The sequence below is a fragment of the Sporosarcina sp. SAFN-015 genome, from assembly GCF_051966875.1.
Classification (GTDB): Bacteria; Bacillota; Bacilli; order Bacillales_A; family Planococcaceae; genus Sporosarcina.
This window is the reverse complement of the sequence record NZ_JBQCKP010000004.1, coordinates 286,741-402,083: the sequence shown is the minus strand read 5'-3', so window position 1 is coordinate 402,083 and position 115,343 is coordinate 286,741. Positions and strand designations below refer to the sequence as shown.

Below are 115,343 nucleotides of genomic sequence, written 5' to 3'. Positions count from 1 at the left end.
GAAATGATGATAAAGCTGATGATTCATCTACTTCAGGCGGAAGCGGTTCGGCAAGCGTCGGCGAATCCGTCGATTATAAAATTACGGGTATCGACCCGGGCGCTGGCATTATGGAAGCGACCGACAGAGCGATCGCTGATTATGAGCTCGACAAATGGGACGTGACGACAGGATCGGGCGCTGCGATGACAGCAGCGCTGAAAAAGGCGTATGACGCTGAAGATCCGATCATCATTACAGGTTGGACACCACACTGGAAATTTGCGAAGTTTGACTTGAAATACTTAGATGATCCAAAAGGGTCGTACGGCGGGGAAGAGCAAATCCATTCAATCGGTCGTCTTGGCCTTGCAGAAGACTTGCCCGAAGCTCATCAAATACTATCTAACTTCAATTGGTCTGAAGAAGATATGGGTGAAGTAATGGTTGCCATCCAAGAAGGCGAGAAAGAAGAAGCCGCTGCACAAAACTGGATTGATGCCAATCCGGAAAAAGTTGCGGAATGGACGGATGGCGTGGACAAAGTGGATGGCGATAAAATCACACTTGCCTACGTTGCATGGGATAGTGAAATCGCTAGCCATAACGTCGTGAAATTAGTACTTGAAGATATGGGATACAATGTTACATTGACTCAAGTTGAAGCAGGCCCTATGTGGACAGCTGTTGCTGACGGCAGCGCGGATGCAACGCTCGCAGCATGGTTGCCAGTGACGCATGCCACGTATGCGGAAAAGTTCGATGGCAAATTTGAAGACCTCGGAGTCAGCATGGAAGGCGTGAAAATCGGCCTCGTCGTACCACAATATATGGACATCGATTCAATTGAAGATTTAAAGGAATAAAACTAAAGGCAGCTTCCGCTGAGGGAGGCTGCCTTTTTTTCATTTATAGACACGTGGATAGTATTGTTCATTGAACTCTTTAATGCTAGGAAATATGTAGTTCAATTGCCCTTCGTTATATACGAAAGTATGTAAACGCTTACTATTTTGGTCAATATATTTTTGAGGAACAGGAATTAATATGTTTGTTCCATCATTGAAAACTACTTTGGTAAGGTACTTATCTACTTCATATGTTGTAAAGGAACTATTTAAGATCCATACACAATCGATATGATCCGAAGGTTCTGTTTGTAGGACAACTCTCGATTCTGTTAGTTCCTTGAGAATGTTCAAAGGTGTTAGGGGAGAAGAATAAGTACCATGCGTCGTGAAAATCTCCGACAAGCCATTGGATGTTTTCGCCCAACGCAATGCGTTAACAGACCGATGATCATGCAAAAAATGTTTACTAGACATAATATATTCCTCCTTTTGGCATAGATATTTTTCATTATAGCATGATTAATTTGAAAATTATAGTTAAATTGTTACAGTATCTTCTATTTTATTAAAATTAATGTCAAACATTTAAGTTGTAATAGGGCAAATAGTTTATTCACTATTCGAAACAATTGCTTGACCTTGACGTTAACGTCAATGCTATATTCAAAGAAAGACTGAAGGGGTGGTGAAGCTGAAGACGATTACGGAAGTGGCGGAATTATTTGGGGTATCAACACGTACAATTCGGTATTATGAGGAAATTGGACTGCTCTCGCCGAAACGGTCTGATGGAAAACAAAGGCTCTATTCTAATGCTGAGCTTGCAAAGTTAAAGCTCATTTTCCGCGGCAAGCGGTACGGATTTTCGTTGGACGACATCAAGGAGATGGTGTTGTTGTTTGACAAGGATCGTACAGGGCGCAAACAACTTGAAGTGACGATTGAATACGGCAAACGGCGTATCGGGGAAATCGATCGTAAAATCCAGGAGCTGCAGGAAATGAAGGCTGAAATGGAAGAGTTGCTCGGTGAATTCATTGGGAAATTGGATATTTCGAAAGGGGAATGAAGGGATGAACAGTTCACGGTTGTTGGAGAGGAATGCAAGAAAGTATCCAGAAACGGAAGCAGTCGTCAGCATGGGGAAGCGGACGACCTACAAGGAACTGGACGTAAGGGTCAACCGGTTCGGACATGCGCTTTTGAATGAAGGCATCCGAAAGGGTTCAAAAGTGGCATTGTTTTTGCCGAATGTAGAGGAATTCATCGTTGCCTATTTCGCAGTTCAGCGAATTGGCGCAATCGTCGTTCCAATCAACGTTAAACTGACGACGGAAGAATTGGCTTATGTACTTAACCATTCAGATGCTGAAGCGATCATTGCGCATGAATTGCTATTTGAAACTGTGAAAACATTGCAATCTCCTTCTATCTTAATTAAGACAGGAGAAGCGTTTGCAAACTGGAAAAGCTTCGAATTGCTCATCCAAAAAGCAGATGACAAACCAATTCCATGCAATTTGAAGGAAGACGATGAATCGACTATTCTTTACACATCCGGAACGACCGGAAATCCAAAAGGAGTGCTGTTCAGCTATCGCAACATCCTGACCGTCGCATCAATGATTGCGGTCGAAATGGAATTCAAGCCGGAAAGCCGCGTCCTCCTCATGATGCCGCTCAGTCATTCAGCGCCGCTTCATCTATTCATGATGGCAGGCATGTATGTTGGTTCGTCGCTCGTCCTTACTCCGACATTCACGCCCGACCTCTTAATAGAAACTGTGGAAAAAGAGAAGACGACACATTTCTTCGGTGCCCCTGTCGCGTATTTGCTAACAGCAGGACACCCACAATTAAAGGACGCCGATCTGTCCTCGATGAAATGGTGGATTTACGGTGGGGCGCCGCTATCATCCAATGAAGTGAACATGGTGAAAACCGCTTTCCGGACAGATGATCTCGTATGTGTGTACGGGCTGACAGAAGCAGGTCCGAGCGGCTCATTGCTGCTTGCAGATGAACATGTAGAGAAAGCAGGCAGTGTCGGTCGACGTGCTCCGTTGCATACAGAGCTACGGATCGTGAATGAAGATGGAGATGACGTACCACAAGGGGAAATCGGCGAAATTGTCCTTTTCGGCGAAGGGAATATGATGGGCTATTATAAAAACGAGGAAGCGACGAAGGAAGCATTCGTCGGACAGTGGCTTAAGACAGGGGACTTGGCGAAGTTCGATGAGGATGGCTATATATGGATTGTCGATCGGAAAAAGGACTTGATCATTTCTGGCGGCGTTAACATTTATCCGAAGGAGATTGAGGAGACGATACTGAGCTATCCGGGCATCCGCGAAGTTGCGGTCATTGGCGTTCCTCATCCTGAATGGGGCGAGACGGTAAAAGCAGTGTTCGCTGCAGCGAATCCGGTCGATAGCGGGGAATTAAAAGCATTCCTTCAAGAGCATCTCGCGAAGTATAAAGTACCGCGTCTATATGAACAAGTTGATGCGTTGCCACGGAACGCCTCCGGAAAAATTTTAAAGCAACCATTGCGAGAAGGGATGACAGTCCAATGAAAGTCGTGCAGGAAGCGGAAACCTTCAAGACCGATAACTTCTACGAAGGCGATGATACACTCCGATTGATTTTGGAGGAGCATTTGGAAGACCCATTCCTTGAGTACGCGAAACGTGAGCTATCCCTTTTCGGTGAGCATTGTGCAAATGAAATCGACGAGCGCGCAAAGCATACAGACCGGGAAGGGGAGCCGCGCCTCATCCGGTACGACAAATTCGGTGAGGAAGTTTCCGATGTTTGGGTGAATGAAGGATATCGCAAAACTGTCCAAGAAACGTATGATACCGGAATTGTCGGTTACGTCCATAAGGAAATTCCGGAGCTTGGCCAAAAGGGGAATTACACGTATAGCTTCGCGCAAGGCTATTTGCTGTCGCATGCGGAGCCTGGATTTTATTGCCCCGTCACGCTGACAATGGCGACCGCCTATTTGCTCGATCATTATGCGGATGAACAAGTGAAAAATCTATTTCTCGGCAATGTTTGCTCGACGGGTGAAGTTCCATTGTACGAAGGGGCGACGTTTCTGACGGAGCGCCAAGGAGGATCGGACGTTGGGGCGAACGTCGTGAAGGCAGTGAAGGAAGGCGATCAGTACCGTCTCTACGGAGAGAAATACTTCGCCTCGAACGCTGGCATGGCGGGAGTCGCGATGGTCCTTGCGAGAATCGAAGGTGCGCAAGTTGGATCACGCGGATTGACATTGTTCGCGGTTCCGTGGAAAGGCGAAGACGGCAAACCGAACGGACTGCGCATCCGCCGTTTGAAAGACAAACTCGGCGTGCGGGCCGTCCCTTCCGGGGAAGTCGAATTCGACGGTGCGCTTGCTTACGTTGTCGGCGATCCGGCAAAAGGCTTCTATTATATGATGGAAGCCCTCAATCTTTCACGCATATGCAACGCGGTCGCCTCCATTGGCATTATGAGGCGCGCCCTGCTGGAATCAAAAGCGTACGCGACCCGTCGGAATGCGTTTGGCAAGAGGCTCACAGACTATCCGATGGTGCAGGACACGCTCGGGAAGATGGCGGCGAGGCTCCATGTAGAAGTGGCAACCGTCTTTGATTTCATTACATTATATGAACGTGTCACGGAAGGCGATGCGTCCGACCGCGAAAAGATCCTCAACAGGCTTTTCATCGCGCTTATGAAAAAGGAGACGGCTGAGCAAGCAATCCACTTTTCGCATGAAGCAATTGAAATGCATGGCGGCAATGGATATATCGAAGATTTCGTTACGCCACGCCTGCTTCGTGATGCGCAAGTGCTCACCGTATGGGAAGGCACCGCCAATATTTTAGGATTGGAGCTCATCCGCCTCGTCAATAAATTTGAAGCCCATAAACTGTTCATAGACGAACTGTGCAACCGTCTCACCGCTCTACAAGACAGTAAGATGAAAAAAGCTGTATCGGTTGAAGTGAATTCATTATCGGCTGACCTAATCGCATTTGCCGGCGTTGAAAATGCGCTTCAAACTTTCGAGGCAAAAGGGTTAATGAAAAGGATGGCACACCTTTATGAAAGTGTCGTCGCTCTTGAATGGGCAATGAAATATGGCGGGAAATTTGAGAAATTAGCGGAAATATATATAGAAGAAACTTGGTCTTTGCGGAAAGTTGGAGATGAAATGAAGACTGTCGCTTATTTTGACCAAATCATGTAGAGGATAGGAGCCGGCTAGAATGCCGGCTCCTTTCTTCTATTTATGCACGTTGCGAAAAATGAATGTTTCCCTAAGTTCCCCCAGCATTTGACAATAAAATCTGTCGATGCACATTGATTCATTTTATATACTGGCGATTTTGCTAGTTGAATAGCATATTTTATCAATAAATTTGAATTTTCTATTCCTTCTAATCATCGTATAGTAGTAGAAAGGATACGAACTTGGGGGAGTGAGTGCAATTAAAAAGTTAGTTGCAATACTTTTGGCAATCACCGTCGTAGCAAGCAGCGCCGCTATATTTGCAGGCGTTGAACCGGCATTGAATCTTCTCGCTTCGATTGAAAAGGAATACGAGAATCATTTATTTCAGACTGAAACCAATTTGCTGGACGTAGCGGAAACGCCTAGACAAGGAATTACCAATGCATTGAACGGACAAGCTAGTAAATAGGGGGAAATGTTATATAAAAAGGAGCTTGCTTTAGAAAGCTCCATACATAAATATTCTATAATAAAGTTCCACAATAACCCAATGTATGTTACTATAGAATCATGTATTAAAAAGTCTGTTGTAGTTATATTGAACTATATACGTTGAATAGGAGTTGTGGGCATGGAGAAGGAAGATTTGATTTCATTGCAACGTAATGTCCTGAAGCTACGGGTGGAAGGAAAATACGAAGAGACAATTGAAGCTTGTTTTCAACTATTGGAAGCCGGTATAAAGTTGAATGACCCAAAATCCATTTTAACTGCCCATATAAACAATGCCGCATCTTTTTATTGCATCGGCGCAATCGAAGAGGCTTTTCATAGTATCGATGCCTATATTGAATACTGCGCGGACAATGGCGATGAAGATGATCGACTGAATGGATGCAATGTCCTGTTCCTGCTTTATGAATATAATAAAGACTATCAGAAAGCGAAGGAAACATTAGAACGAGCCATTGAGTTAGGCAAAGAGCTCAAACACTTTAATATCGTCAGCAATGCTTATAGCAATTATAGTATGATTCTCGCCATTGAAAAGGATTTTGAAGGTGCCCACATAATGGCGACAAAAGGATTGGCGATGGCAAAGCTGCATGAACCACAAACACCGATATTGGAATTTCGGGTGAAATTAAATATTGCCAATGCACTAATTGGTTTAGAGAAAATGGTAGAGGCTGAACAGCTTGTAAATGAGATGGTGAATGACCCGATTTTGGAATCTTTCATTCGTGAAAAGACGCAAGTCCACGATTTGTACGGACGCTTTTTCATGCAGAAAAAGATGTATCCTGAAGCATTGCAAGCATACGACAAGGCGAAAGAGCTTGCAGAAAGTTATAATGATAGGAATTTGCTGAAAGGCATTTTAGAAAAGAGATGCAAGCTTTGTGATCTTATGGGGGATATGCAACGTGGATATAAAGCCCAACAAGCATACATTGATTTATTAAGCGATCTGCGACAGCACGAAATTACGATGGCCGCCGTGAAATTAGGGGTGAAACATCGAATTGCAACAATCGAACGTCAAGCCAACACCGATTTCCTTACGGGTCTGTACAATCGGAGCTACATGGAGACGACGACGGACAAATGGCTTGCCGAAGCTGCTCGGACAAGCGAAAGCATCGTTTGTATCGCTCTCGATCTTGACAACTTAAAAAGCTTGAATGACACATACGGTCATATTTTTGGCGATAAAATCATAAAGAAAATCGGTCAAGCATGTTCCAGCCAAATTAGGAGCGGTGACTTAATGGGCCGGTTCGGTGGAGATGAATTCGCTATTATTTTGCGAGATCTTTCTATTGAAGAAGCATACTATAAAGCAGAGAAACTACTTGAGGCCGTCCGTTCAATCAAAATTGAAAAAGACGGCATTTACATTTCATTAACAGCAAGTGTCGGTCTTGCTGATAATGCAAACGGTAACATTCAAACATTCACCGAACTGTTCCACCAAGCGGACGTCGCGCTCTATCAAGCGAAAGAGGACGGGAAAAACCGTATATGCATATTGAATTGAAGGAAGAGGCGAATTGTTGCCTCTTTTTTTGTATCGCTTATAGCAGATTGACAGACGAAATTAGAACCTAACTACATTCCAAGCGCCAAAGGCTTATTTGAAAAAGTCCGGAATGAATAATAACGTAATTAACGTAAATTCACAAGGACTCCATTAAATTCACCAGGACTCAATTAAACACGCAAGGGCTCCATTATTTGTTCAAGGGCTCAATTAATCGCGCAAGGGCTCCAATATTTGTTCAAGGGCTCAATTAATCGCGCAAGGGCTCCATTAATCGCACCAGGGCTCCATTAAATTCACAAGGGCTCCATTAATCGCGCAAGGGCTCCATTAAATTCACCAGGGTTCCATTTCTCACACAAAGACTCCCTTTACATCAAAAAGCAATCCCAGTACATTCACTAGGACTGCTTTTTCTTATTATTTACCCGAAAATACTCCGAAACCTGTACGACCCTCACGTTGCCAGTGTGAAGCTCATGATAGATTCCCCGACTATCACAGAATGATATGTATTGATCCCGTTCCGATTTCACAAGCTGTTCGGCACTTTCCATGGAATCGGTGTGGATGAAGCGCCGTATGTAATGTTCCTCATCAAAAAAATAGGTGATTTTGAATTCACGCATCGCAGTACTCTCCTTCCATTAATGAACAGATTGCCCTTACCTCATTAAGTCTATTCCTTCATTATTGCCAATAGTGTAACATAGAAAGAAATAGTTTTTGGCAGGAACTAACTACTTTAAGATAGAGAGATGAGTCGCATGAAACCGATGTCCTTGCAATCACGCATATTTTCATATGGAGCCTTGTTCGTTTCCCTCATAGCGATCATTATCGGCATTTCGTTCTACTTTACGATGTCGAACGGGATTGAGAAACAGATTGGAGTCCGCGCGCTAAGTATCGCCAAAACGACGGCGGCTCGGCCGGATGTCATTGCGGCATTCGAAGAGGACGATCCATCTAAGTTGCTGCAACCGATCGCCGAAGCTGTCCGACTGCAAACCGAAGCTGAATATGTCGTCATCGGAAATAGTGAAGGCATCCGGTATGCCCACCCTGTTGTCGAGCGGATTGGCCAAAAAATGGTCGGTGACGATAACGAACGCGCGCTTGAATTCGGGGAGTCCTATGTTTCAAAGGCGACTGGGACTCTTGGTCCTGCACTACGAGGGAAAACGCCTGTCTTCAATGAACAAGGCGATATTGTCGGGGTCGTTTCTGTCGGTTATTTGAATGAAGATATTTCTTCCATTTTCTTTCAATATATTGATAATATTTCATACATCGTGCTTATCGCTATCATTCTCGGAATCATTGGTTCAAGTGTCCTGGCACGTAATATTAAAAGAGAGCTATTTGATTTGGAACCTGTCGAAATCGCGAATTTATTCACCGAACGGAATGCACTTATCGAATCTGTGCGTGAAGGTATCATCATGGTCGATGCGAAAGGAGTTATTACAACAGTGAATGCAGCTGCCTATGACACGCTTTCAATTCCGGGTCAAACAGAACTGGTCGGACGGACAATCCAAGAAATACTCCCAAACACATTATTGCCGAAAGTGCTTGAAACGGGGGAGCGGCATCTCGATCGGCCGATGGAAATCCACGGGAAGAAAGTCATCGTCAACCGTGTCCCGATTCATGCGGACGACCGGATCATCGGTGCAGTATCGACGTTCCGCCTTCAATCGGAAATCGACCAGCTCTCTATGGAATTATCGCAAGTGAAACGGTATACGGAAGCACTTCGTGCGCAGACGCATGAATATAATAATTTTCTTTATACGATTTCAGGGCTTATCCAATTACATTCCTATGACGAGGCACTCAGCCTGATTCATGACGAAACAGCCGAGCACCAATCTCTCATCCAGTTTGTCACGAAGCGATTGCAGGATCCTTTCCTTGGCGGAATTGTCATCGGCTTCTTCAATCGTGCGCGGGAATTGAAAGTCCGTTTCCTAATCGATGAAGATAGCTTCCTGAAAGAGTTGCCGTCCCATTTGGAGAAGACCCATTTTGTCTCCATCATCGGGAATTTGGTGACGAATGCATTTGAAGCAGTTGAAATGAATCCAGAGGTGAAACGGATGGTCCGCCTTTTCATTTTGGATAACGGAAGAGAGATTTTGTTCGAAGTGGAGGATTCAGGCAGAGGAATTGCAAATGAAGTATTGGATGATTTATTCCGTGAAAAAGTGTCGACGAAAGATGTGGAAGACCGAGGCTATGGGCTTTTAAAAGTCGCGGAAAACGTTGAAGATCTAGGCGGCTCCATTACAGTAGAAAAAGGAGATTTAGGTGGTGCGCTGTTCATCATCTCTATTCCGAAAGGGGGGAATTAAATGAGACCGATTGAAATTCTTATTATTGAAGATGATAAACGGATTGCCGATATTCATCATCGATTCATCGACAAAATTGAAGGTTTCACCGTTGTTGGAGCCGCTCACACTGGCGAGGAAGCAAAGGATTGGGTGCAGGCACTGTCGCCCGATCTTGTATTGCTCGATGTTTATTTGCCTGATGCACTCGGAACGGAAATCATGGGCTTCATCCATGAAAATAGCCCTGAAACAGATATCATCTTCATAACGGCAGCAGCCGAAGTCGATATTGTAAAAAAAGCGTACCGCAGGGGGGTAGCCGATTATATATTGAAGCCGCTCACATTCGATCGTTTCAAGGAAAGCCTTCTTTCCTACAAAGCGAAACATGAAAAGCTGGCAGCTGCTGGGGTTATGAAGGAGGATTCCATCCAGTTCTTATGGAATAAAACAAATGTACCGTCAGCTGAAAACCTAGATTCCCTCCCGCCGAAAGGGATTGATCCGATAACAAAAGAGAAAGTCGTCAGCCATATGAAACAGATTGAAGGTGGGATTACTGCAGAAACGCTCGGTGTAGATATCGGTGTCAGCCGTTCAACGGCCAGGCGTTATTTGGAGTATCTCGTCTCAGAAAAACAAGCACATACCGAACTTATTTACGGTTCAGTCGGACGGCCTGAAAGAAGGTATTTCATTCACTAACGGTGTGAACATTATGAACAAAATGACGTTTACACCCATTATTCAACTTATGACCGTAAACATTGAAAACAACCAACCTTCTGATAAATTGATGATAGCGTATGAAAGCGCTGTCATCATTTTTTAATTCAAAAGGGGGATACATGATTATGTGGAAGAAACTTACGACAGTTGCTTTGACTGGGGTATTGGCGTTCAGCCTTGCAGCATGTTCAAAGAATGATGGGGCAAAGGGGAGCTCCTCGGATTATCCAAAAAATAATATCACGATTGTTGCACCATCCGGAGCAGGCGGCGGATGGGATTTGACAGCACGTGCCATTGCGAAAACGATGAATGACACGAAATTGATCGAAAAACCGATTACAGTTGAGAATAAGCCAGGTGGCGGAGGCGCCGTTTACATGGCGGAGTTTGCAACGAAAGAAGTAAAGAATGATTACGCGTTATTGGTAAAATCTCCACCACTTCTCATCAATAACAATAAAGCGGAAGGGAACAGCCCTTACGGTTATAAAGATACAACGCCATTGGCGCAGTTGACGCGTGATTACGGCGCAATCGTTGTAAAAGCGGATTCGGAATTCCAAACGTTGAAGGATGTTTTGGAAGCGATTAAGAGTGATGCAACTTCAGTTACATTTGCCGGCGGATCCGCCCCTGGTTCTATGGACCATTTAGTTGGAATCTTGCCTGCTTTCGAATATGGCATCGACCCGAAAACTGTTAAATATGTATCTTATGATGGTGGTGGAGAAGCTGTAGCGGCGTTGTTAGGTAACAATGCGGATGTCATTGCAACGGATGCATCGACAATCGGGCAGTATGTGAAATCCGGTGATGTCCGTGTCCTTGCTGTTAGTTCAACCGAGCGTCTTGGCGGGGAATTAGCTGAAGTGCCGACATTTAAAGAAGAAGGTATTGACGCAGAGTTCACAATTTGGCGCGGACTTTTCGGACCGAAGGAAATGTCCGATGCAGCTGTCGATTACTGGTCTGTAAAGCTGAAAGAAATGGTTGAAACGGATGAGTGGAAAGCGGAGCTTGAGCGAAATGGCTGGGAAAGCGAATACCGTAGCTCTGAAGATTTCACGAAGTACTTGGAAGACCAAGACAAAGTTATTGTGGAGCTTCTGACAGCACTTGGCATGCAAAAATAAGGCGTATGGGCGGCTTGAACGGCCGCCTTTTCAATCTAGCTTCTGGCGCCAGAGACTCGGGGTCATAAGTCAAAGCTGTTCTGTGGCAAAAAGCGCCACGCCACATCTTTGCCTTATGCCTGTCGTCTCTATGCAGGCGCCATCCGCTTTTTTTATAGGGAGGTGTTAAAGACTATGAGTAAAACATTCGATCGATATGCAAGTATCGCTTTTTTACTGATTGGTCTTTTATTTGTAATCGAAAGCATGAAGATTGCGAACAGCGCGTATGGGTCGACGGTTGGACCGAAAATCTTTCCGTTAGGACTTGGCATCATATTAATTCTTTTGAGTTTACGATTGTTATATGAAACATTCAAATACAAGACTGAAACGACGACTTCGGAAAAGCTTCAGTATAAAAAGTTCCTCATTATTCTCGTTAGTGCTGCTCTCTATGCATTTTTATTAGAGAAGATTGGTTACGTCATTTCAACATTCCTTTTTCTACTCATCGCTTTCCAGACGATGGAGCGCGGCAGAATCGTGCCGAGTCTCATTATCGCTACGGTATTTTCATTTGGCGTCTATTATTTCTTTGCGGAATTTCTTGGGGGCTCATTGCCCGGATTCCCTAGTTTTTAAGAAGAGAGGAGTCACAACATGAGCACATTACAATTTTTGGCCGACGGTTTCGCGACGGCATTCCAATGGCATAATCTATTATTCGCATTCATCGGAGTCGTCATCGGAACAGCTGTCGGCGTATTGCCCGGCATCGGTCCAATGAGTGGGGTGGCACTCCTTATTCCGGTCACTGCAACGATTACATCCGGGATGCCGACAAGTGCGGCGGCTGCGAGTTCCATCATTTTGCTTGCGGGTGTTTACTATGGTGCGATGTATGGGGGATCCACCACTTCGATTCTTTTGAACACGCCGGGTGAATCATCGTCTGTCGTCACGACGCTTGATGGTTATCAGATGGCAAGGCAAGGCAGGGCAGGGGCGGCATTGGCGATTGCTGCGATTGGATCGTTCTGTGCGGGAATCGTTTCCTTGATCGGCCTTGTTTTGCTAGCAGAACCGCTGTCCAATGTTGCTATCAAATTCGGTCCTGCAGAATATTTTTCATTGATGCTGTTAGGGTTAGCGGCCGTAAGCGGTCTCGCTGGAAAATCGATGACGAAAGCTTTAATGATGACTGTTTTTGGTTTAATGCTAGGAACAATCGGAATTGATGCTGTTTCGGGAATCGCCCGTTTTACGTACAACCAACCTATTTTGTATTCAGGATTAGAGTTTTTAACGATTGCCGTCGGGCTATTTGCTCTCGGCGAAGTGTTCAAGACGATTTTGGAAAGGGATAATGAAGGAGGAACGATTGCAAAAATCAACCGCATTCTTCCGACGAAGCAAGACATGAAAGACAGCTCTGTTCCGATTGTCCGCGGTTCCTTGCTCGGATTTTTCATTGGTGTCCTCCCTGGAGCAGGCGCGACGCTTGCCTCTTTCTTCTCCTATATGACAGAGAAGAAATTCAGCAAGAAACCTGAAACGTTCGGTAAAGGGAATATTGCAGGAGTTGCTGGACCGGAATCTGCTAATAATGCAGCTTCTGGCGGTGCGATGATTCCGTTGCTCACATTAGGGATTCCGGGATCCGGTACGACTGCAATTTTGATGGGCGCACTTATCATGTACAATATCCAGCCTGGTCCGCTCCTTTTTGATGAGCATCCTGAAGTGGCATGGGGACTTATTGCAAGTATGTTCATCGGTAACTTGATGTTGCTAATGTTGAATATGCCTCTCGTCCGTGTATTCGCGAAAGTTATTCAAACTCCAAAGAAGTACTTATTGCCGATCATTGTTGCCATTTCATTTTTCGGAGTGTATGCCGTGCAATATACGACCTTTGATTTGTATTTGCTGCTCGGATGCGGTGTACTAGGTTATTTCTTGACGAAAAACGATTACCCGGTCGCTCCACTAGTGTTAGCACTCGTGCTAGGACCGATGATTGAAAACAATATGCGTCGTGCACTGACGATTTCTAACGGCGACTTTAGTATTTTCGTTACGAAACCGTTGTCGCTTGTCTTCATCATTGCAGCTGCTGCATGGCTGTTAATTCCGTTACTGTTGAAGTTGAAAGGCAAATCGGTCATTGTCGAAGAAGAAGGGTAATAAATAAAACGGATTGCCTGGGAAATGGGCAATCCGTTTTTTGATAAGTATAATGGAAATAGTCAATTATTTTGTTATTCCGGGAAAGGGGATTATCATGGATTTAGGGTTAAAAGGAAAAGTCGCTCTCATCACGGGTTCAAGTCGAGGGATTGGATTAGAAACAGCTCTCTATTTAGTTAAAGAAGGCGCCGAGGTAACGATTTGTGCAAGAAATAAAGATCGATTGGAAGAGGCGGCAGCCTATATTCTAGAACAAACAGGCAAAGAAGTGTTCTTTGTGGAAGCGGATGTTACAAAAGAAGAGGATTGTGAAAAAATTGTTTCTGCTACAGTTGAAAAATATGGACGTTTAGATATTTTAGTGAATAACGCCGGGACTTCTCAAGCCCATCCATTTGATGAAGTAGGAACGGAACTTTGGCAGCAAGATCTTGACTTGAAACTATTCGGCGCTATCCGTTGTTCCCAAAATGCAATACCACATATGCGGCAAGTTGGCGGGGGTGCAATCCTCAACGTAACAGCTGTTAAAGGAAAGACACCTTCTGCGGCATCATTGCCAACTTCGGTCAGCAGGGCAGCAGGAATGGCTTTAACGAAAGCAATGAGTAAAGATCTTGGTCCAGACAATATCCGGGTGAATACGGTGTGTATTGGTTTGATTCGCAGCGAACAGATTGAAAAGAAGTGGAAAAAACAGAACCCGGAACTATCATGGGAAGAGTTTTCTAGCAAACAAAGTCAGATTCCATTAGGACGTATTGGAAATACGGATGAAGCCGCTAAAGTGATTACCTTCCTTGTGTCAGACGCCGCCTCTTATGTCACAGGTACATCAGTCAATATTGACGGAGGGATGGCAGGAGTTTTATAACATCCGTCTTTGTTTGAATCGCGTCCAAAACAAGCCTCCGCGCGTCCAAAGTGAGGCATCCCGCGTCCAAAGTGAAGCATCCCGCGACCAAAGAGAGGTATCTCGCGTCCAAAGCGAGTCGTCCCGCGTCCAAAGTGAGTCGTTCCGCGTCTAATGTGAGTCATCCCGCGTCCAAAGTGAGTCGTTCCGCGTCCAAAGCGAGTCATCTCGCGTCCAATAAAAACAGGAGAAGGAATTCATTTGAATTCCTTCTCCTGTTGTATTATATATCCACTTCAATTCCGATCCCAGCTTCCAACGCTTTCCGATATACACCCTGTGCCACAGCGAGATCAAAGTAGGCAGCTCCGACAGATTTGAAAAACGTAATTTCTTCATCGTCGGTTCTTCCTGAAGTTTGTCCAGTCACAACATCCATCAGTTCGCCATGCAAATCATCAAACGACCATCCAGGCTGCTCGTTTGCGTGAATCAATTCGCCGGCTTCCTCTTTGACACCTGCTTTGTCGTCGGTAACAATTTTGCCGCAGCGTTGAATGAACGTAAAATCCATTTCACGCATATGAGGCAAATAAGAGCCGACGCCATTGACATGTGTGCCAGGCTTCACATCATTTCCGTCAAATACCGGCGTATTCGAGCGGGTGCTGCAGCATATGATATCCGCTTGTTTGACTGCTTCGGAAACATTGTCCATAATTTCAATTTGAATCTTTGCATCAATACTGAAAGCGAGCAGCTTATCTTTGAACCGTTCTGCCTTAACTGTTGTCGGGTTGACGAGCAGCATTTTTGTAATCGGTCTAACTTCCAAAACGCCGAGAACTTGCTCAAATGCCATCGCACCAGTTCCAATGACAGTCAATACAGTCGCATCTTCTCGAGCAAGACGGTCGGTTGCGATTCCGCTAAGTGCTCCTGTCCGTAGCCTTGTTAAATACGAAGCGTTCATCATCGCGAGATGTTCACCGTTCTTCGCGTCTGTTACGAGAATGACTCCTTGTGTCGTCGGTTTTCCTGCAGCCGGATTTTCCGGGAAAATGGACACCGTTTTGATTGTAGCCGTTTCATTTACCAAATCCGCACCTGGCATGTACAGTACAGACGCGTTATGCTGCGGGAATTCGATGACGGTTCGATGAGGATTGGCGATTTTGTCATCCGCTTTTGCACGCAGAATCTGTTCGACGTCATATAGTGCCTCTTTCATCCCGTACGCTGTTTGAATCTCTTTTTCATTAATAATTAGCATGAAATCGCTCCTTCAATATTATTATTGATCGAGCGCTTCGTTTTTTCGGTCTTTCACAGCCCAAATAGCGATAAGGGATACGACCGCGGTGAAGATAATATAAAGCGCAACCGGAACATATGAATTGTTGAACTCAGCAAGCAGTGCAGTAGCGACAAGTGGTGCAGTCCCTCCAGCAAGGGCAGCTCCAATTTGATAGCCAAGCGAAATACCTGTATAGCGGACTTCCGCCGAGAAAATTTCAGAGAACATTGTGCCGAGCACTGCAGTAATTGGTGCCCAAATGATGCCGAGTCCGATGATTGTCGCAATAACGAGCAATGTGACAGATCCTTGTTTGATCAACCAAAAATATGGGAATGCATAAAGGATCATTCCAACCGCGCCCCATACATAAAGTGGTTTGCGTCCGACTTTATCTGAAAGTCTTCCCATGATCGGAATCAAAATCGTCGTGATAATTGTAGCGATCATGACGGCATTCAACGTCGCAGTCCTCGAATAGCCGAGATAGCTTGTCGCATAGGAAACAATGAACGTACCAAATATGTAGAATGGTGCCGTCTCGACAACTTTCGCCCCGATTGCAATCAACACTTCACGCCAATGCGTTTTAAATGTTGTGACGAGAGGGATTTTTGGGATTTCTCCACGCTCTTGGACTTCCTTGAATGAAGGTGTTTCATCGATTCCTTTACGAATCCATAATCCGAATAGGACGAGCAAAGCACTTAAGATGAACGGAACACGCCAGCCCCATGTCATGAACGAACCTTCTGGCAGCATTGTCATGATCGACAATGCAAATGTTCCAAGAACCATTCCGATTGTAACGCCCATTTGTGGGACAGATCCGAAAAGGCCTCTTTTTTCAGGAGGTGCATATTCGACTGCGAGTAAAAGTGCTCCACCCCATTCGCCGCCGATTCCTAAACCTTGAATAAGTCTAAGCGTAATTAACAAAATAGGCGCCCAAATGCCGATCGCCTGATAAGTAGGCAATAATCCCATTCCGAATGTAGCGATCCCCATTAGACTTAATGTCAAAACGAGCGTTTTCTTCCTTCCAATCCGGTCGCCGATATGACTGAAAATGATACCACCGAATGGCCGTATGAAAAAGGCGAGCGCAAATGATGCATACGCCAATAATAGACCAATTGTCGGGTCTTCATTGACAAAGAAGAGCTGATTGAAAACGAGCGCAGCGACTGTTCCGTATAGGAAGTAATCAAACCACTCAATCGAACTTCCGACGAGGCTTGCAACCAACACCCTGTTTAACTGTTTTTTCTCCACATTTTCTTCCCCCTTTGCTATAATTGAAGCATTACTTCAATTGAACGCTAAAAAAAATGAAAGCGCTTCACTGAAATATTGAAGTGTCACTTCAATTACATGTATGTCCATCATAGATTCACAATAATATTCTGTCAATAGGATTTTTAGGAGAATGCAAATGTCTGCAAATCATTTAGGAATAAAAATTAAAAAAATAAGAAAAGAGCGTGGCATGACACTGAAAATGCTTGCTGATCGAACAGGCTTTTCAATCAGCTTCCTTTCCCAGCTGGAAAGAGGGAAATCATCTGCGACGTTGGAGTCACTGAAAAAGATCTCAATTGCATTCGGTGTGAACCCAAGCTATTTTTTCGAGGAAGAAGAAACGGATAGCCGTCAATCGCTCATTATCGATCAACGGATGGATGCCCATCACATTTATTACAAAGATTTAGGGACGATGGTAACCGACCGTGATTTTGCACCACTATTAGTCGTTTTGAAGCCGGGGCAGACCGAAGGCAATCTTATTACGCATAGGGGACAAGAATTTCTGTATGTAATCGAGGGGACTCTAACCGTCCGTATCGAAGACGCGCTTTACGAATTAGGTCCGACAGAATCGCTCATGCTCGACTCCACCTGTCCGCATTATTGGTATAACTACACGGAAAGTGATGTAAAAATCCTCTGTGTATCATCGGAAATAAAAAATAAATGAGAAGCCGGAAGAGACGCAATCCGGCTTCATGCATATCTGTCACTTGCTTTGTCGAATGCAATAGTGTGTTTATTCGGTGTAGATACGAGTAGACTAATTGTCACGCCTACAAAGAACACGGTCGTATACGAAACGAATAGTTGTGTTGAAGATATGAGAATGCTTCCAATCGTAACGATCAGAATATCAAATGAGAAAATGACATATCCAGGGTTTAATTTCATGCGTCTTGCAAACATTTGAGCGAGTAAATCAGTTCCGCCTACACTAATTTCGTTGCGAAGCATCATCCCGACGCCTGCTCCAATAAAAATACCTCCAAGTGCAGCGCTTACAAGAGGGATAGTTAATACGCTCTTTCCGAAAATATGGATCGGGTACAGAAAATCTATCATTAATGAAGAAAATAGCAAACCGTGGATTCCATTATAAAAAAATGAACGATAAAAAAACCAAGCACCAATAAAGATGGGTATGTTCACTAACAGTAATGCCATGCCTACTTTTACATCACTCACATAATGAAAAATTAAACTAATGCCAAGAGCACCACCGTCCAATAATTCAAAAGGAACAAGAAATACATTCACACCGATCCCGACTAATAAGCTGCCAATTAAAATGATAATAGCTCTTTGAACGAAAATAAGGACCCCGCCTATTTCATGTTTTTTAGATGTATATGCTTGGACATTGCAAATCTTGATTCGAATCCATGAAAAAGCCGATTGCATCCAAATGGATGTAATCGGCTAGTAGTCATTCATTCATTATTTTTCACACGCATATCCGTCTTTGTCGCGGTCCATTTTAGCCTGGTAGGCTGCATGGCCTTCGGGAACACCGCTCGGATATTTCTTTCGCAGCTCCGTACAGTTTTGGAACCATTCCTGACTGGATGCAACATTCGTGCTCGGTGTCGATGCAGGTTTGCTAACGGTTGAATTCGGCGCGTTAGATGTAGTTGTCGTTTTGCCGGAATTTTTGGCAGGAACCACATCACTATCGAATCCTGAATCGGTCGCATAATCTTCGATCGACCAGATGCCTAGCCCTTTTTTCTTCGCCGCTTTCTGTGCTTCCTCGAAAGGCGTCAAATGACGGGTATTTGGCGGGTACACGTATGCAACGCGTGCTAACCCTTCCGCAAGCAATGTCTTTTGAACGCTTTTCCCATCGACGTAAACGTAAGCGAGCAATCGATCGTACTTATCAATTCGTTCACCGATATCAAATTCGAGAGTGAGCGCTCCGCTATTGACCAATTGCCGATTTCGCTCTTTCGCCTCTTCGCCGAAAGGCTGCTTGCCGAGGCGCGGATGATTCGTTTCAGGCGTATCAATCAATAAATAGCGAACGTTAATCTCCTGACCGTTATACAATACTTTGATCGTATCGCCATCGATCGTCTTCACCAACTTGACAGGAACTTGCGCCGTCGTACCGGACGTTTCGGTTTTCTTCGCCGGAGCCGGTTTTACAGTGGATGCTGGTTTCTTTACAATGGCCGCAGGAGTATTCTCCGCAGTGTCTTCTTTTTCCGATATTGAACTGTCTTCCTTAGGTGCTTTCTCTTCAGACGTTTCTTTTTCAACTTGCTCAGTAGAAGCTTTTTCATTCAGCTCTTCATCGTCATTTGGCGCTACGCATCCCCCGAGAACAAGTATTCCAACGAGTAATAAACCGATAAATATTTGTAACAAGCCTTTCAAATTTCCATCCTCCACAACTTGAAGACACAAAGTCCCCATTAGTCATTTGTTATTTGTTATTTTTTTATAACTTAGTTTCGAATAAACCATTACTAAAATCACTCTAGTATTATAGCAGAAAAGTTTATAGAAGAGGATGATAGAAAGATTAAAGAAAAAGCATTACCGATTATGAGCGCATTTCGCCAGTTTATGATGACACAAAAAAGACCATACACCCGTTGTAAAAGTGCATGGTCGATTTCAAAATTAATCACGATTCCAATTTTTTGGCCGCAGCCATGTTTCGGCATCGGCCTCCATTTTATTGATATTCCGCAAGTCAATGACGATTTGCTTCTGTCGTCTGCCGACATCCTCTGAATAAATGTCCATCATCGGATTGAGGCCGTCTGAAGTATCATCGAAATCCGTCGTCTCTGCAATTGCGTCTTGGCGATCCATCTGGCTATCCATAAAATTGTGTGGATCGGGAAAGACGTCATGGCGTTGTTGTTCGACTTCATCTAACTCCCTGCTTCGACGGGAAGCACGTTCCTTGGAAGGTGTGCCGCGGATTTGCGAAGGAGAAGAAAGATTGGCCGGTTTCGGTTCATATTCTGATCTATCATATAAAGCTTCTGCGCCGGCCCTGCCGAAAAGCAAGTTTTCACGTGCTGCTGGGGAGTTGCCCTCATATCCATCCGTCAACACGCTATCCCGATACTCGTTTTTGGGCAAGCCATCCTCACCGATGCCGACTGGCGAATCATCCTCCCTATTCAAACGTTCAGCTTCCGAAACGGGATGATTGAACGGGTTCGTTTCCGCCTTTTGCCGCTCCTCGTTAATTTCATATGCAGACTTTTCCGGTTCACCTTCCACATACAGCAGCCGTTTTCCTTGCTTGATCTCCGCCTCATATCGTCTTAAATCCGCTTCATCAAAACCGACTTCGACGAGCATGCTACGCACATGATTCTCTCCTGAAATATAGCCGATAAACCGATCGAGCCAATTCGAAGGGACAGATTGGATATCCTCGGACGTTCGGCGCCTGAGCAACTCGACATCTTCCTCGTTCCTCGAAATGACATACATATTTTCCGGATCAATCCCTTTTTCATCCAACTCCTCAATGGCGGCAAGCAGCGCCTCATCTGTATCGTACATCCCAACGAAGGTTTTTTTATTCATCAGTACTCACTCCTTATATCGTTTGGAAAACAGGAACAACCTACTTATGCAATACCCGAATCTTCAAAATGGGAAACGATTGCAACAAGTTCCACTTCCCGATTTTTAATGAAGTCGGACCCGATTTTGTTGTATGATAGAACGTATGGTTTTATTTTGATTCAGCGGAAATCCCTCTTTTATTGGTGTGGGATGAGTATAATTTATTTTGTTCCTATTGGAACCAGACTCCTGCTGAATCAAAATAAAGCCTCCGGCGGATGTCAGGGATTTTGTAGGGTGTTAAGGAAGGCAACCTAAGTTCGCCGCGTCCTGCGGCAACGGTTGCATGACCAACATCCTGTTGGCCTCAAGCGCAATTCAAAATCTCGACGCAATTACGCCAAGGCGAAATTGATTTAAGGAACGGAAAGGAGGATGTCATGATGAAGAAGAGCGAAGTGATGAGCTGCCGGCTCGATATGACACATCGGGCGCGCAAGGAAATCGGAAATTGGGCAATTGATGAAAATGAGCTCTTTTCGATGCAGGACAGCTTCACCGTCTACATTGAAAAACTTCCCGCAAAACAAGACAACATGACATTCTCCTTCTACTTCGGCCCGCAAGAAAATTCGCAGCTCGCCGATCACTTGAACGAACGGGTCGCTGTCATGGAATGCGTCTATAAAAACGAAGGTTTCCTCGCGACGAGCTTCAGAGTGAAAGGGCGTAAAGAGCCTGTACGGACGAATCGCCGACTTGGCGTCCGTTTGGCATTCGCAGTCAACCGGCGTACCGGCAGTCCAATGCCGATCCAGCTATATACGAGCCTTCGGGAGCTGCCGATCGCGCAAGAGCGTTCGGCATACGTGGAAAAACGGATTAAGAGCTGGGAAGGATATTTGCGGATTGAGGAAAAAAATGCGGACGTTGCGGATGTGACTGCCCATTTTTCACAACCAGTCGTCAATGAATCATTCAGTCAGCTGACGATCATATGCAGCGGGTTAGAAGCGAAAGATTGGGGCTCGATTACCGGTTTCAGTGCCAAGTTGAAAGGCTCAAGCGATGATCTCGGAACGGTCGTTGACGTAAATCGGGGAAAGCGGTCGGTTAAAATCGAGTTAAGTCGGAAACATCAAGCGAATGCTCGTCGCGGGTCTTTATTGCCAAATGGTATGCGAGAGATTGTTTTTAGTAATTTTGCCGAATTAAGCCAAATTCGAAGGCTACGAAAGGGATTCAAGGATCTTCAGGATGGCTTTGCGGCGAATGCTAATCTGGAGAAAGTGCTGTTCGAGGAACGGCCAGTCGTCCAAATTACGAATAAGCGGATAGAGCTCGATTTCCACCACCCGTTAAATGAGTTCCAGCGTGAAGCGGTCACTGGCGCGATGTCCGCGCATGATTTGTACGTCATACAAGGTCCTCCCGGAACAGGGAAAACGACGGTTATTTCAGAGCTATGCCACCAGCTTATGAAGGCTGGGCAACGGACGCTCGTCGCCTCGCAATCGAATTTGGCGGTGGACAATGCGCTCGGCAGGCTGCTATCCGATCCGGGTATCCGGATTTTGCGCTATGGACGGACAGAAAGCATTGAAGAGGAAGGAAAGCGGTTCATCGAGGAAAATGTCGCTTCTTACTGGCGGGACGAAACATTGGCTACGGTCAATGAACAGCGGGAGAAGCGTGCAGAACGGGAACAAGAAATCACTAATGAAATTGGACGTCTTGTGGAAGAAAAACAGCGTCTGTACGCAGAGCGGGAAGAAACGGAGCGGAGGATAGCTGAAAAGCACGCGGCAGAGAAGGAAAGTAAGGACGTCCATGAACAGGTGAACTCATTACAGCGTCTGCAGGCCGAACTTGAAGAGAAGCATAATTCAATCGAACGGCTAATGGAAGAAGTAAGCGATTCGCTGGCAACGCTGACGATTGAAAAAGATCGGCTGTATGAAGAAAAGGAAGCCGCTGCAATCAGTCCGGAAATGCATGAAGAAATGACTGAGGCAGAACTGGAATTAGGTGATTTCCGTAAAAAACTTCGTTATTTTCAGGCGGCTGAAGCGATTGAGTACGCGGAAATTGCTGTCCGTAGGCTGACGGAAGAATCTGCGATGCACAGATCGAAGGTGGGCTCCATGCCGCGATTCATCGAAGAACTTCCTGATGTCCGCAAGCTGCAAGAACTGGAAGCACTCTTCAAAGCGCACAACATGGAACCTTCTTTGCCTACAAGTCTTGAAATAAATACTCTTCGCCGTTTGCGCGTGGATATCCAAAACGGTGTCTATCCGTATGCGCTTCTCGAATGGAAGGAAGTGGCGGAGCGGCTGACGAATGGCATTACGCATGCGGAAGGGTTGCTTAAAAAGCATCATTATCCAGTCGAACAAGTTCGCAGCAAGCAAGATGAAAGATACAAAACGGCTGAAGAAATGCATGACATGCTTGATCAAATAGGCCGTTTCTTCGTGAAGCCTCAGACAAAGCAATTATTGGCAGCTCCAGCAAATGCTGAAAAAGCGGCTCTTTTGCATCGACTTGCCGATAATCTTGCCTATTTATACGGCAAGGCAGACGATGTGCGGAAAATCTCTGCGACGATCAAGGCGTCATCTGACAGAGAAGCAACGGGCAGATTCACTGCTTTGAAAAATGAGATTATGGACGAAATGAATGCTCAAGTCCGTGAAGTTGAAGCTGAGGTTATGGCCGCTGAACGGGCTATCGAAGAACATAAAGAACAGCTCCTTCAATTGAAGGAAGAATGTTCTGCACTCGCCGTGCATGTTGACGAGCATACGAACCGACAAGACGTTGAGAAGTCGATTGGTCATTTTGAAAAGACAATTGCCGATTTTGAAGAGCGGAAGGTGCTATTACGACGGATCGAGCAGGGGATTGAAAAGAATACGATCGAATCAAGTCAGTTTTCCGAACAGCTTGCGGCTTTACAGGAAGAGACTGCAGCCTTGCAGAACGATAAAGCTGAGTCGGAAGGGCAGATGAAAAGATGTAAAGAACAAATTCGCGCATTGCAGGAAATTATCGACTCTAAACCGGAAAAGCGGAAGAAGGAAGTAATCGAAGAAATCGATGAGAATTCCGCAAAAGCCGCTGAATTGCAGCGGGAGCTTGAACGGATGCCGGTCGCACGGATGTTGCAAGACGAGTGGAGCGAGATGCTTGCAGGGGCAGGGGAGTTTGATTTGGATGAAATCCGCAAGCTGTACGTAAAGCATGCGAATGTTATCGGGACGACTTGTGTTGCTTCCGCGCGACGTGATTTCATGGAGGATTACCCAGAATTCGACGTCGTCATTATCGATGAAGTGTCGAAAGCGACGCCGCCCGAGCTGCTGTTGCCGATGCTCAAAGGGAAGAAGATCGTTCTCGTCGGGGATCATCATCAGCTGCCGCCGCTCGTCGGACGAGAGACGATGGAGGAGTTCATTGAGGAAATCAAGGACGAAGCGGAAAAGGATGAACTGCGCGGCATGCTAAAAGAATCGCTGTTCGAGAGGCTATTTAGGACATTGCCGAAACAGAATAAAACGATGCTCGGCATTCAATATCGGATGCATGAGGAAATTATGGAGACGATTGCGCCATTTTATGTGGACGGTGAATACCGTCTGCAGTGCGGTCTGTCCGATTCGGATGCGGCACGGGATCATTTGCTGACGTCTAAGTATATTAAGCGAAATGATCATTTACTGTGGTTTGACATGCCGAATGAGCCTGCATTTTTCGAAGCGCAAGTGAAAGGTGGAACGAGTCTTTTCAATGAGGCGGAATTGGAAAAAGTCCGTGAGTTGCTGCTGGATATCGAAGAGGCGACCGACCTTGCAAAACGGGAAGGCAGGATGCACCCGGATGAGAAGAAAAGCGTCGGCGTCATTAGCTTCTACGGCGAGCAAGTGAAGAGGATCGATCGGCTTATCGAACAGGAAATCATGCCGAAACATTTGCATTGCCGGACGGGATCCGTTGATAAATTTCAAGGGATGGAAATGGATATCATCGTTTTAAGCTTCGTACGGAACCACCAGCAGCCAAGTGGAACAATCGGCTTCGCTGAAGACTACCGTCGTTTGAATGTCGCGTTGTCGCGCGCAAAGGAACTGCTGATTATCGTCGGCAGCTCGGAAATGTTCATGAACCGGCCCAAAAAATCGGCGACAAAAGCGATGTATACAAGGCTCGTGGAACAGGTGAAATTGCAAGGCGGATTCAAGGAGCCCGCCATTACAATGACTGATTGAACTTCATGAACGTTGAATGGGGTGGATGAATGGACGCATTGGAAAAACGGCTGCGCGATGAATTGCTGAGGGACCTGAATGTGAAATTGCTTGAAACGGTGAAGTGGTCATTGCCGATTCAGGTGATTGACGTCGAGTATGAAACAGTGAAGCGTACGAAAATGGATATTTTGATGAAGATGTTGTTAGTCGCTTTCCGCACTTCGCAGTTCGAGTCGGTTGATGAATTAAGTGACATGCTCGTCGTCGAACCGCTATTCATTCAGGATGTAATCGATCGGATGAACCGGGCCGGCATGATTACAAAGAGCGCCGGCGCCTTTACGTTGACGGAAACAGGAAAGCAGCAGCTTGAATCAGGCATTTACATTCAGCCGCCTGAGAAGGAGGAGTCGACGGTTTATTATAGCCCGTCGCATCATCTGTTTTTGCAAGGGGAGCCGACAGATGACGAAGGGGAAATGTATCGGCATGCTGCGGAACTCCGGAAGTTGAAGGATTTCAGTGATGATGAGTGGCGGAATGCACTCGATCAATTGGAAGTCGCTTACACGGACGGCAACGTGCAGCTTGTTGTCGAAGCAATAACGGCAGTCAAAGAGCTGGAACGAAAGTCAGCTTCCTGTATCGAATTTCGACTCCATCAAACCGTAGATGACCGACTGTATGTGCGCGTGTGGAACACGGTGACGGGCGAGTGGGACGAAACGCTTGAAAAGCAGATTATGGAGCAAGAGCTTTCGGAATGGCGAGAAACCTATCTATAAACAACACCCATGGAATCTATCGAGTTCCATGGGTATTGTTTGTCAACTATCAGAACTCGCCTCGACTTCATCCAACGGAATCGGTTTGTATCCGTCATATTGCCGTTCAACTGCAATTGGCTCTGCACTATGTTCTTTTTTCAACTTTCCATTCATGTAGAGCAGCAAAGCACCTTCCTGGACAGCGTCAAAATACCGTTTTGCTTCGTCGTTCGTGAAACCTGATTCTTTAAGGAGGCGGCGCACATTTTGTTCGCCAGCTAGAAACCCTATGAAATGATTAAATAGATTATATGGGGAATCCTCGCCTTCCTGCAGCGCATGGCTCCGCAGCTCATCGACCGCCAAATCGTCCTTCATGCCAATATATAAATCTTGTTCCTCCACACCTTCGTGCTTCAGCTCCATTATTTTAGACATTAATCGCTCTTGATTCGGAAAACTCCCGATAAACGTTTTATTCATCATTGTACCTCCTCTAACATCTTTGTCTTGGAAAATACCCTTGTTTCGTGAAAAGGAAACAACCAAGATTGCGGCCTTCCGTTAAAAACGTGAACAATAGGCGGTCCGGGCGACATAGTATAGGAGAAAGACTCGGTAGAGGAGCCAAGGGATTTGGAAATTTCGAAAGTGCATCAAAGTGAGAAGCCGAGCGGTTTTCCGGCGAATCAAGATCGGTTCGTCTGGAATCCGTATGTAGCGTTCATACAGGAGCAAAACGGGGTCAATGCGCAGCTGCTGGCGGCGATCGAGCGGTTGGAAATGCTTTGCAGCAAAATGTTGGATGTCGTTTCCCACCAGCAACATGTCCATCGGAACCGTTATATCCATTTGCGGGACAGGATTTGGGAAGTACATGAAAAGCTGAGAGCGGCATCCGACAGGCAGGACGCGATTCGAGACGAACTCGGTAAACAAGGGGAAGCCGTTTTTCGTTTGCGAAAAAGTTTCCAAAACCATCGGATGTCGATGCGTGAATTTACAATCCACCAATATGATGATTTGCATGACGTACTGGACATGCTTGATCGAATGAGCAGTCAACATGCAAAAATCGGCGAGTTGCAGGAGAAGGTGATCGACAAACTGGAAGCACATGATTTACAACGGAAGCGTGAAATGGAAGAAGTGGAGAAGTCTATCGAAAAAATCCTTCACGCAAAGAAAAGCATTGGCTTATTGCTTTCCACGTTGCCTCCAAAATATCCAATGCAACGAATCGTAGTCGAGGGCTTGACGGTCGACGTCGATCATTTGCTGAATGTAGATGAAAAGAAAGGAATTGCCTATTTTTCTTCCGCGACGGGCATTGTAACAGTGGCAATCGATAAGCTGGATGCAATTCATTGGTGAGGGTTATTGCTTTTCATTTCACAAAAAAGTTCAATTTGGGCGACAAGGAAAACGCCTTAAATTGAACTTTTTTTGTGCGAAACTATGTCCATTTGCCTTAATATCAAGAAAAAAACAAGGACAACCAAGCAGACGTCCTATATAAGATGAAATTGCAGTAATACAGTATAAGGACCCCTTGAAAGTCAAATGGGGTTTCTTTACTAGGAGGGGGGTGAACAAGCTATGAGCAACTTAACTAGCAATAGCAACAACGATCATATTTGCGCCTATTTATCGACATTGCCTAAAGGCAGCACGGCGATATCACAAATACAGGTCGATGATGTTTCTATTTTTGTGTCTACTTTTGTCAATCTTGACGAATTGGATAGTCTTGCTTATTTTAGCACTGGAACCTCAACAATCATCGTCGATTGTCGAAAGATATCTTTACTAATCTTCTAATTTAGGTAAATGGTGGACAAGCAACCCGGTTAAACTGTCCAGCCAATAAAAGGGGGTGTATAAAGATGATGAACAATCCCATTTGTAAACTGTTGGAGAACTTCACGATTACCCCGTTAATCCGGATTGTTGTGAGCGGTAACGAGCATTTTAATTTAACATTTACGAACATTGACAGTGAAAGGTCGTTAGCCTTTTTCGTGGATAATATAGGCAACCCTGTCGTCATAGACTGCAGTAAAATCTCACTCATCGAAATATGATGTTTCGAATGGGTAGCAACGGGCAGAGATAGCATCCAGCCTACTGAAAGTCCTCAAACCCTTCAATTATCATCAAACATAAAAGTGTCTCACCCCAAATCGGGCACTAAAAAACATAGAAAAGCCCGCAAAGCTAGGATCCAGCTTTGCGGGCTCGATTATTTATATTAAAATCGTTCGTCATCCCATTTTTTACGCATCGTAGGCTCATCAACGAATTCATCTTGCACGTCAACTTCACCGGATTGCTCGAAGCGAGCTTCTTCCCGTTTGACGGTTTCATTGACAGTTTCAGTATCTTCCACTTGCCGTTTTCCAACGACGATTTCTTCTGAAACATATGGTTTTTTCGTTACTTCAAGCCGCTCCTCGGTAATTGGTACTCGAATCGTTTCATCATCCTGCTGCATTTTAAATTCATTTACATCGGTTTCGTACTCATTTACAGGACGACGCTCGACGTAAACTTCTTCGCGCATGACAGGGACATCGAAGGATTGCTCTTCTTCGACTACATCTTTATGGAGAGTAACTTCTCCTCTTTCGACCTCTTCCTTGTCAACGCTAAGTCGCTCTTCACGCAGACGCATCTTTTCTTCCTGCATATTACGGTCGAATTGATCGGTTTCGTCAAAGCGGTTCTGCACCCCGTAATAGTTGTTTGGAGGCGTTTCATAATTAGACTCGTTGCGCAACGCTTCTCCGCCTACTCTTCCGTAGTTTTCGTCTATGCCTTCATACATATTGGAGTCTTGGAATGCTGCAGAAGAAGTGTTGCCATAGAGCGGTCGGTCTAATTCATTTTCTTCATACTCTGAAACGCGATTTCCGCCTAAGTTCGGATCGACATTTGCGTTATTGATGCCGAAGCTTCCATCAGTTCTCGTGTGAAGTCGATTCAGTTCGCCTTCATCAACATATAGCAGCTTCCCGCCATTTTGAATTTCAGTGTAATAATTGTCCATATCGCCATCCGCTACACCGGCTTCTTTCAGCATGCTGCGGACGTGGTTTTCACCAGTTAAGAAGTTCATGAAACGATCGAACCAAGATTCAGGTGTCGTTTGCACATCACCATACTTCATTCCTTGAAACATCGTTACATCTGAATCATCTTGCGCAATGACATAAATATTTTCACCATCGATGCCTTGATTTTTCAAGTCATCTATTTTTGTCATCAATTCCGAGTCGTTGTGATACATTCCGATAAATTTTTTATCATCCATGTAGAATCTCTCCTTCTCTTTGATTGATGGTACTGTCATATAAATACCCAATCTATCAAGTTGAAAACTTTTTCACTGAAAGACTCGCTATGCAATCAATTAAGAATATACTAAAATTGATAGAATAGGGGGAGAAAATCATGCAGAAAAAAATTGCAGTTTTTATACTAATATTTTGTTTGTTCATCACTATTCATCAAACAGCTGTCGCTGCGGAGCCTAAGGAGTCATTAGGAAAAGCTGAAACGGTACAATATGCGATCAGTGTTCCAGTAACTAACATATGGCGTGTGCCAAATAGGACGCGCAAAATCGACACTGTTTCAATTGCAGCAAAGCCAGATATGGCGAAATGGACAAAAAGCTTAACAGTGGCGGATAAAAATTGGCTCATTGGCCGGACTGACACGCAAGCTTTGTATGGAGACCGTGTGGAAGTGTTGAAGACGAGCGGAGACTGGCATTATATCGCAGTCGTCGACCAGTTTAATAAAGGCCAGGCGAAAGGCTATGAAGGATGGGTGCCGAAGTCGCATGTAAAATCGTATTCCCCGACAAATGGAGATGCAGGAATTGCGGTCGTTACGTCAAAAATTGCTTCGTTATACATTGAACCGAAACTCCATGACAAATATAAATTCATAGATATTAGTTATACGACAATCCTCCAAGTGGCAAAGGAGGAAAAGGACTGGCTTCAAGTACAGACGAAGACGGACGGCTTGAAATATGTTCGAAAGAGCGACGTGAAAGTATACGCAGATTTTAAATCCATTCCAAAACCGACGCAACAGGATCTTGTTGATAGTGCAAAGCAGTATATTGGTCTTCCTTATTTATGGGCAGGGGTATCTGCATATGGATTTGATTGCTCAGGGTTAATGTATTCAGTCTATAAAAATCACGGCATCCTCATTCCGCGCGATTCTTCAGTCCAAGCGACGAATGGACTGGCGGTGAAGCGAAAAGATTTACAGCCCGGCGATCTGCTATTTTTCGCTCATAATAAAGGAAAAGGGAAAGTGTATCACGTCGGGATGTATATCGGCGACGGCAAAATGGTCCACGCTCCTAATTCATCTAAGAAAGTTGAAATTATTAAGTTCGACATAGGCACGTATAAAACAAACTACGCCGGCGCGCGGAGATATTTGAAATGAAATGCAGATGAACGGCCCTTTCCTGAAGCGGAAAGGGCTCAGCCTGTTGACAAACGCTCGCATCCGTTGTTGCTCGTGTCGCTCGTCCGCTCATGAACTTTAGTTCTATTCGCGTCTTCGCTCCACTTCGCGCCTAGGCTGACAAGCGTTTTCAATCAGGCTGAGGGATATGGCTATTAATCGTATTTATCCCTAAAATTGCGCTCAAGAAAGCGATTCCGCGCTCAAGAAAGCAGTTTAGCGCTCAAGAAAGCAGTTTGGCGCTCAAGAAAGCAGTTCCCGCGCTCAAGAATGCGGTTCCGCGCCCAAGAAAGCAGTTCCCGCGCTCAAGAATGCTGCTCTGCGCTCAAAGAACACCAGATTTACCTTTCAAGTTCTACATTCTCTCGCGAATCATTATAGTGTAACAACGCCATGGGAGGGATGCTGTGTTAATTGATGGGGTGTTTGCAGGTGGCGGATTGAAGGGGTTTGCTTTGGTCGGTGCGTATCAAGCGTTGGAAGAGAAAGGTTATCAGTTTAAACGGGTGGCGGGAACGAGTGCAGGAGCGATTCTTGCTTGTTTCATCGCCGCAGGCTATTCCGGCAAGGAAATCGAGCAAATGATGCAGGAAGAGGATTTGCAATTATTGCTCGACCCGCGCCAGACGATCCTTCCAATACCATTCATGAAATGGCTGTTGCTCTATTGGCGCATGGGTCTATATCAAGGAAATGCTCTCGAGGACTGGTTTTTCGAAAAGCTGTCTGCGAAAGGGATTTACAATTTTGCCGATGTGCCGCCGGGATCGCTCAAGCTAGTGGCGTCTGATCTAACACACGGAAAGATGATCGTGCTGCCAGATGATCTAGTCCATTATGGCATTGAGCCAGGAATGTTTCCGGTAGCCCGCGCATTACGAATGAGCTGCAATATCCCGTTCTTTTTTGAACCTGTCCGCTTCAAGGCGCCGACAGGGGAAAAGATCGTCGTCGATGGAGGAGTGCTGAGCAATTTCCCGATGTGGATTTTCGATGATGCGGAAGGAAGACGGGAACGTCCTTTAATTGGCATGAAGCTGAGTCATCGGAAAGATGATATGGGCGGCAGAGATATTAAAAATGCGCTTAACTTGTTCGAGGCATTGTTTTCCACGATGAAAAACGCGCATGACGACAGGTATATTTCCCGGAAGCACGAAAAGGACATCATTTTCATCCCCGTTGAGCAATACAGCGCAACCCAGTTCAATATGGAAGATGAACAAAAGGATGCGCTCATGGCAATGGGGCATTCGCGCACGAATGAGTTTCTTCGGACATGGTCCCATTCAATGGAAGAAACCCGGAATTTCAGATTGATTATCTAAAGCAAAAACCGCCTGCACATTTGTGTAGACGGTTTTTTCATCTTATAATCTCTTGAAACTATGGAATTTCGATTTCCAATAGCTATTGTTTAAGCTTGTAATTTGCGAACTCTTCCCGCCAGCATGGACGAACTTATTGTTTCCGACATAAATGCCGACATGAGAGATCCCTTTACGATATGTGTTTTGGAAGAATACTAAATCACCTGGTTTAGGCTGGCTCACTTTTTTCGATTGAGCGTATTGTCCTAACGTATCCCGGGCAACTGATTTGCCGGATTTCTTGTAAACGTATTGAACAAAACCGCTGCAGTCGAAACCTTTCGTCGTTGTTCCGCCGAAACGATATGGAATTCCTGTCAATCCAGTTGCACGTTTGACGACGTTGTCTGAAAGCGCAACATTATTATTGCTCTTCGCAACAGATTTTTTTGTTAATAAAGTGCTGAGTGCCCAGCCTGTTTTACCGTTCACTTTCACTTGATACCAAAGGTCTTTGCCGATTTTCTTTTCATTTACGTATGTGACTTTTGTACCTTTTTTCGCTAATAAGAGAATTTTATGGTTTGTTCCTGCTCCTGAACGGATATTAACATTATATGCGGTTGAATATGTACCGGTATGTGCTGATACGGTTTGTGATGAAGGAGCACTTGCCTCCGCATCTGCTGCCGTAAATCCAAATGCCAATGAACCTGCTACGAATAACGATAAAGCAACTTTCTTCACACTATTCCCCTATCTACCACTGATCTTTGATGGTTTTGTATTTTTATATTTCTTGTTGATCACCCTTCCAATTGTAGAGCCCTAATATTACAGGACAGGGGCAATGATATTACAAAAACATTACATCGAGACGACGTTTATTTAATAAAAGTATATACTAGAAATAGAGGTTAATATTACCTGAAATGAAGAAAAACGGTTGAATGGACGATATATCCATTTAGCCGTTTTTTTTATGCCCAAATATTACGCGCTCCATAAAAATAATGTACGTTTCTTGTCGTAACACTTATCTCTAATTAATAAGATGTTAGTGATTCGTTGGTCATTTCAATCAAAGTTCCCGACAGAAAGTAAAAAAATATTTCAAATGAAAGAAGGGATGGATGGGATGAAGAGGAGATTAATGCTTCTAGCTGCTTTTCTGTTGATGAGTATTTTCCTGCTAGCGGCCTGTTCGGAAAAAGAGGAAAAGACGGATGTTGAGACAAAAACCGAGGAAGAAACGACAACAAGTACGGAAGGCAAAGAAGAAGAGAAAGCAGAAGAAAAAGATCCTGTTGAATTAACGATGTACAGCTGGCGCCCAGAAGACCGGGAAGCATATGAAAAATTCATCAAAGAATTTGAGGTCCAAAATCCAGGCATTACAGTCACATTCAAACCGTATAAGTCAACGGAATACGGAACGATTTTGACGAATGCACTTACAGCAGGGCAAGGTCCGGATATTATCCAGCTACGCCCATATGAAGGGGCCGTCTCCATTATTGATGGCGATTTCATCGTTCCTTTGGATGATATTAAAGGGATCGATGAAATTTCCGAAGAGTATTTAACTGCGGCAAGAGGCACGGACGGGAAAGTGTATGGCGTTCCATTATCGTTGAATGCCGGTGTCATTTTTTACAATAAGGATGTGTTTGAAGAGCATGGATTCGACTTGCCGACAACGTGGGATGAGTTGTTAAAAGTCGGGGAGGAGATGAAAGCAAAAGGTATCGTTCCGATTGCTCAAGCAGGAAAAGCAGCTTATTTGCTGTCGCTTACCCATAGTGTCATCGGTGCAACGTCATATGATCAAGCATATATCGATGATTTATTGAGTGGAAACGCGGATTTGACTGATGAGCGTTTCGTCGAGTCGGTGAAGCGTATGGAACAATTGGAAAGTCTATTCCCGAAAGACTTCATCGCTTTGGATGATAAAGATACGCAAGCGATGTTCTATACAGGGCAAGCGGCGATGTACATTAACGGAAGCTACCGTTTGGAAACATTTGAAAATACAGCTCCGGATTTGAATATCGGAATCCTTCCTTCATTTGCGAATGAAGAAGGCGGAGAGACACCGCTTGTCACATGGGTCGATGGCTCTTACGCAGTCGTCAAAGCATCCAAGCATCAAGAGGAAGCGAAAAAGTTCATGGAATTCATGGCTTCTAAGGAATTCGGTCAAATGTTCAGTGATGAACTGGCGCGTATTAGTGCAATTCCTGGAGTCGAGCCGAACCATGAATTAGTGAAAGAAATGACAGAGCTAGGCGAAAAGAATCCGACACCTTACTTGATGCTCGTCTACTTGGGCGGAGGTTCACCGACGACGAAAACGACCTTTGAAAATGCATTGCAAGGAATGTATATAAAGGAACTGACAGTCGACGGCGTCATCGATGAATCACAGAAATCGATGGATAAGTGGTTTGAACCAGTGAAATAATTTGACGGAAATCAGCTGGTAGACGGGACTCCGCCGGCTGATTTTTTTGAAATGCAGAGGGGGAAATTCGATGGTAATGAAGGAACAAGTGGCAGAAGTAAAAGCTTCACACAAACCCTCCAGGAATAAAAGAAGTATGAAGAGGCATTTTTTGCATTTATTTTTACTACCTGCACTAATTTTTTACGTAGGCTTTCAAGTGTATCCAATACTTGCTGCCTTCGTGAATAGCTTCTATTCCTTTAAAGGGATGGTGAGGCAAGACTTTATCGGCTTGGAAAATTTCATCCGGCTGTTTACGGAAGAGCCGTATAACACCATTTTCACAAATGCATTTTGGCATAACATCATTTATTTCATCGGAACTGTCGTGACGAAGCTTGTATTAGCGTTCGCTTTGGCTTTATTAATCAATAGCAAAATCAAAGGAAGGGAATTTTTCAAAGCCGTCTTTTTCATGCCGAAATTGTTATCCGTCATCGTCGTCGGCTTCCTATTCAGCTTAATATTGAACCCGACAAACGGGGCGCTGAATAGTTTTTTGAAGATGGTAGGGTTGGCTGAATGGGCGCATCCATGGCTAGGGGATCCGAAAACGGCGTTGTACACGATCATTCTCGTAAATAGCTGGTACGGAATTGGATTTGCGATTCTCATTTTCCTCGCAGGACTTCAGGCGATACCGGAGGAGATTTACGAAGCGGCCAAAATCGATGGGGCGTCTGGGTTGAAAATGCTATTTCGGATAACGATTCCGATGGCGATGCCGTCCATTATGATCATGACGATTTTGACATTTATCGGTTCATTTGAAACGTTTGAACTTGTGTTTGCGATGCAAGGCTCTTCCGGTGGACCTTATTATTCAACAGACGTATTAGCACTGTTTTTCTACCGGTTGGCGTTCGGATCTGTTGATGGTGGGGATGCGATTGGGCTTGGTTCTGCACTTGCGGTCATTCTATTCTTAATCATCTGCACTGCGACCGCCATTTCACTTTTCTTCTTCAAGAGGAAAGAAATCGAACAATAATGGGGTGTAAGCATGTCAAAAAATCTTAAACAATTTATGAAGTATCCGATTTTGATTGTGTTCTCGCTCATTGCCCTTTACCCGATATTTTTAATGTTCCTATCGTCCGTTAAACCGAATCTTGAAATACTGACAGCACCTCTTTCGTTTCCGAAGGAATTTACGTTAGAAAACTTCGCTGTCGTTTGGGAAAAAGTGAATTTCGATAGCTATGTATGGAACAGTGTGTATGTTAGTGCGTTGTCCATCTTCTTTATATTATTCTTTTCGTCATTGGCTGCATTTTACTTGTCCCGCTACGACTTCAAGTGGAATCCATTTATCCTGTTTTTCTTCATGCTTGGACTTATGATTCCTATGAAACTAGCGATTTTGCCGCTATATATGATGATGTTGAAGCTAGGCCTCTTAAATTCGCTTAACTCGCTCGTCATCGTCTATATTGCAGGAAATGTGCCGTTCGCCGTCTTCGTTTTTTACGGGTTTTTCAGGTCGCTGCCGAAAGATTTGGATCAGTCAGCGCGGCTAGACGGGTGCAATGAATTCCAGATTTATTACAAGATCATTTTGCCGCTAATGAGGCCATCATTGGCGATTGTTGGAATCGTCAACTTGATCGGTGTATGGAATGACTTTTTCTATCCGTTGATTTTTATTCATGATGACGCGAAAAACACGATACCGTTAGGAATGCTTTCCCTTTTCGGCGAGTATGACACCCAATGGAATTTGTTGTTTGCAGGATTAACGATTTCGTCGCTTCCGATGATTGTCGCGTTTTTATTAGCCTCCAAACAGTTCATTGAAGGTTTAACGACAGGTGCTGTGAAATGAAGAAATGGATTACATTCGACTTGGATGGGACACTTATGCAAAACCCTTTCGTCCGTTATGTATTTCCAGAAATTGAAAGACGAATATTGCTTGAAAATAATTTACTGGATAACATCATCGGAGACATCGTGCTAGAGCATGAAACACGTTTAAAGGACGGAAGGACCAAGGATGCATATGATTGGGACGATATTGTTAGGCATTATGTGAATGCGAATGGCATGCAAGTGTTTATTAATGTAGAAGAGATTTTGAAAGAGTTTTGCGTGGAACCGAATGTTTACTTGCTGGAAGAGTCAGTTTGCGATGTGCTGGATGAACTGCATCAACGAGGGTATTCATTGGCGGTCGTCACGAACGGCTTTACGAAATATCAATTGCCGGTCATGGATGTATTGAAGTTGACGAGGCATTTCGATTTGATTGTCACCCCTGAGGAAGCGGGATTTGCGAAGCCGGATAAAAGGGTGTACAGCTCCGTTTTGGAGCGCGGTGAAATTGTTGCACATGTAGGAGATCGAATCGACCATGATGTCATATCTGCAAATGAAATTGGTGTTCGTTCCATTTGGATATGTCGTCATTTGCCGGATTCATTGAAAGAGCTGGTGCCATCTGAACGAAGGGGGCTGCTAGCAATCCAAAATATTGTGTTGCAAAAGTTGGAAAGGGAAACAAAAAAGCGTTTTGATTTGCTTCCGATAGAGGCAATACCGCAAGAAGTGATTGGGAGTCTTTCAGAATTGCCATCCGTTATAAGTAAGTGAGAGAGGTGCGAATTAATGGCAGAGTTGATTTTGGAACATATTTATAAGGAATTCGATAAGAATGTAACGGCTGTGTCGGATTTTCATCTGCATATTGAAGACGAGGAGTTCATCGTATTTGTCGGCCCCTCCGGATGTGGAAAGTCGACGACGCTTCGAATGATTGCAGGGCTAGAGGAAATTACGTCTGGAAGCATTTATATTAACGGAAAAAAAGTCAATGATGTGGCGCCGAAGGACCGGGATATCGCCATGGTGTTTCAAAACTACGCCCTGTACCCGCATATGACTGTGTATGGAAATATGGCATTCGGTTTAAAGAACAGAAAGTTTCCGAAGGCAGAAATCCACGACAGGGTTATGAATGCAGCAAGAATTTTGGGGTTGGAGGAGTTATTGGAACGAAAACCGAAGGCGCTGTCCGGGGGTCAACGGCAGCGGGTTGCGTTAGGAAGGGCGATCGTCCGTGATGCACAAGTGTTCCTCATGGATGAACCTCTCTCGAACTTGGATGCAAAACTGCGTGTTCAAATGCGGGCAGAAATTGCGATGCTTCATCAGCGGCTGAAAACGACGACGATCTATGTGACACATGACCAGACGGAAGCGATGACGATGGCGACAAGGCTTGTTGTTATGAAGGACGGGTTCATCCAACAAATCGGCTCCCCGAAGGAAGTGTATGAATATCCGGAGAATGTGTTCGTCGGCGGATTCATCGGTTCGCCTGCTATGAACTTTTTCACAGGCGTTGTCGGTGAAGGAATCTTCACGACAGGGAATACAAAGCTATTCATCCCAGAAAGCCAGATGGAAATGCTCCGCGGCTTGGGCTATATCGGCAAAGAAGCGATGATCGGCATCCGACCGGAACATATAGAAGAGGCTGCAACCGGCGGTGATGGCGGGATGAAATCGGTTGTATCTGTCCAAGTCGATGTATCCGAGCTGACCGGTGCTGAAACGATGGTCTATTCCAGTCTGGAAGGGCAGAACTTCGTCGCACGTTTAAGTGCGGAAACGTCAATCCGTCCTGGTGAGCAAGTGAACCTTGCGTTTTCAATGGGTAAATTCCATTTCTTCGATAAGGAAACCGAGTTGCGTATTCGTTCTTCCTGAAAATAAATATCAAAAATAGTTTGATAATCTAAAAGGGAATTTCATAGCTTCGTCGAATCTCTATTGGTAGCAACGAAAATACCAATAATAGAGAGGATGAACGATTGGATGAAAGTCCTGAAGTATGTAGCCGCCAGTTTAATGGCGTGCGCAATGTTTTTCCAAGGGGTGGGAGGGCACACGGCAGCTGCACAAACTGGCGAGGATCCGACGATCCGGATCGGCGTTGTGCCGACCGTCGGTTCACTGACGATCGGTGGGCAAGGCGCATTTGAATTGATCGATAAGTACACAGGCGAGGTATTATTTACCGGAATGGATGAAGAAGTGTTCGTTGAATTGGGCTCCGCTTCAACCGTTCAAACTCACTACCGTCTGCAAGTCGCTTTCACGACGAGTCAAGCATATTTAGATGATTGGCTTCGACGGGCGCATGCAGAAGGGTATCCGACGTACGCCGAAGATTATAACGGAGGCTGGCGTTTGTATCTCGGCGAATTTGCGACGGATGCATCATTTGCAGAAAGGACTGCATTCAAGGATGAAGTAGTCGCAAAAGGATTGGCTGCGAGCGATGCATTTTGGAAAGTCGTAACGATTGCAGAAGGCGAAACACAATTGAAAGTGAAGAAAAACGGGGAAGAGAAGGAGACTTCGAATCCTGTTCAAGTTTTGGCGCCGTCCGGATTTGTTAAGATCAATGGACAAACGTATCGTGGACTTGCGGAAGTCGGCTTCAATAGCAGCGGAACGTTGGCGGGGATTAATGAATTGAGCATCGAGCAATATTTATACGGTGTCGTTCCTCGTGAGCTTCCGCCGGTTCCATATGCGGAAGTGGAAGCACAAAAAGCGCAGGCGATTGCAGCGCGCACATATGCTTTATCCAATATGGGTAAGCGGAGTGCGGACGGCTATGATCTATTGCCGACAACTTCCGATCAAGTGTATGGAGGATTTAGTGCGGAGCATCCGATTTCCAATGAAGCTGTCGACGGTACAAGAGGGGTTGTCGCGACGTATGAAGGAAAGCTCATAACAGCGGTCTTCCATTCTACGAGCGGCGGTTTCACGGCGAATAATGAAGATGTATGGAACTCGGAAGCGACTCCTTATTTACGAGCGAAGCATGTAGCACAAAAAGGGAATGACCTGAAATACGTTCCGGCTCTTGATATTTACAAGGAAACAGGCGCAGGGGAATCATTGCGTGAAGTGAAGACAGGAGATTTCGAAGCGAATTGGTCCAAATATTATCGTTGGCATTTCGAATGGACGGCAGAGGAAATCAGTGAAATCGTTGGAACCTACTTCAATACAGAGGTCAACCAAGTGCTTGAAATCAATGTAACAGAACGTTCTAGCTCGGGTCGCGCAGCTGTCATTGAATTCGTCACGGACAACGGTACGTTTTATGAATACAAGGATCGCATCCGTTGGGCGCTCCAATATATCGATGCGAACGGCAATCCGGCGGTATTGTTAAGCACATTGTTCATTATTGTGCCTGTCGTTGATGAAGAAACGAATGAGACGATCGGATTCAAAGTGGACGGTGGCGGGTGGGGTCATGGCGTTGGAATGTCCCAAGTCGGTGCAGTCGGAATGGCTGAAAAAGGATATACGTATGATATTATTTTGAAGCATTTCTACACGGGAATTGAATTAGAAACAAGATATTAATTCAACGGAAAAAAAGGCGGTAGTCAACGGATGTATGTATTAGGAATCGACGGTGGTGGAACGAGGACGACGGGCATTGTCGCCGATGAAATTGGAAACGTTTACATGCATGCGGTAACCGGGCGGAGCAATCCGAACACGTTGCTGCAGGCGGAATTCGAAGAAGTGATCTGCGGATTAGCAAAAGAGTTGAAAAGGCAGAACGAAGCCGTTTTCAATCAATTGTCCGTCTGTTTTGCAGGAATTGCAGGCGTAGGGGAAAGTGGACGCGATGCAGAAGTGGCGGCCCTGTTAGCGCGGGAGCTGCCAGCCGGAACGACAGTCACTGTACGGAATGATGCATTTAATGCACTATATTCCGGCACGCTCGGCGGACCGGGCATCGTCCAGATTGCAGGTACCGGTGCTGTCACATTGGGCATTAATGCAAAAGGGGAAATCGCCCGTTCGGGTGGATGGGGTTACTTATTCGATGACGAAGGGAGCGGGTTTTATTTAGGGAATGAAGCGTTGAAAGCAGTGTTTCGTTCTTTTGATAATCGCGGCCCGGCGACATCATTAACGGATCGTATTAAGGAGTATTTTGCTGTACAAAACGTCCCGGATATTATCGGCCAAGTGTATGGGAAAGAACATCCGCGTTCAGTCGTCGCGCCCCTTGCCCGTCTCGTTTTGCAAGAAGCACAGGCGGATGATGACGTTGCAAAATGGATTGTGGAGAGTGCGTGCGAAGAAATGATGCATTCAATTGAAGCTTGCCATCACCGTTTATTCGATAAAAACGATCCAACCGCAATTGTATTGTCAGGCGGCGTCTTCACCGATTTTGAGCTGTTTGCAGGGAGGTTCCGTGAATTGTCCCGTCAATCGATTCCGAAGGCAATCTTCCAATCGCCGCAAGTGCCGCCTGTAGGAGGGGCGGTACTTGCAGGATTGGCGGAAAGACAAAAGGCTGTCCATCCGGAATTCTCAAGCCGTTTGAATGAACAGCTTCAAGAAAGGGTTACGCCATGACAATGACAGTAGTGCCTATATTAGAAATACGTGCATCCGATATCGTGGGTCTCTGGAATAAGGAAATCGGCGAGCGATTTCCGATGAGCGCCGCGTTATGGAACCAAAACACGGCAAATGAACCGAATGTGATGTGGGAAGGATCTTACGCTGTCTGTATTGACGGGCAACTTTGTGGATTCATCGTCGTAAAACGGCATGTGGAGAAGCTAGATGCCCGTATGCCGGCGACAGTCGGTTGGATTCAATGCATGCTTGTCGGAAAACCATTTCAAAACGAAGGGCTAGGCTCTGAGCTGCTTCGGCACGCCGAACAGGCGCTGCTGGAAGCGGGAGTGGATGAAATTCGATTAGGACGCGACCCGTGGCATTACTTCCCTGGCATCCCTCTAGAAGACGAAGTAACAATCGGCTGGTTTGAAAAGCGTGGATATGCAAAGGGCGGGGTTGAAACGGATTTGATTAAAAACGTCCGAGATAGTGAGTTATACAAGCTGACGAATTCGGACAAGCATTACCGGCTATTGACGAAAGATGACATCCCTTCTCTGCTCCGATTTTTAGAGCGCGTCTTTCCGGGACGCTGGCATTATGAAGCGATTCATTATGAATTGATTGCCGGCACTGGAAGAGAGTTCATCGGCTTTTTCATGGACGGCGAATTGCAAGGGTTCTGCCGGATAAACGATCAGCAGTCGCCGGTCATCGCGCAAAATGTATATTGGTCGGCGTTATGCCATGGAGAGATGGGCGGCATCGGACCTTTAGGGATTGACCGTACAATTCGGGGAAATCATTTTGGAATCGACTTGGTGAAAGCGGCAGCAAATGAACTGATCGGTAGGGGAGTGACGGACATCGTTATCGATTGGACGCAGCTTATCTCTTTTTACGAAAAGCTCGGCTTCACGCCTTGGAAGCAGTATCAGTCGATGACGAAAACAATTGGGGTGGAATGAATGAAAGAAGCGGTACGTAACTATTTACAGCGTGAAATCGATCTGCAAGTGACACCGGGAGCGGTCATCCGAGTCCGGCATAAAGGGAAAATCGTTCTCGACGAAACAGTCGGGACGAATAGTTTGGAAGAAGACAAAGTCCCCGTAACGAGCAGCCATCTGTTCGACATGGCGTCGTTGACGAAGGTGATGGTGACGTTGCCGGCCGTCTTGCAATTATGTGAAGCAGGAGACATCCATTTGCATGACAAGGTTACAAGATTCATCCCTTCATTCCAAAAACACGGAAAAGATGGTACGACAATCAAGCAGCTGCTCACCCATTCTTCGGGATTGATTGCCCACCGTCCTTACTTTGAAAGAAAACTTTCGGCCACTCAGGTGCTGAAGGAGATTGAAGAGGAGAAGTTGGAATATTCACCGGACAGCAATGTCGTTTATAGCGACCTTGGGTTCATTCTTCTTATGGAAATTATCGAGAAGGCCAGCGGGCAGAAAATCGACGAATATGCGAAGCAACGTCTATTTGTCCCAATGGGAATGAATGATACGGGATATAAGCCCTCGCACGAGCGGCAACGGTATGCACCGACCGAGTATTACGAACATTTGCAAGGACATAAATATGGCATTGTCCACGATGATAACACGGAATTCATGGACGGGATAAGCGGCCATGCGGGATTGTTTTCAACAATGGACGATTTGTCCATTTTCACGAGGATGCTCGAAAACGACGGAGTGCACGAAGGAAAGAAGATTCTCGACCCGCATTGGCTTGCGCTGTCGCGACGCAACTTCACACCGTTTGCGGATGAAAGCAGAGGTCTCGGGTGGCAATTGAAAGGAAGCGGGGCGAGTCCTGCAGGAGATTTAATGTCGGAAAGCACTTATGGGCATACGGGATTCACCGGGACGAGCTTTTATATTGATCCCGAAAAGGAATTGACGGTCATGCTGCTGACGAACCGTGTGTATTTTGGGCGGCATCTTGAAATGCTCCGTTTGCGGCCCCGCTTACATAATATCATCTATACAACATTGTTTTCATAGGGGGAATTCGTATGCAGCATGTCTTAATCGTCGGAGCGCATTGCGGGGATGGGGAAATCCAGGCCGGCGCAATCGCCCATAAGTACGCACAGGCGGGATATCGAGTAACGTTCCTTCATTTGACGGCAGGGGAGAAGGGAGCACCGCCACATATGGATGTGGAAGAATACCGTCTGCAAAAGATTCGGGAAGCTGAAGCGGCAGCGGCCATTTTAGGCGGAACGAGCATCACGCTCGCACATCGGGATGCTGAGTTGACGTTCAATGAAGAAATTGTCAAAGAAGTGGCGACGATCTTCCGGAGAGAGAAGCCGGAATTTGTCATTACGCATTGGGAGAATAGCATGCATCCTGATCATGCGCTCTGTCAAAAGATTGTACAAGATGCGTGGTTGAAAGCCTCCTTGCCGGGCTTCGATCTTGACGGACTGCCGCCCCATGGCCTTCGACGGGTTTTCCATAGTGAGAACTGGGAGGACATGGACGGGTATGAACCGGATATTTACGTCGATGTGACGGATTCGTTCGATGCTTACTTGGAGGCATTGTCGTGTTATTGGTTCATCATGAATTCTACGAGTTTCAGATATTACGATTATTATAAGGCGCTGGGGACGATGCGCGGCTGTCTGGCTCGCACAACGTATGCACAGACATTGAAGAACTCAAAGGGACTGCATGTTAGAAGAGAAGGGCATATCCCGGGATTTCCGATTTAAGTAAAAGAGATGTGAAGAGGGGGAAACAGCATGAATTTACAAAAGAAAGTCGGCCGATTGCTAATTGCCGGATTCAAAGGCATTACGATATCGGAGGAAATTAAACATTTGATTCACACATATCATATTGGAGGAATCATCCTATTCGGGAGGAATATAGGCACGCCTGAAGAAATTCTTGCGTTGACGAACAGCCTCCAAGCGGAAGCGAAAAAGGCTGGATATGAAACGCCTTTGCTCATTTGCATCGATCAGGAAAACGGAGTCGTCAGGAGATTGGGGGAAGGGACGACAATCATTCCTGGCGCAATGCTTCTTGGAGCGACATATGATCCGGCAAACGCAAGAAAAGCTGGTTTTATGACAGGAAAAGAATTAAAAGCGCTCGGCATTAACTGGAATTTGGCGCCTGTTGTTGATATTAACAATAACCCGAAAAATCCGGTCATCGGTGTCCGTTCTTTCGGAGAGGACACTGCGAACGTAGCAGAAATGGCGAAACATTCGATGCTCGGAATGCAGGAGGCAGAGGTCATGACGACGTTAAAGCACTTTCCGGGCCATGGAGATACGAGTGTCGATTCCCATCTTGATTTGCCGGTGATCGACCATGATCTTGAAAGGTTGCACGCTGTCGAGCTAGTCCCGTTCAAAGAATGCATGGCGGCCGGCGCTGATGCGGTTATGAGTGCACATGTTTATTTCCCGGCGCTCGAAAAAAAGGAGAATGTCCCGGCGACGTTATCACATTCTGTCATTACAGGACTCCTTCGGGAAGAACTCGGGTTCGACGGTGTCATTACGACGGATTGCATGGAAATGGACGCGATTGCAAAAAGAATCGGTACAGTGGAAGGATGCGTGCAGGCGGTCGAGGCGGGTGTAGACTTTGTCATGGTATCCCATTTGCATGATTTACAGGAGCAGGCAGTCATCCGGTTGGCGGAAGCTGTCGAAAGCGGAAGGATATCCGAACTGCGGATTGAAGAGTCTATTGAAAGAATCGAGAAAGTTACTCGGAAATATACGTCATGGGAAGAGATTGAAGCGAATAAAACGGTTGCCGATTTTGTCGGCTCCGCTAAGCATCATGATGATATGGAGGAAATTTACAAGCAAGGCATAACGGAAGTGAAAGGTCCAGGTATTCCGATTGCGGCGGAGGACCGTGTGCTGCTTGTCCATCCGAAAAATGAATACGCAATGATGGTAGAAGATAAACGGTATGCGACGTTGACGATGGCGGAGCAGTTGAAAAAGGTTCATGGGAACGTTGTGTCAATGGAAATTGACGGAGAAAGTTCAAGTGATATCGATATGAAGGAGCTCGCGGGAGAGTACGATCATATTGTCTTCCTGACGTTGAATGCCGATAAGCATGAAAACCAGAGGCGGCTCGTCAATGAATTATTGGAGAGTGGAAAACCCGTTGATGTTATTGCCGTGCGGTCGCCATATGATGCGTCATATTTTCCGAAGGCGAATCGTGTCATTTGCACATATGAATTCACACAATCGGCGTTTGAAGTCGTAGCTTCACATTTAGCAGGAACAACAACGATCAATGGTAGATTACCAGTCACTATTGAATGATTGAAAATTCTTTTTAGAAAAATAAATTAGTATTGATATTTAATTTCAGAAACGCTAAAATGACAGTAAGCGTTTTCAATGAGAGATTTTGGAAAGGAACATGCCCGTGAAACCAATGCGCGTTTGTGGATTAATGTCGGGAACTTCTTTGGATGGCCTTGATATTGCAATTGTCGATTTCTCGTTTGAAGAAGGGAAACTCCAGCATGACTTGCTTCATTTCGTAACGATGCCATATGACGGTGGACTTAAGCAGGAGCTGCATAAGTTAATGGACCCTGCAGCGCCTTTGCATCTAGTATCCTCGATGAATATGTATTTAGGGGAACGATATGCAGAGTCGCTTACGGAAGCTTTACAGCAAGCGGGAATCGGTTTGGAGACAATCGATCTCATCAGTTCCCATGGTCAGACAATTTGGCATGAGCCGGCGGTTGAACAGAAACGAACGTACGCCCGTCCAAATACGATGCAAATTGGGGATATTGCCGTGCTAGCGGAACGTACAGGCAAAACAGTCATCGGGGACTTCAGGACACGTGATATGGCTGCGGGCGGGCAAGGTGCTCCGCTAGTACCGTTTGCGGACCAAGTTTTATTCCAATCGGAGCTGATCGGGCGTGTCCTTCTGAATATCGGGGGGATTGCCAATATGACAGTGTTGCCGCGGCGTGGGTCGGAGCAGCCGATTATAGCCTATGATACTGGTCCTGGAAATATGGTGATCGATGCTTGTGCCGTAAAGGCAACAAGCGGGCAGCGCTCCTTCGATAAAGACGGATTGTTAGCTGCAGGCGGCACTGTCGATGATGAATGGATAGATCGACTGACGAGCCATGAATATTTTGCAGCACCGGCGCCGAAAAGCACGGGAAGGGAATTATTCGGATTTACTTTCGTTGAAAAGTTTTGGGCGGATGGGGATGAGCGTGGTCATTCGTCCGCTAATAAAATCGCCACTGCGACGATGTTGACGGCAAGTACAATAGCTACAGAGATTCAAAGATATATAGAAACGCATGATGTGAAAGAAGTGATTGTCAGCGGAGGTGGTGTGCATAATCAGACATTAATGGGGTTTCTGAAGACACTCCTACCTGATGATGTAAAATTCGCGACGACAGCTGATCTTGGAATTCACGCAGATGCGAAGGAAGCGTTCGTCTTTGCCTTGCTTGGCTATTTAGGCATTAATAAAATGCCAAATTCATTGCCAGCAGCGACGGGCGCGGAGAAAGCGACAATTATGGGAAAAATCGCTTGGGGATAATCAAAAGCGGAGGGGGGCGTTTAGCTGTGACAGGCACTGGAGAGCTTGAAATAAAGGCGCTTTTTGCCTTTATCTTCAAGATCGAAGCGACCCGAACAGCTGCCCCCCGGAGCTAGACGGGGAATTCATGAGAAAATTATTAGGGGGTCAAGAAATGAAGAAAGTATGGAAGAAATCCGCTCTTGCGGCCTTAACGCTAGGGTTTGCAGCGACGATGCTTGCAGCTTGCGGGGACAAGGAAGAAGCGGGAAATGCTGAAGAATTTAAAGGAAAGATCACCATTTGGGATGGACCAAGATGGCCGGATGCGGACGATAATAAGTTTCATTGGCTAGAAGATAAGATTAAAGAATACGAAGAAGCGAATGAAGGAATTGAAATCGATTTAGTTCAAGTGCCATGGGCGGAAATGGGAGATAAGCTCGGCGTCGCAATCGCGGGTAAAGCTTGGCCGGATATCGCACCAGTCGATATTAGCGGCAGCGCGGTAAGCATCGATCATATCGAGCAAGGCGTCATCGAATCGCTAGATCCATATTTCGATAAAGATGCAAAAGCGGACTTCTACGACAATGCGCTTGAAGCATATACGTATGATGGAAAGCTATACGGAATTCCAAACAGTATTACGTTGCATACGATGCTATTGAACTTAGACCTATTCGAAGAGGCAGGCGTTGAGCCGCCGAAAGATGGAAAGTGGACGTATGAAGAGTTTTTACAAGCTGCCGAAAAATTGACATTTGACCGTGATGGCGATGGCAAGACGGATGTATACGGATTCTCGACGTACATCATGCCTGGCTACTATGAAGCATGGCCGTTCTTCTATAAAAATGGCGGATCGCCGCTTAACGAAGACATGACGGAGTTCACATTCGATTCTCCGGAGGCGGTAAAGGCGATTCAAGATTTGGCTGATTTGAAGTTGAAGCATAAAGTTGCTCCGGAGACGCATGGTGGAAATGATGTTGGCGGCACATTCCAAGCGTGGGCGAATGAAGAGCAGCGTACAGTCGCAATGGAGCCATGGGCAACATGGGCGATCGGTGCCGCACAAGGCGCATACCCGACGAACTTCATGGTTGCTGAATATCCGGCAGGAGATAAAGATGCTGCAACAATTGGCGGCGTCGGCGGATGGGTCATGATGCATCAGGAAGATGTGAACAAGAAAGCAGCAGTTGCAGATTTCATGAAATTTATCTCTACAGCTGATGAGCAATATCATATGGCACAAAATTACGGTATCTTCCCAGCGCGCATTAGTGCTGCTGAAATGGATCCGTTCAAAGACAATCCGGAAATGACACGTGCGATGGAAATGTCCGATCAAGTTATTATGCTTCCACGTCATCCGGAATGGAAAAAAATTGATGAAGCAATTCAAAGCGAATTGCAACTCGTGTTCAATGGTGAAAAAACTGCCGAGCAAGCGATGGCAGATGCTAAAAAAGCAGTAGACAAAATATTGGAGTAATAAAAAGAAAGCAGGCTATGCATCGCGTACGCCTGCTTCACTTTTAGGGGGGTGTCATAGATGACTCAGATGCCTATGGGTGCAGTGCCGAAAAAGAATAAAGAAAAACTGAAAGTTATCGGAAAATCGAATAAGAGTCCTAAGAAAGTACTTTATGAGATGAAGCGGAACTATAGCGCGTACCTCTTCCTGCTGCCAAAGCTTATTCTTTTCACGCTTTTCGTTGCAATCCCCGTTGTGTGGGCGTTCATTTTATCCTTTCAGAAATATAAAATCTTCGGCAGTGAATTTGTCGGATTAGAGAACTACATAAAAGTGTTTGAGAGCGATGCATTCCGTATTGCATTGAAAAACACATTGCTCTTTACGGTAGTGACGGTCCCGTTCGGCGTCATAAGCGCACTTGTGCTATCCACGCTCATTTTTGAATTGGGGAAAGTGTCCCAAAGTTTATTCAGGTCTGCCTTCTATTTACCGACGGTCACCTCGATGGTCATCATCGCGATGGTGTGGCGCTGGATGTACAATTACGATTTCGGACTTTTCAACTATGTGTTAGGCTGGTTCGGGGTCGGTCCCGTCAACTGGCTTGGACAGTCGAGTACGGCATTATGGGCGTTGATCATCATGCAATGTCTCATTCCGTTCGGTGTCGGGATTATCATGTATTTAGCATCGATGGGATCGATTTCCCAATCGTTATATGAAGCTGCACGGATAGATGGCGCAAGCCGATTCAAGCAGTGGATCCATATAACGATTCCTTTATTAAAACCGACTACATTATATTTAGTGCTATTGAGCACGATCGGTTCATTCCAAGTGTTTACGCAAATTATCATGATGACCGGGGGAGGACCGGGGAGCGCGACAGAAACGCTCGTCCACCTCATTTATAAAACGGGCTTCCGAGATTTCGAATTCGGTTTGGCAGGGGCTCAATCAGTCGTATTATTTGTCATTATCCTCATCTTTTCTGTCATCCAATTCCGGGTGCTTCGCCATGATGAGTGATTGGGGGATAGGAAATGAAGAAAAAACCGCTCGATCGTTTAAATAAACTAATTATATTCGGATTGCTTACTGTTTTTGCGATTGTTTCATTGCTTCCGTTGTATTGGGTGTTCTCGACTTCCCTTCAGCTGAGCAGCTATCAATCCCAAGATATGGATCGTCCAGTTTCATACGTCGACTCCAATCCGCCGAAAATGTATCCAATGGGAATACCGCTTTATTTCAAGCATTGGGGCGAGGCGAGGGAAGCGGCTAAAGCCGGGGATGCTGAAGAAGAAGCATATCACCGAGATATGATGGACCATATCGTTTCGAATTCGTTCGGCAGCTTTAAGACATTGTTCAAAAAGCATGACGTGGGAAAATGGTTTTTCAATAGTATTTACATTGCGGTCGTCGTCACGATAGGCATCTTGCTTATCGACTCAATGGCAGGCTATGTGTTGGCGAAGAAGAGGTTCCCCGGACGGAATTTGATCTTCTGGATTATTATTTCGACAATGATGATTCCTGGTCAAGTAACGCTCGTTCCTCTATTCATTATGGTAGGGAATCTTGGTTTGATGGATACGCATTGGGCTTTGATCCTTCCTGATCTATCCATGGTATTCGGTGTCTTCCTCATGAGGCAGTTCATGTATTCCATTCCGGATGAATTGTTGGAGGCTGCCAGAATGGACGGTGCAAGTGAATGGCGGACATTTTGGACAGTCGTCCTGCCACTCGCAAGACCGGGACTTGCCGCGCTTGGCATCTTCACGTTCATGAACGTCTGGAATTCATTCCTATGGCCGATCATCGTGCTGAACACTGCGGAACTTTACACATTGCCTGTAGGTTTGAAAACATTGCAGGACGCAAACTTGGCAAGTTTTAAATTGCTAATGAGCGGTGCTGCAGTTGCTGCAATTCCGATGATTATCGTCTTCATTTTATTCCAACGTTATTTCGTCAAAGGCTTGACACTTGGCGGCGTGAAAGAATGACGGGGCACTTTCAAGTAAAGTTGGGGGTTGACGTATTTTTTGAGAGGGATTTGTCGGATCTGCAAGGGAAAAGAATCGGTTTATTGACGAATCAAACAGGTGCTAATGGAGAGCTTGTCTCTACAATCCGGCTATTCCATGAACATCCAGAGCTGCAGTTGGAGATTCTGTTCGCGCCTGAGCACGGCTTGTTGACGAATGTGAAGGAAGGCGAGAAGTTCAACGACGCCACCCATCGTTCAACGGGCATTCCGATATTTAGTCTGTACGGACAGTCGAAAAAACCGACGGATGCAATGATGGAGAAAGTCGACATCGTCGTCTTCGATATCCAAGACATCGGTGCAAGATATTATACGTATATTTACACGATGGCGTATATGATGGAAGCATGTGCTCGAATGGGGAAGAGAATGATTGTCCTCGATCGGCCGAATCCGATTGGTGGAGAGATTGTCGAAGGAAATTTCATCGATCCGGATTACACGTCTTTTGTCGGACTATATCCAATCCCGAATAGGCATGGTCTAACTGTCGGCGAGCTTGCTGCCTATTTCAACGAACAGTTCCACATCGGATGCGAATTGGAAGTGGTTTGGATGGAAGGCTGGAATAGGCGTTCATTCCAAACGGATAATGGCCTGCCTTGGATTCCGCCTTCTCCGAATACGACATCGCTCGATATGATGCTCCTATATCCGGGGACATGTTTACTAGAAGGGACGAATCTATCCGAAGGGCGTGGGACGACACAGCCGTTTGAAATTATGGGCGCTCCTTTCATTGACGGAGAGGAGTTGCAGGATAATGTAAATGCTTTACGTTTGGAAGGGATCCGCGCACGCGCAATTGCCTTCACGCCGACTTATCAAAAGTACAATGGACAGCTGTGCGAGGGGATTCAACTGCATATAACGGATCGCCAGACGTTCAAACCAGTGGAGTCAGTCGTTAAAATTCTTGCAGTTGTAGCAGAGATGTATGCCGGAAAACTAGAGTTTTTGGAGTATGGCAAATTGCGGCATCCGATGATTGATTTGCTTGCAGGGAATGATTTAATGCGCCGTGGGCTATTGGAAGGGAATATATATCCGTATTTGCAGCAGTGCAGCCGGGATTCGGAGAAATTCATGAAAATGAGAGAACGTTACTTACGATACAGATAGGAAGGCGGACGATGGAAAAATTATCACTTCTGACGACTGAAGGATCCAATCCGAAGACAATGCGGTTGGATGAAATGTCAATCGGGGACATATTGAGAACAATGAATGATGAGGATCAGACCGTTGCCCTAGCTGTTCGGCAAGTGATCCCGGAAATTGAAAAGACAGTTGAAAAAGTGGTGGAAGCTTTTAAAAACGGTGGCAGGCTTCTCTATATAGGTGCAGGAACTAGCGGCAGAGTCGGCGTCATGGATGCAGTGGAATGCCCTCCGACATTTGGAACTTCCCCCGATCTCGTAAAGGCCGTATTGGCAGGGGGAGAAGGGGCGATGTATCAGGCTGTCGAAGGGGCTGAAGATGATGAAACACTTGGAGCGAAGGACGTCGAAGATCTTCAAGTGAACAGTAAGGATGTCATTATCGGTATCGCTGCAAGCGGAAGGACGCCTTATGTGAAAGGGGCGCTTAATCACGCAAAGTCATGCGGCGCAACAACTGTCAGCCTTTCAAACAATGAAAATTCGCTCATTAGCAGCTACGCGGATATACCGATCGAAGTCATTACCGGTCCGGAAATATTGACAGGGTCGACTCGATTGCGTGCCGCCACTTCCCATAAGCTCATTTTAAATATGATTTCGACGACTGCGATGGTGAAGACAGGCAAGGTGTATCAAAACCTGATGGTCGATGTAAATGCAAGCAATTTCAAATTGCGAGAACGTGCGAAAAAAATGGTTTGCACGATTACCGAAATGGATGAAGACAGAGCTGAGTCTGTATTGGAAGAGACCGGCTACAATGTTAAGCTTGCAATCGTCATGATTCTTGCGCAAGTCGATAAAGAAAAAGCTCAAGATTTGATCATTTCAGCGGATGGATTCGTAGGAAAAGCTGTTAAACTCGCAAGTATGGAAGAAGGGTAAACGTTATGTATCGTACGTTTCTAAGCGGAGATGAAATAGGGATTGTCGGTCTATGGAATGACGTGTTGATCCATGATCCAATTAATGAAAAACGATTTAGGACACAAGTGCTTCTCGATGCAAACTTCGACCCAAAAGGTATGATTGTCGCGGTTGATGGAGGACGGATTGTCGGAGCGATATTGGCTATTACGCGAAAGTTGCCGATGATTGGTACCGAACTTGAGCCCGATACGGGGTGGATCACCTTTTTCATGGTGCATCCGGACTTCGAGAGAAACGGAATCGGCCGCGGGCTTATGGAGAAGGCGATTGATTATATTCGCGGGCAAGGAGCGAAGAAAGTATTCTTCTCTTCTTACGCTCCGAATTACTTTCTTCCGGGGATTGATGAGTTTGCCTATCCATCCGGTTTCAATTTCTTGCTAAAGGAAGGGTTTAAGCGCGCCTATTCACCGGTCGCCATGCATAGAGCGTTGACGGATTATGTTTATCCTGACGCGGTGAAGGTGGTAAAATTGGAGCGTGAGCAGGAAGGATATACGTTTGAAACAGTCCGGGACGGCGATATGCCAGCCGTTATACACTTCGCGAATACCGTATTCAACCCGGATTGGGGTCGGGCGATCCGCGAAGGTTTATTGCAAGGGATCGACCCATCTCAAATTCTTGTTGCGAAAAAAGAGGGAAGAATCGTAGGATTTGCGATGTATGGCGGCTACGAAGGGATCCGGGAACGTTTTGGTCCATTTGGAGTCGATGACAGCGAGCAAGGAAAAGGGCTTGGAAAGGTTTTATTGCAAGAAGCGTTGCACTCAATGAAGCAAAGGACGGTCCAAGGTGCTTGGTTCCTTTGGACGAGTGAAAAGAGCTCAGCAGGACATTTATATTTGAAAAATGGATTTACCACATACCGGACATTCCATGTCATGGTGAAGGAAGTAGATTGAAGAAAATGGAGGGATGTATATGGCTATAGCGAGCGGCGGTTTAGTGCTGCTAAAAGAAATGAGGCATTTGCTCCCTCCTTCGGAACAGAAAATAGCCGACTATATTTTAGCGAACCCGCAAGATATTGTGACGATGACCGTTTCGGAATTAGGCGAAGTGAGCCAAACGAGTGGTGCTGCTGTCACGAGGCTATGCAAATCACTGCAATTGAAAGGTTTTCAGGAATTGAAATTACGCATTAACGGAGATCTTGGACGGAAGCTGGAAATTACGACGAGGGACATCCAGCCGAATGAACCAGTTGCTACGACGATCCAGAAGGTGACGGAGCATGCCATCCATACATTACTGGAAACAGCGGAATTGCTTGACCATAAACAATTGGAATATGCTGTCGACGCGATTGTTAAAGCGAAAAATATTCACTTTTTCGGCGTAGGTGCCTCAGGAATTGCTGCAATCGATGCGCAACAGAAGTTTTTGCGGATCCATAAAGCCTCCACTGTCAGCACAGATTTGCATATGGGGGCAACGATTATGGCGAATGTCGATGAGAACGATGTTGTTGTTGGCATCTCATTCTCGGGAGCAACGTTTGAAGTTGGAAAGATTCTTGAGCTTGCGCAAATAAATGGGGCAACGACGATCAGTTTGACAAAATTCGGCCAGACGCCTATTTCACGGATTTCAGATATTCAACTGCATACATCACCTGCAAAGGAAGCGAATTTGCGAAGCGGTGCTACGTCGTCGAGGCTAGCCCAGCTGCATGTTATGGATATCTTGTTTATGTCGGTTGCCTCGAAACAATTTGAAACGACAATCACTTATTTGGATGCGACGCGTGAAGCGATCGATGATATTCGGAACGACTCGTTCAAGAAACGGAAAAAATAATTCGGGGGGTGACAGCTTTGACGTCATTGCTCATTCATAATGTCCGGATTGCAATGCCGAATGGCAACGTCATGAAAGGCGAAATTGTTGTGGTTGACGGGAAAATTGCAACTGTTTCAAACATAGCAATTAATGACTTCGCTGGAAAAAGGATGGACGGTCAAGGTTGTCTTGTACTCCCTGGATTCATTGATATCCACATACATGGAGCGGTTGGCGCTGATTTCATGGATGGAGCAGTGGAACAATTTGAAAAGATCGCAAACGCTTTGCCGATGGAGGGGACAACTTCATTTCTTGCGACAACGTTGACGCAATCGGCGGATGATATCGCAAAAGCAGTCGATACCGGGAATAGATTTCTGTCGCAGAATGAAACAGGTGCTGAAATGCTCGGATTTCATTTGGAAGGGCCTTTCATTCACCCGGAACAAGCAGGGGCACAGCCGATTGAATTTATCCAGAAACCTTCTTTTGCACTTCTAGAAAGATGGTTCGGTGAACGTCTAGCTCATTTGAAAGTCGTGACGCTCGCCCCGGAATGTGACGAGGATTTACATATGACGAGGCGACTTGCAGATCGTGGCATTATCGTTTCCGCAGGCCATACGAAAGCTGCATTCGAAGATATTGCTCAGGCAGTCGATCATGGTCTATCGCATCTTACCCATTTCGGCAATGCGATGACTGGCTTGCATCATCGGGAAATCGGCACGGTTGGCGCAGGTTTTTTGCTGGAGCAGCTCTACTGTGAAGTGATTGCGGATGGAATCCATTTGTCGAAGGACATGCTACGCCTCCTGTATAAAAAAATCGGGCCGGAACGGATTATCCTCATTACCGATTCAATGAGGGCGAAAGGCTTGCCGGATGGATTGTATACATTGGCGCGCCAGAATGTGGAAGTAGTCGGTACGAAAGCGACATTAGCGAATGGTACATTGGCTGGTAGTGTTTTAAAGATGTATGGAGCCGTTCAAATGATGCGGCAAATAGGGGCGAATCTGTCCGAGCTGATAAAAATGTCCTCATCCAATGCAGCCAAACGGTTAGGAGTGTTTGACCGAAAAGGAAGCATTGAGGAGGGAAAAGACGCAGATCTTGTCCTTCTGGATACCAATTTTCAAGTTCATGCGACCATTTGCAGAGGGAAGGTGAGCCATTCCTGTGAATGAGGTTTACGAGTTCAATTGGGTTGAAGTAGCTGACTATGACGAAATGAGTCGTCTTGCCGCGGAGCTGTTTGAACAGCAAGTGAACAAGAAACCGGATAGTGTTCTCGGTCTTGCCACAGGTGCTAGTCCTATCGGCTTTTATCGAAATCTCGTGGATCGGTATGTACAAGGACGGATTTCCTTTGCGAACGTGCAAACATTCAATTTGGACGAGTATACTGGACTAGAATTTTCCCATCCGACGAGCTTTTACAGTTATATGGAGGAGCATTTATTTACGAAAGTTGATTTGCCAGCAATTCATCGGCATTTGCCGGATGGAGAAGCAGCCAATTTGAATGAGGAATGTGTACGGTATGAAAGAGTAATTCGTGAAAGTGGAGGAATCGACATACAATTGCTAGGTATCGGGGTGAATGGTCATATTGGTTTTAATGAACCGGGCACACCATTTCATTCACGGACACATATCGTCAAGCTGGCGGAATCGACTCGTGCGAGGAATGCAAAGTATTTTCCTTCCGCTGAAGAATTCCCGAGGCAAGCAATCACGATGGGCATCCAAACAATCCTCGAGGCAAAAAAGATTATCCTCCTAGCATTTGGAGAGGAAAAAACGGAAGCGATCGAGAGGTTGAGAAGTGGAAACGTTTCAAAGGACTTTCCAGCGAGCTGTTTACATAGACATTCGAATGTCACGGTTTTGTATGGGAAGTGAGCGGTCCGCGAAAATATTTAGGGGGGATAAAGCATGGCTGAACTGAAGTTGACAAATTTGACGAAGGAATATGACAAAGGTGTCATTGCCGTCAAAGACTTCAATTTACATATAGAAGATAAGGAATTCATCGTATTTGTCGGTCCTTCTGGCTGTGGAAAATCTACGACGCTACGAATGATTGCCGGTTTGGAAGATATAACGGATGGCGATTTTGAAATCGACGGCAAGCGGATGAATGACGTAGCCCCGAAAAATCGGGATATCGCGATGGTTTTTCAAAACTATGCGCTATACCCGCATATGACCGTCTACGAAAATATGGCGTTCAGTTTGAAGCTTCGGAAAGTGAAGAAGAAGGAGATTGACGAGAAGGTCCAAGAGGCCGCTAAAATACTAGGGTTGGAGGAGTATTTGGACCGGAAGCCGAAAGCATTGTCTGGAGGACAGCGTCAACGGGTAGCACTTGGGCGGGCAATCGTTAGGGATGCGAAAATTTTTCTCATGGATGAACCGCTTTCCAATTTGGATGCAAAGCTGAGGGTGCAAATGCGTGCCGAAATCCAAAAGCTGCATAGACGCCTACAAACGACAACGATTTACGTAACGCATGACCAGACAGAAGCGATGACGATGGCAACCCGACTCGTCGTCATGAAAGACGGATATATCCAACAAGTTGGAACGCCGAAAGAAGTATATGATTGCCCGAGAAATGTATTTGTCGGAGGTTTCATCGGTTCACCGGCAATGAACTTTTTCAAAGGGACAATGACGGAGGAAGGCGTCGCGATCGGGGACACAAAGGTATTCATTCCGGAAGGGAAACGCAAAATGCTGCAAGAGAACGGGTATGCAGGGAAGGAATTAATCCTCGGCGTCCGTCCGGAAGATATTTATACGAAAGCGTCTGACATCGAATTGAATGGAAAGGCCACTTTCCAAGCGACAATCGAAGTGGCGGAACTGATGGGTGCTGAGACGTATTTATACGCAGCGTTGAATGGACATGATTTCATCGCAAGAATCGATTCCGACACATCGATCCGTCCATCGGACACGATTCCGCTCGCATTCGACATGGAAAAAGCACATTTCTTCGATGCGGAAACAGAAGAACGCATATATTAATAAATTGGAAAAGGGTTGCTCTCATGTTGAGAAGCAACCCTTATTTTGTATAGTAACTTTTATTGTTGAAGTTTATGTCCATCTAAAGATCCGTGATCCGGATTCTATTGAAAATGATCAATGCCGCGGTCATTTTCCACTGGATGTCTTCTATCCTTAAGCAACGCAAGCCCTACCTTCTCTTGCGTCCTTGCGACCCTTTAGCCGCGCCAGTGTGAATAAGTGTCCTCAAAAACAGTACGTAGAATGCCATGTCAAATTAAAAGTTACTATGGCGTTAACTAATTAACTATAACATACATTCAAGTAAAAGACAAGCATTGTGTGAAAATGAGCATGGAAGTTAGACATATTCCCCGGGAAATATGCTTTTTCCGACGAATTTCTACTTGTTTTATAAATTAAGAATTTCATTAAATAATTGATTGGGGGAAATATCTTTAGCTGGAAAAATAGTATATTTTTATAATGGGATAAATTGATGGTTACGGATATAACCTGCAAGCAAGCCAGTTATCGCAATAGTATTGTCACTAATTCTACATCATTCTTGTTGTTTACATGACTCTATTTCCTATATAATAAAAATATCTTTCTTAAGGGAGTTGGGGATGGCTTGAAGCCGAATTCAAAATTTGCAACGAAGATTGTCGTCCTTGTCGTTTTGGTCATTGGAATTGCAGCAAGTGTCGGATGGTATGTCTCGGGTGCAAATAAAGGAATGAATGTGTCGTTTTCTGAATTTGAGAAGACGATTCAGGCTCAAGAAGGAAAGCCGTTGTCCTTGAAGGAAAAGGCTGATGGCAGTTTGCATCTGGAAACGAATGATGGACTGTATGTAACACAAGTCCGTCCACAAAGCCAACTTGCAGAACAATTAGTTGAAAAATATAATCTTTCATATACATTTGCCGATGCAAGCCAATATAATGGTTTGATTATCGGTGGTTTAATCTTAGCAGCTTTTTTGACATTGGTTATTCTACACAAGAAAGGGAAGCTCGGGGTCGGCGTTTCTTCGATGAAGAACGGAGCTTCGAAGGCGACACCACTTCCTAATATTACGCTGAACGATATCGGTGGGCTTCCGGAAGAGATGAAGGAAGAGATTCACCAGACGCTTTCGATCATCAAAGATCCGAAACGTGCAACACAAGTCGGTATTCAAGCGCCAAAAGGGATTCTTCTGTATGGGCCTCCGGGGACTGGAAAAACATTGCTTGCCCAAGCAATCGCCCGTGAAATCGGTGCTACTTTCTACTCTTCCAGCGGATCTGCATTCACGGAGCTGTTTGTCGGGGTCGGCGCTTCTCGCGTGCGCACATTATTCCAAAATGCCCGTAAAAATCGTCCGGCCGTAATTTTTATCGATGAAGTTGACGCGTTAGCAGGCAAACGGAAAGAGCATGGCGGTGAAGAGTCCGAAAAGACATTGACGGAGCTGCTTGTACAGTTGGATGGCGGCAACGATAATGATGGGATCTTGTTCATCGCGGCGACGAACCGTAAAGACATGCTAGATGAAGCGTTCCTTCGTCCCGGTCGTATCGATTATACATTCAATGTACCGCTACCGGACACGCATGGCCGTCGTGAAATTATCGACATCCATACGAAAGGCCGACTGTTAGCTCAAGAAGTGTATGCATCATTGGATGTATTGGCTGAGAGCACGTCAGGTTTCTCCGGCGCGGAGTTAAGTTCTTTATTTGAAACAGCGAGCAAACGGGCAATCCGTGACGGCCGTGATGAGATTGGTAAAGGCGACCTCGATTTCGCAATCGATAGGACGATTCTTGGCAGCACGTCGCGAACGTTGAACGATCCTGATACGAAAAGAAGAGTCGCGATCCATGAAGCGGGCCATGCGTTAATCGCAGCGCTAACAAAGCCGGGTTCTGTCCGGAAAGCGACAATTATTCCGCGTGGACAAGCGCTTGGCTATGTGGCTCCGATTCAGAAGGAGCTGCATTTGCAGACAGCAAGCGAGCTGCTCGATCAAGTGAGCATGATTCTAGCGGGGGGCGTTGCGGAGCGGCTTTACCTCGGAGAGCATAGCATCGGCGTAAGTGGCGATGTACAGCAGGCGAAGGATATTATTGAGCGGATGGTAGACACGGGCTTGCTTCAAGAAGGGTTCATGCTGACGTTCAATAAAGGTGAAAAGGAATTGAAAATGCAAGCTCTCTTCGGTGAAGCATTGCAAAAAACTGAAACGCTTATCCAGGAAAATGCTGCGCAGTTTGAGGAATTGGTCAATGTCTTATTCCAAAAAGAGACATTGGATGGCTCTGAAGTCCAGGAAATTGTTGATGGCAAAGGTGTAGAAGAAGCGAAAGAGCTTTTTACCGTATAATTGAAAACTCCTTAGTCCGATTGGGCTAAGGAGTTTTTTGGTTACAAAAATAGGACTACTCGCAACGAAATCAACGCGGCTCACAACGCATTCAAACTCGCGCAACACAACCAACGCCCCACGCAACACAATCAAACTCGAGCAACACAATCAACATGGCCTGCAACGCAATCAACGTAGCTCACAACACAATCAACGCGGCTCACAACGCAATCAAACTCGCGCAACACAATCAAACTCAGTCCCCAACACAATCAACGCCCCACGCAACGCAACTAACAATCCCATTGCCATTGCGCCTAATCTCACAAATCCATCCGTGAAAAATATGTCGAAAGTTTGATGTAATAATAGCGAAATATTACAAAAAGTCGCATGGTCTCACTATAGATGCAATGATACGATAGGTGTGCAGTCTATTAGTCTACTAAACTTTTATGGGAAGGGAGCGGTTTGCGGTCAATCTCCACGCAGTTCACCATATTTTCAAAGATGAAGGGAGAATGGTTTTATGCGTAGTAAAAGGTGGAAGAAGCATTTAAATGCTTTTTTGGCGGCTGGACTTGCTACAACGGTTGTTGTGCCGTCAATTCCTGCCGTTGCTAATGCGGAGTCGGTGGCAACGGATCTTATCATTTCTGAATACGTTGAAGGCAGCAGTTTCAACAAAGCGATTGAACTTTATAACGGAACGGGACAGGCTGTTGATTTGAGCAGTTATTCGCTGGAGCTGTATGCGAACGGTGCAACTGCGGCGACTGCGAAACTGGCATTGTCAGGTACATTGAATGATGGGGAGACGTATGTTTTATACCATCGTGATGCAGCTTCGGAAATAAAGGATAAAGGAAATTTTGAAAACACGAGCGTCATTAATTTCAATGGAGATGATGCGCTCGTTCTTAAAAAAGGCGGCACGGCCATTGATTCATTCGGTCAAGTTGGGGTGCGGTCAAACTGGGGAACGGATGTGACACTCATTCGGAACGCTTCCATAACGAGCGGAGATACGAATCCTGGGGATGCATTTAGCAGCGGTGATGAGTGGACGGCTTATCCGAAAGATACATTCAATTATTTAGGTGCTCATGAAATGGACGGTTCAGAACCTGGCGAACCGGGAGATCCTGAAGAGCCAGGCGATGACATTTCAACAATCGGAGATGCACGCACGAAGGCACTTGGAGAAACGGTAACAATCAAAGGAACTGTTGCGGCCAAATTGAAAAATACGATTTCAGTGCAGGATGAGACAGGTGGAATCGCTGTCAGGCCGACAAGTTTGAATGTGCAAGTCGGTGATGAAGTCACATTAACGGGAAAGCTAGCCGATTACCGTGGCTTGCTGCAGTTGGATGGCGCAACGATTATTGATGTTACCGCAGGAACCGGAACTCCTGAACCTATTATCATTACTGGATCAGAAGTCGGTGAAGCTACGGAATCGCAACTTGTCACTGTAAATAACGCCATACTATCGGATGAACAAGCTGGCAGCGGCTGGGCAAATTTTACAGCGACAGATGGAACGGGTGAATTCATCGTTCGTGATGAGACGGCGTCACTAGGACTCACTGTCGGGACAGCTTATGATTCAATCACTGGAATCGTCCAGCAGTTCGACAATGATTATCAGATTATACCGCGTTCGACGTTGGATATTATCGTAGACAGCTCGGTCATCCAACCCGTCAATGCGAATCCAGCTAGCGGAACGTTCGTAGGTGGTGTGAAGGTTTCCTTGACGACATCTATGCCTGGCGCAAAAATTTTGTACACATTGGATGGAACGAATCCGATCGAAAACGGGGTAACATATTCTTCGCCGATTGATATCCATGAAGACACGACAGTGAAGGCAGTCGTGAAAACGGATGATGGGCGTTTTGGCGACGTATCGACTTTCACGTATACCATTACGGAAAGCCTGCAAATCCATGATATACAAGGAGAAGGACATACATCTCCATTTGACGGGCAAGTTGTTGAAGGTATCGAAGGGATTGTCACGTACAAATATGAGCTGAACGGCTCGACATATTATCACATCCAAACTCCCGATGATAAGCGAGACGGCGATTTAAATACGTCCGAAGCGATCGTATTGTATAGTGGCAGGGATGCTTGGAATCTAGCGATAGGAGATTTAGTTTCCGTCACTGGATCAGTGAGCGAATATGCAATCGATGGATATGCGGACCGCCAGGAAACGGACTTGAAAACGACACAGATCAACGTCCGTGACGACCGTGGAGGCAAGGTGCGGATTATCGAGCGCAATGTCCCGCTTCCAACTCCATTCATTATCAATGAAGAGAATTTGCCACAAGAGAAAATTGCCAGCCATCAGTTGACTGAATTTGATCCGACAACATATGCCGCTGATTTCTGGGAAAGCCGTGAAGCGATGCTCGTACAAGTCGGCAACGTGAAAGCGGTAGCGCCTCAAGAACATGGCGACCTTGTAACGGTATTTGAAAATACCGCAACAGAAACAATACATGGCGGCCTCCTTTACAAGGAAAATGATCAAAATGCTGAGAGGGTGCAATTCAGACTCGAGCCAAACGGGCCGGCACGTGATTTCGAAGTTGCAACAGGAGACCGATTCGAAGGACCGATTACAGGAGTAGTCGGCTATTCATTCCAAAACTACAAAATCTACACTTCTTTGAGTGACATGCAGCAAGCGCATTCGAAAGGTGCAGCTATTCCGGAGAAGACGACGATTGTGAAAGATGCTGACAAGCTGACGATTGCCTCCTACAACTTGGAGAACTTCTCGAACAATACAAAAACGACATCAAATGACAAAGCGAAGAAATTAGCTAGAGCATTTGTACAGGACATGCAAAATCCTGACATTATCGGCGTAACCGAAGTACAGGATAATAATGGACCGGACGCAGGCGATTCCCGTGCGAATGAAAGCTATGAACGCCTCATTCAAGCGATTGTCGATGCGGGTGGTGTCCAGTATGAATATGTCAATATCGACCCGGTAAACAACGAGGATGGCGGACAGCCAAACGCCAATATCCGCGTCGGCTTCCTATACAATCCTGCACGCGTTTCGTTGACAGAAGGCAATCCGAGCGGGAATGCAACGACAGCGGCTCACTATGAGGACGGCAAGTTGACACTTAATCCTGGGCGTATCGCTCCGAATGATCCAGCGTTCAACAGCAGCCGGAAGCCGCTCGCTGCACAATTTGATTTCCAAGGCGAGTCGGTCATCACAATCGTGAACCATTGGAATTCCAAATCAGGAGATACTCCTTTATTCGGATCCATTCAGCCGCCGGTCTATGGAAGCGAAGTGCAGCGGAAACAGATTGCACAGCTTGTTTATGATTTCATTACTGAAATTAAAACAGATAATCCGGAAGCGAATATCGTCTCCCTCGGAGATTTCAATGACTACCAATTCGCGGATGCATTGAAAATCCACGAAGGAAGCTTAATGACGAATATGATCAACCACGTCGAACCGGCTGACCGCTATTCGTACGTTTATCAAGGAAACTCTCAAGTACTCGACCATATTTTAGTGTCGAATAATTTGGTTGATCAAACAGAAATCGACATTTTACACATTAACGCAGACTTTACGGACATGGCGGGACGTGCAAGTGATCATGATCCTGTCATGGTGCAAATCGGCTTCGAAGCTCCAGTCGTTTGGGAGCCTGTTCCAATTAAAAAAGTATACAATCTCATCAATGAACATAAAAAGCAAATTATGATTGCGGAGCCGAGTGTCTCTGTTTATATGGACGCGCAATCATCATTGAAGGACGGCATGTACTTGAAAGGGGACTATGCCGAACTGACGGGTGAAGGGTTCAAAACGAATACCGTCATTTTGCAGCCAAAGAAAAAAGGCTTGATCGTTGACATGAAAGGGACGGAAATGGGCCATGTCATCGTAGAAGGCACACATCCTCTCGAAATTCGAGGTGCTGAAAATATTAAGAAAATCGATTTTGTCAAAGGTGCAAACCAATCTGACATCATTTTTTACAACTCGAAAGGCAAGAGAATTAATGTGCCGGCAGTGAACAACGCGCCTATTATTACGAAACCGATTCCGAACAAGCAAGCAAAAGTCGGCGAGGCGATTTCAATCGCTCTCTCTGAATATTTCACTGACCCGGACGGCGACAAGCTGACATTTTCCGCGACGAAAGGGACAATCGATTTAAATACGAACATCTTGACTTTGCAATTGGAGGAAGGAACGCACATCGTCGGAGTGACGGCGAAAGATGGGGATAAATCCGTAACGGCAAGCTTCTCAGTCACTGTCACAAAAGTGGAAGTGCCTGCGGATGGCTATTACAAAAATGCAATTGGCAAAGAAGGGCAGGAATTGAAGGCGGCTCTTCACGATATCATTTCCGATCACCGCCAGCTATCCTATGCAGAAGTATGGGAAGCGTTGAAGGAGACGGATAAAGATCCTAACAACCCGAATAACGTTATTCTGTTCTATTCAGGTGAACCCCGCTCCAAAGATCGGAATGGCGGAAATGTAGGCGACTGGAATCGGGAGCATGTATGGGCTAAATCGCACGGCGACTTCGGCACAAGCAAAGGGCCTGGAACGGATATCCACCATTTGCGTCCGACCGACGTCCAAGTGAACAGTGCACGCGGCAACTTGGATTTCGACTATGGCGGCAGCTCGGTGAAGGGCTGTGATGGGTGTTTCAAAACCGCCAATTCATGGGAACCACCGGATCGTGTAAAAGGTGATGTAGCGAGGATGCTGTTCTATATGGCAACCCGTTACGAAGCGGGCGACCGTGTTGATTTGGAGTTGAATGAACTGCTCAACAATGGCAGCAATCCATATCATGGAAAACTTTCCGTACTATTGGAATGGCATGAAATGGATCCGGTAGATGCATTTGAAATGAACAGAAACAATGTGATCGAGCAAATTCAAGGCAACCGGAATCCTTTCATCGATCATCCTGAATGGGTGCAGTCAATCTGGCAAACTGCCGGTTCTAGCAATCTGAAAAAAGCATCATAATAAAGAGTGGACCAGGGGTGAAATATACTCTGGTCCTTTTTTGTCCCTCTAAAAGTACTTTACTATTTCATTTAAATTTCCAACACATATAGCTACATTCCTATACAAAAATAACGATAAGAATCCTTCTAGCATACAAAAAAAGCAATTTAGCCAGCATTACAATAGTCTTGAAATAAGTTATCTTAAATTCTAGATTTTCAAATTATGGAAAATGATTCATTAGTTGCGAAACGTATCGAAAATTATGCTATTCGACCTTATTTTCCATTGTAGGATTAAAAGTGAAAGCCTTTTGGTAAATCTTTCAAAGTTACAATTTCCCTTTGGTCCAATGACTATTGTCTTAGTGGAATTCGAGTGCATCCGTCACTGTTTTGACATACATTCTTCACAATGATATTAATTATGAACATAGGAATCTGCCAATCGGATGAAAGACGGAAGGTTTCTGGATTTCGGTAGGATGAAAGAGGGATTGGGATGTTAGAGGCAAAGAGGCGTGCAGCTATATTTTTGATATTGGCCTTCATATTAGCTGCTGTGACAGGTTATCTCGTGCTGGAAAAGGTCAAAGAATTGAATGCGGAGTTAGGGGGCATGACATCGATTTATATTGCGAAAGGGTCGATTCCTTCCCGTTCACCGATTGAAGCTTCACAAGTGACGAAAATGGATATCCCCAATAAGTTCGTAACGGACAGCCATATTCTTTCCGCAGATGAATTCGAACATCAAGTATCAATCGTTCCATTGAATCCAGGGGATATCATTACAAAAAACATGATCAAACCAGTTTCTAATCTGCAGGATGCCAATAATCGCCTCGTCACGATGTATCGGACGGATAAGATCCAGTTCGATCAAGTGCTGACGGCTTTGGACCGCGTCGATATCATCGTATCGACAAATAACAATGGGAAGAAAAAGACAGAGGTCTTCATGAAAGACGTGTTAGTCGCATATGCGCAAGGGACGAATGACAGCTTCTCCGGCATCGCAGTAGAAGTGACGGCTGATGAGGCACCAAGTTTAATACATATGCAAAATTACGCAGAACATATCCGTGTGTTGAAGGCAAACGTCGGACAGGCTTCGTCATTTGGAGACGAAATAGAGACTTCTGAAGGTGACGGAAAATCGGAAGTGAAGGAAGAACCGAAAGAGAAGCCTGAAGAAGAGACGGAAGGTTCGGCAGCGAAAGAACCAGAGAATAAAGAAGGTACTACTGATAAAACGGAGCAAGCAACAAAACAGAAGACGGAAGATTCAGGAGAATAAAGGTGAACAGTCACTTATCGAAGGGTGAGGCAGTTGGAAAATAAGTTGAATATTATGATCGTCTCCGATGAGGATGCACTCATGTCGCAGTTAAAGACCATTGCCGAGACAAAGTCGGAGCAAGTCATTGGTGTACGTTCGAACGAAGCAGTGAGGGAAATGAACCGGGAAATGGCGCATATCGTCGTTTTTGGCCAAACGGATACCGATACATCCGTCGAAGTTGTTCAAATGCTGAAGATCATCAATCCGAATGCACTCATCCTGTTCATAGCGAATGAATCCGACTTCGGCTTACTTCGCAACATGACGAGGGCTGGTGCTGATGAATTCTTCGTCTTTCCTGAAGAGGCAGGCCTCTTCTCAAGCAGATTCCCGAATATCGTCAAAAGCTATGCCACTAAACAAACAAAGAACGAAGAGTCGGCTACACCGACTTTCGGTCGCGGTAGAGGGAAGATCATTTCGTTTTATAGCGGGAAAGGCGGAAGCGGTTGTTCATTACTTGCCGCTTCATTTGCCCAGACGATGAAACTCGAGTCATCTGCAGAAGTGATACTCATCGATTTGAACGGGCAATTCGGTGGCGTGGAAACGTTGCTCTCCATTGAATCAAACCGTTCACTTGCAGACTTGCAACCGGTTATTGAAGAGTTGAATGAAAGCCATATTAGAAACGTCTCTCAAACGCAGGAGCATTCAAAAATGGAAGTGCTGATCAGTCCGTGTGATGCAGAAATATTGGAAACGCTAGATGAGGAATTCATCGCAAGACTGCTTAGAACGTGCAGGAGATCATTCGATTATGTTGTTGTCGATTTGCCTTCCACCATCAATGGACTAGTCGTAACAGCGATGGAGGAGTCGGATAAGATCTATTATGTTCTTACTCCGGACACCCCTTCATTGAAAATTATGAAGCAGTACGAGGAGCTGTCCGAAAGACTTGGGCTCGTCCTTACGAGCAGGATGGAAATCGCTCTGAATAAATTATCGAAGAACTACGAAGTGAAACAGAAGGATTTAAAAAATGTATTGCGCTACCCAATTATCGCTTCGATCAGGCAGGATACAAAAGGTCTTCAATCATTCATTAATCAGGGGCAGCCAATACGGAAGCAAGCTAAGGAAAGAAAACTGATCCCGTTTGCAAAAGATATTCGGAAATTCGCCCGTCAAGTCGCAAAGCAGTAGGAGGTGGTGAAGGATGAGCTCTTTATTCGAACGGCGCAAAGAGAAGTTGGCAAAACAGAGTTCAACGAATTACAAGTATGAAAATCATCTAGTCGATGAATTGGTCGACCATTACAAAGCGAGATTGCTGAGAGATACGAATCTGGAGGCGCTAACCCAATTGTCATCAGGGGAAATGCGTCTACGAATCGAGCAATATGTCTCCCATTTCATGTCCGAAGAGAAAGTGATCATCTCACGGAATGATAAAGATCTGTTGATTACAAGAATTCTCGACGAAGCGGTCGGATATGGGCCGCTGGAGCCGCTCATCAAAGATCCAACGATAACGGAAATCCTTATCAACGGATTCGATGAGGTGTATATCGAAAGAGCGGGTCGCCTTGAAATGGTGGATGTCGCATTCAGAGACGATGAACACGTCAGGCATATCGTCGATCGGATTGTTGCCCCATTAGGAAGGCGTGTCGATGAAAGCTCCCCGATGGTTGACGCCAGATTGCCCGACGGCAGCCGTGTTAACGCCGTCATTGCGCCAGTCAGCCTATCAGGAACATTAGTCTCAATCCGGAAATTCCGGGAAGAACCTTTCCAAATGGAGGATCTGCTCAGGTTCGATTCATTGAATGAAACGATGGCAAAGTTCCTGCAAGGTGTCGTGAAAGGAAAGATGAACACCCTTATTTCCGGAGGTACGGGCTCAGGGAAGACGACATTATTGAACGTCGTCGCTACAGCTATTCCGCATGGCGAACGGGTCATCACAATTGAAGACTCCGCCGAGCTACGCCTCGACCGGCCGAATGTCGTTGGGATGGAAGCGCGGCCAGCGAACGTGGAAGGCCGTGGAGAAGTAACGATTCGTAATCTCGTACGGAACGCTCTGCGGATGCGTCCAGACCGAATCATCGTCGGAGAGGTCCGAAGCGGGGAAGCGTTCGATATGCTTCAGGCAATGAATACGGGACATGAAGGGTCCTTGACAACAGTGCATGCTAACTCCCCTGCAGATGCGATGCGACGTGTTGAGTCCATGGTCATCATGGCAGGAATGGATCTCCCATCGACTGTCATTCGTGAATACATCGTCGGAGCGCTTGATATCATCATCCAGGCGACTCGCTTAACAGACGGTACCCGTAAAATCATCTCGATTTCGGAAGTGCAGAAAAATGAAGACGATGGCACGTTTCGGATTGTTGAAATCTTTAAATTTAAGCGGACCGGCATGCTGGAAGACGGGACAGTCCTTGGACACTTCACAGCAACCGGCGAAATTCCTGCTTGCCTTGATCGCCTCAAGATTTTCGGCATCCATATGGATAAGTCGGACTTCAGAGTGAAAGAGGAGGTTGCGACATGGTAGCAGCATTCGTTGCCGCTGCGACTGTCTTCATATTCCTGATTGCAGTCTATTTCTTGCTGGATTACCGAAAGTCGAAAAGAGAGTGGCGGAAGGAAGTCGAACAGTTTTATTTGGATGGTGAAAAGCGAAAAAGTGTCATTATCTTAATCGGTACGAAATTTGATGAGACAGAGACTGCGAAGGAATTGGAGCCGAAACTCGCGGACGCCAACATTCCATTCACCCCATCCGAGTTCTTTGGTGCTCTTATTGTCGGGTACATGGGAATCGTCTTCATGCTAGTCAACTTATTCAACCTGGATTTATTGCCAGCCCTGGTTATTGGAATGCTGCTTATTGAAGGGGCACGACGGCTTCTATTCCTACTACGAAAAAACAAGAAGAAACAGATGCTCATTGACCAGTTGCCCGAAATATGCAGAATACTCGCAAATTCAACCCGGTCAGGGATGACATTGAATCAGGGAATTCAACTGGTCACGCAGGAAATCAATGAGCCGGCAAAAAGAGAGTTCAAACGGATGGCCCATGAATTATCGTTAGGCATTGAATTCCCTGTAGCGCTTAGAACGATGGAAAGACGGATTGACCATAAGGAATTCCAACTGTTCGCAGCTACGATGCTTATCCAAAAAAAAGCGGGAGGCAACTTGTCCGCAGTGCTTGAGGAAATGAGCCAAACGTTGGATGAACGGAAGCTTTTAAAGCAAGAAGTGAAGACGATGACCGCGGAGCAACGATATGTATCTACACTCGTTCCGATTATCCCGATCTTCCTAGTGCTTATGATGAACAATATTATTGAAGGTTTCCTTGATCCATTATTTTCAGGAATCGGATTGATCCTATTGACGTTCTTCCTCTTCGGGACGGTCCTGACATTTGTCATCGTCAGGAAAATTACGAATATCAGGGTGTGAATGAATGGATGGCGTAATTGCATTATTTACTTTTTTAGTTATAGCAACAATCGGAATCTCGTTACGAGCTTACTATGTATATTTGAATGCAAAACGTAGTTTACGTGAAGAAATTACCGAGTCAGTCTACATCGAAACATGGATCCGTAAAAAGAAATCACGTAAAGAAAAAATATTGGAGAAATTATTTAAGTTTGCTGATGACTTTTCCGATCTCGGGCAACGTATCAATTTCTTCAGTGAAAACGAAGAGGTAAAAAAGCTGCTCATTCAAGCAGGATATCCGTATGGATTGACTGTCGCACGTTTCCAAGGGTTGAAGATTTTCATGCTGATTGCAGGATTTTTCATGGGAGGCATTTTATTCATCCTCGGATTTCCGATGTCCCAATTTATGCTAATTCTTATGCCGATTGCGGGTTTTGTAGGGACTGTCTTTTGGCTCCGATCGAAGGCGAATAAAAGGCAAGAGGAGATTTCATACCAGCTTCCTGACTTCCTCGATACGATGAGTGTCACGTTACAAGCGGGGGTTGGGATGGATCAGGCGCTTCGCGACATCGTTCATTATTTCGAAGGGCCGGTCAAAGAGGAATTTGGTCGCTTCATCCAAGAATTGAGTGTCGGTGTTCCACGGGCAGAGGCTTATAAATCATTGCTTGAGCGGAATGACAGCAAGGAATTTCAGATACTAATCAAATCCTTAATGCAAGGGGAGCGCCTAGGTGTTCCGATTGCGGACACGTTTAAACAACAAGCCGAAGAGATGAGGAAACTGAAAAAAGAGATGATCAAGGAGAAGGCGGCTAAAGCTTCGCCGAAAGTGACGTTAGTGACTACTTTCCTCGTACTGCCTTCTGCCCTCGTCCTTATCGGAGGCTTGATGATTATAAATATATTCAATCAGAACAAAGGGATTTTTGAGTTATTCAACTAAAATACATTTATTTCAAGGAGAGAATTGAAAATGAAAGAAAAATTGATGATGGCTTGGACAAAAATGATGTTTCCGGTAAAAAACGAAAGAGGAGCGCAGTCGCTTGAATGGTTAGGGATTGCGGCTTTGCTAATTTTGGTGTTAGGTATTCTATCGACTGCATTGAGTGGTGAGAAGGAGAGTATCGGTAAATTGGTAACGAAGATCGTTACAAAAATTGACGGTATGGTAGGTGGAGATTAATACGAATCGCAAGGGATAAGGAGTAGTCATGAATAGAAAAAGATATGTTGCATTCATCCTCATGCTCATGCTCCTTTTAGTGTTAGCAGCATGCAGTGATAATAAGAAGGAAAATGAAAAAGTTGTCGCAGATGAGCCAACAACGTCAGACAAAATCGATGACAACGGAGAGAGCGAAGGAAATGCCGAAGATGATAAGGTATCCGAGGAAGATGCAGTTGAAGAAGTGGCTGCGGCTCCTCTGCCCCAATCATTGGCGGAACTTGAGGCATTGCCTGCTGGATACACGGAATTTATCTCTATCCTCGATGAAGAGGGACAAAAGAAAATTGATGAGTTGACGGAGCATTTGCCTGACATTTCAGGAGAGCGTTCCCAAAATGAATTGGATCATTATTACAATGAATTGCTCGCAGTCTTCCAACAAGATTACAAAGGTCCTGATGAGCTGATCGCAAAATTGAAATTCCAGTCGATTGGCAGCCCGGATATTGAGAATCCGCGAATGCAATTCAAGGAAAATATGAATGTTCTCGTCATTTTAGATGGTTCTGGCAGCATGGGGAAAAATATCGGTGGCCAAACACAAATGGAAGCGGCGAAAAAGGCAATCGTCCAATTCGTCGAAAATCTGCCGAAGGAAGCGAATGTCGGTCTTCGTGTTTATGGACACAAAGGGACTGGAAGCTCTGCCGACAAGGCGATGTCCTGCTCGAGCAGCGACTTGCTCTACCAACTACAACCTTATGAAAAAAGTGCATTCAAACAATCTCTCGATCAAGTGAAGCCGGCAGGTTGGACGCCGACTGAGCTTGCCATAACAGAAGCACAGAAGGACTTAGCTAATTTCAACGGAGAAAATAACACGAATATCGTTTATCTCGTCAGTGACGGCATATCGACGTGCGATGATGATCCGGTTGCGGCTGCGAAAGCTCTATATGATTCCGAAATCACGCCAATTATCAATGTTATTGGATTCAATGTCGATCATGATGGACAACGCCAATTGAAAGAGGTTGCCAATGCGGTTGAAGGGACATATCAAGACGTTCAAGATGCTGCTTCCCTTCAAAAAGAGTTGGATCAAGCGAACGAAATAGCAAATCAGTGGGCAGCGTGGAAAAAGAAGGAGACAACCAGTCTGGAACATCAGAAGCTGAAAAAAGGATTGGAGATATCTGGTTATGACGTGGATGAATACAGAAAAAGTTTAGACGAGAGATCTCAAGTCGGCTTCACACTGCAATATTTCTATCAGACGAAGAAAATCATGTCCCGTGAAAGTCATGATTATCTCCGTTCAAAAAACTCGGAATACCATGATTGGATTGAATCACAATACGATGCTCTTAAAGCCGATTTAAAGCAGATGAATGAAATGGAATACAGCAAAGCGATTCAAGCACTCGAAGAAAAGTATTTACAAAACTCTCCTGATTAAGAAAGGAGGATGAACTTGAATAGTAGACGGATAAGGAGATTCTACGCCATATTCATGCTGACAATCATCTTGTCATGGACAGTATTGCCTGGAATAGCAATGGCAGACTGGTTGAAAGCTGGAAAAGCAATTGATATTACAGAACCGATTACCGGGGGCGAGCCAATCACGGGTGTTCAGCCTATGACAGTCGGCGAATTCATGGCCCCTGGAGAGGTCTACAAATATGGCAACTCATTTGAGGGCAACTTTACTCTAACTTCTGGGACGATCATCGTTCCTATAACCGCACAGAACAATGGATTATTTTTGATTCCTAGTACATTGAACGGTACAGAATACGGTGAATTCCTAAAAGCAGGAGATAACATTTCGGGAGGACAGACGCCGACTGACGGGCAAGTTCCAAACTTTAACGGAAAACCCCCTGCAACCGGAGAAGTGGTGAGCGGCGGTGAAGGCCCGAATGGAGGGAACTCCGGCAACTCTGGTGACAATATAACTGGCGGGAACGGTCCAAACGGCGGTAATGGTCCTTCCGGAGGCGATGGTCCAAACGGCGGTAACGCTGGAACCGGCGGCAACGGTCCGGAAGGAGGCAATGGCCCGAACAGCGGTGATGGTCCCAATGGAGGAGATGGCTCCACCGGAGGCGACGGTCCAAATGGTGGTAACGGTCCGAATAACGGAGACGGTTCTAACGGAGGCGACGGTCCGAATGGCGGAGACGGTTCTACTGGAGGCGACGGTCCAAACGGCGGGGAAGGCTCGACGGGAGGCGACGGCCCGAATGGAGGAGATGGATCCACCGGAGGCGACGGCCTGAATGGCGGAGACGGTTCCACTGGTGGTAACGGTCCGAATGGTGGAGACGGTTCTACAGGAGGAGATGGCCCGAACGGAAATGGATCCACTGAAGGCAACGGTCCGAACAGTGGTGACAGTTCAGGTGACGGAACAGATTCATCTGGCGGTTCAACTGGTTCGGGTGACGGGACTTCCGGTAATTCGACAGGTGGAGGTCCTACTAGAGAAAATGCCCCTCCGGATAGCGAGGAAAAAAGTCTTGCAGAGCATGCCAAGTCTTTAAATAGTTATCAAAAAAGTTTTTTTAAAGCTTTAGATGGTACGTTATCGATGATTGCAGGATTCAAGATTACAGATTTGAAAACGCACAAGGGAAATCGAAATCTGTATCGCGTTAATGGAAAGGCCCAAATTCTAAAAGGCGACAATCGTTTTAGCAAATGGGTGAATAAGCGGTACTCTGATTATCTTAACTCATTTGACAATAGGAAAGACGTCATCATCGGTAATAACGATGGAGTATATAAGCCTCGGGATGGTAAAGAGATCAAGAAGAAACACATAAGTGGATTCATGAAGGAAATCGGATCACCAAAAAAGATTGTTAATGATGTCAAATCATATTTTAAGAACAACTGGGTGCCGAACAAAGATTTCTTCAAAATGAAGACAATTATGAAAGGCAATGGCATATTGAATGTTGCATTAAGTGTCACCAGCAATCTTTCTCAAGGTAAGACAGGTACCTCTTTGGCAGCTGGTATAACAAAGGACGTTATCGTAGGGGCTGCTACAACAGCAGTTAGTGCTGCTGCCGGTGTAGGAGCTGCAGCTCTATCTGGAGCTGCGTTTGGAAGTGTTGTTCCAGGACTAGGTACGGTAGTAGGGGTCGGAGCGGGACTTGCATTTGGATTACTTACCCAAACGAATACGGGCAAAAAGATTACAGGTGCAATCGAAGCAGGTGCAAAGAAGGTATTCGACGGAGCAGTAAATATGGGGAAAAGCTTGTTTAAGAAGTTCGGTTGGGGGTCATAGGGAATGGGAAATCCGTTCAAGGCAATGATAATGGGATACTTTCTTCCACTACTAGCGGCATCGATTGTAATATTTATACCAGATTACGATAGCAATGCACTAGTATGGACTATAGCGATTTTTGTTATATTGCTAACGATGCCAATACTATTATCATTCCGATTCCCGACCAATAGGGAGAAAGCGTATAAATTGACACTCACGTATCAATTGTACGCTTTCACCTTCTTTTTCGCATTCCCATTGCTCAGAGTGTTGCAGGATCATATTGTAATTCAATTACTTTTAATTGGTGTATTTGTCGGCATGTACTTTGTAGCACGTATTGATCAACGATCAGAGATTCCAGTCGTTTACCCTGATTCGGACAAGGTGAAGTGGATCGCCTACCCTTTTTATACAATACCTTTCGTGCTTGCAATTCTTGGAGTAGGGGGTAATATTTCGGCAATCAGGATTTTATTCGATTACTTTGGTACAACTACAATGATGCCTTATTTTTCTACCATTATTTATCTGTTTTCATGTTGGCTCATGTTTCTATTTAGCTCACTTGCCTATAAGTCCCATGTAAAGGAAGGGTATTTGGAAAAATGAAATATATACAAGTTCTCGGCATTGTAACATTGGCAATGATTGTATTCAGCTTCATTATGGTTCTCGCTATTCCGAACTTTTTGGTTCATTCGACGGTTGTCATGATTTTTTCATACGGATTATTAGGGTATTTGACTAGGTCATTTCATTTTCCATACTTTTCTGCTTATATGTTGGCATGCGCATTAGTTGTTTTTAATACCCTGTTTTCTCAATTCTTTTATGGCCTTCCAATGTTGTTTGAACCGGATATTGCGCTGTTTAGTTTTGTGAATGCGACTGCAATTGCAATAGCGAGTGTGTTCGTTTTTAGGAAGGTAGAAGCAAGGAGGGCTCATAGTTGAGAGAGGCTGCATTTTATTACAATGAACAGCTACTAAAGATTATCGGGTACGGTATTTTGGTGATGGTTCCGGTTTGGCTGGTTTTCTCCAATTATAGCTTAACCTTGTTATCTGTCGATTGGGGCGGAAGGGAAAGCCTCGTTAACCTATTGTTGAATATCCTGCTATTTGCTATTTTCGTACATCCATTGTACTTACTATATAAAAAAGTAAGTGTGGATGAAGAAATGGAATTTAAGGAAATGGTGAAAAGCTTTGTTTGGTCGATTGGACCGATTTTAGTAGTAGGCATTTTAATTTCTGCTTTGGTGTATGGTGGTATTTTCGCATTTTATATTCCGGGGTTTGTAATTGCCCCGCTGTTGTTCATATTGCCTTTCATGTATCAGCACGATACTTCATTACACAATTGGATAAAGACATCCATTGAATTTTACCTAAACAATTTTGCGCAAGTATGGATTCAAATCATCATTTGGTCATGTTTTACTACATTATTATGGTTTGGCGTACTTTATATCACTTCTTTCTTGGAAATGAATTATGTTGCATTCAACGTAACAAGGCTGGTGTTTTCATTAGTGGTTTTTCCTTTTGTAGTATTCTCTTTATCTGAAAAACTACTAAGCATGACTGAAGAGGTGGAAGAAGAATGGGCGAACTGACATTTAAAAAGACAAATACTGCGATTGCTGTTTTGTTGACAAATGTGACAATGGGCGTATATTTGCCGTATTGGTTCATTTCAAGGAGAGATTCGATCAGCCAACTTGGAAAAGTGCAACTGAATTACAACTGGTTAAAATTCCTGTTTGTCATGTATGCGTTTCTCGCATTCTATTTTGTCATCGGAGGCGCATTCCTGACTGAGATGGGTGTTGATTTTATGGATACATTCAATATTATCATCACATTCATCGGACTTGGCATTACATATTATTCTGTGTTTCGTGTTGCAGAGGCGATTGAAGAGAAAGCCGGGGAAGAGATTTTCAACCGTGTGCTTTTGATTTTATTTCACATCTGGTATTTGCAATACAAAATCAACAGATATGAGTGATTGAAGGGGTGTTTACGCTGAAAAAATTCAAATCCATCCGCAATGAAAGAGGATCGATGAGCATCGAGTTCATAGGCATTCTCCCTTTTTATTTCCTGTTTTTCCTATTGCTTTGGCAAGTCGTCGCTTCGGGTTATGCGGTGCTCAGTTTGAAATCCGCTGCGAATGATGGGGCGCAAGTGTATGCATTGACGGGCAGTGAGATCAAAGCGAGGGAAGCTGTAAACGAATCGATCGGCAATAGCAGCTTGCTTACAAATGCGACTGTCACTGTCTCTTCCGGTGGGAACGGCCTTTTCGACTTGAAAATTTCAGCGAAGCATCCTCTAGTGTTCATCCCTGAAAAGTGGAAGACGACAATGTCTGTTGCGATTGACTCCAAAGCTGCAGGCAAGGTGATGCTCGAATGAAGCATTTGAATAATGAACGGGGCAACGGACTAGTTTATATGCTTTGGATCATGGTCGTATCGATCGCCATCTGCGTCATCGTCTTGAACATTGCGAAAGTTTATGCCGTGAAGCAACAGGCGGCAAATGCTACACAATTGGCTGCACTTGCCGGAACATCTGTATTGGTGAACGCCGCGAAGGATGCGATAGAGGAATTTGACTTGCAGTTCGATGCTGAGGATGTGAAATTGCAATTAGAAGTAGACGATGGAAAATCTATTGGTGTTCTTGTTGACGAAAAGGCAGAAGAGTATCAGAATAATGGGCTGGCAAAGGATATTGCATATATCAATGCTATGAATGATATTCTGACGCCAAGGATGGCCGCATATGGTCTGTTAAAATCCAAGATGGATATTCATGTAGGTGGAGTCCATGGAAAGTTCAAACAGACGGTACGCGACGTAGTTGAGAAAAACGGCGGCAACGAGGATCGGATTGTAGTTACCTTCACAACTGACTTCCGTGTAGAAGTGGAAGCAGACGTAACATATGAATCGATTACAGACAGTACCGAGCAATACATCAAAAAGATGACAGATGAAGTACCTCAAAAAGGTTATGGCCCGTCATTAAAGTTTTTACAAGGTGTATCGACCGGTGGATGAAAAAGATGAAGGAAAACATTACATTTTCCCTCATCTTTTTTAATTTGCTAGTTAATTTTAATAACCATGCGACTTGCCGGAAGTGTCGGCATGCGGACAAGATCGATTGACAAATCCTGGTCTTCAACGACTGTATAATCAAGTTCATTTACAAGAAATGAAAGACTTGCTTTCATAATCGCGACGGTTATATCCTCGCCTGGACAACGGTGTCCCCGCGCAGGATCTCCACCGCCTTGCGGAACAAAGTTATAAAGTGTCACTTTCTCCTCGAAAAAGCGCTCTGGCCTGAACACCTCAGGATTCTTCCAACTCTTCGGATCGTGATTTGTTCCGTACATATCGACAAGCACCGTATCGCCTTTCGAGAATTGGCATCCTTTCCATTCAAAATCATGGCGGACCATCGCACCTAGAAAAGGTGTAAAAGGGTAGTAGCGTCGAACTTCCTGAGCAAACGCCTCAAAATAATTATCATCTGCTCCATTCAACCTTTCACGGAATTGTGGATATTCATGCAGAGCGAGTGCTTCGAATACAATGAACCGGGCAACCGCCACGATTGGACGCAGGACACTGATCAATTCGACCGCTGCAATTTGCGCATCCAGCAACTGCCCATTCTCGTCACGGTGAGTAGCAATAACTTCTAGCGCGTCATTGGCACCGGTGACTGCCCCCGAACGAAACTCCTCAATTAGTGAACGGATCCAGTCTTCAGTCCGTTTCCGTGCATTCCGCCCTTCCCGATATCTTGGTCCGACTCCACCAAATGCGTCAATCATTGCTCCTAAGTCATAGGCTCTTTGTGACACTTCCGACTCTTTCAGCGGAACACCCGCCCATAAACAAGCGACCTTACAGAGGACCTCCTCGGCTTCATCGAATAAAACGATATTCTGCCCGTTTCTCCACTGCCTTGTACGTGATCTCCATTGCTCGAGCGTCAATTCATGCACTCGCTTTATTGCATTGTCCGTCATAAGCGATAAAAACATCAATTTCCGAACTTGATGCGCCGTTCCATCGAGCGTCTGCACACCGCCTTCCCCGAACAACGATTTCTGTATCCGCTTCGGAACAGCACCTGACCGTTGGAACCGCGAAGCATCATACATTAATTCCACTGCATCCGGACCTGTCATACAAATCATCTTTTTCCCCATCAATCTCGTCTCAAAAATATCGCTTCCAAGTTCATCAAAACGATTCCGCATAAAATGATACCCTTCCGTCAGTAAATCGAAAGTATGATCAAGGCCTTTGTCTATAGGTATTGACATTCAAATTTCCAACTCCTATTCACACTGTGATGATGTAAATATTCCCTGTTTTATGAGTTGTTAACATTGAAAACAATGTATTGATGCTTAAATACTAGTCAGAAATGATTAATTCATCAAACTCATTTTTATATTCTAAAAACATATTGTGTTTCGATGTAACTTCATTTAAGATTGTTAATAATTATTCACGAAAAAGTGAATTAATAGTTTACTAGGGGGGCAGAGGATGAAAAAAAGAAATCTACTATTTTTCGCAGGCACGCTTGTAATGATGCTACTTTTAGCTGCGTGCAGTGGTGGGGGAGAAAGTTCGACCGACGGTGGAAGCGGAGATTCATCCGCAGGAAAGAGCGATGATAATCGTACGTTAACGATTGCAATGGGGTCGGATATTGTAAGTTTTGATATCCACAATCATAACAATACATCGACAGAAGCAGTTCACGACAATATGTTCAACTATCTTTTCAAGAGGGATGATAACAACGTCATCCAACCGGAATTGGTGGATACATTTGAACAGTTGGATGAATTGACGGTACAAATGAAATTGAAGGAGGGCGTGAAATTTCATAATGGTGATCCGCTCACTTCTGAAGACGTCAAATTCACTCTTGAGCGTGTTGCAACAGACGATACATTGAAGGAATATCCGAACTATAAGCAAATTAAACAAGTCGATATTGTAGATGAATTAACTTTCAATGTTGTGACGCATGCTCCTGAGCCATCTTTGTTCCATAGATTATCAAGATTAGGCTCTGGAATGCTTCCAAAGAATTATATTGAGGAAAATGGCTGGGATCACTTCCTTTCTAATCCAGTTGGAACAGGTCCATATAAATTCAAAGAGTGGATTCGGGACGACCGGATCGTAATGGTTCCTTTTGAAGATTATTACGAAGGAAAAGAAGATGAGTGGGACGAGGTTGTCTTCCGCGTCATTCCAGAAAACTCTACAAGGGTTTCCGAGCTATTGACAGGAGGAGTCGACATCGCTGTCAACGTTCCACCTAGTGATTGGGATCGTGTAGATAAAAATGACGGTACGTCAATGAAGAAACAAACTTCGAACCGTACGATTATGTTGATTCTACGTGCGACAGAGGGCTATCCGACTGCTGATGTCCGAGTTCGTCAGGCGATTGATTATGCCATCGATGATGGTTCGCTTGCTGAGCATGCATTGAAGGGAGGCGGAATTCCGACGCGAACACGGGTTGGCCCTGGAAACTTCGGACATAACCCTAAATTATATGACACCTATAATTATGACCTCGATAAAGCGAAATCGCTTCTTGCAGAAGCGGGCTATCCGGACGGTTTTGAAATGACTTTGCATTCGCCTCGCGGGCGTTATTTGCAAGATGCCGAAGTAACTGAAATGATTGCTGGCATGCTTTCACAAGCAGGCATTAAAGTTAACATCGAATTCATGGAATGGAGCAATTTCGTTGAAATGCGAACCGCTAAGAAGAATAAAGATGCATATCTTCTTGGTTTAGGCAACTCCATGTTCGATGGTGCCTATTCAGTTGACTGGTATCGTGCAGAACGTTTCGAAGGAGAAACTGATTATAAGAACGATGAAATTGAGGAATTGCTAAACGCATCGGCAACAAATATGAATCCTGATGAACGTGAAGCACAAATCCAAAAAATTGAGGAAATCGCGGCAGAGGATGTGCCACATGTCCAGCTTTACCAAGAAACAATTAACACTGGGGTGAGCGACCGAATTGAATTCAATCCTACTCAGGATGAAATGATTTACGTTCCGAAAATCAAACGGAAATAAAACCTGATTGCCTGGGCCGGGGAGAAAATTTCCTGGCCCATGTATTTTATTATGGCGACACGTCATGTAATCGAATAAAGGAGGCCACTATGATTAAATTTCTTCTGAAACGGATTCTTGAATTCATACCCGTTCTGCTGATCATCTCATTCATTGTCTTTTCGCTTGTTTTCGTAGCGGGAAATCCTGTGGCCTTAATGCTTCCAGAGGATGCGAGTCAGGAGGACATTGAACAATTGACGATAGCGTTAGGGCTTGATCAGCCGTTTATCGTCCAATATGGCAAGTATATGTTAGGTCTAGTTCAAGGGGATTTCGGAAAATCATTCAGATACAATACGGATGCTTTACCGTTAGTACTTGAACGATTGCCAGCCACATTGGAATTGGCGGCGGCTTCTATGATTATTGCTATCATCATAGCAATTCCACTTGGCATATGGTCTGCAACAAAGAAAAACTCTTCGTTGGATCTACTTGCTACGGGTGGTGCTGTAATTGGTAAAGCAATGCCAAACTTTTGGCTTGGAATCATGCTTATATTGTTGTTCTCTGTCACTCTTGGATGGTTTCCCGTATCGGGTAGAGGAACAATCGCGCATTTGATACTGCCCGCAATCACACTTGGAACTGGGATTGCAGCAGAAATGACGAGACTTATCCGATCTAGCATGGTGGAAATCTTAAGCCAGGATTATGTAAGAACCGCAAAAAGTAAAGGGCTTCGCGATTTCTTTGTTGTCTATAAACATGCTTTCAGAAACTCTCTCATTCCAGTAGTCACGATTACTGCCTTGCAAACGTCAACACTAGTTGGTGGGGCATTAATTACCGAGACGGTATTTTCTTGGCCAGGTCTTGGCCAGCTCCTCATTCAGGCTGTAAATACGAGAGACATGGCAATCGTGCAGGCGAGCGTTTTCATTATCGCTATACTAGTTATCTTTATGAATCTATTAGCAGATGTTGTCTATCGAATTTTGGATCCGCGGATCAAGTACAGTTAAGGAGGGTTTTCAAATGTCTGCAAATCTACAATCACATGCTGCGGAAAGCCATGCCGGTGTACTAAAAAGCAAAAAGGAGAATATACTTGTCCGGTGGACGAAACTGCTCTTAAAAAGCAAGACAGGAACAGTAGGTTTTATTATTGTCTTGTTTGTATGTTTAGTGGCGACATTCGCTAATTTCTTGGCTCCGCATGATCCTGCTGCCATTAATCCCGCCAAAATGTTAAAGCCCCCGTCCTGGTTGGAGGGTGGAGAAAAGGCACATCTTCTAGGCACAGATAATCTCGGCCGGGATATATTAAGCAGAATCATCTACGGATCGAGGGTCTCCTTGCTCGTAGGCATTGCATCGGTTATCCTTGCGGGAATCATCGGTATCGTCGTTGGCCTAGCATCAGGGTATTATGGCGGCTGGTTGGATACAATCCTCATGAGAATTGTGGATTCCTTCCTATCCATTCCCAATATTTTGTTCGCATTGGTTTTCTTGGCAGTCTTCGGACCGAGCGTACCGACACTCATCATCGTTCTCGGAGTGACGAACTGGGTCGCATACGCCAGGATTGTGAGGGGAGAAACGCTTTCCATAAAGGAAAGGGAATTTGTAAGGGCAGCACGTTCAATTGGAGTGCGCAACGTCAAGATTATTAGTCGTCATGTGCTTCCAAACGTCATATCCTCATTTATTGTCATATCGACATTGAGTGTAGCGACAACAATTATATTAGAAGCTTCTTTGAGTTTCCTAGGACTAGGCGTTCAACCTCCAACCGTTTCATGGGGAGGGATCTTAAGCGATGGGCGTGACTATCTTGCGACAAGCTGGTGGTTGGCAACGTTCCCTGGGGTTGCCATTACAATTACTGTTTTAGGAATTATTTTCTTAGGCGATTGGCTCCGAGACGTGTTGGATCCACGTTCGCAAAGCAGAGGTTAAGGAGGTGCAGTGAGATGAAGACAGGAACAGCAATATTGGATGTGGATAATCTACATACCTATTTCAGGACAGAGCATGGTGTCATACCTTCTGTAAATGGGGTGTCTTTTGAAGTAAGGGAAGGTGAAACGCTTGCTATCGTAGGTGAGTCCGGATCGGGTAAGAGTGTCACTTCGCTTTCCATTATGGGATTGATTGATTCACCTGGAAAAGTGGAGAAAGGGAGCATTCTTTTTGAAGGCAAAAATTTAACGACACTCGGAAAAAAAGAGTATCGAAAGTTGAGAGGCAATGAGATAGCTATGATATTCCAAGAACCCCTTTCTTCTTTAAATCCTTTATTCACTATAGGGAACCAATTATCCGAGTCTATTAAATTGCACCAGAAAGTAGACAAAAAAACAGCAAAAGTGAAAAGCATTGAAATGCTTCGCCATGTCGGTATCCCACGTGCGGAGAAAGTTTTCAATTCTTTTCCACACGTATTAAGTGGCGGTATGAGGCAACGCGTCATGATTGCTATGGCTCTATCATGCAATCCGAAATTATTAATTGCGGATGAACCGACAACAGCATTGGATGTAACGATTCAAGCACAAATATTGGAGCTAATGAAGAAACTGGCAAAAGAAAACAGTACGGCTATCCTCTTGATCACACATGATCTTGGCGTTGTCGCCGAAATGGCGGATAAAGTCGTTGTTATGTATGCAGGCCAAGTTGTAGAGCATACAGACGTTTATACATTATTCAGCAATCCAAAACATCCTTACACAAAAGGTCTGCTCAATAGTACTCCGAAATTTCATGAAACAGAAGAGGTTCTTGCCTCCATTACTGGAACGGTCCCGACACCGTCAAATATGCCGAAAGGATGCAAGTTTCATCCGCGTTGTCCGTTTGCGACCGACTTATGTTCATTAAAGGAGCCGGTATTGAAAGAAGTCGCTTATGAGCATAAAGTTAGATGCTGGTTGTATGAGGAAAAGGAGGATGCTATTTAATATGATGACGAGCATAGAACATCCGCCTTTATTGACAGTCGAAGGATTGAAAAAGCATTTTGAGCTATCGGAGGGCTTCGGCAAAAAGAAGCTGCTGAAAGCTGTTGATGGAATCGATTTTACCGTCGTTGAGGGTGAAACGTTAGGAATCGTCGGCGAGTCGGGCTGTGGAAAGTCAACAACCGGAAATTTACTGATCAATTTGCTCGAAAAGACGGAAGGCAAAATCATCTTCAACGGAAAAGATATGGACAGCCTTTCGAAAGAAGAGGTTCGGAAATCACGTGCCGACATACAAATGATCTTCCAAGATCCGTTTTCTTCATTGAACCCGCGTATGAGGGTCGTAGATATTATCGGAGAACCGTTAAAAACTCACACGAACATGAAGAGAAATGAAATCCGCGAAGAAGTTTTTAGGCTGATGGATGCTGTGGGGCTCGACAGGACGTATGGAAAACGGTTTCCGCATGAATTCAGCGGCGGGCAACGGCAACGTATTGGAATTGCTCGTGCGATTGCATTGCGCCCTAAATTAATTATTTGTGATGAACCAGTCTCCGCTTTGGACGTCTCTATACAAGCACAGATTTTAAATCTTTTGATTAAACTGCAAAAGGAATATAAGTTAACATTTATTTTTATTGCCCACGGCTTGCCTGCAGTTAAATATATAAGCGATCGGATTGCCGTCATGTATTTAGGGAAAATAGTAGAAATTACTACGAAAGCACAACTCTTTACTAAACCAATGCATCCCTACACGGTTAGCCTTGTTTCTGCAGTGCCGCTTCCTGATCCTTACATTAGGGATCGGGAAAGGGTGATTCTTGAAGGAGATATCCCAAGTAATGTGGATATCCCGGCAGGCTGCAGGTTTCGGACAAGATGTCCCTATGCGGAGAAAAAATGTGAATTAGTTGAACCGGAACTGATGGAATTGGAAGCCGGACATTTCGCGGCTTGCCATTTCCCGTTGAACACGGATGCCTCTACTGTACAGACGGGGGAAGAAGGGATGGGAAATCATGAAGGAATTTTTGCAAACGAAACAAACTGAGATGCTTTCACTATTAGAGAAGCTTGTCAATATCGATTCCGGCTCAAATCACAAAACAGGAATTGATAAAGTGGGTGGAATATTAAAAGAGGCTTATGAAGAATTAGGTTTTGCTGTCGAGGTCATTGAAGAGGCTGAAAACGGGAATAACATGGTGATTACGTATCAAGGCAGCGAAAGCCCAACAATGCTAGCTGTTGCACATATGGATACAGTTTTCCGGAACGGGACAGCGAGTGAAAGGCCGTTTACGATCGAAGGAGACCGAGCGTATGGACCTGGTGTTATTGATATGAAAGCGAGCCAAGTATCACTTCTATATGCACTTAAGGCACTGAAGAAAAATAACCAAGGTGCTCTTGAAAAGGTACAAATTGTCTTAAATGGTGATGAAGAAATCGGCTCGCATACATCAAGACCAATCATTGAGAAATATGCAGAGGGGAAAAAATACGCACTAATTATGGAGCCGGCAAGGAAGGATGGTTCACTCGTAACCGCACGTCGTGGAGCAGGTCGTTATTCCGTTTATGTGACTGGAAAAGGCGCACACTCAGGCATTGAACCGCAAAATGGCATTAGTGCAATTGAAGAGCTTGCCCACAAAATCATCAAATTACACGCATTGACTAATCACGAAGAAGGGATTAGTGTAAGCGTCGGTTTAATTGAAGGAGGGGAGTCAGTCAATACGATTGCTCCGTCAGCAGCTGCCCATGTGGATGTGCGAATCACATATGCGGAACAAGCGGAAGTGATTGATCGAAAGGTAAGGGAGATATGTGCATCATCGGATGTTGCTGGCACGACAATCAAGCTGGAAGGCGGCATTAATCGCCCTCCAATGGTGAAAAACGAGCAAACGATTCAGTTCCTTGAACTTATTAAGGAGACGGGTGACGAGTTAGGAATCACAATAACTGATGTTGCAACAGGCGGAGGATCAGATGCCTCTTTCACTTCAGCAATGGGAGTTTCAACGATAGACGGTTTAGGTCCTGTTGGCGGAAACGCACATAGTGTAGATGAGTATTTAGAAATTCCTACCCTAGTAGAAAGAACGAACTTACTAGCAGAAGTGATTCGTAAACTTGCAAATAAATAATGAAAAAAGAGGTTCCCGACAATCAATGTCAGGGAGCCTCTTCAACTTTCTCATAAATCCCTTCATTTACATAATAAAAGAAATTATCATCAGACATGAGCAATCTCAATTCAGTATCACCTTCAACGCTGTTTACAGTACCGTAAATGAGCAATTGACCGTTTTCAGGTGAGAAAAAGTAATCAGCATCACCTTCTGGATTCCTATAATGGTCACCTTTAAATTTACTGCTGATTTCGTTAAGGTCTTCTTCATCTGCATCTACTGCTATAAATGTCAGCTTTTCATCGAAGTAACCGACCGTCATGCCGAGAGCAGGGTAGTAATGATATGTGTCTGCATCTCCCATTGGCTCTTCCTCCAAGATTTCCGGATCTCCCCATATCGCCTGTGCATCTGATGGTGAATCGCCCAAAGTCAGTCCATACACTACTAAATTGTCATCATCCATATTAAAGATGGGCGGCTTATTTTCCGCGCCAATATTTTGGTTGGTGTCTTCTTCATCTTGACCTTCTTCGTCCTGCACTTCTTCTTCAACTTCTAATTCATCTTCCTCAGTGATTGGCGTTTGTTCAGTTTTTTCTTTTGAACAACCGGCAACAAGTAGTATTGAAGCTAGCAATAAAAACCATAGCGTACGCTTCATTTATATACCTCCTTCAATAAAGATATAGGAACCAGGTTCTAATAAGATTATCCAATACCTCCGCCGGCTTATCAAACAAAACTAAAAAAGCAGCCCGTCATGATTGCGGGCTGCAATGTCAATTCATTTCCAAATGGGTCCTCAACTCGTTCTTCACATCTTCAAGCTCATCGGAATCCGTCATATAATACCAAATACCATCCATCCGTATCCCTTCGCCTTTCTCAAATCGTATCTGTTCGACAGACTTTGCGGCGTCCCGGTAGTTTTTTTGTACGTCAACCATTTCATCGAACGTCATATTTGTTCTTACATTATTGCCGATTGCCTCAAAAATACTTTTATATTTCAACAAACTCGAGAGCGTCGCACCTTTTTGTAAAATACCTTGAATGACTTGTTTTTGCCTGTCTTGCCGTCCGAAATCTCCTCGTGGGTCATCCATTCGCATGCGGACAAAAACGAGTGCTTCCTCTCCATTCAATGAAAGTTCACCTTTTGGAAATGAATACTGATCGACATTAAATTCGAGCGAATTCGTGACAGATACTCCACCGACAGCATCAATGATTTCCTTGAAGCTTTCCATATTCACTTGGACAACATAGTCGATCGGAATGTCGAGAAAATGCTCTACAGTCGCTAATGACATTTCGATGCCGCCAAATGCATAGGCATGATTCAGTTTATCTTCGAACCCCATCCCGACAATCTCACTATATGTATCCCGCGGGATGCTCAGCATTTTCGTGGATTGAATGGTTGGATTGACGGTCAGGACAATCATCGTGTCGGAACGGCCTTTGTCTCCCTCTCTTTCGTCCACACCTAATATGAGAACGGAGAAGGGGTCTTTTTCTTGAATGATGATTGGGTCCTCCCGTTTTTCGGAGAAAGTACGCTCAATTGGCTCATGGATCTCTTTCGCCGTTTCCGTCAATTCATTCACGAAAAACAGAGCGTAGCAAACGATGATGACAAAAAGAAGACAGACAATCCCTCCCAACCAAAATAAAAGCTTTCTATACGTTTTTTTCTTCACTTTCGTCATTTATCTCTCCCGCCGCTCTTTTAGAATAAATAGAAATGCTTCTTAGCAGTTTACGCGGAGAATAAAAGAAATAGACACTTGCGACGTTGTCGGAATATTAACTATATATATTGTAATCTGAAATATCACTTGCTAGAATATGAATTAGACAGTGAAAAGTAAAGGGGAGATTGTCCATGTTCATGACGGAAGTGTTGGGGGAATACGCAAAAAGTCAACCGGATAAAATTTTCACGGTATATAACGGCAGAGAGTGGACGTATAGCGAGTTTTATGAGAATGCGAAGAAAGTGGCGGGGCATTTCCAAGCGGAGGGGTACGAAAAAGGGGATATTATCGCACTTTATGCGTTGAATTCCGACCTCTTTCTCGTCAGTTATTTTGGCATTCAATTGGGCGGGTTTACCGTCATGCCTGTCAATACGAAATTGACCCCGAGAGAAGTGGAATACATTTACAACCATTCAGAGGCAAAAGCGATTATTTATGATAAAAGATTGGAAGACAGCGTCCAACAGTCGAAGCATCCGTTCAAAGAAAAATTATCGATCGGGGGAGAAGGGGATATCGATCGATTGCTCGCAAGTGATGCTAAAGCGTATGAGCCTGTAACATTGAACGGGGAAGATACAACAGTCGTCATGTATACGTCCGGGACGACGGGCAAGCCGAAAGGGGTCATGCTGACGCATCAAAACATCATTTCGACCGCAGAAATTTGGTCGGAAGCAATGTCAATTACAGAAGCCGACAGGATGATTATTTCAACGCCGCTATTTCATTGCGCAGCCTCCCATGTGTTCATGATTCCTGTAACGTATAAAGGTGGGACGGTCATTATCGAGGAAGCCTTTTCGCCGAAAGGAACGCTTGATTTATTGCAAAAAACAGCGCCAACGATGTTTTTCGGTGTTCCGGCGATGTATACCATTATGTTGAACTTGCCGGAAATAAAAGACTTGGACCTTTCATCATTACGACTGTTCTGCTACGGAGCCGCACCGATGCCGTATGAAATGGTGAAAAAGCTGAAAGAAACATTCCCGAATGTGAAAGTGCAAAATCTGTATGGACAAACGGAGAATTCGCCAGCAGCTTCGACGTTGAAAGATCATTTGGCGCTCGACAAAATCGGCTCAGTCGGAGAAGCATTGCCACAAACTGAAATCCAAGTTGTCGATGAATTCGGAGAACCGCTTCCGACGGGTCAAGTCGGGGAAATTGTCATGCGTGGTCCTCAAGTGATGAAAGGCTATTTAAAAGACGAGGAAGAAACGAAAAGGACGATTAAAGGTGGCTGGCTTTATACAGGTGATCTAGGCAAGCTGGATGAAGACGGGCTTCTCTATATCGTTGATCGGAAGAAAGATATGATTATCCGCGGTGGGGAAAACGTCTATCCTGTGGAAGTGGAAGAAGTGCTATATCAAATTCCAGGACTGTTCGAAGCGGCAGTCGTAGGCGTTCCGCATGAAGTGCTAGGTGAAGTTCCGAAAGCGTACGTCGTCGTAAAAGATGGAGCGACCCTCACTGAGGCAGACGTAATCAGCTATTGCTCAAAAAATCTAGCGAAATATAAAGTCCCTGTAGACATCGAATTTTTGGCTGAACTTCCGAGGAATGCGTCAGGAAAAGTGTTGAAGCATACATTGCGTTCCAACGTACACTCCACAATATAATAAAGGGGCCCCTTTTTAAGTCAAGGGGCTCCTCTAATTTCAAAAACGCATAATAGTCGTGTCTATATCTTTTACATTCCTTTCAATTTATCCGCGAAGTCCTTCAAACTCATATTCGAATGGACGCGCTGCCGGTTCAGTGCATAAATCGAATCGCCACGATGGACATTGCCTTCCTCGATTGTGAAAGCGATGGAGATGCCGGCATCTTTCAACGCTTGGACGGCTTGAGGGCTATTTTTTCCGTATGGATATGCGTGCGCTCGCACTTTATGACCGCCCAATATTTCTTCGATCGCATCATTCGCTTCTTTCAGGTCCGCACCGATGGAATAGCGGGATTCCGACTGCATATAGCTCAAGCCGGTACGAGAATTGAACATATGGAAAGAATGTGTATGATTTTCATAGGAATATACGTCTGTTGTCTTTTGCAGATCATATTCGGAAACCATTCCTGGCTTGCCGATTCTGCTTGTGATCAGAAAAGAAGTCGCCTTGAGTCCGTTGCGCTTCAGAATAGGATAACCCAATTCGATTGTTGATTCATAGCCGTCATCAAATGTAATGAGGACGGATTTTTCGGGGAGATTGAGCTTGCCTTGCACCCATAATTCCAATTGCCTCGGCGTAATTGTTGTCCAATTGTTCTTCTTCAAATAAGCCATCTGCTCCTCGAAGTTCTTCACTTCCAGTACGGATACATTATCGCTCAGTTTGACTCTCGTCAAATCATGGTACATAAGTACAGGAATTCCTGAGTCAATCTCGATATCCTTCTTTTCAATATAAGCCGTCTTTCCACCGAAATTGATTGGATAATAATTGCCTTGAGCCCGTTGAAGGTGAATGGTCAGATTTGGCTGCAACTGTCCGATCGCCTTTGCCTTCTTGTTGGGTGAGTTCAAAATCGGGACATGCTTTTTCGTATTTGCCCGGACAGGATAGGCACCTTTCAAAGAACCATAGCTATCTTTGACGGCCTTCGCACGCTTCTTTGAAAACATTACTTCATCGCCGCCGATAACCGTGTGATAATAACGGTCCGTTTCCTTCACGATGGAAGTGGAAGTGCCTTTCATGAAAACTGCGACTTTCTGTGATTGGTTATAAACTGGTGTCGTTTCTGTGATGTTGACGGTTTGTACGCTTCCCGCTTCTGGCAACAAAGGAAACGCCAGCACGAATAGAAACGTCAACCAAAAAACTCTCTTCAAAATTCTTACTCCCTTTCATTTCCCAGCCCGATGATGAACATGGAAAAACCTTTGTGAACAAGTTATCTTGTCCACAAAGGTTTCATGCACAATCATCTAGGTACGATATTCACAGTCCGTGCTGCGCCGATCTGTTTACCATCACGGTCATATGCTAGGAACTGTGCTTCTTTATAATATTGAATATTTTCCATTTCATTAATGCCTCGGATGAATCGATAATTGTTCTGTCCTCGATGTACCAATTCATAATCGATATACCCTTTTGTCGATTCAAATCGGACGATGACTTTTGCAATTTCACCGCAAGTCTCGCGGATATCCGTCTCCATGAAAACGTCGTTCGCTGTAATCTTCACGGAAGGAGATACGAATATTTGGCTTGCTGATGAACATGTCGGCAGCTTTACACCACAAGTGATTTCATCCAAAATCGATTGATAGACGAGTCCAAGGTCGATGCTGTCTGATATGTGGTAATAAGATCCGCCTGTATCAGCTGCGATTTTTTTAAGAAGTGCAGTGTTCAAATTCTTCTCATTGCCTAGTCCGACTGTGAATACTGTGATGTCCTTCGATTTTGCTAAAGCTAACGCGGTAGCAATCTGTTTCTCGCTCGACTTGCCGTCCGTCAATAAAATCGCAACTTTTCTGCCGCTGCTATTCATTCTGTTGAATGCATCTGTCATCCCGGCGCCGATATTTGTCCCGCCATTTTCACGGACTCGGTAAATTTGCGATTGTACACGTACCCAATTGCCTTTTTCAAGATATTGCGCCGAGGAGTTAAAAGCGGTCGCGACATTGCTTGATGCTTGCAAGCTTCCAATCAGTTCTTCTGTTTTCGATACTCTTAACCGATTCCGATCATTCTTCTTCATGCTTCCGGAAGAATCAATGATAAACGCCATTTCAGGCATTTCCGCAGTACAGCTCGGATTGATACGTAACCTTGCATCATGCGACACTTCTATACTATGGCTTTCATTCAAGACCCCGATCAGTTCGTTAGGATATCGCGAATCCGATGGAATCGCTTCGGCGATAATTATGTCCCGCGTAGGCTGTGCCGTTTGGATAGCAGATACAGAAGTTGTTGCAACACCATTCCAGAAAGAGACGGTGTCAGATGAAAAACGTAATCCACCTGTTGAACGGAAATGCACTTTTCCGTTAAAGTTACGAACAATTTCCCCACCCGGCAAAGCAACAGTTGCCCGGATAGTAGTCCGTTTCTCGTAAATCGGTGTGCCATCGTTTTCAGATCCGATATACACATCATAGGTTCCTGCATTTTCCAATCGCACTTCCGCTTTCGGAACATAAGATAAATCCACATGAACCGATTTCGTCAAACAAGCTGTATTTCCAAATGCATCCCGATCCAACACTTCAAATGTGAGTGTGTCATTTAAGTAGGTTTTAGAAGGGGGTGCAGTCACTTTAACTGTAATATCAGGTCCATCAGTTCCACTAATGATGGAAGTCCGCCCTCTATTATAATAGTTATTTGATTTTTGATCGTAATAATATTCTCCGTCTAATGCTGCACCTGCACTCGATGTAACTCGCACAGACATTGACCGATCGTACGGTATCGTTTCCCCGTTGCAACCTCTAAAGGAAACAGTGACATATGTCGAATCGACGCCATTCGCAATCAATTCACTTTTCTCCACGTCAATCTCCGCTGTTTCAATCGGATTGAACACGACAGGCGGTTTCGTTTGCCCGCCTGGAGCAGGGAAGTAAACCGTTCCATCGTCCTTGAAGTTTTGTGGAAGTGGATAACTGCCATTATCGCTTCCCGACGCTTTTTTCTTCAATCCGATAAGGTCGGATGACCCCGTTTTCGAAAGACGATGCAAAAGTTCTACAGCTTCTGCGCGTGTGAGGGATTCATTCGGACTAAAATCCTTGAACGTATTTTTTCCGGTCCGGCCGGTTGCCAAGTCTTCTGAGTACAAATAATAGACGGCCTGTGCTTCGCTTAGGTCATATCCGTTGAAAGCTGCGATGATTCGTGCTGCCGTTCCTTTTTTTACCGCCCAATCCCGTGCGAACGTCCTTGAGACGCCTTCGAGAGGCATATGTTTACCTGCTAAATAGCGATAGTTACCGCTCGATTTATGTTCACCCTTATTGGCAGGGAAGGCGTCCGGCGACGTGGTATCGAACCGTACGAGCATCATGACGAGCTGAGCTTCTGTAATCGGCTTATCAGGTGCAAATGTGCCGTCCGGATAGCCGCTCGTCAATTTTTGTGAATACGCCCAATCGACGGATTCGAACGCCCAATGTCCGGGCTTCACGTCCTTGAATGGGCTAGCGGCTTCGGTCGCTGCAGGTGGCAATGTAAGAATCATCACTACCGCCAGCAGTAAAGCCAATATCTGTTTCCATTTCATCCAATTCCCCGCCTTTCTTAATTAAAAAACAGGATGTCGTCCCGGTAATTTTGCTGCAGATCGTTTTCAAGGAATTGAAGGAAACGGTCTGTCAATGCCGCTGCTTGGGCACGTGTCAACGGTTGTTGCGGGTTGAAACGGTTGTATTCATCCCCTGACACGAGTCCGAGTTCCGTGGCGACGTAGACACTGTCTTTCGCCCAATCCGAGATTTTATGATCGTCCTTGTAATGAGTACGGAAGCCGGGGCTCGGTGCGCGGCCTTCCATCCCTAAGGCCCGAACGAGAATTGCGACTGCTTGCACACGTGTTAATGGTGCGTCCGGATTGAACTTATCTGGAGTGACCCCAGTTGTAATTCCTTTTTCCACAGCGCTTTCGATATATAAATAATCTGGGTCTTTCACATTTAAATCACTGAAAATCGGCTTCTTCGGCGTTTTCTTTTTGCTTTTAGGCTCTTCAAGAACGCGGATGTCGACAGCTTTCAATATGCCAACTGTATATTGATATCGTTTCATCGGTGTGTTTGGTGAGAAAAATTGCGTTGATTCATCAAATACACCAAGGGAATAGAGCTTTTCGATATGATCTTTCGCCCAATGTTTATTCAAATCACGGAACTTCGGAACGATGAGTCGCTCAATCTTCGGCGTACGCTCCTGATTCAAATGGATTGTCCCGGTTCCGCGCCCAAATGGAAGATTATACGTATACTCGCCAATCATATTCGATTCGCTGACAACAGCGTGTCCGCCTGTGAAGCTCGAAAGGGAAGGATCATGCGGTTCGTACTGCAACAATCGGCTTTTGCTGTCGGATACTTTGCTCGTCACAAACCCTGATTGACCGTTCGACTTTACAATTTCATAGTCAATCAATTGTGTTTCAGTAGCTCCCCAGAAATTTTCATAGCCCATATCTCTACCAGTGAAATGAACAGTGATCAAGTCTTCGGTCTTCGAGGAACCTTCCTTGACTTTATAAATTTTTCTTCCAACGACATTGCCGGAATAATAATCGGAAGCAGGGCGGTTATCAATGACAGTACCTTGCGAAAATTGGTAGTCGTCAAGCGTATATGTCGTTTTATTCGGCAAGGTGATTTTTTCGGAATAGCTTTTTATGGAGCCATTCGATGTCGTCTGTCCTTTATCTTCACGCTTTTCAAGATCGGCGACATAGACAACGCTCCTAGTTAACTTCTCACCTTTGCTACCAGTCAATGTGAATTTATACGTTGAAGAAATCGTTCCTTTATTCTCTTTTTCAGTGATTGTCGCTTTTCCGGAAAAGCGGATGGGATCTCCTGTTAAAAAGAACACTTCTTCATATGTATACTCGTTCGCGACACCGCCGTTATAATCTGGCGGTTTCGCTTCCGCCCTCGGTACGAGGAGGATGAGGGAGATGAGAAAGGCACACGCAAACGCCAAACGCCGATTCAATTTTTTGTGGGAATTAATAAACATAATTTTTTCGATCCGCCCTTTTCATAGAATCGGAAGCGGCCAATAGAGAGCCGCTTCCATTCATTATTAATCAACTAAAATGATACGTCCCTTTACGGTCGATTCATGCAAAATATATAATCTATCATTTGCTTTCAATTCTTTTGCAGAAATGACTTTACCATTTCGAATGATTGTCGCTTGTTCGATGTCCATCCGGTAAATGCTTCCTACTTCTTTCCAAGCCATTTGCTGCCAGCGACTTACATTACGGACGTTGATGACGCTCGGGTAAGTTGTAGAGACACTTTCCAGCCTGCCAACTGATACCATCGGGGCGGCTGTATATTGCCATAGCCTATTTTCTATTAAATGCAATGCGACGACATCGCCGTTCTTCACATAGAAATAGCCGTATCTGCCTGTCTCAAATTTCAAGTCCATTTTCGGAATGAGGCTCAAGACAGAATTGTTCTTATCTTCAACAGCGACGGTGTCATTGCTGAACGAGAAGGAAGCGCCAGATGCATACGTCCATCCATTGTTCTTCAACTCGTACGCATTGCCAATCGTCAATCCGTAATCGCTAACGGATGAAATTGATCCGAAATAGATTTGATGATCGATGAGGTTCGGACTATCCAAACCGTCATTCGCAATATGGATTACATTTGCGTAACGGCTTTTATTCAATCCGTCCGTCAGAACGAAAGCAGTGCCTGCTGCCTGCAATACTGCTGGGTCGACCAGTCGCCCGTTTCGGATGAGGATCGTTCCATCATGATATTTGAAAATGCCGGATTGGCGGAGGCCGATTTCCTTTTTCTTCGTATTGACGGAGGCTAAAGGTTCATTGAATGTACGCTCGTTCTCTTTTTGGATTACCATTCGTTCAATGACTTCCTTGCCGAATTGCTTAATTGTGACAAAATGGATTTCTTGGCCGGCATAGTAGCGAAGCCGGTCAGAACGGATCGGTTCATTGCCGACGTAGATCGGCGTCTTTGTCGAATACGTATAACTGCTTGTGCTCTTATATGTATGATCTCGCCAATGCCAGTTCTCGAAAACCTTTTCGTCTTTTAATAGAAGTTTATGATTCGTCTGGTCGATCCTTTGGATAGTGCCTTTATACAATCCTTCAATTTTAATGCCTTGTTCGATGATTTCGACGGTACTTAACCGGTTCGTATTATATTCCGGCAACGTAAGTTTAACGCGGTCACCTTCGAAAAGGACGCTCAAATCCTTTAACGTAGTCCCTTTAAAAAATTCAGTCCGGTTTGAAATGAAATATGTACTTTCTCTTCCATCATCGAGTTTAACGGAAATGAATTTTCCGCTACGGTCAATTTGTGTAACTGTCGCAGTAATCACTTTGTCGCGTTCGTTAATGACAGCTGATTGTGTACCGGTTTTTCCGTGCATCGCTTTCACGCGGCGCAAATTGACGTCTGCTTCAATCTCCATTCCAAGTTTGAATGCCTCGATTTTTACGGGGCGGGAATCAATCGTCAACTTTGCGAACGAATCGATATTCAGTGTGATTTCCCGTCCTTGATCATTCCGGATCGTCACATCTTTCAATCTTCGTTCTGTTTTGTCTTTATCAAGTTGGACTTCGTCATATGTTACTCCTACAAATGTCCCCTTAACAGGAGCGTTTGCTTTTACTTCGCTAATTGGCGCTAGCCCTGCTATGAAAAGAAAGATAACAATGTAGAAAGAAAACTTTTTAAGCACTATGCCACCTCCAGATTAAGTATCTTTAGTCTATTTACTATATCGGTCAAAAGCAGCTAATTGTTAGATGGATTTTGGATTCGAATATTTAGGTCGTTAATAGAGTAATAGAAATTGGCTTGCATTCTGAAAATTTGTGCTGTATTATTGTGAAAGTTATTAGATAATTAGTAGGGAAGGATGATACATATGAAGGCAAGGAAGTATGGACTATTAATTGGAAGCGCTTTATTGGGTGCTTCGATACTTGCAGCATGCGGTGATTCAGACAAAGAAGGAGATGCTGGCAGCAAAGGAAGCGCCGATGGACTTGAAACAAGAATCGTAACAATTGCAACTGGTGGATCATCGGGCCCATATAACATTATCGGAACAACCTTGGCAAATGAGTACTCGAATGAATTCGGGGTGAACTCAAAACCACAGTCAACCGGTGCGTCTGTTGAAAACATCAACTTGATAAAAGAAGGCAAAGTTGAAATGGCGTTTGTCATGAGTGACGTATTGACTGAAGCAGCTGAAGGAGTTGGAAATTTCCCTGAAAAAGTCGATAAGGTTCAACAAATTGCTGCTCTATATCCAAACTATGTACAAATCGTAACGACTGCGGATTCTGGCATCAAGTCAATTGAAGATTTGAAAGGCAAACGTGTTGCTGTCGGTGATCAAAACTCAGGCGTTGAAGTGAATGCCCGCAATTTACTTAATGGATTCGGAATTACGTATGATGATTTGAAAGTCGATTACCTTGGTTATGCAGAAGCGGCTGACGGTCTTAAATCAGGGAGTATTGATGCAGCATTCCTTACGAGTGGACTACCGAACTCTTCAGTGATGGAGCTTTCTGCGAGTATCGATTTAGCTTTAGTATCCGTTGACCCGTCAAAAGTTGAAGAAATTGCAAAAGATCAACCGTATTTCGTCTCCTTAGATATTCCTGCCGATACATACGGAAATGCGGAAGCGATTCCGACTGCGGCAATTATGAATGCATTGGTCGTCAGCAGCGATTTAAGCGAAGATGATGTATATAAATTGACGAAGAAGTTTTTTGAAAGCTTGGACACTCTTGGAAACTCCCACCAAGCTGCAACTGAAATTACTCTTGAAGGTGCTCAGCAAGGCATGGTAGCACCTGTTCACCCAGGTGCTCAAAAGTATTACGATGAGCAAAAGTAAGATTTTCCTAAGCGGGAGCATGGTCGTATTCATGCTCCTTCTTTCTCTTTTTTTGATTAGAATCCCTACTATTCAACTTTCTTATATTGGTGGTAGTTTTTATTTATACGAGGATGAGTTTGAACTAGGTTGGATCCATTCGGTCGAAAAGGAGCCTTGGTTCGAAACATATGAACGGCAGGGTAATGATCTTTATTTGACAACTACGAAGTTCAAGACATTCGGTGCAGGTGTTCCCTCATCGAAAGAAGTGATCGAAATGGAGGACGGATTTGTCCATATGATCGTTAATGAAAAAATGGATGAAATCCGGCTGGCGGTTTCAAAAAATGTCCAGACCACTTTGTACACGAAAAATAGTGAAATCCATTTATATGAACTTGTTAATGACTACGACACAATTGTTATCCAAGTCGTTAAAGCGTCATTATGGAATTTATTAAGAGGTGAAAAAATTGACTAAACAAGCAAACAGGCCTCCAGTTTTAGAAGAAACCGAAGTGCTAACTGAAGAACAGCAGGCGGAGCTTCTCGAGAAGTTTGATACGGAATCGAAAGTAAGAAAACTTACTGGGAAGAAAGTCGCGATTTTCGTTTCGGTCATTGCTGTCTTTTATTCTCTTTTCCATTTATACATCACGTTCTATCCAATGCCTGCACTCCAACAGCGTGCAGTTCACGTTGCTGTCGGTATAGCGCTGATCTATCTTATTTATCCAACTTATAGCAAGCAGAACCGGAGCAAAGTAGCAGTATACGATTGGTTGCTATTCATATTAAGTTTGGCGACTGCAGGTTATTTAATAAAAGAATATACAGCCATTGTGACAACACGTGGTGGAATACCTAATACGATGGATATTGTTATGGCAATTTTAACAGTCGTACTTATTTTGGAAGCTGCTCGCCGGGTAACGGGGTGGATCCTGCCTGTATTAGCGCTCATCTTTTTGTCTTACCCATTCTTCAGCCATATGAGTTGGGTACCGACAAAAATGGCAACACGTCCATATGACTTGGGCGATATTTTTGGTCAGATGTATTTGAAAACGGAAGGTCTCTATTCAACAGCGATTGGTGCTTCCGTATCGTTCATTTTCCTTTTTATCCTCTTTGGTGCCTTTTTGGCAAAGTCGGGAATGGGACAATTTTTCAACGACTTGGCTCTTGCACTTGCCGGTCATAAGCAAGGCGGACCAGCAAAAGTAGCGGTCATCTCTAGTGGTTTCATGGGAAGTATAAACGGGGCCGCCGTAGCGAATGTCGTCGGTACTGGTGCGTTCACAATTCCTATGATGAAACGGGTCGGTTATTCAAAAAACTTTGCAGGTGCGGTTGAAGCAAGTGCTTCAATCGGAGGGCAAATCTTGCCCCCAATCATGGGAGCGAGTGCTTTCATCATGGCGGAAACAACAGGTGTGAAATATGGGACAATCGCTTTGGCTGCCCTTATTCCTGCTGTCTTATATTTCCTTGCGGTTATCATGCAAGTGCACTTTCGGGCTGGCAAGGAAAATTTAAAAGGGATTCCGAAACCGGATCTACCAAGAGTAAAAGAAGTCATGAAGGAACGCGGACATCTATTGATTCCGATTGTTTATCTTATTTTCCTTCTTTATCGTAACGTTCCAATCGGCCATGCAGCATTTTATACAATCGTTGCAACGGTCATCGTTGCGGCACTTAGAAAAACGACACGGATGTCCATTAAGGATATTGTTGCTGCGCTGGATAGCGGTGCGCGCCAATCACTTTCTGTCATGGTTGCATGTGCGGTCGTTGGTGTCATTATCGGGGTAGTAAGCTTGACAAGCTTTGGGAATGTCATGACTTCTTCAATCGCAAGCCTTGGAGCAGGTTCGTTATTGCTGACGTTATTCTTTACAATGCTGGCATCCATGATCCTTGGCATGGGACTTCCTTCCATTCCGGCGTATATTATTACTGCGACAATGGCAGCGCCTGCTTTGGCGGCATTTGACGTGCCAATCCTAGTTGCGCATATGTTCGTATTCTATTTTGGTATCTTCGCGAACATTACACCGCCTGTTGCATTAGCAGCATTTGCAGGGGCGGGCATTTCGGGTGGAGATCCGATGAGAACCGGCTTTACAGCGCTTAAACTTTCTGCTGCCGGCTTCCTCATCCCATACATGTTCGTTTATAATCCTGCCATGTTGATGATCGATACGACTGGAGTGGCTATGAACGCACGAGAATTCCCGGTTGCGGCAACGATGGATATCGCGATAATTACAATAACGGCAATCATTGGCGTTATCGGGTTAAGTGCTGCAATTGAAGGGTATTTCAAAACAAACTTGAATTCACTCTGGCGAATCGTACTGGCAGCAGGAGCGCTTATGATGATAATTCCGGAAACAATAACGGATATTGTCGGAATCATAATTGTTGGAGCTATGTTTGCATTGAATTATATGAAAAACAAAAAAGAAGAATCGGCTTCGTTGCAAACGAAATGAGAATTATAGAAAAGCACACCGCTCGTCAACCATTTTCATAGGTTGATTGGTGGTGTGTTTTCTTTTGCAATGCTATCGAATATTACTTACGGAATCTACTGACAACAAGTATAATAGTAGAAACTCTATTCAGAAACGGGGAACATAACTTGTTAAGAATTCAAATGCAACGCTTCATCATGCTGTTTGCCATTCTTTTTATCATGCTGCCGCTCACACATGTCGCTGCAGCAGAACCGATTGATGAGATTCGGCAGCTTATTAAAACATATTATATTGATAATGTTCCTGAATCGGTATTATCGAGAAGCACCGGAAAAGAGATAACAAATGGACTGGACCCGCATTCCGAATACATGTCCAAGCAGGAATATGAAGCATTCATTAACGGAATCGAGCAACGTATCGTCGGGATCGGTGTCGTACTGGAGGAAAGTGAAAGAGGCATAAAGGTGATATCGGTCATTACGGACGGCCCGGCTTTTAAGGCAGGAATTGTTCCCGGCGACGTCATTACGCATGTAGACGGGAAATCGCTGAAAGGGAAGTCGGTGCAAGCGGCAGTGCCGTTGATCAGCGGAAAAGAAAACACGGATGTCACCCTCACAATTGAAAAAGAAAAATCGGAAAAGCTTTCGAAAATGACGATTCGTCGGGCTGAAATCCATTTGCCGACGGTCGAGTCGGAAATGCTCGGTGGCAATATCGGCTATATAAGACTTAACAGTTTTGCAACAGAATCGAGCAGCGAAATGGAAAAAGCCGTTCGGTCCCTTGCTGGCGCTGACGGGTTCATCGTTGACATCAGGAATAACGGGGGTGGCTATATTACCGCTGCGCAGGAAATCGCAGGATTCTTCCCGGGAGTAGAGCAAGCTTTCCAATTGCGAGAGAAAAACAAAAAGCCCAAAATTTATCCGTCTGTATATCAAAAACAGAAAATCGAAGGGCCTGTATCATTGCTTGTCAATGAATATAGTGCAAGTGCATCTGAAATGCTAGCGGTCAACTTGAAAGAGCAAAAGGCTGCTACACTGTATGGAGAAAACACATACGGAAAAGGGACGATGCAATCGATGTTCGAGTTCACCGACGGCAGTGTGTTGAAAATGACAACTGCCCGTTTTTATTCACCGCACGGCATTGCAGTGGATAAAGTCGGCGTCGCGCCACACGTTAAGACACCTGAAAATGAAGAATTGTCCACGGCGCATTATGACCAGCTGCTAGCTGCATTGAACGGCTATACGAAATTTCCTGCATTGGAAAACGTAAAGCCGACGAAAAGATTTACTGTGACGATGACGAAGGAAATGGATTGGAGTCAGCTCGGAAACCGATCGGTCAAGTTAATTGAAATTGGTGGTAAAGAGAGCAGTGTCCGTATTGAAGAGAAGGATGGCAAGACGATTGAAGTGATTCCTGAAGTGCCATTGCTTTCTGGCAAAAAGTATATGCTGATTATCCATCCGGCTTGGAAGGATAAGCTTGGAAATGGAATGAAGAAAGGGATCTATTTGGATGTGACAGTAAAATAAAGAAGGGAGTGAGAGCTTGTCCGTTAATGAATGGATGGGCTCTCATTTTCATTATAGGGAGACTCTGTATCTCGCTTAGAGAAACGGATGGATCGACGCTTTATCTCTTTTTCCAGAAGAGTGATGAATTGCGGGCAAAGATTTAGTGCAATCGCTTTTTTATACGAGTCCAAAAGAAAATCATCCGGTATACTGTACAATTTGGGTCTCCTCCTTGTCATCATATCGTTTCCGGTTGCATATCTTGAAGTTTGGCTCTTTTACCTTATCAAATTTCAATTGTAAGAACAACCGTTCCGATATCCACAGTTGACAGTGGATAAGTTGTGGTTAACTTGTTTGTAAATAGCATAAGTCAAGCGTAGTAAGGTGGATAACGTGGACAATTTTATCCACAGATATGGATAAGCGCGAAAAATGTCGAAAGATTTTTCTGAAATTGCATATTTGTGTGAAATCCTATTGATGTTATGACGCAATTCACATAATATTATATAAAAACTAAAAAGGAAGTGGGAAAGTGTTTCAGTTCGACACACTTGGCCAGGAAATTGTAGAAGAGCTCTCCCACTTGATACAGGAACAAGTGATTCTGACGGATCGCCGAGGTTTCATCCAAGCAAGTACCGATCCGGAAAGGTTGAACCAATTCCACGAAGGTGCGCTGTTAAGCTTGCGGGAAAAAAAGATTCTTCATATGACGGATAAGGAGCTCAACCAGTTACAAGGTGTGCGTAAAGGCGTTGTCCTGCCGATTGTCATTGAAGGGAATCCGATTGCCGTACTCGGTATAACGGGGGATCCACAGCATATCCATCCCCAGGCACAGCTCATTTTGCGGGTTGCGGAGCTGTTCATCCAAGATGCAATGAAGAGAAAGCAGAAAGAGGAGAAAGTGCGCGACTTGGAGTTTTTTGTGTTTGACTGGCTCACCTCATCAAATAAAGATATCCGTTTTCGTGAACGGGGAGCTGTGCTTGGCATCGATGTCAATATCTATGTGCAAGTCGCCGTCATTGAGGTGATGAACACGGAAGACCAGTTTACAATTGACGAAGTGGATAGTTTCAAATCCAATCAAAACATCCATCCCGATCTGCAAATGATCAGATGGGGACAAGATAAGATCCTTATACTGTTGCCGGATATGAATCAGGACATGCTTAAAAGCGAACTTGAATATTTCCTATTATCTATTAAGAGGAGAAAAAAGATAATCGTCGCGGCAGGAATCGGTGGAAAAACCGATTGCTTTAATTTATCGAAGTCATTCCTTCAAGCGGAAAGGGCGGCGAATGCTTCGAAGAAATTGAATCGAGTTCTTTTCGAACATGAGCTTCGCTTTGAGTTGATCCTACAAAGCATCGATGAATCGACACGCGAGGAATTTATTCAGCGTACTATTGCTCCGCTGCTTGAGGATAGGGAGCTCCTTCATAATCTCCAAGTTTGGTTCAATGAAAACCAATCGATGCAAAATACCGCGCAAAAACTGCATATCCATAAAAACACACTTTCATATCGATTGCAAAAAGTCGAGCAACTAACCGGATTATCCGTTTCGAATGTCCATGACGTTCTTCTCCTTTATTTTGGAATCCGACTGCTGGATGAAAGGAAATAAAGAGGTCCCTTTTGAATTCAAAGGGATCTTTTTTTATATGCCAAAATATTCTACTTAGTATGGATTTTTTGTTTGTAAGAACAAAAAAATGTCGAAATAAGAGTGAAAGGTTGTGCATGCACCTATATCTTCCTAATCGTTGCACTATTAAAATTAGACAAAGAATTAGAAATTTGAAGGAGGCTGCTTCATGGATGTGCAAGTGAAGGAGCAATTGATTGCCATTACTGGCAGTGCTCATGCAAGGACGACAGTAGCGCAGAAATTGGCGTATTCCTATGATGCGACCGCCAACTTCCAAGCATTGCCGGATTTAGTCCTTTCTCCTGCTTCCATTGAGGAAATTCAAGAGATTGTGAGAGTTTGCAGTGAATACGGCGTGCCGATCGTTTCCCGTGGGTCTGGAACGAATCTTGCAGCGGGGACGACGCCGACTTCAGGGGGGGTCGTTATTCTATTCCACCGGATGAATCGAATTTTAGAGTTGGATGAAGAGAATTTAACGTTGACCGTCCAGCCGGGTGTCATCACGCAAGCGATCAATGAAAAGGTTGCGGAAAAAGGGTTGTTTTATCCTCCCGATCCGAGTTCGATGAGCATCTCAACAATTGGAGGGAATGTGAGCGAGAACTCAGGCGGCTTGCGAGGATTGAAATATGGCGTTACACGCGATTACGTGAAAGCATTGAAAGTCGTACTGCCAAGCGGTGAATTGCTTACGACGGGCGGTAAACTTGCAAAAGATGTGGCTGGTTATGATTTGACGAGCCTGTTTGTCGGTTCGGAAGGGACACTCGGAATAATTGTGGAAATTACATTAGGTCTAATACCGGCACCTGAAACGAAAAAGACGTTATTAGTGTTTTACGACACACTTGAAGAGGCTGCGCAGACGGTTTCATCAATTATAGCGGCAAAAATTGTGCCTGCGACGCTTGAGTTTATGGACCAAGGAACAATTGAAGCGGTTGAGGAGTTCATGAAAATCGGCTTGCCGACGAATTGCGAAGCGATGCTTCTGATTGAACAGGATGGGGACCCTGCAATCGTCGAAAGAGATATGGAGCTCGTTCATAAATTGTGCATGGAGCACGGTGCGACGTCGACGCAAATGGCGAAAACGATTGAGGAGGCAGCGCAGTTGAGCATTGCGCGAAGAGTCGCTTTATCCGCCCTCGCGAGGAAACGGCCGACGACTATTCTTGAAGATGCGACCGTACCTCGTTCCGAAATTGCGAAGATGGTGAAGGCAGTACAAGAAATCGCTGTGAAATATGATCTGCTTATCTGCACATTCGGCCACGCGGGAGATGGCAATTTGCATCCGACCATTTTGACAGATGTGAGGGATGATGCAGAAATGGCAAGGGTCGAAATGGCGTTCGCGGAAATCTTTGACCACGCTATCAAACTTGGCGGCACGATTACAGGTGAACACGGAGTCGGGGAAATGAAAGCGCCCTATCTGGAATGGAAAATCGGCAAGGCAGGAATTGACACGATGAAAAGCATAAAGCAGGCAATCGATCCGCTCAATATTATGAACCCGGGGAAAATATTCGCCAAATCCTCGAAGAAAAGGGTAGTGGTGCATCATGAGTAGTGCACAGGCTGAGCTGATCCGGCAATCATTCGTTACGCATGTTGATGAAAACAGGTTGATGGACTGCATGCGCTGCGGCTTCTGTTTGCCGGCCTGCCCGACATATATCCATTCCGGATACGACGAAACCCAGTCGCCCCGAGGAAGGATTGCCCTTATGAAAGCGGTGCGAGATGGGAACGTCGAATGGGATGGTTCCATTGAAGAGGCTTTCGACCTTTGTCTAGGCTGCAGGGCGTGCGAACCTGCATGTCCCGCCGGTGTCCAATACGGAACGCTTATCGAGGAGACACGTGAGGCGATTGTATCCGTCAAATCGCAATCATTGAAAGAGAAAGCAATCCGTAAAGGAGCATTCGATCATCTTTTCGCAGACCAGCGAAAGATGAAAACGGCAGTGAAACTGGTGACATTCTATCAAAAATCGGGATTGCAGAAAGTCGTGCGGAAGGTCGGTTTCATGGAGCTTTTCCCGCCATTCATGAAAGATATGGAAAAGTCGCTGCCAGAACCGCCGAGAAAGCGACGAGTACAAGCTGCATCAATCGAAAAGAAAACGACGGTCGCCTTTTTCGCAGGTTGCCTTATGGATACGATGTTTCAAGAGACAAATCGGAATACGATCGACTTGTTGGAACGGCTTGGCTGCGAAGTCATCATTCCTAAAGGTCAACAATGCTGCGGGGCCTTGCAAGGACATAGCGGCGAAATGGACCGGGCAAGGCGAAACGCAAAAGCGAATCTTGAAGCATTCAATCTTAACGGTATTGACTACATCGTCAACAATGCAGGAGGTTGTGGTGCGTTTTTATCGGAATATGACAGGTTGTTTGACCAGGATCCGGCGCTGTTCGCGACGGCACAGCAATTCGTAGAAAAGCAGATTGACATATCCTCGCTGCTCGTGAAGCTTGGCATTATTGAGGAACTGTTAAAGCAACCGACAGCAAATACGACAGAAATCGTCACTTATCAAGATTCATGCCATTTACGGAATGTGAATGGGGTGAAGGATGAGCCAAGGGAAATGCTGAAAGCGGCTCAAGGTAGTTTATTCGTTGAAATGCCCGGTGCGCATTTATGCTGTGGTTCCGCCGGTGTATATAATTTACTTCAACCAGAAATGGCTTCACGAATTCTTGGTTCGAAAATGGAAGAGGTGAAACAGGTTCAAGCAACGACAATCATTACAACGAATCCAGGATGTTTGCTGCAAATGAAAGTCGGCGTCGAAAGGGAAGGATTATCTGGAACTGCACGCGCCATGCATGTTGTCGATTTTATTCACGAAAAAATAATGGGATCCAATGGAGGGAAATGAAATGAAGTTAAAAAAAGGTAGAATTTTAGGGGCAATCGGTCTAACGGCAATGCTCATGCTCGGTGCATGTTCAAAAGATGATACGGGCAGTGCAGCAAGTGATAAAAAATACAATTTGAAAATGTCTGTAACAGTAAATGACTCTTCAACATGGTACCAAGCTGCAGAGAAGCTTGCCAATGACTTAAGGGACGAGACGGACGGCAGGATCAATATCGATGTGTTCCCGAATGAGCAATTATCAGGCGGCGACCAAGGGAAAGGCGTCGAGTTGCTCGCAAAAGGGCAAACAGATCTAAGCGTCCACTCCACAATCATCTATTCCATTTTGGATGATCGATTTGGGGTAGCAAGTGCTCCATTCCTTTTCAGCGAACATGCGCAAGCGGATAAGGTATTTGCTGGAAAAGGCGGAGAAATGATCGGTGACATCTTGAATGAAAAAGGCGTTGAATTGCTTGGTTTCGGAGAAAACGGCTTCCGCCAACTGACGAACAGCAAGCAGGAAATCAAATCGCCTGCAGATATGAAGGGTATGAAAATTCGCATCCCGGGCATTAACATGTACACCGATTTGTATCGCGCATTAGGTGCTGACCCGACGACAATGGCTTTCTCTGAAGTATTCACATCATTACAGCAAGGAACAATCAATGGACAAGAAAATCCGATCGACGTCATCCATTCATCCAAGTTGAATGAAGTACAAGATTATTTGACGGAGTGGAACTATTCCTATGACCCATTAGTGTTTGGTATTAATAAAAAGCTTTTCGACTCAATGAGCAAGGAAGACCAAGAACTGTTCAAAAAGTTAGGGAAAGAAGCCGCGGCGTACCAAGTCGAGCTTGCACGTGAAAAAGAAGCGAAGCAAATTGAAGAATTAAAAGCAGCCGGCATGCAATTCTATCAGCCTACAGACGCTGAAATGGAAGAATTTAAGGCAGCAGTTCAGCCGCTTTACGAAAAATATACAGATATCTGGGGCGAAGATTTGCTGAAGGCGTTCCAAGATTATTAATTAAGTGGGGGAGAACATAAATGGAAAGAGTGATTAGCAGATTAGAAGAGTGGATTGTTGTAATCGTTTTGTCCATTATGTCCACCATCGCCTTTGTCAATATCGTTTCGAGGGGTCTTCTAGGCCACTCGTTCTCCTTTGCTGAGGAAGTTACAGTGAACTTGTTTGTAGCACTCACTTTCGTCGGGACAGCCATAGGTGTGCGTCAATACGCACACCTTGGCTTTACGCTTATTTATGATCTGGCGAATATTGTTGTTAAAAATATCATTACGATTCTTGTTGGCGTGTTGATGTCGCTGTTATTTGTCATTCTTATTTATTTTGGAATCCAAATGCTAATGTTCCAGATTGAAATGGGACAGAAAACACCGGCACTTGGATGGCCGCAATGGGTGTTCTCAATGGCAATGCCGATTGGGGCGGCTTTGTGCCTATTCAGGACAGTGCAAGCGACAATCAAAGAATATCGCGAGCAAAATAGGAAAGGGGAGCAATCGGTATGATGGCATTAATTTTATTTGGTCTCTTTTTCTTGCTCGTAATGCTGCGGCTGCCGATTGCTGTTGCGCTTGCTATTTCGTCCATTGCTGTGCTGTTTACAGGCAGCGGGATGTTCGGCCTTGAACTGGTTGCAGATATTATGTATTCAAGCGTGTCCAAGTTTACGTTGCTTGCTATCCCGTTTTTCATTTTGGCGGGGGTCATTATGGAGCAGGCGGGCATTTCAAAAAGGTTGATAGATTTTGCGCAAGCATTAGTAGGACATCGAAAAAGCGGTATCGTCTTCGTTACCGTTATGACCGCAATCTTCTTTGCAGCGATCTCTGGATCAGGTCCGGCGACAGTCGCCGCAATCGGAGGAATCCTAATTCCAGCCATGGTGAAGAACGGTTATAAAAAGGAAACTGCGGGCGGCCTAATTGCAAGCTCGGGCGCAATCGGCATCATTATTCCTCCAAGTATCGCCTTCATCGTGTTTGCTGTCGTTGCGGGGGATCAGATTCCGGTTTCGATCGGACGCCTATTTATCGCTGGTATCGTCCCGGGGTTATTGCTAGGCGGCGCTTTCATCTTTGCAGCGATGTATGTCAGATGGAAGCAAGAGCGCAAAGAAGGTCCTATTCAAGGAATTGTCCTAAATCAGAAAGCTACCGGCAAAGAGCGAGTAAAGGCGTTTGTCGATGCACTTTGGGGATTATTGATTCCCGTCATCATTTTAGGTGGGATTTATGGCGGCTACTTCACACCGACAGAAGCTGCGGTCGTCGCAGTGTTTTACGGTCTTTTCGTCGGCTTCGTCATCTATCGTGAACTGAATTTGAAAAAGCTCTATGACATTTTAGTGGCGGCTTCCGTTCAGACTGCGACAGTTATGTTCATCGTCAGTGCGGCGTCTGTCTATGCGTATATCATTACGACGGAGCAGATTGCGAGACAAATATCTGATGCAATGCTTAGTATTTCGGAAAATCCGATCATCATCCTGTTGCTCGTCAACGTCTTGCTGTTGATTGCAGGGATGTTCATCGATGCGATTTCGGCCTACTATATTTTCGTTCCGATTTTATTGCCGATTATGCTTCTATTGAACGTAGATCCGACCGTTTTCGGCGTATTCATGACCGTCAACTTGGCGATCGGTTTATTCACACCGCCAGTAGGGTTGAATCTGTTCGTCGCGGCAGGCATATCAGATACATCGATCGGAAGGCTATCGATTGGGGTACTTCCTTTTATCGTCGCTTCGCTCATCATTCTAATGCTCATAACGTTTATACCGCAAATATCGACATTTTTACCAGATCTGTTAAACGTCAAATAGGGGGAGTTTGGCATGAAACTTAAGGGGCAGACAGCAATCATTACGGGAGCGGCGAGCGGCATCGGTGCCGAATCCGCCATCCGTCTTGCAAGAGAAGGTGCAAATATCGTCCTGATCGATTTGAATCCTTGCAGCAAAACGGCAGATTCCATCCAATCGGAAAGCCCAGACTCGAAAGTTTTGGAATGTCTAGGAGATATCCGCGACCCGGAATTTGTAAAAGCGGCAGTGGCACGGTCTTCGGATTTGTTCGGAGAACTGCATATTTTAGTGAACAATGCGGGGACTTGCGGAAGATTGGGCATTGACACGATGACGCTAGATACTTGGGACCGTGACATGGACACGAATGTCAAAGCCGCATTTCTGTTCATCCAGGCGGTCGTATATCCGCATATGGTTGAACAGCAATATGGAAGAATCATCAATATCAGTTCTGTTTCTGGGATAAACGGCGGAGTCACTTCCGGCGATGGTGCGAATGGCCGTTCCGGGCCAGCTTATGCTGCATCGAAAGGGGCAGTTATTGCCTTGACGAAATGGACTGCAAAAGAATTAGGTCCTCTCAATATTACGTGCAATTCCGTGGCACCGGGAGCAACTGAGACGGGGATTACTTCGGGGATTCCTTATGATGTCAGTCAGCAAGTGATCAAACGGATGGGATCGCCCGCAGATATCGCGGAAGCGGTCCTATACTTCGCATTGCCGGAATCCGGCTACACGACCGGACAAGTTTTAAAGGTGGATGGGGGCTATAGCTTTGGATAAGCGAATTCGAGCTGTACATGATAAGACATCTAATCGGATTGCCGGGCGTTTAATGAAAGGAATAGATCTATTTGAAGGCATCATAGGTGCTTGTAAGGAGTTCGGGGTGGAAGCGGCTCAGTTTCAATGCCTTGGATCTCTTCAGCACGCGACATATGTCCAGCTGGATCAAAATGAAGATGGAAGTTTGCAATACTCATCAGAAGTTGTAACCGATACACCTGTAGAACTGTTGTCTGGTACAGGTTTTGTCGGTCTTGATATGGAAGGGGAAATGGAAGTCCATTTTCATGGCATGTTTGTCGATTGCAATAAGAGCTTAAACGGCGGGCATTTTATTGACGGAAAGAATCCGGTCGCTGTCACGATCGAGTTCGTACTATTTCCATTGAATGACATACGGATGCAACGGGGATTGGATGAAATTTACGGCATTCCTGTTTTTCAATTTAGGGAGAAGGAGTGAGGCACATGGAAACATTGGGGAAGTTGGCAATGAAATCAGCCGCCGCCTATCCTGACAAGGTGGCAATAAAAGATAAAGACCGGTCAATTACATACCGGGAAATGATGAAACGGGTTTTTGCCCTAACGTCATTTTTCCATGAGCAGGGGTTGAAAAAAGGAGATCGAGTCGGAATTTTAATGGCGAATCGTCTCGAACATATTGAACTTGATGTTGCGACAGCGCTTGCAGGAGTCATTAAAGTCCCATTGAATTATCGTCTTCATCCGAAAGAGCATGAATATATGCTGAAGGATGCCGATGTAAGTCTCATTATCGGCGATAAAGGATTAATTGAACCAATCGGGACGGGTGTCGCTGTATTGCCAATCGGTGAGGAATACGAAAAAGCGGTCGATGCGCATATCGGAAGAAGTCATTTGGAGGAAGTCGGAGAAGACGATCTGTTTGCGATTATGTATACATCGGGAACGACTGGCAATCCGAAAGGCGTCATGCTGTCACACCGCAATATGATATCCGGCGCTTTATCGCTAGCAATCGCTTGCGATACGACCTACGACGATATAATTGGGCATGTTGCTCCATTGACGCACGGAAGCAACTTTTTATCGCATGTCGCCTGGCTGTATGGCTTGACACAAGTCGTATTCGATAAATTCGAACCTGAAGAGTTCGTCAATGACTTGGCTCGAGAACAGGTATCGACGATTTTCCTTGTGCCAACGATGGTGAACTTAATGATTCAGCATCCGAATTTCAATCCGACAAAGTTATCGACATTGAAAACAATCAATATGGCAGGATCGGCAATTGCAGCGAGTAAACTTGAACAGGCATTATCACTCGCCGGTCCGATTTTTGCCCAAACATACGGGCAAGTAGAAGCGCCGATGTGCATTACGATGATGCCGAAGAATGAAATGGGGAAGAGGCTTGAGTCGTGTGGCCGTACAGGACTTTTCGTCGACGTGAAAATCGTCGATGACGAAGGGAATGAAGTCGCAGACGGAGAAGTGGGCGAGATTATTTGCAAAGGGTCCCTCGTCATGCAGGGCTATTGGAATAATACGAAGGCGACCGAAGAAACATTGAAGGACGGTTGGCTCCATACAGGCGATTTAGGTTGGAAAAGTGCAGAAGGATATCTCCATATTGTCGATCGGAAAAAAGACGTCATCATTTCAGGAGGCGTTAATATTTATCCGCGTGAAGTGGAAGAGGTTCTCAATTTGCATGCCGGCGTGAAGGAGACTTGTGTCATCGGCGTTCCCGATGAGAAATGGGGCGAGAATGTCGTCGCGTATGTCGTATTGAATGGAACCGAGGAAGTAACAGAAGAGGAACTTGTTGCCTTATGTATCGAAAACATGGCAAGCTTCAAAAAGCCAAAGGAAATCCATATCGTGAATGAATTGCCTAAGAGCTCATACGGAAAAATCCTGAAACGGGAACTCCGAAACAAGCATGAGGAGGTAAAGGCATGACAAATGTATATGTCCACGGTATCGGGATGACTCAATTCGGGACGTTCGTCGACCGTTCAATGAAGGAAATGCTCTTGGAAGCTTGCATCCAAGCGTTGGAGGATGCGGGCAACCCGAAAGTCGATGCTGTATTCGTCGGTAATTTCATGGGGGGTGCCATTTACAATCAAGAGATCCTCGGTGCCATCGTCGCTAATGAACTTGGTCTAGGTTTCATTCCGACAGCGAAAGTCGAAGGGGCTTGCGCTTCAGGCGGGATTGCTTTGCGGCAAGGAATCATGGGGATTTTGAGCGGGGAATATGAAACTGTCCTAGTGGCAGGTGTGGAGAAGATGAAACACGCATCAACATCTGATGTCACACAGGCGATTAATGCCGCGATGGACAATGATTCAAATGAAAAGCAGGCGGGGTTGACGTTCCCAGGATTTTTTGGTGTCTTGGCAAACCGTTATTTCTACGAAACCGGTGCTTCGAAAAAACATTTAGCGATGGTTGCGTTGAAGAATCGTGAGCATGCGCTAAATAATCCGCTTGCGCAATTCCAAAAGCCGGCGACGCTTGATGAAATCATGAACGCACGAATCATCACGAATCCATTAGGCCTATTCGACTGCTCGCCGATGACGGATGGTGCAGCAGCGCTCGTCATCTCGAAGAAGAAATCGGACGTTCATATCCGTTCATCCGCACAGAGCTCGGGACCGACGCAAATGCAGGATGCGGCTGATCTACTATCGATTCCCGCCATCCGGGAATCGGGACGCCTCGCTTATGAAAAAGCAGGTGTCGGGCCGGAAGATATCGATGTCGTTGAAATCCATGATTGCTTTTCAATGACGGAAGTGCTCGCAATCGAGGAATTGGGCTTCTTCAAAAGCCGCGAAGGATGGAAGGCGGTTGAAGAGGGACGGACAAAATCGACAGGGGATAAACCGGTCAATACGAGCGGTGGATTGCTGTCGCGCGGTCATCCAATTGGGGCGACAGGAATCGCCCAAATTTATCACCTTGTGAGGCAGCTTCGAGGTACGGCTCCGAACCAAGTAGATGGAGCGAGGCTTGCATTGGCGCAAAACTTGGGCGGTACTGGTTCGTATTCAACTGTGCATATTTTGGAGAGGATGTGATGATATGAAGATATTCAAATGCAATTCATGCAATTACGGAAGTGTCTCGTCGAAATATACATGCCCCGAATGCAGAACCGGCAAGCTTGAAGAGAAGGAAGTATCTCCGAAAGGAACTGTTTTCAGCTTTACGGATATTCATATCGCTCCGGCGGAATTTGCTGGCATCGCTCCTTACACGATCGCTCTCATTCAGCTCGACGAGGCCGATGTGAAAGTGACTGCCAGAATGGATAGCCCCGTGCAGATCGGTGATAATGTCGACTTGGAAAAGGTCGAGAATGGCGCTTATTTATATACGAAAATATGAGGGCTTGTGCTTGAAATCGGCTTGGTCGATTTTAGGCACATGTCTTTTTATAAAGGAGAGAATCCGTTGAAAGCTTTGCAAGTGGCGACAGGAATCGTATCGAAATATTTGCCTGTATGGATTGTCCTTCTATCTGTAATCGCATACTTGGTCCCTGATTTCTTTATCCTGATCCGCGGTTTGACAGGTGTTGGGCTCGGAACGATCTTTCTTCTGATGGGACTGTCTTTGTCGACAGATAAACTAATGGCGGTCATTAAAAATCCGAAATTCGCCTTTATCGGCGTCTTCCTCAAGTGGACGATGACAGTCGGTGTATCGATAGCGATCGCTTATCTGTTCTTTAAAGATGAAGCGGAAATTGCGACAGGCGTCATTTTGGCGGGGACCGTTCCAAGTGGTACGTCCGCCAACATTTACACATTTATCGCAGGTGGCGAAGTGGCATTGAGTATAACAATGGCAACGATGGATACATTTATCTCGCCGGTCTTGACACCGACTCTCGTTCAAGTGTTTGCGGGGAAGTTAATACCGATCGCATTTTGGCCATTGTTCCTCAATATCATTTACATTGTGTTCATTCCATTATTGGCTGGATTGTTCATTCAATGGAAGTGGACAAAAAAGGTAGAAGCCGTCAAACCATATACATCGGTCCTCTCCCAGCTCGCTTTATTTATCGTTATCTTGTCAGTCATTTCTAGTGCACAGCAATCATTGCAACAAAATTTATCAGTATTGCCATTGGTGTTCGTAGCAGTTGTGCTCCAAGTGTGCATTCCGATGGCCGGCGGCTATTTCATTGCGAAGTTATTGAAGGTCGCTGAGCAGAATGCGCGCGCTATTCTGTTCCATACGGGCATATGCAATACTGCGCTTGCGGCGACACTCGCAATGGAGCATGTCAGCTCACTCGCCGCCGTGCCGGCCGTCGCCAATATGGTCGTCAATCTGACTGTTGGAGCGCTCGTCGCAAGTCTATTTGATAACAAATTTAAATTGCCGAAGACTGAATCTGTAGTTATGAGTAAATGAATTCAGCACGACGGAGTATGCAGCCCCTTGATAGTTCATACGTTAAAGTATTAGCTATCAGGGGGTTGCATGTTGAAAAAAAGGATAATGAACGTTGTGGCAGTCATTTTACTATTGCTCATCATGGCGTCTTGCGGAGGGAAATCAGCAGTCGGTCAATCTGCCTTAACCCCGAAGGACGCTGTCGAACTGGCAACCGCATGGACAGGAGCAGAAGCGATTATTAAGGCCGGTGGATTATACAAGGAAGGTGAATATAAGACATTTGCCTACAAAGGTTCGGAATATCGTTATTTGGCGTCCTACTTGGATACCAAGAAAAAATTGAGAGCAGAGTTGCAGCAATTCGTGACGAAGAAGAAAGCGAAGCGGTTCTTGAAAGAAAACGGCGTTTTGAAACATGAAGGGAAGTTGGCGTCACCAGAAACCGAGGCGCCAGCCGACTCATTGCTGCTATGGGATATTGCAACGGCTAGGGAGCTGAAGTCGAAGAAAAGAAAGATGATATTAGAAATTACAATCCCAATCGGCGACACCCGAACCGCTGAAAAAATGATTGTCAGCTACGTCTATGTGAAAAAATCTGGCTGGCGCATCGATAAATTTAATGAATGAATAGCAGTCTCTTTTATTCCATCAAAAATCTTACTGAAAATCGCCATTCCACCAAACGATCTTCTTCCATTACTCCAAATTTTACTCATTAACCATTCTAGTCAACAACGAAATAAAAAATATTTTCAAATTGTCATATTTCCTTCAATATGCAATATATCGCTAATGTAAGCGGATACAAAATTAATCATAATTCATAATTGAACAATAATTATAAAAAGACTGTTGACGGGAGCAAAAATCCGATATATGATAGCAACAATCTATTTAGATATGTGATTCATTTCACATAATTCATTCAGTTCGTAAGGTCTTGGATGATTTGATTAGGAGAGATTGCAATGAGAAGTGACATGATTAAAAAAGGGATCGACCGTGCGCCACATAGAAGTCTGCTTTATGCGACTGGCGTCAAAACGAAAGATTTGGAGAAACCTTTCATCGGCGTCTGTAATTCATATATTGATATTATTCCAGGCCATAAACATTTGAATAAATTTGCTGAAATTGTTAAAGAGGCAATTTGGGAAGCAGGAGGAGTTCCGTTCGAATTCAACACGATTGGTGTAGATGATGGAATCGCGATGGGGCATATCGGAATGCGTTACTCGTTGCCGAGCCGCGAACTGATTGCCGATTCTGCCGAAACGGTCATTAATGCACACTGGTTCGATGGAGTGTTCTACATTCCAAACTGTGACAAGATTACGCCAGGCATGCTAATGGCGGCAGTCCGGACGAATGTTCCTTCTGTATTCGTCTCCGGCGGACCGATGGAAGCCGGTGTCTCGTCATCAGGTGCTCCTCTCTCCTTAACTTCTGTATTCGAAGGGGTCGGCGCATACAAATCCGGCAAGATGACAGCGGAAGAGCTTCTCGACATTGAAAACAATGCATGTCCGACTTGTGGATCGTGTTCGGGAATGTTTACTGCGAACTCTATGAACTGTCTCATGGAGATGCTAGGATTAGCGCTTCCGGGCAATGGAACAATCGTCGCCACTTCCGATGAGCGTCATAAACTCATCAAAGATGCGGCAAAGCACTTGGTCCGCATGGTGAAAGAGGGAGTTAAACCACGGGATATCGTCACGAAAGAAGCGATCGATGATGCTTTTGCACTCGATATGGCGATGGGTGGATCGACCAATACAGTTTTACATACATTGGCGATTGCACACGAAGCGGAAATCGAATATAGCGTCCAAGATATTAACAAAGTTGCCGAACGGGTTCCGTATTTAGCGAAAATCATGCCGGCATCTGATATATCAATGGATGATATTTTTAAAGCAGGCGGAGTCAGTGCCATCATCAATGAGCTTACAAAAATACCCGGAGCCATCCATCCAGATCGAATCACCATTACTGGGAAAACGATGAGGGAAGATGTCAAGGACTATCATATTACAAACGATCAAGTCATCCGGACGAAAGATAATCCATACAGTCCGGTAGGCGGCTTGTCTGTCCTATTTGGAAATATCGCTCCAGACGGCGGAGTCATCAAAGTTGGAGCAGTTGATCCATCCATCAAGCAATTCACTGGTGAAGCGATCGTCTTTGATTCCCAAGAGGCTGCGCAGGAAAACATCGACAACGGTACTGTCCGTGAAGGGCATGTCGTCGTCATCCGATATGAAGGTCCGAAAGGTGGGCCGGGAATGCCGGAAATGCTAGCTCCAACGTCGGCCATTCAAGGAAGAGGTTTAGGAACGAAAGTGGCGCTCATTACAGATGGCCGTTTCTCCGGTGCATCCCGAGGAATTTCCATCGGCCATATTTCTCCGGAAGCAGCTGAAGGGGGTCCAATCGCGTTAGTCGAAGATGGAGATATTATAGACATCGATTTAACGAACCGCACAATCGAGCTGAAAGTTACAGAAGAAGTGCTGGCGGAGCGTAAAGCGAAGCTGCAGCCATTTGAACCGAAAATTAAAAAAGGCTATTTAGCCAGATATTCCAAACTCGTTACGTCCGCAAGTACAGGCGGCGTCATGAAGATATAATAATTCGATGATGGGGCAAAAGGGGATAGATTCTTGCATTCACAGAGAGCCGGTCGTGCTGGAAGCCGGCAATGCAACTATCCACGATATCACCCCGGAGTGGAGTGCTGAAAAGGAAACTTAGTAGGCAGTCCCGGGCTTGTTAACAGCAGGCTCGTTATCAGCGAATGGTTGTTATTTAACGGCCATTCACGAGGCGGCGGATGCTGCGAACAAGGGTGGTACCATGAAAAGCTTTTTCATCCCTTATACGAAGAACAAGGTTTCTTTGTGTGGGGAGAAAAGGCTTTTTCTTTTTAAATAAAATAATCAAATAGAAAAGTAAGGAGGAGTCCGTATATGAGTGCGGAAGTTCAAACGAAGCAGGCAGTAATGGAAATGGCGCCTGAGTCTACAGGTGAAAGACGGAATATTCAACCGATGGATGGTTCTGCTGTCTTGATTCAAGGGTTAAAAGACCAAGGTGTCGAAGTTATTTTCGGCTACCCCGGAGGAGCTGTCCTACCAATTTACGATGCATTATACAAGGATCCGATTCCACACGTGCTTGCCCGTCATGAACAGGGAGCCATCCAT

The 115,343-nt window shown here is 45.0% G+C and carries 102 protein-coding genes (2 of these 102 only partly in view); 84 read left to right on the top strand and 18 right to left on the bottom strand.

What is annotated here, in order from left to right; genetic code table 11:
- Positions 1-845: the 3' portion of a glycine betaine ABC transporter substrate-binding protein gene (locus tag ACTHPA_RS10010; RefSeq protein ID WP_440500055.1), read on the top strand. The gene continues 70 nt to the left of window position 1, outside the view; the window shows 845 of its 915 coding nt (coding positions 71-915); its start codon lies off the left edge, out of view; its stop codon occupies positions 843-845.
- Positions 846-884: 39 nt separating this feature from the next.
- Here the strand turns inward: ACTHPA_RS10010 and ACTHPA_RS10005 are convergent, their stop codons facing one another.
- Positions 885-1,304: a hypothetical protein gene (locus tag ACTHPA_RS10005; protein ID WP_440500054.1), complete on the bottom strand. Its 420-nt coding sequence runs from the start codon at positions 1,302-1,304 to the stop codon at positions 885-887.
- Between the two features lie 217 nt (positions 1,305-1,521).
- On the opposite strand from ACTHPA_RS10005, the gene ACTHPA_RS10000 reads away from it, so the two are divergent.
- From ACTHPA_RS10000 to ACTHPA_RS09980, 5 genes are all read left to right on the top strand, one after another.
- Positions 1,522-1,899, top strand: coding sequence for a MerR family transcriptional regulator (locus ACTHPA_RS10000; RefSeq protein WP_440500103.1), 378 nt, complete (start codon positions 1,522-1,524; stop codon positions 1,897-1,899).
- A gap of 4 nt (positions 1,900-1,903) precedes the next feature.
- Positions 1,904-3,409: a class I adenylate-forming enzyme family protein gene (locus ACTHPA_RS09995; RefSeq protein WP_440500053.1), complete on the top strand. Its 1,506-nt coding sequence runs from the start codon at positions 1,904-1,906 to the stop codon at positions 3,407-3,409.
- Complete coding sequence (locus ACTHPA_RS09990; protein WP_440500051.1) at positions 3,406-5,076, top strand: acyl-CoA dehydrogenase family protein; 1,671 nt, start codon at positions 3,406-3,408, stop codon at positions 5,074-5,076. The genes ACTHPA_RS09995 and ACTHPA_RS09990 overlap by 4 nt, the downstream gene beginning before the upstream one ends.
- Positions 5,077-5,308: 232 nt before the next feature.
- Entirely contained in the window at positions 5,309-5,530 is a 222-nt protein-coding gene (locus ACTHPA_RS09985) for a hypothetical protein (protein WP_224654390.1), read from the top strand.
- 162 nt (positions 5,531-5,692) lie between these two features.
- Positions 5,693-7,102: a tetratricopeptide repeat-containing diguanylate cyclase gene (locus ACTHPA_RS09980; protein WP_440500050.1), complete on the top strand. Its 1,410-nt coding sequence runs from the start codon at positions 5,693-5,695 to the stop codon at positions 7,100-7,102.
- Between the two features lie 404 nt (positions 7,103-7,506).
- Here the strand turns inward: ACTHPA_RS09980 and ACTHPA_RS09975 are convergent, their stop codons facing one another.
- On the bottom strand, positions 7,507-7,734 hold the full coding sequence (locus ACTHPA_RS09975) for a hypothetical protein (protein WP_440500049.1): 228 nt from the start codon (positions 7,732-7,734) through the stop codon (positions 7,507-7,509).
- A gap of 129 nt (positions 7,735-7,863) precedes the next feature.
- Here ACTHPA_RS09975 and ACTHPA_RS09970 point away from each other — a divergent pair, with 129 nt between their 5' ends.
- The 6 genes from ACTHPA_RS09970 (at position 7,864) to ACTHPA_RS09945 (ending at position 14,358) form a co-directional block, all read left to right on the top strand.
- Entirely contained in the window at positions 7,864-9,465 is a 1,602-nt protein-coding gene (locus ACTHPA_RS09970) for an ATP-binding protein (RefSeq protein WP_440500048.1), read from the top strand.
- Positions 9,466-10,152, top strand: coding sequence for a response regulator (locus tag ACTHPA_RS09965; RefSeq protein ID WP_440500047.1), 687 nt, complete (start codon positions 9,466-9,468; stop codon positions 10,150-10,152). It abuts the gene before it with no gap.
- A gap of 143 nt (positions 10,153-10,295) precedes the next feature.
- Positions 10,296-11,312 carry a Bug family tripartite tricarboxylate transporter substrate binding protein gene (locus ACTHPA_RS09960; RefSeq protein WP_440500046.1) on the top strand — a complete coding sequence of 339 codons (1,017 nt, stop codon included), beginning with the start codon at positions 10,296-10,298 and terminating at the stop codon, positions 11,310-11,312.
- A 174-nt stretch (positions 11,313-11,486) separates the two neighbouring features.
- On the top strand, positions 11,487-11,936 hold the full coding sequence (locus ACTHPA_RS09955) for a tripartite tricarboxylate transporter TctB family protein (RefSeq protein WP_440500045.1): 450 nt from the start codon (positions 11,487-11,489) through the stop codon (positions 11,934-11,936).
- 18 nt (positions 11,937-11,954) lie between these two features.
- Positions 11,955-13,481, top strand: coding sequence for a tripartite tricarboxylate transporter permease (locus ACTHPA_RS09950; protein ID WP_440500044.1), 1,527 nt, complete (start codon positions 11,955-11,957; stop codon positions 13,479-13,481).
- 97 nt (positions 13,482-13,578) lie between these two features.
- Positions 13,579-14,358, top strand: coding sequence for an SDR family NAD(P)-dependent oxidoreductase (locus ACTHPA_RS09945; RefSeq protein WP_440500043.1), 780 nt, complete (start codon positions 13,579-13,581; stop codon positions 14,356-14,358).
- Between the two features lie 262 nt (positions 14,359-14,620).
- On the opposite strand, the gene ACTHPA_RS09940 is transcribed toward ACTHPA_RS09945, so the two are convergent.
- Together ACTHPA_RS09940 and ACTHPA_RS09935 are read right to left on the bottom strand one after the other, a co-directional pair.
- On the bottom strand, positions 14,621-15,610 hold the full coding sequence (locus tag ACTHPA_RS09940; protein ID WP_440500042.1) for an ornithine cyclodeaminase family protein: 990 nt from the start codon (positions 15,608-15,610) through the stop codon (positions 14,621-14,623).
- 21 nt (positions 15,611-15,631) lie between these two features.
- The gene (locus tag ACTHPA_RS09935; protein WP_440500041.1) at positions 15,632-16,909 is read right to left on the bottom strand and encodes an MFS transporter; all 1,278 of its coding nucleotides are present in this window, start codon (positions 16,907-16,909) and stop codon (positions 15,632-15,634) included.
- 160 nt (positions 16,910-17,069) lie between these two features.
- Between ACTHPA_RS09935 and ACTHPA_RS09930 the strand changes: the two genes are divergently transcribed.
- A complete protein-coding gene (locus ACTHPA_RS09930) occupies positions 17,070-17,612 on the top strand; it encodes a helix-turn-helix domain-containing protein (RefSeq protein ID WP_440500040.1) in 543 nt (180 codons plus the stop codon).
- Between the two features lie 26 nt (positions 17,613-17,638).
- Here ACTHPA_RS09930 and ACTHPA_RS09925 read toward each other — a convergent pair whose 3' ends face one another.
- The 3 genes from ACTHPA_RS09925 to ACTHPA_RS09915 form a co-directional block, all read right to left on the bottom strand.
- Positions 17,639-18,346 carry a YitT family protein gene (locus tag ACTHPA_RS09925; protein WP_440500039.1) on the bottom strand — a complete coding sequence of 236 codons (708 nt, stop codon included), beginning with the start codon at positions 18,344-18,346 and terminating at the stop codon, positions 17,639-17,641.
- Positions 18,347-18,382: 36 nt separating this feature from the next.
- Positions 18,383-19,363: a thermonuclease family protein gene (locus tag ACTHPA_RS09920; protein WP_440500038.1), complete on the bottom strand. Its 981-nt coding sequence runs from the start codon at positions 19,361-19,363 to the stop codon at positions 18,383-18,385.
- 210 nt (positions 19,364-19,573) lie between these two features.
- Entirely contained in the window at positions 19,574-20,500 is a 927-nt protein-coding gene (locus tag ACTHPA_RS09915; RefSeq protein ID WP_440500037.1) for a general stress protein, read from the bottom strand.
- A 422-nt stretch (positions 20,501-20,922) separates the two neighbouring features.
- On the opposite strand from ACTHPA_RS09915, the gene ACTHPA_RS09910 reads away from it, so the two are divergent.
- Together ACTHPA_RS09910 and ACTHPA_RS09905 are read left to right on the top strand one after the other, a co-directional pair.
- Positions 20,923-24,753, top strand: a complete 3,831-nt coding sequence (locus tag ACTHPA_RS09910) for an AAA domain-containing protein (protein ID WP_440500036.1) — start codon at positions 20,923-20,925, stop codon at positions 24,751-24,753.
- A 29-nt stretch (positions 24,754-24,782) separates the two neighbouring features.
- Positions 24,783-25,520 carry a hypothetical protein gene (locus ACTHPA_RS09905; RefSeq protein WP_440500035.1) on the top strand — a complete coding sequence of 246 codons (738 nt, stop codon included), beginning with the start codon at positions 24,783-24,785 and terminating at the stop codon, positions 25,518-25,520.
- A gap of 42 nt (positions 25,521-25,562) precedes the next feature.
- Here the strand turns inward: ACTHPA_RS09905 and ACTHPA_RS09900 are convergent, their stop codons facing one another.
- Complete coding sequence (locus tag ACTHPA_RS09900; RefSeq protein WP_440500034.1) at positions 25,563-25,985, bottom strand: general stress protein; 423 nt, start codon at positions 25,983-25,985, stop codon at positions 25,563-25,565.
- A gap of 153 nt (positions 25,986-26,138) precedes the next feature.
- Between ACTHPA_RS09900 and ACTHPA_RS09895 the strand changes: the two genes are divergently transcribed.
- The 3 genes from ACTHPA_RS09895 to ACTHPA_RS09885 all read left to right on the top strand — a co-directional run bounded on the left by ACTHPA_RS09895 (position 26,139) and on the right by ACTHPA_RS09885 (position 27,586).
- Positions 26,139-26,876: a hypothetical protein gene (locus ACTHPA_RS09895; protein WP_440500032.1), complete on the top strand. Its 738-nt coding sequence runs from the start codon at positions 26,139-26,141 to the stop codon at positions 26,874-26,876.
- A gap of 225 nt (positions 26,877-27,101) precedes the next feature.
- The gene (locus ACTHPA_RS09890) at positions 27,102-27,323 is read left to right on the top strand and encodes a hypothetical protein (protein WP_440500031.1); all 222 of its coding nucleotides are present in this window, start codon (positions 27,102-27,104) and stop codon (positions 27,321-27,323) included.
- 65 nt (positions 27,324-27,388) lie between these two features.
- Positions 27,389-27,586 carry a hypothetical protein gene (locus ACTHPA_RS09885; RefSeq protein WP_440500029.1) on the top strand — a complete coding sequence of 66 codons (198 nt, stop codon included), beginning with the start codon at positions 27,389-27,391 and terminating at the stop codon, positions 27,584-27,586.
- 167 nt (positions 27,587-27,753) lie between these two features.
- Here ACTHPA_RS09885 and ACTHPA_RS09880 read toward each other — a convergent pair whose 3' ends face one another.
- The gene (locus ACTHPA_RS09880; RefSeq protein ID WP_440500028.1) at positions 27,754-28,815 is read right to left on the bottom strand and encodes a YsnF/AvaK domain-containing protein; all 1,062 of its coding nucleotides are present in this window, start codon (positions 28,813-28,815) and stop codon (positions 27,754-27,756) included.
- A 140-nt stretch (positions 28,816-28,955) separates the two neighbouring features.
- On the opposite strand from ACTHPA_RS09880, the gene ACTHPA_RS09875 reads away from it, so the two are divergent.
- Positions 28,956-29,975 (top strand): C40 family peptidase, encoded by a 1,020-nt coding sequence (locus tag ACTHPA_RS09875; RefSeq protein WP_440500026.1) that lies wholly within the window; start codon positions 28,956-28,958, stop codon positions 29,973-29,975.
- Between the two features lie 428 nt (positions 29,976-30,403).
- Positions 30,404-31,324, top strand: coding sequence for a patatin-like phospholipase family protein (locus ACTHPA_RS09870; RefSeq protein ID WP_440500025.1), 921 nt, complete (start codon positions 30,404-30,406; stop codon positions 31,322-31,324).
- 42 nt (positions 31,325-31,366) lie between these two features.
- On the opposite strand, the gene ACTHPA_RS09865 is transcribed toward ACTHPA_RS09870, so the two are convergent.
- A complete protein-coding gene (locus tag ACTHPA_RS09865; protein WP_440500024.1) occupies positions 31,367-32,053 on the bottom strand; it encodes a C40 family peptidase in 687 nt (228 codons plus the stop codon).
- Between the two features lie 391 nt (positions 32,054-32,444).
- Between ACTHPA_RS09865 and ACTHPA_RS09860 the strand changes: the two genes are divergently transcribed.
- The 38 genes from ACTHPA_RS09860 to ACTHPA_RS09675 all read left to right on the top strand — a co-directional run bounded on the left by ACTHPA_RS09860 (position 32,445) and on the right by ACTHPA_RS09675 (position 75,949).
- On the top strand, positions 32,445-33,773 hold the full coding sequence (locus tag ACTHPA_RS09860; RefSeq protein WP_440500023.1) for an ABC transporter substrate-binding protein: 1,329 nt from the start codon (positions 32,445-32,447) through the stop codon (positions 33,771-33,773).
- 70 nt (positions 33,774-33,843) lie between these two features.
- The gene (locus ACTHPA_RS09855) at positions 33,844-34,806 is read left to right on the top strand and encodes a carbohydrate ABC transporter permease (protein ID WP_440500022.1); all 963 of its coding nucleotides are present in this window, start codon (positions 33,844-33,846) and stop codon (positions 34,804-34,806) included.
- Between the two features lie 12 nt (positions 34,807-34,818).
- On the top strand, positions 34,819-35,640 hold the full coding sequence (locus ACTHPA_RS09850) for a carbohydrate ABC transporter permease (protein WP_440500021.1): 822 nt from the start codon (positions 34,819-34,821) through the stop codon (positions 35,638-35,640).
- Positions 35,637-36,407, top strand: coding sequence for an HAD family hydrolase (locus ACTHPA_RS09845; protein ID WP_440500019.1), 771 nt, complete (start codon positions 35,637-35,639; stop codon positions 36,405-36,407). The genes ACTHPA_RS09850 and ACTHPA_RS09845 overlap by 4 nt, the downstream gene beginning before the upstream one ends.
- 15 nt (positions 36,408-36,422) lie before the next feature.
- Positions 36,423-37,526: an ABC transporter ATP-binding protein gene (locus ACTHPA_RS09840; protein ID WP_440500018.1), complete on the top strand. Its 1,104-nt coding sequence runs from the start codon at positions 36,423-36,425 to the stop codon at positions 37,524-37,526.
- Positions 37,527-37,634: 108 nt separating this feature from the next.
- The gene (locus tag ACTHPA_RS09835) at positions 37,635-39,209 is read left to right on the top strand and encodes a SpoIID/LytB domain-containing protein (RefSeq protein WP_440500016.1); all 1,575 of its coding nucleotides are present in this window, start codon (positions 37,635-37,637) and stop codon (positions 39,207-39,209) included.
- 30 nt (positions 39,210-39,239) lie between these two features.
- Positions 39,240-40,223: an N-acetylglucosamine kinase gene (locus tag ACTHPA_RS09830; RefSeq protein WP_440500015.1), complete on the top strand. Its 984-nt coding sequence runs from the start codon at positions 39,240-39,242 to the stop codon at positions 40,221-40,223.
- Positions 40,220-41,182, top strand: a complete 963-nt coding sequence (locus ACTHPA_RS09825; protein ID WP_440500014.1) for a GNAT family N-acetyltransferase — start codon at positions 40,220-40,222, stop codon at positions 41,180-41,182. The genes ACTHPA_RS09830 and ACTHPA_RS09825 overlap by 4 nt, the downstream gene beginning before the upstream one ends.
- The gene (locus ACTHPA_RS09820; protein ID WP_440500013.1) at positions 41,183-42,235 is read left to right on the top strand and encodes a serine hydrolase domain-containing protein; all 1,053 of its coding nucleotides are present in this window, start codon (positions 41,183-41,185) and stop codon (positions 42,233-42,235) included.
- Between the two features lie 11 nt (positions 42,236-42,246).
- The gene (locus ACTHPA_RS09815; RefSeq protein WP_440500012.1) at positions 42,247-42,954 is read left to right on the top strand and encodes a PIG-L deacetylase family protein; all 708 of its coding nucleotides are present in this window, start codon (positions 42,247-42,249) and stop codon (positions 42,952-42,954) included.
- A gap of 30 nt (positions 42,955-42,984) precedes the next feature.
- The gene (gene nagZ / locus ACTHPA_RS09810; RefSeq protein WP_440500010.1) at positions 42,985-44,547 is read left to right on the top strand and encodes a beta-N-acetylhexosaminidase; all 1,563 of its coding nucleotides are present in this window, start codon (positions 42,985-42,987) and stop codon (positions 44,545-44,547) included.
- Between the two features lie 115 nt (positions 44,548-44,662).
- A complete protein-coding gene (locus ACTHPA_RS09805; protein ID WP_440500101.1) occupies positions 44,663-45,817 on the top strand; it encodes an anhydro-N-acetylmuramic acid kinase in 1,155 nt (384 codons plus the stop codon).
- 154 nt (positions 45,818-45,971) lie between these two features.
- Positions 45,972-47,297 (top strand): extracellular solute-binding protein, encoded by a 1,326-nt coding sequence (locus tag ACTHPA_RS09800; protein WP_440500008.1) that lies wholly within the window; start codon positions 45,972-45,974, stop codon positions 47,295-47,297.
- A gap of 60 nt (positions 47,298-47,357) precedes the next feature.
- Positions 47,358-48,311 carry a carbohydrate ABC transporter permease gene (locus tag ACTHPA_RS09795; RefSeq protein ID WP_440500007.1) on the top strand — a complete coding sequence of 318 codons (954 nt, stop codon included), beginning with the start codon at positions 47,358-47,360 and terminating at the stop codon, positions 48,309-48,311.
- A 14-nt stretch (positions 48,312-48,325) separates the two neighbouring features.
- Entirely contained in the window at positions 48,326-49,297 is a 972-nt protein-coding gene (locus ACTHPA_RS09790) for a carbohydrate ABC transporter permease (protein WP_440500006.1), read from the top strand.
- Positions 49,294-50,463: an exo-beta-N-acetylmuramidase NamZ family protein gene (locus ACTHPA_RS09785; RefSeq protein WP_440500005.1), complete on the top strand. Its 1,170-nt coding sequence runs from the start codon at positions 49,294-49,296 to the stop codon at positions 50,461-50,463. The genes ACTHPA_RS09790 and ACTHPA_RS09785 overlap by 4 nt, the downstream gene beginning before the upstream one ends.
- A gap of 11 nt (positions 50,464-50,474) precedes the next feature.
- On the top strand, positions 50,475-51,389 hold the full coding sequence (gene murQ / locus ACTHPA_RS09780; RefSeq protein ID WP_440500004.1) for an N-acetylmuramic acid 6-phosphate etherase: 915 nt from the start codon (positions 50,475-50,477) through the stop codon (positions 51,387-51,389).
- Between the two features lie 5 nt (positions 51,390-51,394).
- Complete coding sequence (locus ACTHPA_RS09775; protein ID WP_440500003.1) at positions 51,395-52,339, top strand: GNAT family N-acetyltransferase; 945 nt, start codon at positions 51,395-51,397, stop codon at positions 52,337-52,339.
- Positions 52,340-52,364: 25 nt separating this feature from the next.
- The gene (locus tag ACTHPA_RS09770) at positions 52,365-53,237 is read left to right on the top strand and encodes a MurR/RpiR family transcriptional regulator (RefSeq protein WP_440500100.1); all 873 of its coding nucleotides are present in this window, start codon (positions 52,365-52,367) and stop codon (positions 53,235-53,237) included.
- A 17-nt stretch (positions 53,238-53,254) separates the two neighbouring features.
- The gene (gene nagA / locus ACTHPA_RS09765; RefSeq protein ID WP_440500002.1) at positions 53,255-54,412 is read left to right on the top strand and encodes an N-acetylglucosamine-6-phosphate deacetylase; all 1,158 of its coding nucleotides are present in this window, start codon (positions 53,255-53,257) and stop codon (positions 54,410-54,412) included.
- Positions 54,405-55,130 carry a glucosamine-6-phosphate deaminase gene (nagB, locus tag ACTHPA_RS09760; RefSeq protein ID WP_440500001.1) on the top strand — a complete coding sequence of 242 codons (726 nt, stop codon included), beginning with the start codon at positions 54,405-54,407 and terminating at the stop codon, positions 55,128-55,130. Before nagA ends, nagB begins: the two co-directional genes overlap by 8 nt.
- Before the next feature lie 33 nt (positions 55,131-55,163).
- Positions 55,164-56,261 (top strand): ABC transporter ATP-binding protein, encoded by a 1,098-nt coding sequence (locus tag ACTHPA_RS09755; protein WP_440500000.1) that lies wholly within the window; start codon positions 55,164-55,166, stop codon positions 56,259-56,261.
- A gap of 616 nt (positions 56,262-56,877) precedes the next feature.
- Positions 56,878-58,617 carry an AAA family ATPase gene (locus tag ACTHPA_RS09750; protein WP_440499999.1) on the top strand — a complete coding sequence of 580 codons (1,740 nt, stop codon included), beginning with the start codon at positions 56,878-56,880 and terminating at the stop codon, positions 58,615-58,617.
- 511 nt (positions 58,618-59,128) lie between these two features.
- Positions 59,129-63,658 carry an endonuclease gene (locus ACTHPA_RS09745; RefSeq protein WP_440499998.1) on the top strand — a complete coding sequence of 1,510 codons (4,530 nt, stop codon included), beginning with the start codon at positions 59,129-59,131 and terminating at the stop codon, positions 63,656-63,658.
- A 483-nt stretch (positions 63,659-64,141) separates the two neighbouring features.
- A complete protein-coding gene (locus ACTHPA_RS09740) occupies positions 64,142-64,939 on the top strand; it encodes a flp pilus assembly protein CpaB (protein WP_440499997.1) in 798 nt (265 codons plus the stop codon).
- Positions 64,940-64,972: 33 nt separating this feature from the next.
- Positions 64,973-66,133, top strand: coding sequence for an AAA family ATPase (locus tag ACTHPA_RS09735; protein ID WP_440499996.1), 1,161 nt, complete (start codon positions 64,973-64,975; stop codon positions 66,131-66,133).
- A gap of 13 nt (positions 66,134-66,146) precedes the next feature.
- Positions 66,147-67,499 (top strand): CpaF family protein, encoded by a 1,353-nt coding sequence (locus tag ACTHPA_RS09730; protein ID WP_440499995.1) that lies wholly within the window; start codon positions 66,147-66,149, stop codon positions 67,497-67,499.
- Positions 67,493-68,419 (top strand): type II secretion system F family protein, encoded by a 927-nt coding sequence (locus tag ACTHPA_RS09725; RefSeq protein ID WP_440499994.1) that lies wholly within the window; start codon positions 67,493-67,495, stop codon positions 68,417-68,419. Before ACTHPA_RS09730 ends, ACTHPA_RS09725 begins: the two co-directional genes overlap by 7 nt.
- 4 nt (positions 68,420-68,423) lie before the next feature.
- Positions 68,424-69,356 (top strand): type II secretion system F family protein, encoded by a 933-nt coding sequence (locus ACTHPA_RS09720; protein WP_440499993.1) that lies wholly within the window; start codon positions 68,424-68,426, stop codon positions 69,354-69,356.
- A gap of 30 nt (positions 69,357-69,386) precedes the next feature.
- Positions 69,387-69,599, top strand: a complete 213-nt coding sequence (locus ACTHPA_RS09715) for a hypothetical protein (RefSeq protein WP_440499992.1) — start codon at positions 69,387-69,389, stop codon at positions 69,597-69,599.
- A gap of 28 nt (positions 69,600-69,627) precedes the next feature.
- Positions 69,628-71,043 (top strand): vWA domain-containing protein, encoded by a 1,416-nt coding sequence (locus tag ACTHPA_RS09710; RefSeq protein ID WP_440499991.1) that lies wholly within the window; start codon positions 69,628-69,630, stop codon positions 71,041-71,043.
- A gap of 15 nt (positions 71,044-71,058) precedes the next feature.
- Positions 71,059-72,888, top strand: coding sequence for a hypothetical protein (locus tag ACTHPA_RS09705; RefSeq protein ID WP_440499990.1), 1,830 nt, complete (start codon positions 71,059-71,061; stop codon positions 72,886-72,888).
- Between the two features lie 3 nt (positions 72,889-72,891).
- The gene (locus ACTHPA_RS09700; RefSeq protein ID WP_440499989.1) at positions 72,892-73,485 is read left to right on the top strand and encodes a hypothetical protein; all 594 of its coding nucleotides are present in this window, start codon (positions 72,892-72,894) and stop codon (positions 73,483-73,485) included.
- On the top strand, positions 73,482-73,829 hold the full coding sequence (locus ACTHPA_RS09695; RefSeq protein ID WP_440499988.1) for a hypothetical protein: 348 nt from the start codon (positions 73,482-73,484) through the stop codon (positions 73,827-73,829). The genes ACTHPA_RS09700 and ACTHPA_RS09695 overlap by 4 nt, the downstream gene beginning before the upstream one ends.
- The gene (locus tag ACTHPA_RS09690; RefSeq protein WP_440499987.1) at positions 73,826-74,494 is read left to right on the top strand and encodes a hypothetical protein; all 669 of its coding nucleotides are present in this window, start codon (positions 73,826-73,828) and stop codon (positions 74,492-74,494) included. Before ACTHPA_RS09695 ends, ACTHPA_RS09690 begins: the two co-directional genes overlap by 4 nt.
- Positions 74,482-74,889 carry a hypothetical protein gene (locus ACTHPA_RS09685; protein ID WP_440499986.1) on the top strand — a complete coding sequence of 136 codons (408 nt, stop codon included), beginning with the start codon at positions 74,482-74,484 and terminating at the stop codon, positions 74,887-74,889. The genes ACTHPA_RS09690 and ACTHPA_RS09685 overlap by 13 nt, the downstream gene beginning before the upstream one ends.
- A gap of 8 nt (positions 74,890-74,897) precedes the next feature.
- Positions 74,898-75,299 carry a TadE/TadG family type IV pilus assembly protein gene (locus ACTHPA_RS09680; RefSeq protein WP_440499985.1) on the top strand — a complete coding sequence of 134 codons (402 nt, stop codon included), beginning with the start codon at positions 74,898-74,900 and terminating at the stop codon, positions 75,297-75,299.
- Entirely contained in the window at positions 75,296-75,949 is a 654-nt protein-coding gene (locus ACTHPA_RS09675; RefSeq protein WP_440499984.1) for a Tad domain-containing protein, read from the top strand. The genes ACTHPA_RS09680 and ACTHPA_RS09675 overlap by 4 nt, the downstream gene beginning before the upstream one ends.
- A 47-nt stretch (positions 75,950-75,996) precedes the next feature.
- Here the strand turns inward: ACTHPA_RS09675 and ACTHPA_RS09670 are convergent, their stop codons facing one another.
- Positions 75,997-77,232, bottom strand: coding sequence for a cytochrome P450 (locus ACTHPA_RS09670; RefSeq protein WP_440499983.1), 1,236 nt, complete (start codon positions 77,230-77,232; stop codon positions 75,997-75,999).
- Positions 77,233-77,461: 229 nt separating this feature from the next.
- Between ACTHPA_RS09670 and ACTHPA_RS09665 the strand changes: the two genes are divergently transcribed.
- The 6 genes from ACTHPA_RS09665 (at position 77,462) to ACTHPA_RS09640 (ending at position 84,149) form a co-directional block, all read left to right on the top strand.
- Complete coding sequence (locus ACTHPA_RS09665) at positions 77,462-79,033, top strand: ABC transporter substrate-binding protein (protein ID WP_440499982.1); 1,572 nt, start codon at positions 77,462-77,464, stop codon at positions 79,031-79,033.
- 89 nt (positions 79,034-79,122) lie between these two features.
- Positions 79,123-80,040 (top strand): ABC transporter permease, encoded by a 918-nt coding sequence (locus ACTHPA_RS09660; protein WP_440499981.1) that lies wholly within the window; start codon positions 79,123-79,125, stop codon positions 80,038-80,040.
- A gap of 13 nt (positions 80,041-80,053) precedes the next feature.
- A complete protein-coding gene (locus ACTHPA_RS09655; protein WP_440499980.1) occupies positions 80,054-80,980 on the top strand; it encodes an ABC transporter permease in 927 nt (308 codons plus the stop codon).
- 14 nt (positions 80,981-80,994) lie between these two features.
- The gene (locus ACTHPA_RS09650; RefSeq protein WP_440499979.1) at positions 80,995-81,984 is read left to right on the top strand and encodes an ABC transporter ATP-binding protein; all 990 of its coding nucleotides are present in this window, start codon (positions 80,995-80,997) and stop codon (positions 81,982-81,984) included.
- Position 81,985: 1 nt separating this feature from the next.
- The gene (locus ACTHPA_RS09645) at positions 81,986-83,044 is read left to right on the top strand and encodes an ABC transporter ATP-binding protein (protein WP_440499978.1); all 1,059 of its coding nucleotides are present in this window, start codon (positions 81,986-81,988) and stop codon (positions 83,042-83,044) included.
- The gene (locus tag ACTHPA_RS09640) at positions 83,013-84,149 is read left to right on the top strand and encodes a M20 family metallopeptidase (protein WP_440499977.1); all 1,137 of its coding nucleotides are present in this window, start codon (positions 83,013-83,015) and stop codon (positions 84,147-84,149) included. Before ACTHPA_RS09645 ends, ACTHPA_RS09640 begins: the two co-directional genes overlap by 32 nt.
- Positions 84,150-84,177: 28 nt before the next feature.
- Here the strand turns inward: ACTHPA_RS09640 and ACTHPA_RS09635 are convergent, their stop codons facing one another.
- Complete coding sequence (locus ACTHPA_RS09635) at positions 84,178-84,798, bottom strand: hypothetical protein (RefSeq protein ID WP_440499976.1); 621 nt, start codon at positions 84,796-84,798, stop codon at positions 84,178-84,180.
- A 118-nt stretch (positions 84,799-84,916) separates the two neighbouring features.
- Positions 84,917-85,849: an LCP family glycopolymer transferase gene (locus tag ACTHPA_RS09630; protein WP_440499975.1), complete on the bottom strand. Its 933-nt coding sequence runs from the start codon at positions 85,847-85,849 to the stop codon at positions 84,917-84,919.
- A 176-nt stretch (positions 85,850-86,025) separates the two neighbouring features.
- Between ACTHPA_RS09630 and ACTHPA_RS09625 the strand changes: the two genes are divergently transcribed.
- Positions 86,026-87,528 carry a class I adenylate-forming enzyme family protein gene (locus tag ACTHPA_RS09625; protein ID WP_440499974.1) on the top strand — a complete coding sequence of 501 codons (1,503 nt, stop codon included), beginning with the start codon at positions 86,026-86,028 and terminating at the stop codon, positions 87,526-87,528.
- A gap of 71 nt (positions 87,529-87,599) precedes the next feature.
- Here the strand turns inward: ACTHPA_RS09625 and ACTHPA_RS09620 are convergent, their stop codons facing one another.
- From ACTHPA_RS09620 to ACTHPA_RS09605, 4 genes are all read right to left on the bottom strand, one after another.
- Positions 87,600-88,745: a polysaccharide deacetylase family protein gene (locus ACTHPA_RS09620; RefSeq protein ID WP_440499973.1), complete on the bottom strand. Its 1,146-nt coding sequence runs from the start codon at positions 88,743-88,745 to the stop codon at positions 87,600-87,602.
- Between the two features lie 92 nt (positions 88,746-88,837).
- Positions 88,838-91,153 carry an S-layer homology domain-containing protein gene (locus ACTHPA_RS09615; RefSeq protein ID WP_440499972.1) on the bottom strand — a complete coding sequence of 772 codons (2,316 nt, stop codon included), beginning with the start codon at positions 91,151-91,153 and terminating at the stop codon, positions 88,838-88,840.
- Between the two features lie 17 nt (positions 91,154-91,170).
- Positions 91,171-92,625: an S-layer homology domain-containing protein gene (locus tag ACTHPA_RS09610; RefSeq protein ID WP_440499971.1), complete on the bottom strand. Its 1,455-nt coding sequence runs from the start codon at positions 92,623-92,625 to the stop codon at positions 91,171-91,173.
- Between the two features lie 66 nt (positions 92,626-92,691).
- The gene (locus ACTHPA_RS09605) at positions 92,692-94,347 is read right to left on the bottom strand and encodes a hypothetical protein (protein WP_440499970.1); all 1,656 of its coding nucleotides are present in this window, start codon (positions 94,345-94,347) and stop codon (positions 92,692-92,694) included.
- A gap of 189 nt (positions 94,348-94,536) precedes the next feature.
- Between ACTHPA_RS09605 and ACTHPA_RS09600 the strand changes: the two genes are divergently transcribed.
- From ACTHPA_RS09600 to ACTHPA_RS09585, 4 genes are all read left to right on the top strand, one after another.
- Positions 94,537-95,526 (top strand): TAXI family TRAP transporter solute-binding subunit, encoded by a 990-nt coding sequence (locus tag ACTHPA_RS09600; RefSeq protein WP_440499969.1) that lies wholly within the window; start codon positions 94,537-94,539, stop codon positions 95,524-95,526.
- Complete coding sequence (locus tag ACTHPA_RS09595) at positions 95,513-95,989, top strand: DUF1850 domain-containing protein (RefSeq protein ID WP_440499968.1); 477 nt, start codon at positions 95,513-95,515, stop codon at positions 95,987-95,989. The genes ACTHPA_RS09600 and ACTHPA_RS09595 overlap by 14 nt, the downstream gene beginning before the upstream one ends.
- On the top strand, positions 95,982-98,009 hold the full coding sequence (locus tag ACTHPA_RS09590) for a TRAP transporter permease (RefSeq protein WP_440499967.1): 2,028 nt from the start codon (positions 95,982-95,984) through the stop codon (positions 98,007-98,009). Before ACTHPA_RS09595 ends, ACTHPA_RS09590 begins: the two co-directional genes overlap by 8 nt.
- Before the next feature lie 149 nt (positions 98,010-98,158).
- A complete protein-coding gene (locus tag ACTHPA_RS09585; RefSeq protein ID WP_440499966.1) occupies positions 98,159-99,547 on the top strand; it encodes a S41 family peptidase in 1,389 nt (462 codons plus the stop codon).
- Positions 99,548-99,570: 23 nt separating this feature from the next.
- Here the strand turns inward: ACTHPA_RS09585 and ACTHPA_RS09580 are convergent, their stop codons facing one another.
- The gene (locus ACTHPA_RS09580) at positions 99,571-99,768 is read right to left on the bottom strand and encodes a sporulation histidine kinase inhibitor Sda (protein ID WP_440499965.1); all 198 of its coding nucleotides are present in this window, start codon (positions 99,766-99,768) and stop codon (positions 99,571-99,573) included.
- Between the two features lie 299 nt (positions 99,769-100,067).
- On the opposite strand from ACTHPA_RS09580, the gene ACTHPA_RS09575 reads away from it, so the two are divergent.
- From ACTHPA_RS09575 to ilvB, 15 genes are all read left to right on the top strand, one after another.
- Positions 100,068-101,171, top strand: a complete 1,104-nt coding sequence (locus tag ACTHPA_RS09575) for a CdaR family transcriptional regulator (protein WP_440499964.1) — start codon at positions 100,068-100,070, stop codon at positions 101,169-101,171.
- 190 nt (positions 101,172-101,361) lie between these two features.
- Entirely contained in the window at positions 101,362-102,774 is a 1,413-nt protein-coding gene (locus ACTHPA_RS09570) for an FAD-linked oxidase C-terminal domain-containing protein (RefSeq protein WP_440499963.1), read from the top strand.
- Entirely contained in the window at positions 102,767-104,095 is a 1,329-nt protein-coding gene (locus ACTHPA_RS09565) for a (Fe-S)-binding protein (protein ID WP_440499962.1), read from the top strand. The genes ACTHPA_RS09570 and ACTHPA_RS09565 overlap by 8 nt, the downstream gene beginning before the upstream one ends.
- Before the next feature lies 1 nt (position 104,096).
- Positions 104,097-105,116, top strand: coding sequence for a DctP family TRAP transporter solute-binding subunit (locus ACTHPA_RS09560; protein ID WP_440499961.1), 1,020 nt, complete (start codon positions 104,097-104,099; stop codon positions 105,114-105,116).
- 20 nt (positions 105,117-105,136) lie between these two features.
- Complete coding sequence (locus ACTHPA_RS09555) at positions 105,137-105,622, top strand: TRAP transporter small permease (RefSeq protein WP_440499960.1); 486 nt, start codon at positions 105,137-105,139, stop codon at positions 105,620-105,622.
- The gene (locus ACTHPA_RS09550) at positions 105,619-106,941 is read left to right on the top strand and encodes a TRAP transporter large permease (protein ID WP_440499958.1); all 1,323 of its coding nucleotides are present in this window, start codon (positions 105,619-105,621) and stop codon (positions 106,939-106,941) included. The genes ACTHPA_RS09555 and ACTHPA_RS09550 overlap by 4 nt, the downstream gene beginning before the upstream one ends.
- A gap of 12 nt (positions 106,942-106,953) precedes the next feature.
- Positions 106,954-107,712: an SDR family NAD(P)-dependent oxidoreductase gene (locus tag ACTHPA_RS09545; protein WP_440499956.1), complete on the top strand. Its 759-nt coding sequence runs from the start codon at positions 106,954-106,956 to the stop codon at positions 107,710-107,712.
- Positions 107,705-108,178 (top strand): PPC domain-containing DNA-binding protein, encoded by a 474-nt coding sequence (locus ACTHPA_RS09540; protein WP_440499955.1) that lies wholly within the window; start codon positions 107,705-107,707, stop codon positions 108,176-108,178. Before ACTHPA_RS09545 ends, ACTHPA_RS09540 begins: the two co-directional genes overlap by 8 nt.
- Before the next feature lie 5 nt (positions 108,179-108,183).
- Positions 108,184-109,665: a class I adenylate-forming enzyme family protein gene (locus ACTHPA_RS09535; protein ID WP_440499954.1), complete on the top strand. Its 1,482-nt coding sequence runs from the start codon at positions 108,184-108,186 to the stop codon at positions 109,663-109,665.
- A complete protein-coding gene (locus ACTHPA_RS09530; RefSeq protein WP_440499952.1) occupies positions 109,662-110,795 on the top strand; it encodes a thiolase C-terminal domain-containing protein in 1,134 nt (377 codons plus the stop codon). The genes ACTHPA_RS09535 and ACTHPA_RS09530 overlap by 4 nt, the downstream gene beginning before the upstream one ends.
- A gap of 4 nt (positions 110,796-110,799) precedes the next feature.
- Positions 110,800-111,105, top strand: a complete 306-nt coding sequence (locus ACTHPA_RS09525) for a Zn-ribbon domain-containing OB-fold protein (RefSeq protein ID WP_440499951.1) — start codon at positions 110,800-110,802, stop codon at positions 111,103-111,105.
- Between the two features lie 66 nt (positions 111,106-111,171).
- Entirely contained in the window at positions 111,172-112,143 is a 972-nt protein-coding gene (locus ACTHPA_RS09520) for a bile acid:sodium symporter family protein (RefSeq protein WP_440499950.1), read from the top strand.
- Positions 112,144-112,215: 72 nt separating this feature from the next.
- Positions 112,216-112,758: a DL-endopeptidase inhibitor IseA family protein gene (locus ACTHPA_RS09515; RefSeq protein WP_440499949.1), complete on the top strand. Its 543-nt coding sequence runs from the start codon at positions 112,216-112,218 to the stop codon at positions 112,756-112,758.
- A 341-nt stretch (positions 112,759-113,099) separates the two neighbouring features.
- The gene (gene ilvD / locus ACTHPA_RS09510; protein ID WP_440499947.1) at positions 113,100-114,767 is read left to right on the top strand and encodes a dihydroxy-acid dehydratase; all 1,668 of its coding nucleotides are present in this window, start codon (positions 113,100-113,102) and stop codon (positions 114,765-114,767) included.
- Positions 114,768-115,106: 339 nt separating this feature from the next.
- A protein-coding gene (gene ilvB / locus ACTHPA_RS09505; protein WP_440499945.1) for an acetolactate synthase large subunit crosses the window boundary here: on the top strand, positions 115,107-115,343 show its 5' end (the start). Its footprint extends 1,524 nt past the window's final position; only the first 237 of its 1,761 coding nucleotides appear in the window; the start codon lies at positions 115,107-115,109; its stop codon lies beyond the right edge, outside the window.

Bases quoted from the DNA above. Each gene is read 5' to 3' on its own strand.
- ACTHPA_RS10005 (WP_440500054.1), bottom strand. From the start codon at position 1,304: ATGTCTAGTAAACATTTTTTGCATGATCATCGGTCTGTTAACGCATTG.
- ACTHPA_RS09995 (WP_440500053.1), top strand. From the start codon at position 1,904: ATGAACAGTTCACGGTTGTTGGAGAGGAATGCAAGAAAGTATCCAGAA.
- ACTHPA_RS09990 (WP_440500051.1), top strand. From the start codon at position 3,406: ATGAAAGTCGTGCAGGAAGCGGAAACCTTCAAGACCGATAACTTCTAC.
- ACTHPA_RS09980 (WP_440500050.1), top strand. From the start codon at position 5,693: ATGGAGAAGGAAGATTTGATTTCATTGCAACGTAATGTCCTGAAGCTA.
- ACTHPA_RS09975 (WP_440500049.1), bottom strand. From the start codon at position 7,734: ATGCGTGAATTCAAAATCACCTATTTTTTTGATGAGGAACATTACATA.
- ACTHPA_RS09970 (WP_440500048.1), top strand. From the start codon at position 7,864: ATGAGTCGCATGAAACCGATGTCCTTGCAATCACGCATATTTTCATAT.
- ACTHPA_RS09965 (WP_440500047.1), top strand. From the start codon at position 9,466: ATGAGACCGATTGAAATTCTTATTATTGAAGATGATAAACGGATTGCC.
- ACTHPA_RS09960 (WP_440500046.1), top strand. From the start codon at position 10,296: ATGATTATGTGGAAGAAACTTACGACAGTTGCTTTGACTGGGGTATTG.
- ACTHPA_RS09955 (WP_440500045.1), top strand. From the start codon at position 11,487: ATGAGTAAAACATTCGATCGATATGCAAGTATCGCTTTTTTACTGATT.
- ACTHPA_RS09950 (WP_440500044.1), top strand. From the start codon at position 11,955: ATGAGCACATTACAATTTTTGGCCGACGGTTTCGCGACGGCATTCCAA.
- ACTHPA_RS09945 (WP_440500043.1), top strand. From the start codon at position 13,579: ATGGATTTAGGGTTAAAAGGAAAAGTCGCTCTCATCACGGGTTCAAGT.
- ACTHPA_RS09940 (WP_440500042.1), bottom strand. From the start codon at position 15,610: ATGCTAATTATTAATGAAAAAGAGATTCAAACAGCGTACGGGATGAAA.
- ACTHPA_RS09930 (WP_440500040.1), top strand. From the start codon at position 17,070: ATGTCTGCAAATCATTTAGGAATAAAAATTAAAAAAATAAGAAAAGAG.
- ACTHPA_RS09925 (WP_440500039.1), bottom strand. From the start codon at position 18,346: ATGCAATCGGCTTTTTCATGGATTCGAATCAAGATTTGCAATGTCCAA.
- ACTHPA_RS09920 (WP_440500038.1), bottom strand. From the start codon at position 19,363: ATGGGGACTTTGTGTCTTCAAGTTGTGGAGGATGGAAATTTGAAAGGC.
- ACTHPA_RS09915 (WP_440500037.1), bottom strand. From the start codon at position 20,500: ATGAATAAAAAAACCTTCGTTGGGATGTACGATACAGATGAGGCGCTG.
- ACTHPA_RS09910 (WP_440500036.1), top strand. From the start codon at position 20,923: ATGATGAAGAAGAGCGAAGTGATGAGCTGCCGGCTCGATATGACACAT.
- ACTHPA_RS09905 (WP_440500035.1), top strand. From the start codon at position 24,783: ATGGACGCATTGGAAAAACGGCTGCGCGATGAATTGCTGAGGGACCTG.
- ACTHPA_RS09900 (WP_440500034.1), bottom strand. From the start codon at position 25,985: ATGAATAAAACGTTTATCGGGAGTTTTCCGAATCAAGAGCGATTAATG.
- ACTHPA_RS09890 (WP_440500031.1), top strand. From the start codon at position 27,102: ATGAGCAACTTAACTAGCAATAGCAACAACGATCATATTTGCGCCTAT.
- ACTHPA_RS09885 (WP_440500029.1), top strand. From the start codon at position 27,389: ATGATGAACAATCCCATTTGTAAACTGTTGGAGAACTTCACGATTACC.
- ACTHPA_RS09880 (WP_440500028.1), bottom strand. From the start codon at position 28,815: ATGGATGATAAAAAATTTATCGGAATGTATCACAACGACTCGGAATTG.
- ACTHPA_RS09875 (WP_440500026.1), top strand. From the start codon at position 28,956: ATGCAGAAAAAAATTGCAGTTTTTATACTAATATTTTGTTTGTTCATC.
- ACTHPA_RS09860 (WP_440500023.1), top strand. From the start codon at position 32,445: ATGAAGAGGAGATTAATGCTTCTAGCTGCTTTTCTGTTGATGAGTATT.
- ACTHPA_RS09855 (WP_440500022.1), top strand. From the start codon at position 33,844: ATGGTAATGAAGGAACAAGTGGCAGAAGTAAAAGCTTCACACAAACCC.
- ACTHPA_RS09850 (WP_440500021.1), top strand. From the start codon at position 34,819: ATGTCAAAAAATCTTAAACAATTTATGAAGTATCCGATTTTGATTGTG.
- ACTHPA_RS09845 (WP_440500019.1), top strand. From the start codon at position 35,637: ATGAAGAAATGGATTACATTCGACTTGGATGGGACACTTATGCAAAAC.
- ACTHPA_RS09840 (WP_440500018.1), top strand. From the start codon at position 36,423: ATGGCAGAGTTGATTTTGGAACATATTTATAAGGAATTCGATAAGAAT.
- ACTHPA_RS09835 (WP_440500016.1), top strand. From the start codon at position 37,635: ATGAAAGTCCTGAAGTATGTAGCCGCCAGTTTAATGGCGTGCGCAATG.
- ACTHPA_RS09830 (WP_440500015.1), top strand. From the start codon at position 39,240: ATGTATGTATTAGGAATCGACGGTGGTGGAACGAGGACGACGGGCATT.
- ACTHPA_RS09825 (WP_440500014.1), top strand. From the start codon at position 40,220: ATGACAATGACAGTAGTGCCTATATTAGAAATACGTGCATCCGATATC.
- ACTHPA_RS09820 (WP_440500013.1), top strand. From the start codon at position 41,183: ATGAAAGAAGCGGTACGTAACTATTTACAGCGTGAAATCGATCTGCAA.
- ACTHPA_RS09815 (WP_440500012.1), top strand. From the start codon at position 42,247: ATGCAGCATGTCTTAATCGTCGGAGCGCATTGCGGGGATGGGGAAATC.
- nagZ (WP_440500010.1), top strand. From the start codon at position 42,985: ATGAATTTACAAAAGAAAGTCGGCCGATTGCTAATTGCCGGATTCAAA.
- ACTHPA_RS09805 (WP_440500101.1), top strand. From the start codon at position 44,663: ATGCGCGTTTGTGGATTAATGTCGGGAACTTCTTTGGATGGCCTTGAT.
- ACTHPA_RS09800 (WP_440500008.1), top strand. From the start codon at position 45,972: ATGAAGAAAGTATGGAAGAAATCCGCTCTTGCGGCCTTAACGCTAGGG.
- ACTHPA_RS09795 (WP_440500007.1), top strand. From the start codon at position 47,358: ATGACTCAGATGCCTATGGGTGCAGTGCCGAAAAAGAATAAAGAAAAA.
- ACTHPA_RS09790 (WP_440500006.1), top strand. From the start codon at position 48,326: ATGAAGAAAAAACCGCTCGATCGTTTAAATAAACTAATTATATTCGGA.
- ACTHPA_RS09785 (WP_440500005.1), top strand. From the start codon at position 49,294: ATGACGGGGCACTTTCAAGTAAAGTTGGGGGTTGACGTATTTTTTGAG.
- murQ (WP_440500004.1), top strand. From the start codon at position 50,475: ATGGAAAAATTATCACTTCTGACGACTGAAGGATCCAATCCGAAGACA.
- ACTHPA_RS09775 (WP_440500003.1), top strand. From the start codon at position 51,395: ATGTATCGTACGTTTCTAAGCGGAGATGAAATAGGGATTGTCGGTCTA.
- ACTHPA_RS09755 (WP_440500000.1), top strand. From the start codon at position 55,164: ATGGCTGAACTGAAGTTGACAAATTTGACGAAGGAATATGACAAAGGT.
- ACTHPA_RS09745 (WP_440499998.1), top strand. From the start codon at position 59,129: ATGCGTAGTAAAAGGTGGAAGAAGCATTTAAATGCTTTTTTGGCGGCT.
- ACTHPA_RS09740 (WP_440499997.1), top strand. From the start codon at position 64,142: ATGTTAGAGGCAAAGAGGCGTGCAGCTATATTTTTGATATTGGCCTTC.
- ACTHPA_RS09730 (WP_440499995.1), top strand. From the start codon at position 66,147: ATGAGCTCTTTATTCGAACGGCGCAAAGAGAAGTTGGCAAAACAGAGT.
- ACTHPA_RS09725 (WP_440499994.1), top strand. From the start codon at position 67,493: ATGGTAGCAGCATTCGTTGCCGCTGCGACTGTCTTCATATTCCTGATT.
- ACTHPA_RS09720 (WP_440499993.1), top strand. From the start codon at position 68,424: ATGGATGGCGTAATTGCATTATTTACTTTTTTAGTTATAGCAACAATC.
- ACTHPA_RS09715 (WP_440499992.1), top strand. From the start codon at position 69,387: ATGAAAGAAAAATTGATGATGGCTTGGACAAAAATGATGTTTCCGGTA.
- ACTHPA_RS09710 (WP_440499991.1), top strand. From the start codon at position 69,628: ATGAATAGAAAAAGATATGTTGCATTCATCCTCATGCTCATGCTCCTT.
- ACTHPA_RS09700 (WP_440499989.1), top strand. From the start codon at position 72,892: ATGGGAAATCCGTTCAAGGCAATGATAATGGGATACTTTCTTCCACTA.
- ACTHPA_RS09695 (WP_440499988.1), top strand. From the start codon at position 73,482: ATGAAATATATACAAGTTCTCGGCATTGTAACATTGGCAATGATTGTA.
- ACTHPA_RS09685 (WP_440499986.1), top strand. From the start codon at position 74,482: ATGGGCGAACTGACATTTAAAAAGACAAATACTGCGATTGCTGTTTTG.
- ACTHPA_RS09675 (WP_440499984.1), top strand. From the start codon at position 75,296: ATGAAGCATTTGAATAATGAACGGGGCAACGGACTAGTTTATATGCTT.
- ACTHPA_RS09670 (WP_440499983.1), bottom strand. From the start codon at position 77,232: ATGTCAATACCTATAGACAAAGGCCTTGATCATACTTTCGATTTACTG.
- ACTHPA_RS09665 (WP_440499982.1), top strand. From the start codon at position 77,462: ATGAAAAAAAGAAATCTACTATTTTTCGCAGGCACGCTTGTAATGATG.
- ACTHPA_RS09660 (WP_440499981.1), top strand. From the start codon at position 79,123: ATGATTAAATTTCTTCTGAAACGGATTCTTGAATTCATACCCGTTCTG.
- ACTHPA_RS09655 (WP_440499980.1), top strand. From the start codon at position 80,054: ATGTCTGCAAATCTACAATCACATGCTGCGGAAAGCCATGCCGGTGTA.
- ACTHPA_RS09650 (WP_440499979.1), top strand. From the start codon at position 80,995: ATGAAGACAGGAACAGCAATATTGGATGTGGATAATCTACATACCTAT.
- ACTHPA_RS09645 (WP_440499978.1), top strand. From the start codon at position 81,986: ATGATGACGAGCATAGAACATCCGCCTTTATTGACAGTCGAAGGATTG.
- ACTHPA_RS09640 (WP_440499977.1), top strand. From the start codon at position 83,013: ATGAAGGAATTTTTGCAAACGAAACAAACTGAGATGCTTTCACTATTA.
- ACTHPA_RS09635 (WP_440499976.1), bottom strand. From the start codon at position 84,798: ATGAAGCGTACGCTATGGTTTTTATTGCTAGCTTCAATACTACTTGTT.
- ACTHPA_RS09630 (WP_440499975.1), bottom strand. From the start codon at position 85,849: ATGACGAAAGTGAAGAAAAAAACGTATAGAAAGCTTTTATTTTGGTTG.
- ACTHPA_RS09625 (WP_440499974.1), top strand. From the start codon at position 86,026: ATGTTCATGACGGAAGTGTTGGGGGAATACGCAAAAAGTCAACCGGAT.
- ACTHPA_RS09615 (WP_440499972.1), bottom strand. From the start codon at position 91,153: ATGAAATGGAAACAGATATTGGCTTTACTGCTGGCGGTAGTGATGATT.
- ACTHPA_RS09610 (WP_440499971.1), bottom strand. From the start codon at position 92,625: ATGTTTATTAATTCCCACAAAAAATTGAATCGGCGTTTGGCGTTTGCG.
- ACTHPA_RS09600 (WP_440499969.1), top strand. From the start codon at position 94,537: ATGAAGGCAAGGAAGTATGGACTATTAATTGGAAGCGCTTTATTGGGT.
- ACTHPA_RS09595 (WP_440499968.1), top strand. From the start codon at position 95,513: ATGAGCAAAAGTAAGATTTTCCTAAGCGGGAGCATGGTCGTATTCATG.
- ACTHPA_RS09580 (WP_440499965.1), bottom strand. From the start codon at position 99,768: ATGACAAGGAGGAGACCCAAATTGTACAGTATACCGGATGATTTTCTT.
- ACTHPA_RS09570 (WP_440499963.1), top strand. From the start codon at position 101,362: ATGGATGTGCAAGTGAAGGAGCAATTGATTGCCATTACTGGCAGTGCT.
- ACTHPA_RS09565 (WP_440499962.1), top strand. From the start codon at position 102,767: ATGAGTAGTGCACAGGCTGAGCTGATCCGGCAATCATTCGTTACGCAT.
- ACTHPA_RS09560 (WP_440499961.1), top strand. From the start codon at position 104,097: ATGAAGTTAAAAAAAGGTAGAATTTTAGGGGCAATCGGTCTAACGGCA.
- ACTHPA_RS09555 (WP_440499960.1), top strand. From the start codon at position 105,137: ATGGAAAGAGTGATTAGCAGATTAGAAGAGTGGATTGTTGTAATCGTT.
- ACTHPA_RS09550 (WP_440499958.1), top strand. From the start codon at position 105,619: ATGATGGCATTAATTTTATTTGGTCTCTTTTTCTTGCTCGTAATGCTG.
- ACTHPA_RS09545 (WP_440499956.1), top strand. From the start codon at position 106,954: ATGAAACTTAAGGGGCAGACAGCAATCATTACGGGAGCGGCGAGCGGC.
- ACTHPA_RS09535 (WP_440499954.1), top strand. From the start codon at position 108,184: ATGGAAACATTGGGGAAGTTGGCAATGAAATCAGCCGCCGCCTATCCT.
- ACTHPA_RS09530 (WP_440499952.1), top strand. From the start codon at position 109,662: ATGACAAATGTATATGTCCACGGTATCGGGATGACTCAATTCGGGACG.
- ACTHPA_RS09525 (WP_440499951.1), top strand. From the start codon at position 110,800: ATGAAGATATTCAAATGCAATTCATGCAATTACGGAAGTGTCTCGTCG.
- ilvD (WP_440499947.1), top strand. From the start codon at position 113,100: ATGAGAAGTGACATGATTAAAAAAGGGATCGACCGTGCGCCACATAGA.